This is a genomic window from Streptomyces sp. NPDC019224 (assembly GCF_040632605.1).
Taxonomy (GTDB): domain Bacteria; phylum Actinomycetota; class Actinomycetes; order Streptomycetales; family Streptomycetaceae; genus Streptomyces.
In genome coordinates this window covers 1-110,639 of record NZ_JBEYCF010000013.1, presented here as the reverse complement: position 1 = coordinate 110,639, position 110,639 = coordinate 1, and the positions used below count along the sequence as shown (strand labels likewise).

Below are 110,639 nucleotides of genomic sequence, written 5' to 3'. Positions count from 1 at the left end.
TGCGGACGCGCGCCCAGCGACTCGTAGAACGCGATCGACGGGGCGTTCCAGTCGAGCACCGACCACTCCAGGCGCTCGTAACCCCGCTCCACACAGATCCGCGCCAGCTCCGTCAGCAGCGCCTTCCCGTACCCGCCGCCCCGCCGCCCGGGACGCACGTACAGGTCCTCCAGGTAGATCCCGTGCACCCCGCGCCACGTCGAGAAGTTCAGGAACCACAGCGCGAAGCCCACGACCTCGCCGTCCTCGTCGGACTCCGCGATGTGCGCGAACGCGGCCGGCCGCTCCCCGAACAGCGCCTCCCGCAACTGCTCCTCCGTCGCACGCACCTCGTGCAGCGCCTTCTCGTAATCGGCCAGCTCACACACCATGGCGTGCAGGACGGGGACATCGGCGGCGGTAGCAGTACGAATCATGGGGGCAGCGTAAACAGGGCCCCACCGGCCCCTACCCCCGGCCCAGCAGTACCCGGGCGATCTCCCCCTGCTCCGGCGCCAGCCGCCGCGCCCCGCCCTCCACCGACCAGCACGCGTTCTGGAGCACCCGCCCCAGCGTCCACGCCGCCGCCCGCCCCCGGTCGAGCCCCAGCACCCCGGTCATCACGTCGAACCGCGACCCCACCGCGTCCGCGTCGAAACGGTTCACCAGCGCGGGCAGCAGCTCGAACCCCGCATCCCCCACCAACGGCTTCGGATCGATGGCCACCCACCCGGCCCCGCCGTCCCCCGCCAGCACGTTCCCGAAGTGCAGATCCCAGTGCAGCAACCGGTCACCCGACTCCCCCGCCACCTCACGCACCGCCGCCGCACAGTCCCGTACGAGCCGCCGCTCCTCCTCGTCCGCCAGCGCCGCCACGACCCCCGGCGCGGCAGCCAGCATCCGGGAAGCCGCCTCCCCCAGCCCCCGCAACCCGGCCCCCGCCCCCGGCCGCACCGCCGTCAGCCCCGCCAGCAACTCGGCGATCACCCGCACCGCCCGGCCCGCGTCCGCCATCCCCTCCAGCGAACGACGCCCGTCCAGCCGCTCCAGCAACATCGTCCCGGTCACCGGATCGTGCTCCAGCAACCGCACCGCCCGGCCCCCCGCGTCCCCCCACAACCGCAGCGCGACCGGCTCCCCCACCGTCTCCGCGTCCACCGGCTGCAACTTCAGCACCGCCCGACACCCGTCCCCCACCCGCACCACCGGCAGGACCAGCGCGCACACCCCGTGCATCGCCTCACCGTCCCGCCGCAGCCCCCACCGCTCCAGGAATTCCGCCGCCGTCTCCGGCAACGCGGCCACGAACGCACGCCCCGCCGCCCCGTTGTACGCGGACTGAGCAGCGACGAGCGCATCCGGAATGTCGATCACACCCCCGATCGTAGGAGCATGCGTCAATCGGGCCATGCCCTCCGGCCACGCCCCGCTCTCCGCCGGCGTGGTCGGGGTCCTGGTGATCTACACGGTTCCGCTGATCATCCGCCCGACCTTCACCGGACATCGGCCACCTGACAGCAGCCCTGACCGGCCTGGGGTGCTACCCGCTAACGCGGCGCGGGCATAAAAAACCAGGCCAGCGGGGCGCTGACCTGGGGTTTTGAGCCGCCTGTCGGAATCGAACCGACGACCTGAATATTACAAGTATCCCGCTCTTCCAACTGAGCTAAGGCGGCAAGACGCACACCTGAAGAAGCCGCGCGAGCCTTCACTCTACACAGCACCCGACACCCAGTTCCACGAAGTTCGATCACCCCGTGACTATCCGAGCACCCGTGCGTTGAACACACTGACGTGCTGACCTGGATATCGGACAGCCGAGGGGCGGGGAGGGCTCATGGCGCACACCGAGGACCAACCGACACGTGTGACTGGCGACGAAGCCAAGCGCATCAAGCGCGAGGCACTGGGCATCGGCGACCGCAGGAAGCACCAGGGCCGTGCGGCCACGGCCGTGAAGAGCAGGGTCAAGAAGCCGGGCACGCAGCAGCGCGTGTACCGCTACCGCTTCTACCCCACCCCCTCGCAGGCCGAGCAGTTGGAGAAGACCTTCGGGGCCTGCCGCTGGGTCTACAACGAAGGGCTGGCGCTCCGGTCCGGCGCATGGGAGCAGTACCGTGTGTCGGTCGGCTTCGCCGAGTCCTGCCGGGCATTGACGGGCTGGCGGCAGGCGCCGGAGACGTCGTGGCTGCGTGAGGTCTCCTCAACGGTGCTTCAGCAGGCACTGCGGCATCTGGACGGGGCGTTCACCCGGTTCTTCAAGCAGTCGGCGAAGTATCCGCAACGGAAGAAGAAGCACCGGTCGCGGGATTCGGCGACGTACGTACGCACCGGCTTCCGGTGGTCGGAGGATCCTGAGCGGCCCGGCACGGGCCTGGTGACGCTGGCGAAGCAGACAACGCCGCTGGATGTGCGCTGGTCCCGACCGCTGCCGACGGGAGTGGCGCCGGTGAAGCTTTCGGTGACACGGGACCGGGCCGGCCGGTACTTCCTCGCGGTGCTGGTGGAGGAGTACATCGCGCATCTGCCCACAGCGCTCCTGCCGGGCAGCCGCGAACCGAAGGCCGTCGGGATCGACCTCGGCCTGGCCGCCCTCGTGACACTGGACGACGGAACGAAGACGGACCATCCACGGCTGCTGAGGAAGTACGACAAGGAGCTGGCGCGGCTGCAGCGAGGTCTGCACCGCAAGAAGAAGGGGTCGAACAACCGGGGCAAGGCCCGGGAGCGGATCGCGCGACTGTACGCGCTGATCAGTGACGTACGCAGGGCCATGCTGGACCAGTTGACCACCCACCTCGTGCGCGAGAACCAAGTGCTCGTGGTGGAGGACCTGGCCGTCATGAACCTGCTGCGTCCGGCAGTCGGGAAGGGCCGACGCCGCAAGGCCCGGCTGAACCGGTCGATCATCGATGCCGCATGGGGCGAGCTGGTACGGCAGCTGCGCTACAAGTGCGCGTGGTACGGGCGGACGCTGGTGATCGTGGACCGTTTCTTCCCGTCGACGCGGCGATGCTCCGACTGTCACGCGAAGGGGCCGTCGCTCGACGTGTCCGTGAGGGAGTGGACCTGCACGGAGTGCGGTGCGGTCCACGACCGGGATGTGAACGCGGCGCGGAACCTCCGGGACGAGGGGATGCGGCTGTACCGGCTCGTGGCCACCACGCTCCCGCCGGGACGGATGCCGCCGTCAGTGATCAAGGCGTCGGAGCTGGCTGACGTACAGCTGGCTGCGTAAGGAAGTGAAGTGCTGCGGTACGGACCGAGGGGCTGTCGGCCGTCATGCCTGCGGAGCCCACGTAAGACCGCTCGGAAGCGCCCCTCAGGGGAGCATCCGGGGCGGCGGGGGCGCTGAAGCAGGAAGTGCCACGCAAGGTGCAGAGCCAAAAAGCCGGCGCTTCGCCTTGCTGTTACGAGTCAAAAGTGCGGTGCTCTGCCACCTCGCCCGCACGCGGTGAAAAGGCAATCGCTCACCTGCGAGATTTTCCTCCCCCAAGAACTACTGACAGATCCGAAACCGCCAGGTAGCGTCCGTACAGGTTCACTCCGATGGACCAGACCACTCCCTTACCACGGATCGTCCGGCACGTACCTGCCGGTGGAGGAGAAGCATCAGCATGGCCAGTGTCACGTTCGACAAGGCGTCCCGCGTCTACCCCGGCTCCACGAAGCCCGCGGTCGACCAGCTCGAGATCGACATCGCGGACGGCGAGTTCCTCGTCCTCGTCGGTCCCTCCGGTTGCGGCAAGTCCACCTCGCTCCGCATGCTCGCAGGTCTCGAGGACGTCAACGGCGGTGCGATCCGCATCGGTGACCGCGACGTCACGCACCTGCCGCCGAAGGACCGGGACATCGCCATGGTGTTCCAGAACTACGCGCTGTACCCGCACATGACCGTCGCGGACAACATGGGCTTCGCGCTCAAGATCGCCGGTGTGAACAAGACCGACATCCGGGCGAAGGTCGAAGAGGCCGCCAAGATGCTGGACCTCACCGACTACCTGGACCGCAAGCCGAAGGCGCTCTCCGGTGGTCAGCGTCAGCGTGTGGCGATGGGCCGCGCGATCGTGCGTGAGCCGCAGGTGTTCCTCATGGACGAGCCGCTGTCGAACCTCGACGCCAAGCTCCGTGTCTCCACCCGTACGCAGATCGCCTCGCTCCAGCGCCGCCTGGGCATCACGACCGTGTACGTCACGCACGACCAGGTCGAGGCCCTCACCATGGGTGACCGGGTCGCGGTCCTCAAGGACGGTCTGCTCCAGCAGGTCGACTCGCCGCGCAACATGTACGACAAGCCGGCGAACCTCTTCGTGGCCGGCTTCATCGGCTCCCCGGCGATGAACCTCGTCGAGGTCCCGATCACCGACGGTGGCGTGAAGTTCGGCAACAGCGTCGTCCCGGTCTCCCGCGAGGCGCTGACCGCCGCCGCGAACCGCGGCGACACGACCGTCACGGTCGGCATCCGCCCCGAGCACTTCGACATCGTCGAGCACGGCGGCGCCGCCGCGAAGACCCTCACCAAGGACTCCGCGGACGCCCCGGCCGGCCTGGCCGTCTCGGTCAACGTGGTCGAGGAGCTCGGCGCCGACGGCTTCGTCTACGGTGCCGCCGAGGTCGGTGGCGAGCACAAGGACCTGGTCGTCCGTGTCGGCGGCCGCGCCGTCCCGGAGAAGGGCACCAAGCTGCACGTCGTGCCCCGCCCGGACGAGCTGCACGTCTTCGCCACGTCGACGGGTGAGCGCCTCACCGCCTGATCCCGCACACGCTGTACGGTGGCCCCGCACGAAGATCGTGCGGGGCCACCGCGCGTTGTCGGGTTTGAACGGGCGAGGACCGATTCCCCGGCACAACGGTCATTTCACTCCGCTTCGTCAACACGCGATTCGAAAAGCCCGCTCGAACCGTCCCCCGCGAGGGTGACGTAATGTCGCCATGTCATCACCGGCCGCTACGCTCGCTGCGTGACCCACTCCGTGCGCCGTATCGGCCGAACCCTCGCTCTCGTACTGCCTGTCGTCATGGTCCTGTCCGGGACCCTCGCGGTCACCGCCGTGCCGTGGGCAGCCAGCAACTCCGACTCGCAGATGCTCACCGCGTCGGCCCGCACCGTCTCCGACGCCAAGGGGGCCAAGGCCGCCGCCAAGGCGCGTACCCCGCAGGACGTCCTGCGCGACCGGCTCCTCCTGGAGCTCCGGGAGAAGGACCCCGGCGTCGCGCTGACAGACCTCCAGCGGGCCGTCGAGGGGCGGCCGTCACTCGCCCGGCACTGCATGTCGATCGCGAAGGCCCTGGGGAAGGCCGCCGTCGAGCAGTACGGTCCGACGCGTGCGCACCGGTTCTCCCGTCCGGTCTGCGACACGTCGTTCGCCTCGGGTGTCGCCCAGTTCAGCTGACCGACAGAGGCCGGGCACGGCTTATCGTGCCTGGCATGCATACGTTTCCGACGCAGGCCGTGATCCTGGCGGGTGGCCAGGGGTCACGGCTGCGCCCGTATACCGATGACCGCCCCAAGCCGATGGTCGAGATCCCGGGCACCGGGACTCCGATCATCGGCCATCAGCTTTCCTGGCTGGCCGCCGAGGGCGTGACGGATGCCGTGGTGTCCTGCGGGCATCTGGCCGAGGTGCTGCAGGAGTGGCTCGCCGACGCGGTGCTGCCGTTGCGGGTGACCACGGTGGTGGAGTCCGAGCCGTTGGGGCGCGGGGGCGGACTGAAGTACGCGGCGGCGCGGCTGCCGGAGCCGCACGAGCCGTGGTACGCGACCAACGGGGACATCTGGACGCGGTTCTCGCTGCGGGAGATGGCGGCGTTCCACGCGGAGCGCGACGCGACCGCGACTCTGGCGCTGGCGCGTCCGCGGATTCCGTGGGGCGCGGTGGAGACGGACGCGTTCGGGCACATCACGGACTTCATCGAGGCACCGCCGTCGCCGTATCTGATCAATGCGGGGGTGTACGTGTTCTCCCCCGCGTTCACGGGGCTGCTGCCGGACCTGGGCGACCATGAACGGACGACGTTCCCCCGGCTGGCGCGCGAACGCCGGCTGGCGGGGTATCCGTTGCCGCACGGGGCGTACTGGCGGGCCATCGACACGGCGAAGGATCTGAGAGAGGCCGCCAAGGAGCTGGACGGGCGGTAGGCGTACGGGAAGGGGGCGGGCCCGGAGGAAAACCTCCGGGCCCGCCCCCTTCCCGTGTGGGCGCCCGCGGTCAGCCGAAGAGGCCGCCGATGGGGTTGCGGCCGGTTCCGCTGTCGCCGGTGCCGCCGGAGGTGGATCCGGGGTCGGGGGCGGGGTCGGTGCCGCCGGTGGTGGAGCCGCCGCCGGTGCCGGTGGTGCCGGAGGAGCTGGGGCCCGAGCTGGTGGCGGGGGGCTGCTGGGGGGTGGTCTGCTGCGGGGTCTGCCGGTCGGTGCCCTGGGTTCGGGTGGGCTGTCCGGCGCTGGTGCCCGTCGCTTGGCCGGTCTCGCGGACGCTGTCCGACGAGGGGGTGGAGGCGTTGGCGGACGGGGTGCGGGGGGCGGGGGTGCGGGAGGGGGTGGGGCGGTCGCCGGCGGGGGTCTTGGATGCCTTGCCGCTGCGGGACTTGTCGGGGAGCGGGGAGCCGGGGAGCTGGTTGGTGGGGACGCCGTGGGGGCCGGGGACGGTGACGACCTCGGTGGAGCGGACGGCGCCGCCGAGGATGGAGCCGATGAGGAGGGTGAGGCCGACGACGACGCTGGCGACGACGGTGCCGCGGCGCAGGACGCGGCGGCGCAGCTCCCGGATCTCGGAGCGGGGGCCGAGCTTGCGCCAGGCTTCTCCGGCGAGGCGTCCGTCGACGGAGTAGACGGGGGCGCCCGCGATGATCAGGGGGCTCCAGGCGGCGAGGTAGATGATGTCGGGTGCGTCGTAGGCGGCGACGCTGCGCCAGCTGACGGTGACGAGGAGGGCGGCGGACAGGAGGGCGCCGACGGTGGCGGCGACGCGCTGCCAGAGCCCCAGGACGGTGAGGACACCGACGACGACCTGGAGGAAGGCGATCGAGAGACCGGCGCCGACGGGGTGGGAGAGGGCGAAGTCGCGCAGCGGTTCGGCGAGGGCCCAGGGGTGGAGCGAGTTGAGCCACTTCACCATGGAGCCGCGTTCGCCGCCGTCGAAGTAGACGGGGTCGCAGAGCTTGCCCATTCCGGCGTAGATGGAGATGAAGCCGAGGAAGACCCGCATGGGGAGGAGGACGACGCCGAGGTTCATGCGGCGGCCGGGGTAGTACGCGTGGCGTACGTCGTCGTTGCCGTCCCGGCGGTGCCCGCGGGCGGCGGTGTCCTCGTCGGTGAGGTCGTCGTACGGTTCCCCGTCGTCGTAGCGGTCGGGGTCGTACGGGCCGGGGTCGACGGGGTCGTAGGCGCCGACGGCCCGGCGCATCGGGGGCAGCAGGGGGCCGCCGGAGCGGGGTGCGCCGATGACGGGGTTGGGCTGGGTCTCTTCGAGGGAGAGCTCGTCGAGGCGCGGGACGACCTGGGTGCCAAAACCGCCGCGGCCGCCGTCGAACTCGTAGGACGCGTACGGCTCGTAGGGGTCGTACGCGGTTTCGGGGCGGCCGGCGGTGGAGTTGCGTACGGCCTGGAGGAGTCCGGTGGCGCCGGGGTCGCCGGGGGCGGACCTGCCGCTCCAGACGACGGGGGCACGCCTGCCGCGTCCGGCTCCGGCGGCGCTCATGGCGGGGATCCTGGGCACGCCGGCGGGGGGCGCACCGCGCAGCCGTGCGCGCTGGCCGGGGGCGAGCTGTACCCGGAAGCTGGCGTGGTTGACGATGACCTGCGCAGGGTCGCAGTCCACCTTGGTCATGCTCAGGGCGGGTAGTTCGTCGAACCGAGGCGTTCTGGTGTCCACACTCATCTAACCGAGTGATGTGTGATTAGGACACTGCCTTGACGGTGCCGAAGTGTCCGAGACCCGTCAACAGGTGGTGGCGGGGTGCGCGGGGGCGCGTGCACGTGCGTGCGCGCCCCCGCGGGGCCCGGCCGGGCGGGTGGATCAGGCGCGGCGGCGGGCGACTTCGTACATGACGATGCCGGCCGCGACACCGGCGTTGAGGGATTCGGCGCCGCCCGGCATGTTGATGCGGACGCGGTAGTCGCAGGTCTCGCCCACGAGGCGGCCGAGGCCCTTGCCCTCGCTGCCGATGACGATGACGACGGGGCCGCCGAGGGCTTCGAGGTCCTCGACGGTGTGTTCGCCGTCGGCGGCGAGGCCGACGACCGCGATGCCCTCCTTCTTGAAGGCTTCGAGGGCGCGGGTCAGGTTGGTGACCTTGGAGACGGGGGTGCGGGCGGCGGTGCCGGCGGAGGACTTCCAGGCTCCGGCGGTCATGCCGGCGGCGCGGCGCTCGGGGACGACGACGCCGTGGCCGCCGAAGGCGGAGACGGAGCGGACGATGGCGCCGAGGTTGCGCGGGTCGGTGACACCGTCGAGGGCGACGACGAGCGGGTCCTCACCGTTGTCGTAGGCGGCTTCGAGGAGGTCCTGCGGGTCGGCGTACTCGTAGGGCGGGACCTGGAGGACGAGGCCCTGGTGGTTGAGTCCGCCGGTCATGCGGTCGAGCTCGGGGCGCGGGGCTTCCATCAGGTTGATGTTGCCGCGTTCGCCGGCGAGCTGGAGGGCCTCGCGGACGCGCTCGTCGTTGTCGATGTACTGCTGGACGTAGAGCGTGGTGGCGGGGACGCCGTCGCGCAGGGCCTCGTACACCGGGTTGCGGCCGACGACCATCTCCGAGGTGCCCTTGACGCCGCCGCGCCGGGGGGCGGGGCGGCGGTTGGCGGCCTGCTTGGCCTTGGCGGTCGCGATGCGGTTCTTCTTGTGCTTCTTGCGCTGCTCGGCGGGCGGGGTGGGGCCCTTGCCTTCGAGGCCCCGGCGTCGCTGGCCACCGCTGCCGACCGTGGCGCCCTTCTTGTTGGACGTGCGGCGGTTCCTGCGCTGGCTGTTCCCGGCCATGACCTACCTGTTTCGTTGCTTCGGTCGTGCGTACGTATAAGTGAAGTGTGCCGCCCGGCGGACCGGGCGGCATGTGGTGGGCTACTGGCGGGGGCCGAGTGTCCACCGGGGCCCGGACGGGCTGTCCTCGATGACGAGTCCGGACTGGTTGAGCTGGTCGCGGATGGCGTCGGCGGCGGCCCAGTCCTTGCGGGCGCGGGCGGACTGGCGCTGGTCGAGGACGAGGCGGACGAGGGTGTCGACGACGCCGTGGAGGTCGTCGCCGCGGTCGCTCTCACCGGCCCAGTGGTCGTCGAGCGGGTCGAGGCCGAGGACGCCGAGCATGGCGCGGACCTCGGCGAGGCGTGCGACGGCGGCTTCCTTGTCGTCCGCGGCGAGGGCGGAGTTGCCCTGGCGGACGGTGGTGTGGACGATCGCGAGGGCCTGGGGGACGCCCATGTCGTCGTCCATCGCCTCGGCGAACGCGGGCGGCACCTCGACGGCCGGTTCGACGGTCTCGCCGGCCTTCTCGGTGACGCGCTGGATGAAGCCCTCGATGCGGGCGAACGCGGACTCGGCCTCGCGCAGGGCCTCCTCGCTGTACTCGATCATGGACCGGTAGTGCGGGGTGCCGAGGTAGTAGCGCAGGACGATGGGGCGCCAGGCCTTGACCATCTCGCTGACGAGGACGGAGTTGCCGAGGGACTTCGACATCTTCTCGCCGGACATGGTGACCCAGCCGTTGTGCACCCAGTACTTCGCGAAGTCGTCGCCGAAGGCCTTGGCCTGGGCGATCTCGTTCTCGTGGTGCGGGAAGACCAGGTCGATGCCGCCGCCGTGGATGTCGAAGGCGGTGCCGAGGTACTTGTGGGCCATGGCGGAGCATTCGAGGTGCCAGCCGGGGCGGCCGCGGCCCCAGGGGGTCTCCCAGCTGGGCTCGCCGGGCCTGGACGCCTTCCACATGGCGAAGTCGCGCTGGTCGCGCTTGCCGGTCTCGCCGTCGCCGGAGGGCTGGCGCAGGTCGTCGAGCTCCTGGTTGGAGAGCTCCAGGTAGCCGGGGAACGAGCGGACGTCGAAGTAGACGTTGCCGTCGGCGGCGTAGGCGTGGCCGCGCTCGATGAGGCCGCGCATCATCTCGACCATCTCGGGGACGTGCCCGGTGGCGCGGGGTTCGTAGGTGGGCGGGAGGCAGCCGAGCGCGTCGTAGCCGGCGTTGAACGCGCGCTCGTTCTCGTAGCCGATGGCCCACCAGGGGCGGCCCTGTTCGGCGGACTTCGCGATGATCTTGTCGTCGATGTCGGTGACATTCCGGACGAACGTCACGTCGTAGCCGCGGTAGGTGAACCAGCGGCGCATGATGTCGAAGTTCAGCCCGGACCTGATGTGCCCGATGTGCGGGGCGGCCTGGACGGTCGCGCCACAGAGGTAGATCGAGACACAGCCCGCTGCGAGCGGGACGAAGTCACGGATCTGCCGGGCGCTGGTGTCGTACAGGCGAATAGTCACCCCTCAAGGGTAGTGGGCCCGCACCAGTGCCCCGCGCCCCTGTGGACATTGCGGGCCCAGTTGTTACGGGGGCCGGTGCGGGCCGGTCGGCCGTGTGTGCGGGACGGGTCAGCCGGTGCGGTAGACGAGGGCGGTCGCGAGGCCGGCGACGCCTTCGCCGCGGCCGGTGAAACCGAGGCCGTCGGAGGTGGCGGCGGACAGCGAGACGGGGGCGCCGACGGCATCGGAGAGGACCCGCTGCGCCTCCTCGCGCCGCTTGCCGATCTTCGGGCGTACGCCGACGACCTGGACGGCCACGTTGCCGATCTCGAAGCCCGCCGCGCGGACGATGCGGGCGGCCTCGGTGAGGAGGGTGACGCCGGCGGCGCCGGACCATTCGGGGCGGCCGGTGCCGAAGTGCTGTCCGAGGTCGCCGAGGCCGGCGGCGGAGAAGAGGGCGTTGCACGCGGCGTGGGCGACGACGTCGGCGTCGGAGTGGCCGGCGAGGCCGGGGCCCTCGCCGTCCCAGCGCAGGCCGGCGCACCACAGTTCGCGGCCCTCTTCGAAGGCGTGGATGTCGGTGCCGATGCCGACGAGCGGGATCACGGGGGCGGGGGCCCGGTCGGGCCCGGGGGTCTCAGAAGCCATCGTTGGCCCTCCTGCGTGCGAGTACCGCCTCGGCCAGGACGAGGTCCAGCGGCCGGGTCACTTTGAACGCCTCTTCGTGTCCGGGGACGACGACGACGGGCGCGCCGAGCTGTTCGACCATGCCGGCGTCGTCGGTCGCGCCCTCGCCGCTGACGACGACCTGCTCGTGGGCGCGGACGAGGGTGGCGCGGTCGAAGCCCTGCGGGGTCTGTACGGCCCTGAGCCGGGCGCGGGCCGGGGTGGAGAGCACCGGTTCGGGCGCTCCGGGGGCCCCGGGCTCCACCTCCTTGACCGTGTCGGCGAGGGGCAGGGCGGGAACGACGGCGGGGGCGCCGTCGCGTACGGCCTCGACCACCGCGTCCACGGTGTCGACGGGGACGAGGGGGCGGGCCGCGTCGTGGACGAGGACGGCGGAGATGGTGTCGGGGAGGGCGTCGAGGCCCCGTTTCACGGATTCCTGGCGGGTGTCGGCGCCGGGTACGACGAGGAAGTCGGTGCGTTCGGGCAGGGCGTGCTCGTCGAGGAGGTTGCGTACCTCCGCGGCGCCGTCCGGCGGTGCGACGACGACGACCAGGGACACGTGCCGGGAGGCGGCCATGGCCCGTACGGCGTGGATGAGCATGGGCGTCCCGCCGAGCGCGCGGAGCGCTTTGGGGGCGCCGGGGCCGAGCCGTACGCCGCGGCCGGCCGCGGGGATCACGACGGCCGTGCGGTAGGGACGCGGTTGTTCAGACATCGGTTGCACTCCGAGGCTTCGGCATGTTTGTGTCCACGGCCGACGTGGGTATGGCCACAAGCGAGCCGGGCACCGTGCCATGACTCGACCGGGACCCTTTCCGTGACCCCGGGCGGTCAGGTGCACGCCGCGGCCGCTCGGGATCGGCCTCACACGCCGGATTCAGCAAGATCGCGAGCAACGTACCAAGGGACGTGTACCGGGGATCCCCGGCAGACGCCGGATATCCGGCCGGATCTCGCCGTTGAGGGCCGCAGCGGTGGTGCGGGCATCCAGTGGTCCAGCCGAGGCGGCATATGGCTGGAATCCGCCGGTGGACAGCGGTCCGGACATGCCGCAGCGCCCGACGACACAGCGTGGATACGACTGGTCAGCGGGCACCGCGGCACATTTTCTACGGCCGGTGCGATCCGGTCGTCATGACGACCGATACCGTCCGGTTCAGGATGCGAGGACCTCGTCGAGGAGCGCCTCGGCCTTGTCCTCGTTGGTGTTCTCGGCGAGGGCGAGCTCGCTCACCAGGATCTGGCGGGCCTTGGCGAGCATGCGCTTCTCACCTGCGGAGAGTCCGCGCTCGCGCTCGCGGCGCCACAGGTCACGCACCACTTCGGCGACCTTGATGACATCGCCGGAGGCGAGCTTCTCGAGATTTGCCTTGTAGCGCCGGGACCAGTTCGTCGGCTCCTCGGCATACGGTGCGCGCAGCACCTCGAAGACCCGGTCCAGCCCTTCCTGCCCAACTACGTCGCGCACACCCACGAACTCCGCATTGTCCGCCGGCACACGCACCGTCAAGTCGCCCTGAGCGACCTTGAGCACCAAGTAGGTCTTGTCCACGCCTTTGATCTGGCGAGTTTCGATAGCCTCGATCAGCGCGGCCCCGTGATGGGGATAGACCACGGTGTCGCCAACCTTGAACGTCATGTGACAGGTACCCCTTCCGTGGCTATCAAGCGTAACACGAGAATCGCTACTCCTGAATGGCGTTTTCGCAGGTCAGGGCATATCTCGGGGCTTGACAACTGCAACAGGGACGTGCTGCGGACGGCCCGCCGGAGACGGTATTCGCAGGTCGGAGCGGCTGTACGGGGACGGAGAAACGCGGACGTTACACCCACCACGCTCCACTCCGAAGGGGCCGAAAGTCCCGTTTTGCCGGGTTCCGGTTGCTGAACTTTCCTTCGTCCGTTCGGTGATGGATCACTCGTTCGGACGTAAGTGCCGGTGGTCAATGAAATTGATCAACCTACGGCCTCGGCGTGGATTATGCGCAATGAATGCGCCACCGTCCGTGAACGGCCGCGAAGCCCGAGGTGAACGCCTGGCCGGAATTTGATCAAGCGCGTTATGTGAAGGGACGGCGAATGCGCGTACGCGACCGGGCCCGGGATCACCGGCCGCTCAGGGGCGGGTCGGGTGCGGGACGGCGAGGAGGGCTCGGTAACCTGACGGCTGACAGACCCTTGGGGCGGCTTCACAGCCCGCGCTCGACCCGTCCGTACCTTCCGCACGTTCAAGGAGTTGCCGCCGCCGTGAGCCGCAGCCTTCGACACGGCGCCCTCGCCGCCACTGCCATCGCGTTCTCGATCACCGCGCTCACCGCATGTGGGGCGGGCAATGACGCGCAGACGCTCGGAGTAAGGCCTGACAACGCCGCCGCCTCGGCGGGCACGATCAAGGTTCAGAACGTCAACGTCATCACCCAGCCCGAGCGCGACGCCAAGGGCCCGGCGGTCGTTTCCGCCACGGTGTTCAACAACGGCTCCAAGCCGGAGACCCTGGACTCCATCACCCTGACGGGCAGCAGCGGCTCCGTGCAGCTGAACCCCGCCAAGGGCTCGGGCCCGCTCGTCGTCCCGGCCGGCGGCAAGGTCGTCATCGGCGGCAAGGGCAACGCCTCCGCCGTGATCGAGAACGGCGCCGAGGCCGCGAAGAACGGCAACGTGCAGCCCCTCGTCTTCAAGTTCAGCCGGACCGGCGACGTCTCGCTGGGCGCCTCCGTCGTCCCGGCGAAGCACTACTTCGAGGGCTTCGGTCCCAGCTCGCTGCCCGAGCCGCCGAAGACGCCGGAGGCCTCGCCGTCCGGTTCCGCCTCCGGGGCCGCGTCGCCGGACGCGTCCGAGAGCCCGTCCGGCGAGGCGTCGGCGAGCGAGACCGGCCAGGCCGGCTGAGCCGTCCCCGTACAGCACATGGCCGAGGCGCCTTCCCCGCGGGGGAGGCGCCTCGGCCATGTCATGCGTACCGGGCCGGCTTACGGCTCGAACTTGTACCCCAGCCCGCGCACCGTCACCAGGAAGCGGGGCGCGCCCGGGTCCGGCTCGATCTTGGCGCGCAGGCGCTTCACGTGGACGTCGAGGGTCTTGGTGTCGCCCACGTAGTCCGCGCCCCAGACCCGGTCGATGAGCTGCATCCGGGTCAGCACCCGGCCCGCGTTGCGCAGCAGCATCTCCAGCAGGTCGAACTCCTTGAGCGGCAGGTCGACCTTGCCGCCGGAGACCGTGACGACGTGCCGGTCCACGTCCATGCGGACCGGGCCGGCCTCCAGGGCGGCGGGGGCGACCTCCTCGGGCTCGCCGCGGCGGCGCAGTACGGCACGGATGCGGGCGACGAGCTCGCGGGAGGAGAAGGGCTTGGTGACGTAGTCGTCGGCCCCTATCTCCAGGCCGACGACCTTGTCGATCTCGCTGTCCTTGGCGGTGACCATGATCACCGGCACGTTGGACCGGCTGCGCAACTGGCGGCAGACCTCGGTGCCGGGGAGTCCGGGCAGCATCAGGTCGAGCAGCACGAGGTCGGCGCCGTTGCGCTCGAACTCGTCCAGGCCGTCGGGGCCGGTGGCCGCGATGGCGACCTCGAAGCCTTCCTTGCGGAGCATGTAGGACAGGACGTCGCTGAAGGATTCCTCATCCTCGACGACAAGCACTCGGGTCACGGAAGGGCCTCCGGGGCAGGGAATGGTTCGAAGGAGTCGGGGGAGCCGTCCGGGTGGGACGCCTCGTCGCCGTTGACGATGACCGGTCCGCCCGATGCGCGGTCCCGGCCGTGCGCGGAGCCCGCTTCGGGCAGCCGCAGGGTGAAGGTGGAGCCCTGTCCCTCCGAGCTCCACACGGTGACCTCCCCGCCGTGCGAGGCGGCCACGTGTTTGACGATGGCGAGGCCGAGACCCGTGCCACCGGTGGCACGCGAGCGGGCCGGGTCGACGCGGTAGAAGCGTTCGAAGACCCGTTCCCGGTCCTTCTCGGAGATACCGATGCCCTGGTCGGTCACGGCGATCTCGATCTCGTCCCCGCCGGGCACGACCACGCGGCGGGCGGCGATGCCGACGCGGGTGCGGGCGGGGCTGTAGTTGACGGCGTTCTCGACGAGGTTGCCGAGGGCGGCGGCGAGCTGGCCGCGGTTTCCCCATATCCGCAGGTCGGCGGTGCCGCCGGCGGCCATGGTGATCTGCTTGGAGCCGGCCTGCTGGCGGCAGCGGTCGATGGCCTCGGCGACCAGTTCGTCGACGCGGACGGGCTCGGCGTCCTCCAGCGGGTCGTCGTTCTGCACCCGGGAGAGGTCGATCAGCTCCTGGACGAGGTTGGTGAGCCGGGTCGCCTCGATCTGCATGCGGCGGGCGAAGTGCTCCACCGCCTCCTGGTCGTCGGAGGCGTCGAGCACGGCCTCCGAGAGCAGCGACAGGGCGCCGGTCGGGGTCTTGAGCTCGTGGCTGACGTTGGCGACGAAGTCGCGCCGGACCGCTTCGATGCGGCGGGCCTCGGTGAGGTCCTCGACGAGCAGCAGCACCAGGCGGGAACCGAGCGGGGCGACCCGGGCGGAGACGGCCAGGGCCTCGCCCCGGCCCGTGCCGCGGCGCGGGAGGTCCAGTTCGACCTGGCGTATCTCGCCGTCCCGGCGGGTGTCCCGCGCCATGTGGAGCATCGGCTCGACGGCGAGGCGGCCGCCGCGGACGAGCCCCAGCGCGTACGCGGCGGAGCTGGCCTTGACGACGCTGTCGCTCTCGTCGAGCACGACCGCCGATGAGCTGAGCACGGACAGGACCGTGTCGACGCCGGGGGGCAGCGGGGCGTTGCTGTCGGGCCGCAGGGACGTGCGCGTCGGCTTCTTCTGGTCGCGCTCGCTCCAGCGGAACGCCAGCATGGCGATCACACCGGTACCGACACCGGCGATCGCGGCAGCTGCGGCGACCGCCGCGTTCACGTCCATGCCCCCAGGTTATGCGGCCGGGCGGACACTCTCCCAGCCGTCCGACGGCCTCCTCGGCGACTCGTCGCCCAGAGTTCACCGAGGGGCAAGGGCTGGTTCACTTGGCCGGTCGGAATCCGACGCGTACGCCCGTCACGGTGGCGTCGTGGGGTTCGGAGCCGGTCATCGGCGGGCCCCGGCCTCGGTCAAGGACTGGAGAGGGACATCCCATGCGTGACGCGTACCACGAGGAACTCGACTCGATCGGCGAGGGCCTGGTCGAGATGGCCCGGCTCGTCGGATCGGCGATAGGCCGGGCGACGACGTCGATGCTCGACGCCGATCTCAAGCTCGCGGAGTCGGTGATCGCCGCCGACCAGAAGGTGGACGACCTCCAGCACGAGTTGGAGGCGCGTGCCATCGCCCTGCTGGCGCGGCAGCAGCCGGTGGCGACCGATCTGCGGATCGTGGTGACGTCGCTGCGGATGAGCGCGGACCTGGAGCGCTCGGGCGACCTGGCGCAGCACGTCGCCAAGCTGACCCGGCTGCGGTTCCCGCAGTCCGCCGTCCCGCACGACCTGCACGCGACGATCCTGGAGATGGGCCAGCTCGCGCAGCGCCTGATGGCGAAGGCGGCCGAGGTGATCGTCACCAAGGACGTCGACCTGGCGCTCCAGTTGGAGCAGGACGACGACGAGATGGACCTGCTGCACCGCGCGCTGTTCCAGCACCTGATGGACGACCGCTGGAAGCACGGCATCGAGACGGCTGTCGACGTGACGCTGCTCGGCCGTTATTACGAGCGGTTCGCCGACCACGCGGTGTCGGTGGCCAAGCGGGTGGTCTACCTGGTGACGGGCGAGCACGCGGACGAGATCCAGCAGCCGACGGAAGCTTCCTAGCGGTAGAGGTGCGGGCGGCCGGGGGCGCAAGGGGCGAGGCGCACGCCCGCGCGCACGGCTCGTACATGCGTTCCTGCGCGTGTGCGCCGTTGATGCGCCCGTCCGGGTGGGCATGCAATGGGGTGGGGCGGCACGACGTGTCCGTACGCCCCGGTCGCGGGCCCCGTGCGGGCGTGCGGTCCTGACGTACGCCTTGAGGAGGAACCATGGCCGATTCCCCCATGACCGACCCCGAGCAGGAGGCCCCCGTCGAGGTGGTCCGCCTGACCGTTCTGGGCGCCTGCGGCTGCGGCTCGGGCTGCGGGTGCGGCTGCCAGTCCGGGGCGCCGTGCCAGTGCGGCGGCTGCTCGGGCTGACGCCGGGCCGGCCGCCGGGCCGTACGGGTTACGAGGGCGGCGCCTCCGCCTTCGTGACCCGTGCCCCGGTGTCCCGCGCCGCAGGGGCGGTCCCGGTCGCTTCCAGGGTCTTGGTCGCTTCGAGGGTGCCGGCCGCGAGGGTGGTCCCGGTCGCGGCGGTGGCCTCCGTCGCCGGGCCCGTCGCGCCCTGCAGGCCGCGCATGAGCAGCCAGTACCCGCCGGCGGCCACGGTGCCCAGGAGGGCGCAGGTCGCCCAGAGCCAGCCGGCACCGAAGTGGTCGATGACCACGCCGGACATCAGGGGGGCGATGAGCGCGGCGGCCGACCAGGACAGGGTGTACATGCCCTGGTAGCGGCCCCGGCCGTGCGCGGGGGACAGCTGGACGACCAGGCCGTTCTGGACGGGCGCGTTGATGATCTCGGCGACGGTCCACACGCAGATGGTCAGCGCGTACACGCCGACGGAGCCCGCGAAGGCGGTCAGCCCGAATCCGTACCCCGCGAGCAGTGAGGAGACGACGAGCAGCCGGCGCGGTTCGCGGCTCTGGATGAACCGGGTGACGGGGATCTGGAGCGCGACGATGAGGACGCCGTTGACCGCGATCGCCGTACCGAAGTCGGAGCTGCTGAGCCCGTCGGCGCCCATGGCCACCGGCAGGCCCACATACCCCTGCTGGAAGATCAGCGCGATCACGAACGACAGGCCGACGACGCCCATGAACCGCCCGTCGCGCAGCACGGTGGAGAGCCGTACGCCGTCGTCGGACGGCACCCCGCCGCTCACGGACGCGCCGAGCTCCTCGGGCCGGGACTCCGGCACCTTCAGGAAGACGACGATCGCGCAGACGAGGGTCATCGCGGCCTCGCCGACGAAGCCCGCGAGGTAGCTGTACTCGGCGACGAACCCGGCACCGGCCGAGGAGACCGCGAAGCCGAGGTTGATGGCCCAGTAGTTGAGCGAGAAGGCCCGCACCCGGTCCTCGGCGGGGACGATGTCGGCGATCATCGCCTGGACCGCCGGGCGCGAGGCGTTGCTCGCCATGCCGACGAGGAAGGCGACCCCGGCGATGGCCGCCGGATGCGTCATGAACCCGAGGACGGCGACGGACACGGCGGTGGAGAGCTGGGCGGCGAGCATGGTGGGCCGCCGTCCGAAGCGGTCCGTCATCACCCCGGCCCCGAGCGAGGACACGACCCCGCCGAGCCCGTGCAGGGCGGCGACCAGACCGGCGTACGAGGCGGAGTAGCCGCGTTCCAGGGTCAGGTAGAGGGCCATGAAGGTGGCGACGAACGCCCCGAGACGGTTGACCAGGGTGCTGGTCCACAGCCACCAGAACTCCCTGGGGAGACCGGAGACCGTTTCCCGGGTGGCCCGGGCGGCCCGTGTGAGACCGGTGGCAGACATACGGGTTCCCCCCAGGGACGTACGACGGATGACGTCGGGGAGGTAAGTGGCCCACCGACGCTCCGAACATTACGAATCCGCTAGGCGCCCCTGCCACTCAATTGACACGCCCCGTCAAACGACGGAGGGCACCCCGCTCCCCCGTCCGCTCTGTGACCGGGCGCGCGCGGCTCGGACGGGTTCGATTACGCTCGGACTCATGGCCGACGCACCGTACAAGCTGATCCTCCTCCGCCACGGCGAGAGCGAATGGAACGCGAAGAACCTGTTCACCGGTTGGGTGGACGTCAACCTCACCGAGAAGGGCGAGAAGGAGGCGGTCCGCGGCGGTGAGCTGCTGAAGGACGCCGGCCTGCTCCCCGACGTGCTGCACACCTCCCTCCAGAAGCGCGCCATCCGCACCGCCCAGCTCGCGCTGGAGGCCGCGGACCGCCACTGGATCCCCGTCCACCGCTCCTGGCGCCTGAACGAGCGCCACTACGGCGCCCTCCAGGGCAAGGACAAGGCCCAGACGCTCGCCGAGTTCGGCGAGGAGCAGTTCATGCTCTGGCGCCGCTCGTACGACACCCCGCCGCCCGCCCTCGAGGACGGCACCGAGTTCTCCCAGAGCGACGACGCGCGCTACGCGACGATCCCGCCGGAGCTGCGTCCGCGCACGGAGTGCCTGAAGGACGTCGTCGTCCGCATGCTGCCGTACTGGTACGACGGCATCGTCCCGGACCTCCTGACCGGCCGCACGGTCCTGGTCGCCGCCCACGGCAACAGCCTCCGCGCCCTGGTCAAGCACCTCGACGGCATCTCCGACGCCGACATCGCGGGCCTGAACATCCCGACGGGCATCCCGCTCACCTACGAACTCGACGCGGACTTCCGCCCCCTGAACCCGGGCGGCACGTACCTCGACGCGGACGCCGCGCAGGCGGCCATCGAGGCCGTGAAGAACCAGGGCAAGAAGTAGCCCCTGCCCCCGAGAAGGCCCCCGCCCCGCACCACCGGGCGGGGGCCTCTTCGTGCCCCGGGCCCGGCGGGCGGAAGTGACGCGCGTCACCCCGGCCCGTACCCTGTGCCCCATGCGGGGAAGAGCGGGAGGGCGGTCATGGGTGAGCCTTTGAAGACCTTTGTCGGGGGTGCCGAGGTCGAGGTGCCCAACAGCATTCCGGCGATCCGTGACGCGTTGCCGGAAGGGCGGCGGGCGGAGTTCGACCGGGCGATCAATGAGGCCGGGGTGCATGAGATCCAGGCCGTGATGCGGCACTGGATGCTGGAGGCCGTGCCCGATCCGGAGGCCGAGCGGATCCTGGACCGGCTGGCGCGGGACGAGGCCGAGAGGCGGAGCATCGCTTGAGCTTCCGGATCTCCTACGCACCGCCCGCCGACGACACCCTGGCCAAGATGCGGGACGGTGACACCTTCCGGGACGAGATGGCGGGGACCCTGGGGGTCGAGCCGTACGGGCACGGTTCGACCGCCGTCAAGGGGGAACACGATCGCCGTGAGGCGACGGTCGCCGGGGCGATCGTGCTCTACTACGTCTCCGGGTCGGTCCTGACCGTCACCGTCGTACGGCTCGTCCCGCTCCCCTGACCAGCGGTCAGGCGAGCTTCTTCGCCTGGGCGTCGACCACCGCGGTCGGCAGGCCGAAGTCGCCGCCGTCGTCCATGGCCGCGAGGTTCATCGCGCTGAGCGAGGCGACCGTGGTGCCCTGGCGCAGCGCGATGAGCTTGAGGGTCATCTTCTCGCCGTCCGCCTCCACCGCCACCTTCCAGGCCGCGGCCTCCTCGCCGCCCTCGACCTGCTCCTCCGTGATCGTGGCGACCTTCTGCTTCGAGCCGGCGGCGGTGAGCGTGAAGCCGCCCGCGCAGTCGGTCGCGGCGGTGCGCAGCGAGGCCAGCGTCTCCTCGGCGCCCTTGCCGTCGTACGAGGCGAGCGTGGTCAGCGTGGTCGTGATGTCGAAGGCGGCCTTGAACGCCTTCTCGGGGTCGGCGGTGTCCTTGTCCGCGCCCTTCTTCGGCTCGCTGACCACCTTGCGCTGCGTGGACGCGGCGGGCGAACCGGCCTTGGCACCCATCAGCAGGTCGGCGAAGACGTCGCAGGCGGCCTTGTCCACGGTCACGTCCTTGGCGTCGATCGCGTCGGCCGGACCGGCCTTGCTGATCTTGTGGCCGGCCACGTCGCCCTGCGCCAGCGAGACCTTCTCCAGCTCGGCGGCGGACAGGGCCTTGGCGGAGGACTGGTCCGCGCCCTTGTCGGCGCCCTTCTCCGAAGGCTGGGCCGACGAGCCGGCCGCCTTGCCGCTGTCCTTGTCCTCGCTGTCCGAACCGCAGGCGGCGGTGAACAGGGCGAGGGACATCACGGTGGCGGCAACGGCGGTACGGCGTATGGCAGTGGGTCGCATGGCCCGTCCTTGTCTCAAAGTGTTTCGCCCGCACGCGTGCGGCCCCGCCGGGTTCGGCGCGGCCGGAAATGGGGGTGCGTGGGGGTGAACCAACTCTATGAGCCCGCTGTGGTTTGGCAATCCTTTACCGTGGGCATCGCAGGTGATCGTGACGCCGTCGTGATCACTTCGCGCCCACCGTTCAGGGGGAGTTCGCCGTGCCGATCGATTCCGTTCTCTCCGATGTCCTCGGTTCGCCGGGCATCGCGTCTTCCCTGATCGCCTCGTGCGAACCCCTCACCGGGGGCACGTACAACGCCGTCAGCCGCGTCCGGCTGACGGACGGGCGGGACTGGGTGGTGAAGGTACCGCCGCCGGCCACCCGCGACCGCCTCGCGTACGAACACGGCCTACTGGTCAACGAGGTGACGTTCTACCACGCCGCCGCCCCGTTCGCCGCCGAGACCGCCGTGCCCCTCGTGGTGCGCGCCGAGCTCGATCCGGCCGCTCCCCCGGGCCCGTACGTGGTCATGTCCGCGCGCCCCGGGCAGCCCTGGCACGAGCTGACCGGCGCCATGGCCGACGGGGAGGAGGCGCGGCTGCGCAACGCTCTCGGACGGATCACCGGCCGGCTGCACGGCGTGCCCGCCCCGGGCGGCTTCGGCTATCCGTCGGGGGCGCTCGGCCCCCTCGCTCCCACCTGGCGGGAGGCGTTCACGACGATGACGGACGCGGTACTGGCCGACGCGAGGAGGTACGCGGCGCGGTTGCCCCGTACACCGGCGGACATCGGCGCTCTGCTCGGCGCCGCCTCGTACGTCCTGGACGACGTCACGCGGCCCGCGCTGGTCCACTTCGACCTGTGGCAGGGGAACATCCTGGTCACAGGCGAGCCGGGGGCCCGCCGGGTGGGCGGGATCATCGACGGGGAGCGGATGTTCTGGGGCGACCCGGCCGCCGACTTCGTGTCGCTCGCCCTGTTCGGGGACATCGCGGACGACAAGGACTTCCTGGCCGGTTACGGGGGCGCGGCGCCGGGCGGGCCGGTGGAGTTCGACGGTTCGCTGCGGCTGCGGCTCGCGCTCTACCGGGCGTATCTGTATCTGATCATGCTGGTGGAGACCGTGCCGCGCGGCGTGTGCGGGGAGCGGCTGGAGTGGACCTGGAACGAGGTCGCGCCCCGGCTGGAGGCCGCTCTGGAAGAGGTCGAGTCCGCGCCGCGGGTGCGGGAGTGACGCGGGATCAGCTCTCCGGGCGCTGAGTGAGGTGCGCGAAGGCGTCCAGGTTGCGGGTGGACTCGCCGCGCGAGACCCGCCAGGCGTACTCCTTGCGGATCGCGGTCGCGAAACCGATCTCCAGCAGGGAGTTGAAGGCGCCGTCGGCCGCCTCCAGCACGGAGCCGAGCAGCCGGTCCACCTCGTCGGGCGTCACGACGGAGAGCGGCAGCTTGCCGGTGAGGTAGACGTCCCCGAGCGGGTCGATCGCGTAACTCACGCCGAACAGGCGCAGATTGCGCTCCAGCAGCCAGCGGTGCACGGCGGCGTCGTTCTCGTCGGGGTGCCGGATGACGAAGGCGTTGAGGGAGAGGCTGTGGGCGCCCACGATCAGTGAACAGGTGGTGGCGAGCTTGCGGGTGCCGGGGAGCTGAACGACGTAACTGCCCGGCGCGGGGCTCTCCCAGTCGAGCCCGGCGTCCGCGAAGGACGCTTCGAGGACCTGGGCGGCCCGGGTGGCCTCCGGGGCCGGAGTGACCTGCGTGGCGGGTGCGGCCTGCGCGGCCTGCGCGGCCTGCGTGACCTCGTTCTTCGCCGGTTCCTCGGGTGCGTCAGCCATGTTTCGAGCGTACGTCAGGTGGTAAGGGCGCGCGGGCGGGGGCGGGTGCCGTACCGCGCAGGGTTCCTCACGCGTGGCGGGCGCGGGTCCGCCTGCGGTGTTCCTGGATCGCCGCCGTGTAGACCTCGGCGGTGGCCGCGGCCGCCGTGTCCCAGCCGAACCGCCGGGCGTGCTCCGCCGCCGCCCCGCCCATCCGGGCGACGAGTTCCGGCGCCTCCGCGAACCGCTCCAGCGCCTGCGCGTACGCGGCCGGATCGTGCCCGGGTATCAGGAAGCCGCTGACCCCGTCGCGTACGGCCACCGGGAGGCCGCCCACGGCCGCCGCGACGACAGGCGTGCCGGTCGCCTGGGCCTCGACCGCGACCAGGCCGAAGGACTCGCTGTACGAGGGCATGACCAGCACGGACGCGGCCCGGAACCAGTCGGCGAGCTGGTCCTGCCCGACCGGCGGGTGGAACCGTACGACGTCCGCGATGCCCAGCCGGGCCGCCAGCTTCTGCAGCCCCTCCGGCTTGGCGAGGCCGCTGCCGCTGGGACCGCCGACGACGGGCACCACGATCCGGGAGCGCAGCGCGGGGTCGCGGTCGAGCAGGACGGCGACCGCCCGCAGCAGCACGTCCGGCGCCTTCAGCGGCTGTATGCGGCCCGCGAAGAGGGGGATCAGGGCGTCCTGCGGCAGGCCCAGGCGGGCGCGGGCGGCGGCGCGGCCGTCGGCGGGGCGGAAGCGGTCGAGGTTGACGCCGGGGTGGACGACGGCGACGGCCTCCGGCTCGGCGTCGTAGAAGCGGACGAGCTCGTCGGCCTCCTCGGCGGTGTTCGCGATCAGCCGGTCGGCCGCGTCGACGATCTGGGTCTCGCCGATGACGCGGGCGGCGGGCTCGGGGGTGTCGCCCTCGGCGAGCGCGGCGTTCTTGACCTTGGCCATGGTGTGCATGGCGTGGACGAGGGGAACGCCCCAGCGCTGCGCGGCGAGCCAGCCGACGTGCCCGGAGAGCCAGTAGTGGGAATGGACGAGGTCGTAGTAGCCGGGGCGCTGGCCGGCCCACGCCTGCATCACGCCGTGCGTGAAGGCGCAGAGCTGGGCGGGCAGCTCCTCCTTGGCCAGGCCCTCGTACGGGCCCGCGTCGACGTGCCGGACGAGGACGCCGGGGGCCAGCTCCACGGTGGCGGGCAGGCCGCCGGCGGTGGACCGGGTGAAGATCTCGACCTCGATGTTGATCGCGGCGAGCCGCTTGGCCAGCTCCACGATGTACACGTTCATGCCGCCGGCGTCGCCCGTCCCCGGCTGGTGCAGCGGAGAGGTGTGCACGGAGAGCATCGCGATGCGCCGCGGCCTGCGGTGGCCGGCGGTGAAGGAGCCGGTGAGTCCGGCGGGGAACCTGCGACGCGGTGCGCCACGGCTGCTGCCGAGCCGAGAGGCGTACTGGGTCACGTCGTCCGTCCTCCTCGCTGGGCCCCGGTGCCGGCACGATTCACGGCGTGGCACCGAAGGGGCGCACGGTCCCTTCGAAGGTGGGGAACAGCGGAATCCCTCCTTTCATTTCCGCTTTGCCAAATCATTACGATATAAACGTGGCGTGTCGCCGCGATGACCACCCGCCCGCCCGGTGCCCGCCTCCGCCCGGATCGTTACGCTCTGCGTCATGCGCCCGATCGGCACCGCGACCCGCGGGACCACCAATCCGAACCGGCTGCGCCGCATGGACCGCTGGATCGCCGCCACGCACGGCCCCGCCCTGCGCCGCGCCGACTCCCCCGTCGCCGTCGACCTCGGTTACGGGGCCGCGCCCTGGACCGCCGTCGAACTGCTGGAGCGCCTGCGCACCGCCGAGCCGCGCACGGCGGTGGTCGGCATCGAGATCTCCCCGGAGCGGGTGGCCGCCGCGCAGCCGTACGCGCGCGAGGGCCTCACCTTCCGGCACGGCGGTTTCGAGATCCCGTCGCCGGAGCGGCCCGTGCTGATCCGGGCGGCGAATGTGCTGCGCCAGTACGACGAGGGCGAGGTGGCCGCCGTCTGGCAGCGGCTGTGCGACCGGCTGGCGCCGGGCGGGCTGCTGGTGGAGGGCACCTGCGACGAGATCGGGCGCCGGCACGTGTGGGTGGCGCTGGGTCCCGAGGGGCCGCGCACGGTGACCTTCGCGACCCGGCTCGGCTCGCTGGACCGGCCCTCCGACCTCGCCGAGCGGCTCCCGAAGGCGCTGATCCACCGCAATGTGCCGGGTGAGCGGGTGCACGCGTTCCTGCGCGACTTCGACCGGGCGTGGGCGGCCGCGGCACCGTACGCGTCGCTGGGGGCCCGGCAGCGCTGGATCACGGCGGTGCGGGCGCTCTCGGGCGACTGGCCGCTGACGGACGGGGTGCGCCGGTGGCGGCAGGGGGAAGTCACGGTGGAGTGGGCGGCGCTGGAGCCCGGGGGGTCGTGAGGGGGCGCTTTCTCGTCCACCTCGGCGCGCCCTCCGCGCGCCGGAATCCACCCCTGCGGCGGGAACGGCGGAGGGGTGCCGTTCGTCGGAGTCAGTGGGCATCGGAGTGGCGGGGACGGCGGGGAGTGACGGAATAGCGAAGTGGTGCCCGAAGGTCGGGATGTGTCTGCCTCTGTTGCTTTTCGGTACGGCATGGCACGATCTCGTCGACACCACATGTTACTGACGGTTAATCAGCTATTTGGGAACTGCTCGAACAGTTGGGAACTGCTCGGAGGGGGAGCTCGTGTACCGACGCCACTGTGCCGCCGCCGCACTCACTCTGGTCTGCGCGCTGGCAGTCCTCGCCTCGCCGGTCCAGGCGTTCGCCGCACCGACACCACTCGGACCGGCCGAGCCGTCCGCCCCCTCCGCGGCACCGGCGGAGCCCGGGAGGAAGAGCCTCGAAGAGGTGCGCGCGGAGATCGACGAGCTGTACCTCAAGGCGGGCGCCGCGACGGACACGTACAACCTCGCCGAGGAGAAGTCCAAGAAGCAGTCGGGCGAGCTCGTCGAGCTGGCGCAGGCCATAGCCGAGGGACAGGCGAAGATCGCCGACCTCAAGAGCCGGGCGGGCGCCCAGGCGCGCGAGCAGTACCGCAACGCCGGACTCCCGCCGGGCGCGCGGCTCATGCTCAGCGGCGACCCGCAGCTCTTCCTCGACGGGATCAGCCGCGCCCGCCAGGGCCAGCAGGCCACCAAGGGACTTCTGGGACAACTGACCAGGACCCAGCAGGACTTGGAGACGTACACCAAGGACGCCAGCACCAACTGGACCAAGCTCGAAGCGAGCCGGGTCAAGCAGGCCAAGGCCAAGAAGAAGATCAACGCGCAGATAGCGGCGGCGAAGAAGCTGGAGTCGCAGCTGGAGAAGGAGGAGCGCGCCCGGCTCCTCCAGATGGAGCGGGAGGCGGCGCGGCAGGCACAGACCGCCTGGCTCGGTTCCGGAGCGCTGAAGGAGATCAACCGCGAGGCGAGCCCGCTCGGCAGGAAGGCGGTGGCCTTCGCGACCACGCAGATCGGCAAGCCGTACGTGTGGGGCGCGGAGGGCCCCAAGTCGTACGACTGCTCCGGGCTGACGTCCCAGGCGTGGGCGGCGGCGGGCCTGCCGATCCCGCGCACCTCGCAGGAGCAGTGGCGCCTGCTCCCGCACATCGCGATCAAGGACATGCGCCCCGGCGACCTGATCATCTACCACGCGGACGCCACGCACGTCGGCATGTACGTGGGCGACGGCCAGATCGTGCACGCCCCGCGCCCCGGCCGCGACGTCACCCTGGCGGGCGCGGGCTCGATGCAGATACTCGGCGTGGTCCGCCCCGACGCGTAGTCCTGGGGCGGACGGCGGAGCGCGGTGCGACGGGAGCGCGGCGGGCCGGGGCGCGGTACGCCGACGGCGGGCCGGGCCCGGGCAGGGCGGGGTGCGGTACACCGACGGCGCGGCGGGCGGGCCGGGTTTCGCCCCGGCCCCGGGTCTCCCTCGGACGCGCCGCACCTCGGGTCTCCCCGGGGCACGCCGCACCTCGGGTCTCCCCGGGGCACGCCGCACCCCGGGTCTCCCTCGGGCCGGCGTGAGCCGGGCCACTACGTCCTCCGCGTCGGCGTGACCTTTGTCATGCCGTCGTACGGGGCCGCGGGACGGCCCATCGTGCCTGATCCGTGGTGGGACGCGGCTTATGACGGTGCATATGCCGGACACCGCGCGTGAGTCGGCATTCCGTTCCCGCCGCCCGTACCGCTATGGTCCCCGTCTGGCGGGTCGTCGATCGTCGCTCCGCCGTGCCCTCGGGGGGAGGGAAGGAAACCCGAACCGATGCCCGTACCCGTACCGCAGCCGTCTTCCGCCCCCGCCGCGGAGAACAGCTCCGGCGCCGGCCTCACGCTCCTGGTGATCGAGGACGACCCTGCGGGCACCTTCACCGCTCCGGAACTCTCCGCCGCGGCCGGTGCCCGGGTCCGTATCCGTGCCGCCCGCAACCTCACCGAGGCGGGCCGGCTCCTCACCGACGACGTGGACTGCATCCTGCTGGACCTGGCCCTGGCGGCCGGCGCGGAGACGCGTGGCGACCGGGAGGGCGAGGAGGACGGGCTCGCCACCCTCAAGCACGTGCTGCGCATCGCGCCCCGGCACGCCGTGCTCGCCCTCACCGCGGAGGACGACGCCGAACTGGCCGCCGAGGCGGTCCGGGTGGGTGCGCAGGACTACCTGTTCCGGGGCGAACTGGACAGCAGGCTGCTCAGCCGGGCCATCCGCTACGCCGTGGAACGCAAACGCGCCGACGTCGCACAGCACCAGCTCACCGAGTCCCGGCTGCGCGCCCAGGAGAACGCCCGGCTGGAACGCGGACTGCTCCCCACCCCGCTGCTCGACGGCTCCGACCTGCGCTTCGCGGCGCGTTACCGCCCGGGCCGCAGCCGCGCGCTGCTCGGCGGGGACTTCTACGACACGGTCCGCACCCCGGACGGCACGGTCCACGCGATGATCGGCGACGTCTGCGGCCACGGCCCGGACGAGGCGGCGCTCGGCGTGGAACTGCGCATAGCCTGGCGGGCGTTGACGCTGGCGGGGCTGTGCGGCGACGAACTGCTGTCCACGCTCCAGCAGGTCCTGGAGCACGAGCGGGAGAGCGAGGAGATCTTCGCGACGCTCTGCACCGTGGACATCGCCCCGGACGGCCGCCGCGCGGGCCTGTGCCTGGCGGGCCACCCCGCCCCGCTGATCACCCGCCGGGGACGGAGCGCGCGGCTGCTCCCGTACGAGGACGGCGGACCGGCCCTGGGCCTGCTGCCGCGTGCGCGGTGGCCGCGCCGGCAGGTGGAGCTGGGCGGCTCCTGGAGCCTGATGATGTACACGGACGGCCTGATCGAGGGCCGCGTCGGCGACGGCACGCAGCGGCTGGGCCAGGACGGCATGGTGGCGATGGTCAACCGACAGCTGGCCGAGGGGCTGACCGGCGAGGACCTGCTGGAGGCCGCGGTCACCCAGGTGCGGGAGCTGAACGGCGGCGAGCTGACCGACGACGTCGCGGTCCTGCTGCTCGACCGCGACGAGGAAACCGCACGGCACAGGCCTCAGGGCGGCGGGCGGAGCGTGAACATCCCACGCCCTCGCCCGGCCTCACCGGCGAGGGCTCAGCGCCCGCCGTTGTAGGGGCCGTACGGGCCGTCGCTGCTGGAGCCACCGCTTCGGCGGCCCCCGCCGGAGACCGCCTTGAGGGCGGGCCGTACATCGACGAAGAAGACGATGCTGGCGATCAGCCCGGCGAGCTGGAGGAAGAGGAAGGGCACCCAGAGGTTCACGGCCACCGCGACACCGAGAATGACCAGCCAGAACGACTTCTTCTGCTTGTCCGCGGCGCGGTAGGCGTCCTCACGGGCCATCAGGGCCATGACCAGCGCGACCACGGCGAGGACGAGCATGGCCGTGTAGAGCAGCCCGAGGAACGAGTTGAAGCCTTCGAGCAACATGATGTGCACCGCCTAGTCAGTGGATAGCGCCTCGCGGCCAAGGTACCGGGACAACGAACGGGCCACCCGGAATGTGCCCGCCTGCCGTCCCGGCACACCTGCCGGACGGCACGGCTACTTCGCGGAGGGCGGCGTGGCCTTCTTCGCGGCGGGCTTGCGGGCGGGCGCCTTCTTGGCGGCGACGGCGGGCTTGGCGGCGGCTCCCGGCTTCGCCGTGGCGGCGGGCTTCGCGGCAGCCGGCTTCGAGGCCGGGGCGGGCTTGGCGGTGGCCGGCTTGGCCCCAGGGGCGGTCTTCGTGGTGGTGGCCTGCCCGGCGGCCGGCTTCGACTCCTTGCGCGGCTCGACGACGACGGCGATCTCCACGATCTCGTCGGCGGTCTCGCCCCGCCACGTCCGCACGGTGCGCTCGCCGCGCTCGGCGACCTTCTCGTACGCCTCACGGGCCCGGACCGCGTACTCGGCGGCCACGCCCACCCCGCGCAGCGCCAGGTCCTGGGCGTTCTCGCCGAGCTTCTTCAGGTCGGTGTCGAAGGCGCCGATCACCTCGGTGACCTTGGCCTGCAGGGTGGCCTGCGCCTCCCGGGCCTGCTCGGCGACCTTCTCCTGCACGGCCTTGGGATCGGTGTTGCGCACGGCCTCGATGCGCTCGGGCGCCTCGGCCCGCAGCTGTTCGAGCAGCGCCGGGACCTTGCGGGCCTGACGGACGGCGAGGTCGGCGGTGCCGGCGGCGAAGTAGAGGGGGGTCGGGTCGGTGAGGGTCTTGCGCAGGTCATCGGTGATGGCCATGACTGTGGTCCTCCCGGATCATCAGGCTCGGTGTGAGGGTGATGGAGCTCTCAAGCTGTATCGGCAGCACTGCCGTCGGCATTGAAGGGAGCGCCCGCACCGGACGCGTCCCCCTCGGCCGCCCCGGACTCGTCGTCCAACCCGTTCTCCTTGCGGAAGGAGGCGTAGATCTGGAGCAGCACGCTCTTCTGGCGCTCGTTGATCGACGGGTCGGCGAGGATCACCGCCCGCGTCTCCAGCTCGTCCTGCTGCCGCTCGTCCAGGATCCCGGCCCGTACGTACAGGGTCTCGGCGGAGATGCGCAGCGCTTTCGCGACCTGCTGGAGCACCTCGGCGCTGGGCTTGCGCAGCCCGCGCTCGATCTGGCTGAGGTAGGGGTTGGACACGCCGGCGGCATCGGCGAGCTGCCGCAGCGAGAGCTGCGCACTGCGGCGCTGCTCACGCAGATAGTCGCCGAGATTGCCGACGTTGAGTGAGGCCATGCCTCGATGCTGCACCCGCTTGCTAACTTTTGCAAGCACACGCTTGCAAAAGTGTTCCCCCGCCACTCGGACGGCTGTGACTTCCAGCGATAGATGTCACCTTCCAGGGGTTTCTGTCACTGATAGGCGCTCTCCTGATCCCAGTCGGCTGGCTCTCACGGCCTCTCATGGGGCGTGGCGGATTCTCAATGGATCACGGCCGGGCTGAGTTTTACGGCAAGGGCTGTCTCTCTGGGAGGGATCTGGTCGCACGCTCGTGCCGTCACTTGTTCCGCTCCCAGACACAACCGCCGACGAACGCACCGAAGAGCACCGCAAGGGCAGCCTGGCCGTCTCCGAAGTACCAGACCAGTCCCGCGAAGAAGAAGAGGGCGGCCAGGCTGCCGACGAAGTTCGCCTGCCGCTGGGCCTTCGTTAGCTGGTGTGGTCGGCGCCCCCTCTCCATCTGGGACAACTGGACGGCCGCGCACGGCCCGCACAGCGGAACCGGATGAGAGCCGACCAGCGTGACCGCGTCGGCCACGATTGTCTTCTTGCACGACTTCCGCAGGTGATAGAGGTGCGCTTGATCGCACGGACACCCGCACGCCCCTCTGCTGCTCTCACTCCGGACCTCGACACGGTCCGGCTCCCAGCGCGGCTTCTCGTAAGAGCCGTTGCCATCACGCGGTCGCTTCATGTGTACGTCAACGCTCTGGTCCATCCCCGCCCCCTCGCCGATGCTGTGCGGGCTGAAGTCTTCCACGGAGGTTCATCGTTGAGGCGGTCTCCTCGACCTCCTCAACGACAAAGAACGGCGGGCCCGAGATTCTCAAACGGCATGGAACCGGCGCAGGTCAGCATCACGCCGCCAGTTACGCTGCGGCAAGACAAGTGGTCACGACTTCGGCAGCAGCTCACGGAGCACGCTGTCAGGCGTCTCCGCGCCGAGTGCTCCAGCGCCCGCCCGGGCCGCGTAGTACCCCGTCTCCACTGCCAGCCTGAGACTCACGCCTTCCTCCCCCTTGAGGTTGGTCGTGTAGTAAATAATCAACCCGGCGTGAACGATTGGGTGGGTGTATCCCGCCCGCAGCCAACGTTCGACCCCCTCGATGCTGGCTATCGTGTAGCCAACGGAGGCGCAGAGGAGAAGGTGGTCCGGCGAGGCTACGGGGATCCCGTCAGGTGCCGCCTTCAAGCGCTCTTCAAGCAGCTTCACATATGCCCCCGTCGCCTGGGTTGCGTGGTAGAGCATGCTTTGGTCGCGCTCGAATAGGTCGTGAGTGCGGGGGCCGAGGCGCATGGCTTGCGAAACAGCCTTCTTCCCTGCTTGTGCCATCCAGGCACTGTCGAGCAGACGGTCCTCGTGCAGGCGAGGGCGGGCAAGCGGTACGTACGACGCCTCTCCCGCGGCGGTGGCTCGGTTACGCCTGAACAGGCTCATAGGTATTCCCTTGTGGTCACAATCACGAGATGGCAATAGATGGGGCGCGAGCCAACTGATCACGGCTCTCCACCACGCGCTAGTTGTTGGCACCTACACACAAGACGCTCGTCCCCGTCTCACCAACGTCGATTCCGTCGTCACCGCCAACGCGGATGCTCTCCTTGAGGACGTACGCGTCAGTGACCCCCGCCACGGCCAAGCACCCATCAACCGTTTCACCGGGAAGTATCCGAAGGATCTTGACGTCGGCCTCTGCTGAGTCGCACTCGGCCACGATCGGCTCTTTGCCACTGGTGGCCAGGCAGCCCCCCACCACCGGGTCCGCGTTCTTGGGGTCACCCTCATCCACAAAGATCCCGATCACCATCAGGCCCGTCAGGACCAAGGCCGATAGCACAAGGCGCCTGACATTGAATCTACGCGCCGGTCGCGAGGCAGAGGGCTGCCATTGTGGCGTATGTCTGTTCATGAGCGTGGATCCTGTCAGAAGGTATGCAAAACGCCTAGAGCCCACATCAAGCCGCCCTGCGGTGCCGCGAGATAGTCCGCCAGAATGACCCTTTTCAGGTGTTATCAATAATCGTGATGCGAATCATTCGTGTTTCCTCTATTTGTTCGCATCGGCGGGGTAGAGGTCGGGGTTCTTCCGGCGCAGAATGGCGTCGGTCCAGTCGAAGACGCGGTTCGACAGGTCGAGCAGCGCGATGGACAACTCGTTGAGCTCCTCGACAGCCACGGGCCGCGTTTCGACTCGGTACTTGTCTGCCGCAATGTCTTTCTTTGCGTTCGCCTCGACGTTCTTCTTCTTGTTGAACGCGACGAGTTGGCCCCCCATGCGTACCCACCCGCCGTGGATGTAGACGTTCCGGCTGTCCAGACGGGGCCGGATCTCGGCGAATATCGCGGTGAGCTCGGCGTACTCCTCGGGGGAGACGTCCTTGCTGTCGCCCGCGATCTTCTCTGTGAGGCTGAGCACCCTGCCCGCAGTGGTACCCGCGAGCTCGTCGCGGTCCTCCCGCGTGGAGGCGAGGGCCTCCCCAGCGAAGCGGACCACGGTCTCCAATGTTCCAGCGCGGTGGACCATGCGGCCGAGGGCAGCCTCAATGGCAGTCAGGTCGGCGGGCACGTCATGCTGATTGGCCGTCATGGGCGCAACATTCCCACGCTCAGCGCTTCGGTTGCCGATTCCCACCAGATGCGGCAGCTCAGTCACATGGGAGTGAGTTCGGGGTGCTCGCGGACGAGACGTTCTCTGCCTCTCTTCCAGACGTCGTGTTTGTGGTGGCTGAGCGTGACTCGTAGCGGCTGTGATGCGTGGAGCGCTCGTTGCAGGTGGCCCATGGTGGGTTCGATGCTTCGGGCTCGGGTGATGAGCGGGCTGAAGATCCCGAATGTGGCGTCGTAGTCGGTGGCGAGGAGTTGTTCGGCGATCCCGAAGACGGCTGCGGCGGCCAGCGGGTCGATGGGCGGATCGGTGTAAGCGATGGAAGGGTGTCGCTTGCCTGGCCTGTCCCTTTGCCCCTGCGCGGCGATGCGCGCGTTCTCGGCTGTGCGGGCGACTGCGTCAGCCAGGGTTGGGGTGAGCGCGTAGCGCTGGGTATCGGGCCAGGACAGGAGGATCAGCCAGGTCACGGCTCGGAGGTCCAGGAAGTATTGGGCGGGGCTCTGCTGCCAGCCGACGCTGCTGATGACGGCCGGACCGTGGGGATTGTGCAGGTCCAGGAGCCGATTCTGTAGCGCGAGAACGACGCTCATGGTGGCGTCGTCGACTGTCGTGCTGGCAGTTTTCGCCAGGTCATTTTTGCAGGTCGGAGGCTGTGGGGCTCGAAGGTAGCGGGTGTGCGTCGGCGCACGGCAAAGGGTGGGGTGAAGGGGCTCTGTCGCTGCTCGGGGCAGGAAGTTCGTGGCGTCCGTGAGTGCCGCGTTCCCACACTGAGGACAAGCGTTGTGCAGCAGGGCTCGGTGGCGGGGGCAGGCGAAGACGGTGGGAAGGCGCCAGTGCCGTTTCCAGGGTCCGCCGAGTTGGTTCTGGATCGGGCTGCCGTCGCCGGTGAGGCAGTCGGGGCAGTATCGGGTCCATCGTCCGAAGAACCACCGAGCGTTGCGGACGAGGGGTCTGGAGTTGGAGTGGGACATGAGTTCGGGGTTGAGCGGGCCGTAGCGGTCCCCGAGCGGGAACGTGAACAGGTTGGTGGCCTCGACAGCGCTGAGGCGAGTGGTGCGGATGAAGTTCGCGAGGAGGTTGTCGTCAGCCCTGTGCAGGAGGCGGACGGGCAGAAAGACGTTCGCGTTGGTGCTGGCTCGCCGGGCAAGGCCGGTGCGGGCCGCTGTGTGGGCGACGGGGACGTGGAGTCGGCAGGAAAGCCTCAGCAGGTACCCGGGCAGGCTTTCGTCGCTGAGCGGGGTCAGGCTGCGGGGCAGTTCACGCAGGTCGGGCGTGGTCATGGTGCTTCCGCGGCTCGGCCGGTGTCGTCGAAGACGGTGTTGCGGCCCCGGCGGCGGGGAGTGCGCGGGACGGGTTCAGCAGTCTGGGGGATCGGCGGGATTTCGGAGGGGTCCCGGTCGGTGATGTTGCCCAGCCGGATGGGGATGGCGGCCAGTTGTTCGGGGGTGAGTTTCTCAGTGCCGGACTCGATCGCATCGGTGCTGCCGTCCTCGATGAGCCGTTTGAGTAGACCGACGATGCCGTGGGTGCGGCGATAGAGGTACTCGGGCATCTCGCCCTCGGTGAGCATGCCTGGCCAGGCGTGGAAGAGCCGGAGGCGGTCCTCGATCCCGGCGAGGTGGTCAAGGAAGGCCGTGATGCCGTCGGTGGTGTCGTAGTCGAAGGGATCGAGGTCGACCAGATCGAAGCGGCGTTCGGTTTGCGTGGCAGCGGCCGGGTTGAAGCTCTTGCCGGTGCTGACAGGCGGGACGATCCACTGGCCGGTACGGGGATCTGGATAACCACCCCTGACCAGGCCCGAGTTGGGAATATCAACGCCGATGAGGACGAGGGTGACGTTCAGGTCCATCAGCTCGCGGATGAGGTCAAGGGTGTCCTGGTCGTCTTCGCGGTGGAGGCGGAGCCTGGTGATGTCGTCCAGCAGCAAGGCGGTGGTGCGATGGTCGCGCAGGGAGTCCCTGACGGCACGGATCATGCTGTTGAGCGTCTTGGGGAGCGGGGCGCCGAAGAAGTCGAGGATGACAGCGCAAAGTCCCTTCGGTGTGGCCCGAACCGGTGTGCGGCAGTAGGCGACGGGAACGAAGAGGTCCCGGGTTCCTTCGGTCGGTGGGGGCAGGAGCTGGCGGTGCAGATCGCGCCAGACGTCCTCGAAGGCGGCCGCGGCGGCGCAGGCCGTCTCGGTCTTGCCGAGGTAGCCGCCGCCGCTGATCATCAGTCCGTCGCGGGTGCCCGGTTCGAAGGTCAGCGCGTTGTTCCGCAGGCGGCCACGCATGAGTTTGGTGATCCTCGCGCTCATCGGAGTTTCCAGCAGCCCGATGTTCATATGGGTGGCGGTGCGGTGCAGGTCGTGCAGGGCTCGGCGCCGCGGACTCATGGCCGTGTACTGCTCCAGCGAGAGCTTCGGGGCGGGGGTGAACAGGTCGCGTTGCTCGCGCCACTGACGCCAGCCTTCGCGGCGGGTGCGGTCCGGCGGCGGTCCGGCCCGCAGAAACGGGACGATTCCGCTGTCATCCGGTGCTCGGTCCGCCATCGGGCAGGCCCTCCTCATCGTCCTCGGGCAGCAAGAACAGATCACGTGTGCGCGAAGACGCGCCGAGCGGCGGCGGGGGCTTGGGCCGGGCGGGGAGGGCCTGTTCGCGGCGATGACGTCGTGCGCTGTCGATGCTGGCGTCAGCCTGTCGGGCCCTCTCCGGCCAGTGCAGCGGAGTCACCACCGCCCCCGCCGCCTGCTGGTGGGCCGGAGTGTCCGGTGTCGTGCTCGTCGGGCGGTCTGTCCGGGCGGCGTGGGCCTGGCCGACCTCGCGGGCGTGCTCGATCCGCGCGGACTTCGGCAGCCGAGTCTTCCACTGGCTCACCGGGAAGCGGGAGCCAAGCAACTCCAGGAGGACCGGCAACAGTTCGTCGTCAGTGAGGGGCCTCAGACCGCAGGCTTCGGCCTTCTTGAGTAGTTCGCGTACGCGTGCATCGCCGAAGGCGGGGGCCTGGCCGTCGGGAGGCAGCCCGGTCCAGGCCAAGGGGTGCCAGTCGTGGGCGAGCGGGTCCTGGAAGAACACGCTGCGGCGGTCTCTGGGGTCTCGGCGGATGACCCACTGGCCCTTGTGCCGGCCGCCGCGGGTCGAGCGCTGGCCCCGGTAGACATCCAGAGCAGGGCCGTCATACCAAAGCCCCCGGATCTTCACCCCGCGCCGGGCGTCGATCTTGTGGACGTAGTGAACGGGCAGCAGTTCGTAGAACAGCTCCGGCGAGGGAACATCCATCGCGAAGCCGGCCTGTGCGAACGAGGCGGCGAACAGCGAGTTGGGGCTGTGATCACCTCCGGGATCCCAGCTGGGCGCGTACTCGCCCAGCCGCCGCCGTTGCCAGACGGCAACGATCCAGGTGGCGATCGTGTGCTCCATCTCGTCGATGGTCAGCACCGCATCGCCTTCGGGGTCAGCGCCGCGGTCGGCGGGGTCGATGCCGGTGTAGCCGGGCAACTGCTCGAACAGCAGCGACCTGACCGCGCCGAACGCCCGCTCGCAGGCAGACTTGTCCGTGGGACGCAGGACACGGCTGGGAAGGATGTTGCATCCGAGCACCCGCTGGACGTCGACCAAGTGGTGATTGCGGTAGACAGACCCGTGGTCGGTGGTCACTGTCTCCGGAGCGAAGAATGGCAGACCAGCGACCTTGTGCCCGGCAAACTCGGCGACCACCGCGGCGGGCAGGCCCGGGTAGGGCCACTCCAGTTCCTCGCCCCAGTCGGACCGCATGGGCAGCGGCAGCATCACGTCCCTCAGCAGCATCGCCACGTCCACTGACTGGTCGGAGACCAGGGTGAGCCGGAAGGCGCAGAGGGAATGTGTGTGCACGTCCATGGCGAGCGTGAGGTGACACTTCACAGGGTCGCCGAACACGCCCTCGCGGACCATCACGGGCAGCACCGTGGTGTCCAGTGCGATCACCTGGCCGGGCCGGTGGACGAGCACGTGCCCGTTCTTCGCGGGCAGTTCGGCCGAGCGCGCGTAGCGCTGGCGGGCCCCTCCCGGTCCGAACCACTCGCGCCAGACCACCCACAGAGTCTGATAGCTGGGGACGCTGACGTCCCGGTCGGGGAAAGTCTCGCGTACGTACTGGTGGATCATGCGTGCCCGGGTCCGCATGGTCACCTTCGATCGGTGCAAGGTCTCCGCGCGGACCGCGAAGATCGCCTCGCGGATCTCCTCGGTGATGCTGGGGTGGCCGCCGCTCTCGCGCAGCCAGCGCTCGTCCGCGCAGCCGACCAGCCCGGCCTCGTGGCGCCGGCGGTCCCAGCGGATCAGGGTGCGGTAGCCGACCCGGTCCAGGCCCAGGAGTTTGGCCTGCTGCCGGTGCATGGCAGCCAGTTCTGCGACCTTCGCGAGGCGGCGAGCGGTCAGCGTCGTGGTGGCCGGGTCGTACTCCGGTTTCGGCTCACCCGGCCCCGGCCGCAGCGGGTCGCCGCTGCGGAAGCCGGTCTCCACCTCCAGCAGATGGGCCAGCCGGCATGCGGCGATCTCCCGCCGTCCCGGTTCCAGGTCCGCCTGCGTCTTGGGCTGACGGCCCCGGCCAGCGCCACGAGCCGCAGTCGTGGACGAGGGGCGGCAGTTGGGGTGATTGGCAAGGAAGCGGAAGCTCATAGGCTGCCGGGTGCCGTCGTCGTGGACCATGTGGACCCGGCCCAATTCCGGTTCTCGGCGTTCGACCGTCCACTGCGTGCCGTCCAGCACCAGAGCGGCACCGGGAGACAGGTCCAGGACATTGGCCGTCCTCATCATGCCTCCCCAGCCGGATTGGTCACCACGGACCGGTCGCCGAACGGCCTGCTCAGGTCGCAGCCGAGGCGCCGATGCCAGAGCAGATGCAGGAGCTGAGCGCGGGCAAGCGGCGGAAATGGTGTGGTGTCCACGACCTCGCCGAACGTTCTGCCGCCGCAGGCCGCAGCCACAAGCGCTGGTCGCAGCCCCAGCGGGTCGGACAGGGGGCGGCGCTGGGAGGAGAAGGCGTCGACCGCGGCGGTGACGTGCTCTTTCCAGCCTGCGGCGACGATGTAATGCCAGCCGCACGCCAGCGCGACCTCGGCGGACGCGGCGAACGCCTCCAGGTCCTCCGGGGCGATGAGCGTGCGTGGCCGTACATCGATCAGCCAGGTACCGGTCCGTGTCACCGCCAGGAAGTCCGGGATATGTCCCCTGCGTCCGGTCGCGGTGTCGAACCGCAGCCGCATGGGCTGCGACAGCACGTCGACAAGTCCGGCCGCGAAGTCGAGGACCAGGAGCAGACGTGCCTCCTCCAGACTTTCGGCCCCGTGATGACAGCCGGTGCTGACGAGGAATTGCAGGCTGGGGCGATGCCGCTGGGACCGGCGCCAGGAGAACCGACGCATCGGCGTTCCGTCCGCGATACCCGTGAGAGCCAGGTCCCGCACGGTGCACGACACCTCGCCGCCCGCTGTCCGCCAGGTCGCCGTCCAGCGGCGGGTCCACTCCGGCCCAAGGTCCAGGCCGTCCCTGCCCGATGCCACCGACACCGGAACGAGCAGGTCCTCCCACCGGCAGCTGTGCGACCACAGGCCACTGGCCGAGACCGCAGCAAGGAACAGCGGCTGTACGGGGGAATGCGTTCCATCCACACCACCACATGACCACCGTCGAGAGCCGCAAGCAGGTCAGTCTCCGAACCCGGTGACAAATCGGCCTGGAAACGCCCGGAAGTGACAACTACCGTGTGAATCTGGTGACAGAAAGAGCTGGAACCCCGCGAGAGCGTCCCAGGCGAGAGGTCACCTCTGGTGACAACTAACGCTGGAAGTCACAACGGCCCACTGCGCCTGAGCATGGCAGCTGTCCGTTCCCAGCGGATATGGCGGAGCCCCGCAGTTCTGGCGGTGGACCTGGCGGAGTCCCGCCGTTCTGGCGTCTACCGCACGGCTGACCAGTTGGCGCTGACCTGGTCGGCGACGGAGTACGTAGGTCAGCGCGTGGGCGACCTCGTACCGGCCGTCGGAGAGTGCGATGTTGCGGAGGCGTCGGCCGATGCCGTCGAGATCGGCCGGGTTCACCGGTAGCAGGGGCCTCGTCTCGGCATCGTCGTCCGAGGGCGCGAGTCCTCGCTGGTGGAGAAGAATCCTCGCTCGCCGAGAACGATGAACAGGCCGGTCTCGCAGCCGGGGCAGTCGACCTCGTACTCCACAAATCCCAGCACAGCTCAACCGACCTGCCCGAATCCCACTGATCCACACGATCAGGCGATCACAGAACGGAAATTACGCCTCATTAACGCCCTCTAACAAGGCACATCGCCACCGCAGCGCCACAGGGTCCCCCGGTCCGCGTAGACGTTGGCGCGGGGAGAGAACATGTGGCCAATCCACTCCTGTCCGTTGCCTGCGGCAATGTACGCCTCCGCCTGATAGGCCAGCGGAGCATCCTGACGTGCTGTCTCGCAGTGGGCCGGATCGGTGGTGAATGTGGTGCCCGGTTTGACAGTGATGTGCGTAATCGCAGTCCCCGGTTCACAGACGTGAGCCACTCCTGCCCAGGAGCCATTCACCTTGACCGTGACTTCCACAGCGGAAGCTGTGGGGTTGTCGACCTTGGCAGCGAAAGAAACCTTGTCACGCTGGACCCTCGCGCAGGCGCGCAGTTGAACACCGGACGGACCGGCTTTGGGCGGAGAACAGCGGCTGTCTCCCCCCAATGCATCAGTGGGCGAGGCGGGTGACTCTGCGGACGGCGCAGCCGATCCCGAACTGGAGGAAGACCCGCTCTGGTCATCTTGCCCGGTTGATCCGGGCCATCCCTTCACAGCGATCACCGGGACAAGCAGCAGGCTGCCGATCACAGTGATGGCGATAGGCCACTTCCGCGATCTGGAGGTGGCAGAGACAGGAGAGGCTACGGGCGTCGGCGGAGCCGACCGGTCGGTGGCGGGGTGCACGCTCTCTTCGCTCACGGTGACCGGCACGATGGACTCAGCTACTGGGGTTGGTGCCGACATGCCGCCAGCGGAAACGAGCGGTGGTCTGGGAGGCTCGGGAGAAATCGCTGGGGCGGCCGGGTCTGGCACGCTGGGCTGCTCCGGTGCCCGGAGCGCGTCGACTACTGCGCTGCGCCATTGATGGCCCTTGATCTTCTGTAGCTGGTTCTTGTGGTATTCGATCCGTTTGGCGATCCCGATCAACCGTTGACGTTGAGGCATCGCGTCGGCCGGGAAGAACTCCACGATCTGGGTGGTGTCCTGGATGGTCGGTACACGGCCGGACCTCTTGCTCTCACCGAGCAGTTGATTGCGGCCGAGCAGCCAATACCCGAGAAGGGGATTGTCGATCCTCGGGTCCGCGTCCCGCAGCCGGGCGACCAGTCCCGCGCGGGAGGGCCCTGACCCCCGCAGCATCTCGTGCAGGCAGTCGCTCCACTCGTCCAGGGCCTGGACGAGTGAGTACGCCAGCTCCTCGAAGGACTCCCCTTGTTCTCCCACCACTGCTTCCCTTCCTGCCTAGAGCTTGCACTGCACTGGTGAAACGGCAGATCAGAGCCTGTGCACCTGTTGCACTGCAAGCGCCTGCCAGTCGAAAGGTCTGGAGCGGGCCTCCGACATTCAGGAGAGTGGATCGCAGAGAGCGAGCCGAGCCGGCTCGCCTTCAATCCACATACCCAGAAGCGGAGTTACGCCGTGTTCCGATCGACGACCCGAAAGCATCGCACAGTACTGACCCTCCTCGCGGCCGTGCTGTCGGCGACCGCCGTACCGATGGTCGCCGCAGGCGCGGCCGAGGCCGCCACGGGCGGCCGGGTGTGCCTCTTCCTGGACAAGGAGGGCGCCCCGTTCGCCGGCCGGACCTACGGACACGTCGCCTGGGCGATCCGCGACCCGAAGAACACCAACCACTGGATCTGGGGTGCGACCGAGAACGCCGAGGGAGACTCCTACACCGCGCCAGGCAAGAACAACGGCAGCTGGATCAAGGGCGGCACCTGGGATGACTTCCGCAACAGCATCAAGCGGGACGGCCACCACAGGAAGGGCTTCTACGACGCCTACCGGTGCATCAACACGGCTGGCGGCGACCTCAAGGCCGCGCAGCGCACCTTCCACAACATGAAGAACAACGGCTACCAGATCTCCCACAACAACTGCCTCACGAAGTCGATCGCGATCTTCCGCAAGTACAGCCCCGCCCTCAGCATCAAGCACCTGCCCGACGGCCAGGGCGTCCCGCCCAGGAACTACTTCGCGACCACGCTGGACAACGCGCGCGGCTGGGAGAAAGCCCGTACGTACTGAGGGCCGATCAGCCTGTGTTAGCGGTACAAGGGCGAAGGCAAGCACACGACCTGCGGTGACACCGGCTGCCGGATCGGATGGCGCTGTGCCCTTGCGCGAGCCGCAAGGCCTGCGAAGCCCCCGGCTAACCAGACGCCACCTGTCGGCCAGCGACATCCGCCACCGACAAGGCACTAACGAAAAGAGGACTCACCATGTGGAACAAGTGCCAGCGCTGCAAGGGCAATGGAAAGTGCACCACCTGCGACGGATCCGGCTACCGAGGTGTGTGGAAGTGCGACAGCTGCCGCGGCAGCGGCGACTGCAAGGCATGCGACGGCCGCGGCTGACCGCATGAACGCCGCAGGGTGACCTGACCCGGCTCTTCGGTGAGGGCTTCTGCCACTCGGCACGAGCCCTCACCACCTCAGACATCGCGGGCGTGACTGGCCCACATGAGCGCGCCCGCCACCGATTGCCCCGCCAGATATGCAGGGGCCTAATACAAAGGATGCGATATGCGTAAGACGATCAGGAATCTGATGATGCCAACGGTGGCAGCCGCTGTTGTCAGTGCCGTCGTATTCGGTGTGGTCCATGAGGGAGAAACGCGCAGTACCGACGTAACGCTCAGTACCTTCGACGCCTCCGGTGACGGCCAGGCACGGGGTGACGGGCTCTCAGCCGCCGGGAACGGCAATACCAGCGGACACCCACAGCCTGGACTGTACGGGACATCTTTGAACAAGCCGTCGTCTAGCGACACGGGATGGCCCGTCCTCAAGACTGGACAGCGCAACGAGAACGTCCTGAGTGCCCAGTTGCTGCTCACCTCCAGCGGCTATCGCCTCGCCGCCGACGGAATCTACGGCCCGGCCACTGCCGCCGCAGCATCGGCGTTTCAGCGCGGGCATGGCCTCACTGTGAACGGCTCCATTGACGGACCCACCTGGAACAAAATGGTACGCACGGTCGGCCGCGGGACATCCGGCCCCGCAGTGAAGGCCGTGCAGGTCCAGCTGAACATGTACCGCAACCAGCTCGCCATCGACGGAGCGTTCGGCCCTGCCACCGCAGCCGCTGTGACGAAGTTCCAGCAAAGCCGCAGCATGACGGCCGACGGCATCGTGGGGCCGCTCACCTGGAAGAAGCTCATCAGCGGGACCGCGCTGGCCAAGCCCGGAACCCCCGCCAAGCCGGCCCCGGCTGCGCCGTCCCAGCTTTCCGAGAAGCTCACCCACGCCCAGGCCATGGCCCTGCTGCGGCCCGTCGGCATCACCACATCGTCGAGCGGCGGCTGCGACAACCGCAACAACAGGGACTGCACGAGCCTGGACGACATCCGCAGCGACTCCATCCGCGGGGTCATCGCCCTACGCAAGGCCAGCGGCTGTCCCGTCGTCATCACCGGCGGCACTGAGTACGGCATCCACGACGAGGAGATCCCGAAAGCCCACACGAAGGGTTACAAGCTCGACCTCCGCATCGACACCTGCATCACAAACTGGATCAAGAACACCCAGCGCAGGGACGGCTACCGCGAGGCCGACCCGCGTTGGAGGGGCAAGTTCAGCAACATTGCGATCGAGTACGTCTACGAGGCTCCCACGAAGGGTGCCGTCCACTGGGACATCACCTTCAACTAGGCCCGTGCTTCGCAGATCACGGGCATGTGACGGTCGTGGCTGACTCCTCCGAGGCGCTGATGCCGCCCTCAGCCGAGGGGCTTCCGCCAGGTGAACCCGGCGGAAGCCCCTCCCCCTGCCCCCAAGCCCGGTAGCGGTTCGACCGCCAACCCATGCCGACCAGATCGACATCCGCCCTCGCTACTTCAAGGCCGAAGGAGAACGATCCTCATGAACGAGTCACCTCGCTCGGGGCCCGAGCAGAGCAACCTCCCTGGCCAGCAGCCGGAATTCGGCTTCTCGCACATGCCGCCCCCGCCGAGTTACCCCCCGCAGCCTCAGATGTCGCACGGATTCGGGTATGTGCGGCAGCCGGGGTACGCCAGCGGCTCCCCGGACATGCCGCAGCGGGTCAAAGCGGCTCGCATCGTCTTGTTCCTGCTGACGGGCTTCCTGATCATTCTGGGCCTGGCTGCGCTCGCTCAGGCTGCGGCGGCACAGAGCGCACTCGATCCTTACAGCGGGTCTTCGGGGTTCATGGCACCCGCTGTTGAGGAAGCGGAGCAGAAGGCGGCAGGGCAGATGGTGGTCGCGCAGGTTTGAATGCTCTGGGGCGCCATCTACGCTGTTCTCGCGCTCGTTCTCGCCGCACGATTCGGCAAGGGAGGCAACGCCCTCCGCATCTGCACAATCGTCTACGGCGCCTGGCTCTGCGTGGTCGGCACCTTCACTCTCGGCCTCACGGCCAGCGTCGCCCCCGCAACCGGCGTCATGGCAGCCCTTGTGGAGCTGACCGCCGGTGTTCTGCTGATCGTCGTCATGGTTCAGAAGGACGGCATGGCCTGGTTCAGCCGCCCACGCCACTGAGCACAGCAGCGACGAGACCGAACCGCGTCAAGTCTTTGTCCTTCCATACCCCCTCCGGCGCGCGCCGGAGGGGTCGTCTCGGTCGGAGCAGCGCCATCAGGTCGTCCGCCATGACCGCGCCGACACCCTTCCACCGACCTGTAGGCGTGGGTGAGTTGCGACCAATCCGTCATGCGGGGTCCAATCAGGTTGATGCGCCGGCTCTGGCCGCAGTTTCATTCCCATGAGGGGTTTCGACCCAGATGATCTGGTGAATTCGCGGTGTTTCTGGATAGTTGCGTACATGGGGCCGAGGGCGGAGGGATTCGAAGTCGGCTGGCGTGATGCCGGAGGTGAGCACCGGCAGTCGCTGGCGGAGGTGGCATCGGTGGAGTTCGAGGCGGGACTGCCGGTACGCGGGTTCCCGTCGTACCGCGGGCAGCGGAATTTCCCGGGCCTGTACTGGTCGGCCACGACCGGCGGCCATGTGGGGTTCGAGTCGTGGCTAGAGCGGGATCACGCGATGCTGCTGGACTTCACACCCGAGGTGACTGGGCTGCTGTCGCAGCCGCTATGGCTGTTCTGGCAGAACGACAAGGGCAGAGCGGTCTCACACGCGCCGGACTACTTCGCGCGGTTCGAGGACGGCCGGGGGCTGCTGGTGGACTGCCGGCCTCTGGACCGGGTCGACGAGCGATCAGCGGCCAAGTTCGCGGTGACGCGCCTGGCGTGTGAAGCGGTGGGCTGGGGCTATCGGGTGGTCGGGATGGTGGACACCGTCCGGATAGCCAATGTCCGCTGGCTGGTGGGGTACCGGCACCCTCGGCACGTAACCGCCGCGGGGTTGGCCGAGCGGCTGATGGCGGTGTTCTCGGTGCCCTCGCCGCTGGTAGGACAGGCGTCTCTGCTGGGTGATCCAATTGCGGTGCTACCAGCGGTATTCCATCTGCTCTGGGCGGGGCGCCTCCGTGCGGACCTGTCGAAGCCGCTGACGGACACGACGCTGGTGTCGCGGGTGGAGGCGGAGTGAGCGGACGGGCAGCACTACGCGTCGGCGACCAGATCCGGCTCGATGAGCGGCTGCATACCGTGGTCGGTTTGTCAGGGACGCTGGTGCGGCTGGCCGACGAGGCCGGTCGGGCAAGTCTGGTGCTGCTGGCCCACCTCCTGGCTACCGAAGGCTTCGAGTTCCTTGGTCAGCGAGATGGGTCACCGGTAGTGGCGCCCTTCGCATTGCTGGACACCGTTCCGCCGCAGGAGGCGGAGAAGGCCGCCGCCTGGGAACGGCATCTGCTGGAGCTGGAATCCGGGCGACAGAGTGGTGTCGGAGCCGGGGCAGGGCCGCGGCCTGAGTACGACCCGGCCGTGCACACCCTGGATGAGCGGATCGCCGCGAAGGCTGCCGAGCTGAGCACCCTGGGCTGGAGGGTGAGCGCACGGACCGTGGAGCGGATGCGGGCCCGCTACCGCGATCAAGGGGTCTGGGGTCTGGTCGATCACCGCAAGACCCGCCTGTCCTCACCGACGGGCCGGGCCGATGAGCGGGTGGTGGCAGCCGTCGCGGACGTGCTGGCCGGGCAACTGGAGGAGTCGACCGGGACACGAGGCCGGGTGCGACGCCGGGTTGAGGCTCTGCTGGCCGAGCGGCATGGGGCCGGGGTGGTGCCGATGCCGTCGAAGACGACGTTCTACCGGCTTGTCGAGGCAGTGAGCACGGGCACGCACGCCTTCGGTTCGGCTGCCTCCCGCCGCTCCCACGCTCGGCGTCCCGAGGGGATGTTCACGCCGTCCGCAGCTTGCCGACCGGGCGAGCTGGTGCAGATCGACACGACTCCGCTGGACGTGTTGGTGATCCTGGAGGACGGGGTGAACGGTCGTCCGGAGCTGACCATCGCCGTCGATGTGGCGACCCGGACGATCTGCGCGGCGGTGCTGCGGCCGGCGGGCACCAAAGCTGTCGACGCATCGCTGCTGCTGGCGAAGATGCTGGTCCCAGAGCCGCTGCGGCCGGGCTGGCCGGAGTCCCTGGCCATGTCGGCGACGCTGATCCCGCACGCCCGGCTGCTGGACATCGACGCCCGGCTGGAACAGGCCGCCGCGAAACCGGTGATCGTCCCGGAAACCATCGGCATCGACCACGGCAAGGTGTTCGTCTCCGACACGTTCATCGCCGCCTGCCGGTCGCTGGGTGTCTCCGTCCAGCCCTCGCGGCCCGCCACTCCGACAGACAAGGCGATCGTGGAGCGGACGTTCTCTTCCATCAGCACCCTTCTCTGCCAGCATGTTTCCGGCTACACCGGTTCCAACACGGACCGCCGTGGCGCGGGTGTCGAGGCGGTCTGGACGCTCGCGGAACTCGATGACCTTCTTCAGGAATGGATCGTGGCCTGCTGGCAGCAGCGGCCGCACGACGGGCTTCGTAGTCCGTTCCTACCCGGCCGCTCGATGTCACCCAACGACGCGTACGCGCTGCTGGTGGCTCGCACCGGCTACGTCCCGCTGCCGCTGAGCGGTCTCGACTACCTCGAATTGCTTCCGGCGGTCTGGCGGTCGGTGAACGATTACGGAATCCGTATCGACCATCGCACCTACAACTGCCCGGAGTTGGCTCCGCTGCGGCGCCGCCCTTCGGGAGTGGCCGCGAAAGGCGGTCTCTGGGAGGTCCACTACGACCCCTACGACCTGTCCCAGGTCTGGGTACGCGATGCCCGCACCGGAGAGTGGATCACCGTTCCCTGGACGCACCGGCATCTGATCTCCGCACCGTTTGCGGACTTCACCTGGCGCCGGGCCCGCGACCAGCTCGCGCTGCGAGGCCAGGACGACACCAACCAAGTCACCGTCGCGGCCGTAGTCGAGCAACTCCTGGTCCGGGCGGAGTCCGGGCCGGATCGCCGTGTTGCGGCCCGCACCCGGGCGGCCCTGGAGCCCGCCAGACCCATCACGGCCCTACCTGCTCCGGCACCGGAGATCGACGACGCAGACGAGTGGGACGAGGACGAGGAAGCCGCGGCGGATACACCGTCGGTCATCCCCTTCGGCGTCTTCGACGCCTTCACCGACGGGAGCCGCCTGTGAACGAGGAACTGCCACCGGCCATCGGTAACCCGTACGCAACGCTGACCACGAAGGAAGGCTGGCGGGCCTTCGTCGAGGAACGCCCGGAGCCTCCGCCGCCGCTGGCGCCGGGCACCAAGCTGGACGCGGAGGAACTGGACTCCTACCAGGAAGCCCGGAAGGACTACCACTCCAGTTCCGTCATCGTCGCCACGCCCACGATCCGCAAGGTCGTCACCACCGGACGCAAACGGATCGTGCTCAACCGGCACCAGGTCTCCGCTCGGCGTGGGCTGATCGTGTCCGGCTCGTCCGGCACCGGCAAGACCACCGCGATCACCCAGCTCGGCAAAAACGTCGAACAGCTCATCCGGCGCCGCAACCCCGCCGTCACGGGCCAGCTGCCGGTCATCTTCGTCACCGTTCCACCGGCAGCGACCCCAAAGATGCTCGCCGGGGAGTTCGCCCGGTTCCTCGGTGTCCCTCTGCTCCACCGCATGAGCCAGGTCCAGATCACCAACGCCGTCTGCGACCTGCTCGCCCAGCTCGGCACCACCCTGGTTCTGGTCGACGAGATCCACAATCTTGACCTGACCACCCGCTACGGCGCCGAGGCATCCGACCAGCTCAAGTACCTGTCCGAGCGGATCGCGGCGACGTTCGTACTGGCCGGGCTCGAAGTCGAGAACAGCACCCTGTTCCAGGGCACGAGAGGAGCACAGATCGCAGGCCGGTACTCCGTCATCCCCTCCCAGCCCTTCAGGCGGAGCAACTGCCAGAGCCTCGAAGAATGGCAGTCGGTGATCGGCACACTGGAGGAGTCACTGCGGCTGCACCGCCACCGCCCCGGCACGCTCCTGGCGCTCGACGCCTACCTGCACGAACGCACCAGCGGCCTGATCGGCAGTCTCTCCCAGCTCGTCCGGGAGGCGGCTATCGAAGCGATCGACAGCGGGGCCGAAAGGATCACCAAGCGCCTCCTCGACTCGGTCGAGCTCGACCACACCGTCGAACAGGCCAGGACCAAGAAGGCCGTCATAAAACGGGCACGCAGAACGAAGGCGGCCTGAAGTCCGTGAAGCCCTGGGAAGAACCCGTCCGGCTCCTGCCCGTCCCGCTTCCTCCGATCCGCGGCGAGGTCCTGGGCTGCTACCTGCACCGTCTTGCCGAAGCGAACCACACCACTCCGCCCCTGCTCGGGCAGTACCTCAGCCCTCACTCCCACATCTACTTCACCCGCCGCCCCGACCCCCTGCGGCACTGGACACCCACCGCGCTGCCCAGGCTCGCGGCCATGACCGGCGTCCCGGCCGAGACACTGGACCGGTCCTTGCCCGCCTTCGCCCGCCTCGTGGCACGGGCGGACGGCACCGGCCCGACCGGTCACGCTCATTACGACCTCCATGTCGCCTGCCGGCACTGCATGAAGGGACGAAGAATCACCGAACCCGTGCTGACCCACCGTGACCCGAGCACCCGGCTCTGCCTCAAGCACGCCATCTGGCTCGACGGCGTATGCCACTACTACGTCGGCCATCTCGTGGGGCTCGTCGAGGCTCAACGACAGCACGTCAGGCTGGCACGTCGGTTCCCCGACACCATCGACGCGGCCACCAAGGAAGCGGCGAAACTCACCCGCTCCTGGCTGGTGGCGGGATACCAGCCAGGGCTCAGACGCCGCTGGCGCGAACGGCTGGAAGACCTTCCCCACGAAGCGTCCCGTTACAGCAGCGTGCTGCGCTACCGCTATGACGAACGGGAAAGCATCGTGACCTACCCCGAGTTCGTCAGCATCCTCGGGATCATCGCCGACCCCAGATGGCGAGCCCTCCGCATCCATCGCAAGTCCGGCATCGCCTTCGAGAGACACCAAGAGACCATTGCTGCGATCTACATCGAAGCCGAACGGCGGCTCTCCATCCACACACTCCGCGAGATGCCCGACGCACGCCACGCCCTCCGCAACGATCCATTGTTCCGCTGGACCGACGCCCGGGGCAGGGGACGGTTCGAGTCCGAAGAGGAGCCACACACGGCTCCCTGATGTCCCAGTCAACCTGGAGGAAGCAAGGTCAGGGCCGCACTCCGCCGCCACCCCTATGCGGACTATCCGAGCTTGTTTCGCTCACCGAATTCCACCGCCACATCGGCCGGGACACTGGGGCTGCACGGAGCCCCAACGGATCTGGCAAACCGCAGATCAGGGCTGCCGACCTCCGCCAGATCTACCTGGAACGGACAGCAGCACACGTAGGTGCACGACGGCTGTCGTCGTCCGGGCCCGGCCTGCGTGCCCGGATGCTCTTTGGTCCGGTTCCGCGAGTCACCGGGAAGCGGCGTTGTCGGTGGGCTCTGCCAGGGTGTGCGGCGTGGACGAACTGGTGGAGCGTGTCGACGGTCAGGATCGTGTGCTGGGGGTGGTCGGCCGTCGCGAGGCCGTCCGGGAGGGTTGGCTGCATCGGGTCGCCGTGACGGTGTGCCGTGATGAGCGCGGCCGGATCCTCGTCCACCGGCGGTCGGAACAGGTATCGCGCTTCCCCGGTCTCTATGAGGTCGAGGTCGGTGGCGCCGCAAATGTCGGCGAGTCCTATGAACAGGCCGCCGCGCGGGAGCTGGCCGAAGAGCTGGGCATGCGCGCGCTGCCGCGCCTGCTGTTCACGTTCATCAACCGCAGCGGCTTGAGCCCTCACTGGCTCGGCGTGCACGAAGCCGTGGTGCCGGACGCCGTGGTCCCCGACCCCGGTGAAGTCGCCTGGCACGGCTGGCTGACCGAGCCGGAGCTGCGGTCGGCCCTGCTGGAGTGGCGCTTCACCCCCGACAGCCACGAAGCCTTCAGCCGGTATCTCGCGTTCCGGACCGCGCAGCCCTGATCCTGCCCGCCACCCGGGCCGCGCCACCCGTACGCCCCACGAGCTACTGGACGAGGCCGGCCTCGCGCACGGCACGCCGTTCCACCTCGCCCGCAGCCTCGGCGGCGAAGGCCGGCGGCCCGGCTCCCGGCCGACGAGGAGGGGCGGGCGGTGCCGGCCCCGTACGACGAGGCGTTCCGGGTGACGGCCCACAAGTCGTCCTACGAGTTCCGGGCGCGGGCGGACCGGCAGGCCCCGGTGGCCGCGCCCGACGCCCCGTGGCGCTCCCCGTACGGCCTGCCCCGCGCGCCGCGCGTCCGCGGCCCAGGCGGTCCCGGCAGGACGTTGGCGGTCCCGGCAGGACGTTCCTACGCGGGCGGCGCCGAGGCCGCCCCGCGCGCGGCCGCCCCCTCCAGCCCCGACCGCAGTTGCGCGAAGCCGCGTTCGGCCGCCTCGACCGCCTCGCCGTACAGCCCGTCCGCCGTCGCGCCCTCGCTGATGCGGCGCCAGTTCTCCGAGGCCAGGATGCGCTGGACCGCGATGATCTGGCCCGCCGCCAGGCGGTCGGGAACGCTTCCGCCGAGGGCCCGGGCGAGGGCGTCCTCCGAACGGCTCAGGTAGGCGTGGAGGCGGGCCACCAGGGACGGGGTGCCGTAGAGGAGCGCGTGGTACGCCAGCACCTCCGGCGCGTCGCACAGGCCGGTGATCGGGTCGCGGCGCTCCAGGCCGTCCAGGAAGTGGGCCCTCAGCGCGGCCAGGGGGGACGTACCGGACGGCCGCGCGGCGACCACGCGCGCGGCCTCGTCCTCGTGGTCGGCGAACCGGTGCAGGGCCAGGTCCTCCTTGGCCGGGAAGTACCGGAAGAGCGTCGGCTTGGAGATGTCCGCGGCCGCCGCGATCTCCGCCACCGACACCTTGTCGAAGCCACGCCGGAGGAACAGGGCGATCGCCGCGTCGGAGACCGCCTGGTACGTCAGCTGCTTCTTCCGCTCCCGCAGGCTCATCGGCGCGAGCCCGTCCGCCGACCCGTCCCACCTGGCCTTCTCTGCGCTCATGACCCTGAAGCGTACGCCCTTGCCCTCAAGCGGACTTGAGCCCTCCGCTCCGCCGGCCCCCTTCGCTCAGAACACGTCCGGGCACCAGGCCCGCCGCGCCGCCCGGAACACCGCGTCCGCCTTCGCCGCCGCGCCCGGGGCCGGCTCCTCCACCCTGCCCAGTGCCGCCAGCCGCAGGACCGATTCATCACCCAGCCAGAGCGTCCCCAGCTCCCGCACGTCCATCGCCAGGTCGGCCGAGCGCGTGGTGGGCGTGCAGGTGGCCCCGTCCGGTGAGGCGTCCAGGTGGAAGCGGCCCGCCGCGAGGCCCGCTTCGTCACGGATCTCCAGCACCAGGGAGCCCGGCACCGCGTAGGTGCGGGCCTCCAGGGCGCGTACGACGTCCAGGACGCGCACCCACAGGAAGTCCGCCTGGGTCACCACACGCGCCGCGCGCGGGTCCGGCAGCAGCAGCGGGAGCAGGTCGTCGGCGGGGCGGTGGCCGGTACGGATCGTGGAGATCCAGTCCACCGAGCACAGGAAGTGCCACAGCGCCCGCTCCGCCGCCGGGGTCACCGCGATCATGTCGCGCACCTTCGCACCGTTCAGCGGCTGCTTGGCGTCGCCCCACTTGTCGTCGGCGCGGTAGATCAGGAGACCGTCGACCGTGCCGTCGGCGCCCCGGTACACGGCGTAGAAGGGTTCGGTCCAGTGGTCGGCGGGGAAGGGCCGCTGCCCCGTGGTCACGTCCCACCAGCGGGCGCCACGGCTCACCGCACCGTGCTGCCGGGCCCGCAGCCGGTCGTGCAGGGCGGGCCCCAGCTTCAGCACCTCCGCGCCGTCCACCAGGTCGATCCGGCCGCCGTCGCCGTCCGCCGGCACCCGGCGGTGCGGGTCGAGGCCCGTGCGGTGGACGTCGATCTCCCACTGGGTGGTCCAGGCCGCCGGGCCGAATCCGTACCGCCCGTAGATCGGGTACTCGGCGGCGATCAGCGTCGCCGCCACGTCACCGCGCTCCTTCGCCGCCGCCAGGTCCGCGGCCATCAGCCGCGAGAGCAGGCCCCGGCGGCGGTGGGTCGGCGAGACGGTGACGTTGGTGACCGCGTCGGTGGGCACCGTGGCACCGCCGACCGTCGTCAGCTCCTGCGCGAACGAGCGGAACGTCGCCACACACCGCCCCGCGTCGAACGCCCCCCACGTGCGCGAGAGGTCCATGTACGCCATGCGCCCGGTCACCTCCTCCTCCGGCGGCGTGGGCGGCCGGAGGAATCCGGTGTTCAGGGCGCGCAGCCAGTCGGGGAACTCGGACGGGGTGACAGGGCGGAGATCCAGGGCGTTCATCCGCCCCACGCTAGGCAGCACGCCGCCGGATGTCGCCTGGTTTTGACGGCCGTACGCGCGGGAAGAGCCGGGGATCAGAACGCCGCCCGGATCTCCCCCACCTCCGCCGCCCCGCCCAGCAGCGGCGCCCGGCCGATCCGGGACACCACCGGGGCGTCGATCCCGAGCAGCCCCAGCGCGCGGGCCAGGACCGGGCCCAGCGCCCGGGTCGAACCGTCGTCGATCTTGAAGGCCAGCGCCCTGCCGTCCGCCAGGGCAACCGCCTGGACGGCCTCGGCGCCCATCTTGGACAGCGTGCCGGGCACCTCCCGCATCAGCCAGGTGTCGGGGCGCCGCGTGCCCGCCACGTACTCCGGGTGCGTGCGCATCGCGTCCGCCACCCGGCGCTCCGCCGTACCCGGCTCCGCCGTGACGAAACCGCGGAACGCCCGCGCGAGCCCCACCAGCGAGAGGGCCATCAGCGGCGCCCCGCAGCCGTCCGTGCCGACGGCGGCGACCTCTTCGCCCGCGGCCTCCTCGACGACCTGGTGGACGAGCTGCTGGAGGGGGTGCGCCGGGTCCAGGTAGCCGGCCATGTCCCAGCCGTTGTGCGCACAGGCGGCGAGCATCGCCGCGTGCTTGCCGGAGCAGTTCATCGTGATCCGCTCGCGCACGTGGCCGGCGGCGAGGTACGTCTCCGCCTCGACCGGGTCGAGCGGCAGGTCCGGCGGGGTCTGCAGGTCCTCGGGCGACAGCCCGTGCTCGGTGAGCATCTTGCGTACGAGATCGAGGTGGAAGCCCTCACCGGAATGACTCGCGGCGGCCAGCGCCAGCCGCTCCCCGGAGAGATCGAGCCCGGCCCGCAGCAACGCCGCGGCCTGCATCGGCTTGTTGGAGGAGCGCGGGAAGACCGGCGCCGCCGGGTCTCCCAGGGCCAGCTCCACGCTGCCGTCGGCGGCCAGCACGACCAGCGAGCCCCGGTGGTGCCCCTCGGTGAAGCCGGACCGCACGACCTCGGCCAGTACGGGCAGGCCGGGGGCCCGGTCGGATATGGCGGGGGTGCGGGCTGCGCTGGAGGTCATGGTGGCCTTCCGGGGACGGACGGGACCCACCCCCGGAAGGGTCGCCTCAGGTGAGCAGGTCGTCTACTTGTGCTTCCCCGTCACGGTACCTGCGGGCGATCTCCGCGCCGCAACCGTCCGCCGTGCGCTGGAGCCGGTGCCGGCGCCGGGAGACCTGCTGTTCGTAGCGGACCAGGCGCCCCATCGCGGTGTGCAGCTCCTCGTCCGTCCGGGCGTCGAGGTCGGACAGCTCGACCTCGGCGAGCGTCTCGGCCGCGAGCCTGCGGTACTCGTCACTGCGCGGCGTGGACAGCGTGACGTGCCGGGCGGAGGAGCGCTGCAGGGACGGGGCGTCGGCGAGGATCTCCGACAGCCGGTCCACCACCGGCGACTCGGGGTCCCGGCGCCGGGCCAGCTCGGCCCGCAGGATGTCGATCCGCCCCTGGACGAGCCGTCGTACATAGCTGAGGTCGGCCTCGTCGCGCTGCGCGTCGCGGCGCAGGGTGCGCAGTTCCGGCAGGCTCAGGGCGCGCAGCTCGGGCCGGACTCCGTCGCCGGGGTCGTCGCCCTGCCCGGTCCGCTGTACGGGCGGGCGCATGGTGCTGATACTCGTACCGGTACCGGTGTTGCCGCTGACGCCGGGGCGCGCGACCGGCACTGCGCCCGGGGACTGCCCGGTTCCATGGGTGCTCATGCTTGTGTCCATCCCCTCGACCGGTGCGTCGGCGCACCGCCTCCCGAGCATGGTGCCACCCCGAGGGCCCAAGTGAGGTTGCTCTGTACCCGTTCGGCCCAAGATAGGTTGGTCTGTATGCGTGCAGTGGTACAGAGGGTGGATGGTGCGAGCGTCACGGTTGCGGACGCCGCGGACGGCGACGGGGCTTCCCGGATCGTCGGTGAAATAGTCGGCGAGGGCCTGTGCGTGCTGGTGGGGGTGACCCACGAGGACACCCCGGAGAAGGCGGCGCAGCTCGCCCGGAAGCTCTGGTCGGTCCGCATTCTGGAGGGCGAGAAGTCCTGTTCGGATGTGAATGCGCCGCTTCTGGTGATTTCGCAGTTCACTCTCTACGGGGACGCCCGGAAGGGCCGCCGGCCCACCTGGAACGCCGCCGCGCCCGGCGAGGTCGCCGAGCCGCTGGTCGACGAGGTGGTGGCGCGGCTGCGGGCGCTCGGGGCGACGGTGGAGACGGGCCGGTTCGGGGCGGACATGCGCGTCTCGCTCACGAACCACGGCCCGTTCACCGTCGTCATCGAGGTCTGAGCCCCGTTCCCCGGATTCTTACGGCTCGACGACCGTCTCCTGGGCCGCCGCCGTGTCCCCCGCGAGCAGCTCCGCGTCGACCGCCACGTTCCGCTTCACCAGGGCCAGCGCGATCGGCCCGAGCTCGTGGTGGCGGACGGAGGTGGTGATGAACCCCAGCTGGCGGCCCTCGGGCCCGTCGGACGCGAGCCGGACCGGGGTGCCGGGGCCGGGCAGCACGACCTCGCTGCCGTCCAGGTGCAGGAAGACCAGGCGGCGGGGCGGCTTGCCCAGGTTGTGCACCCGGGCGACGGTCTCCTGACCCCGGTAGCAGCCCTTCTGGAGGTGGACGGCGACGCCGATCAGGCCCAGCTCGTGCGGGATGGTGCGGTGGTCGGTCTCGAAGCCGAGCCGCGGCCGGTGGGCCTCCACCCGCAGCGCCTCGTGGGCCAGCACCCCGGCGAGCGGGCCGTGCCCGGCCGCGTACGCCTCCAGGTCGGCGCGGGGCAGGAACAGGTCGCGGCCGTGCGGTGTCTCACGCACGACGGCCCCGTCCGGCACCTCGGCGATCGAACCGGCCGGGAGGTACACCACCGCGTAGTCCTCGGTGCGGTCGGCGACCTCGACCCGGTAGAAGAACTTCATCGACTCCAGGTAGGCGATGAGGTCGCCCTGCGTACCCGGTTCGACGTGCATCCACACGCTCTCGCCGTCGTCCACGAGGTACAGGGCGTGCTCGATGTGCCCGTTCGCGCTGAGGATCAGGGCCTCGGTGGCCTGGCCCGGGGCGAGTGCGGTGACGTGCTGGGTGATCAGGAGGTGCAGCCAGGCCAGCCGGTCGCTCCCGGTGACGGTGACGACGCCGCGGTGCGAGAGGTCGACCAGGCCCGAACCGTCGGCGAGGGCGCGCTGCTCGCGGAACAGGTCGCCGTAGTGCGCGGCGACGCCTTCGTCGCGGCCCTCGGCGGGGACGGCACCGGGCAGGGACAGCAGGGGGCTCTTCATGCGACCAGCCTACGACTGGTTTTCAGGCCCCGGCCGCCGGTGCGGGGCCGCCCGCCGGACCGTCGGTGTCCGCGTCCTTCTTCTCCGCCTTCGCCGTGCAGCCGGCGCAGCGGCCGAAGATCGCGAAGTGCTTCATGTCCGTCTCGAAGCCGAACGCCCCGCGCAGCTTCTCGGTGAACTCCGCGACGACGCTCACATCGGCCTCGATCACGTCCGCGCAGTCCCGGCACACCAGGTGGATGTGGTGGTGGCGGTCGGCCAGGTGGTACGTCGGGGCGCCGTGGCCCAGATGGGCGTGGCTGACCAGCTCCAGCTCCTCCAGGAGCTCCAGCGTCCGGTAGACCGTCGAGATGTTCACGCCCGACGCGGTCCGGCGGACCTCGGCGAGGATGTCGTCGGGCGTCGCGTGTTCGAGCGTGTCGACGGCTTCCAGGACGAGCTGGCGCTGCGGCGTCAGCCGGTAACCGCGCTGCCGGAGATCGGTCTTCCAGTCGGTGCTCACCACAGCCCCAGTGTAGGTCCGGGCGGGATGGCTACTCGGCGAAAACGACGGCTACTTGAAAAAGGCGATCCCGTCGTCCGGCAGGTCACCGAGGCTCTTGGCCATCGCCTCGACCTCCTCGGGCGTGACGGTCTTCTTCAGGTGCGCCGACATGTACGGCCGCAGCTCGACCTCGGGCGTCGCCTTCTCGCCGACCCACATCAGGTCGCTGTTCACGTAGCCGTAGAGCCGCTTGCCACCGCTGTACGGGCCGGAGGCCGCGGTCCGGGCCACCGCGTCGGTGACCAGGTCGATCTGCGGCTTCTTGTCGGCCAGCTCGCCGTACCAGATCTCGATGACGCCCTGGTCGCGGGCCATGACGACCTCGACCTTGCGCTCCTTGTCGATGCGCCAGTAGCCGGTCTCGGTCTCCAGCGGCTTGGACTTGTTGCCGTCGGCGTCGAGGACCCAGGAGTGCGAGGTGTACTCCAGGAAGTCCCGGCCGTCGTGGCTGAAGGTGACTTCCTGGCCGAAGTTGCACTTCTCGGCGCCCGGGAAGTCGGAGACTCCCGCGCCCACCCAGTTGCCCAGGAGGAAGGCCAGCGGGACGAGGTCCGGGTGGAGGTCGGACGGGATCTCGATCATGAGCGGCTCAGTCGATCTGTGAGGCGGGAGGCGGGGAACGCCGGGAACAAGGAGGGGGTCAGCGCTGACCCTGGTACAGCTTCTTCACGGTCACGCCGGCGAAGGCGAGAACGCCGACGCAGACCAGGACCAGCAGGGCGGAGAAGAATGCCTCAAGCACGGGGGCTCCTCGAACGAGCGGTTTGGCGGCAGTACAGGGCAGTACAGGACCGGGCCCCAGCCTAATGGGTGGGGCCCGGTGTCGCCGTTCCGGGGCGGGTCGGCCCAGGAACCGGTTCTGCGGGACGAGCGTCCGGCGGAACGGCACGCGGGGCGTCCCGGCGGCGTCCTCGCGGGACCGGACGACCAGGGCGACCGGATCCCCCGCGACCACGTACCCCGCCCGCACCTGCGCGGCACGAAGGGCTTCGGCTCGCTGAAGACGTGCGAGGCGGTGTTCTCCGCCTTCCCGCCGCGCGTTGGGTGTTGAGCGCGCGGGAGGCATCGGATGCGTACCCGGTTGCGGGGGCGCCGATTACAGTTCCGTACATGCCGAAGAAGCTCGTGATCAAGGTGACCGCAGGTGCCGACTCCGCCGAGCGCTGCTCGCAGGCGTTCACCGTGGCGGCGGTGGCCGTCGCCAGCGGGGTGGAGGTTTCGCTCTGGCTGACCGGGGAATCGGCGTGGTTCGCGTTGCCGGGCCGCGCCGCCGAGTTCGAACTGCCGCACGCCGCGCCGCTGCCGGACCTGATCGAGTCGATCCAGGCGGGCGGCCGGATCACGCTGTGCACGCAGTGCGCGGCCCGGCGCGACATCACCGAGGCGGACGTCCTGGAGGGCGTCCGGATCGCCGGGGCCCAGGTCTTCGTCAGCGAGGTCATGGCCGACGGCGTGCAGGCGCTCGTCTACTGAGAACCCTCCTCAGCCGCGCCGTTTCCTGCCGTCCAGCTCCTCCCACCAGGCGTCGGACTCCGGATCGCCGGTGGCACCGTCCTTGCCGGACCGCGTGTCATCGGCCGGAGGCCCCTGCCGCGCGCCGGGCTCGTCCCACCAGCGGTCCTCCGGCCCCTTGCGGTTGCCGACCATCGCCGCTACGGGCGGGATCACCATCGCGACCACGCACATCGCGATGGCGGCGGGCATCGACCAGAGCCTCACGAAGGCCCAGGCCGAGACGAAGAGGACGAGGCATACGCCCATCAGCACGAAGTAGGCGCGCCGGCGTCGGCGGTACATGAATCCAGCGTAGGCCCGATCGGCCCACTCGGCCGGTCCGGAGAAGCGGAGTCCGCGTCCGGGCAGCGCGAAGGGCCGTACCCGCGCCAGGTAAGCGTCCAGTCCCCCTGGGGTACGGCCCTCCGGCCGGTCATCGGCTGTCGCCGACGGCGGTCCTAGACGGCGATGGCCACCTCGGCGAGGCCACCGGTCTGCGCGACGACCGTGCGGTCGGCGCTGCCACCGGGGACGAGCGCACGGACGGTCCAGGTGCCCTCGGCCGCGTAGAAGCGGAACTGGCCGGTCGCCGAGGTCGGGACCTCGGCGGTGAACTCGCCGGTCGAGTCCAGCAGGCGGACGTAGCCGGTGACGGGCTCGCCGTCGCGGGTCACGCTGCCCTGGATGGTGGTCTCACCGGGCTTGATCGTCGAAGCGTCGGGGCCGCCGGCCTTTGCTCCACACATGGTGTTCAGTCCTTCTGGTCGGGGTGTCCTGGTCGGAAGCGGGCCGGCCTGCGCCGGCCCGGTGGCGCGGGGCCTACTTGTTGGCGCCGAGCTCGATCGGCACGCCGACGAGGGAGCCGTACTCGGTCCACGAACCGTCGTAGTTCTTGACGTTCTCCTGGCCGAGGAGCTGGTGCAGCACGAACCAGGTGAGCGCGGAGCGCTCGCCGATGCGGCAGTAGGCGATGGTGTCCTTCGACAGGTCGACCTGCTCGGCCTCGTAGAGGGCGCGCAGCTCGTCGTCCGACTTGAAGGTGCCGTCGTCGTTGGCGTTCTTCGACCACGGGATGTTGCGGGCGGTCGGCACGTGGCCGGGGCGCTGCGACTGCTCCTGCGGGAGGTGGGCCGGGGCGAGCAGCTTGCCGCTGAACTCGTCGGGCGACCGCACGTCGACCAGGTTCTGGGTGCCGATGGCCTTCACGACGTCGTCGCGGTAGGCGCGGATCGACTCGTCCTGCGGCTGGGCCTTGTACTGCGTGGCCGGGCGGGACGGGACCTGGTCGCCGTCGACGAGGTCGCGGGAGTCGAGCTCCCACTTCTTGCGGCCGCCGTCGAGCAGGCGGACGTCCTGGTGGCCGTAGAGCTTGAAGTACCAGAACGCGTAGGACGCGAACCAGTTGTTGTTGCCGCCGTAGAGGACGACCGTGGTGTCGTTGGCGATGCCCTTCGTGGACAGCAGCGCCTCGAAGCCGGCCTGGTCGATGAAGTCGCGGCGGACCGGGTCCTGGAGGTCCTTGGTCCAGTCGATCCGGATCGCGTTCTTGATGTGGTTCTTCTCGTACGCGGAGGTGTCCTCGTCGACCTCGACGATGGCGACCTGCGGGTCGTCGATGTGGGCCTCGACCCAGTCGGCGTCTACCAGGACGTCACTGCGGCTCATTGTGTTTCTCCTCCGGGGCAGTCTGCGGCGAGATGGTGCACGGGGCGTGCGTGATGCGGATGTACGGGGCGCGGGCCGGGCCTCGCGGGCACAGGCGACATGCGGGACGGCCCCGACGTGCGGTCGAAGGGCCTGGGAACGCGGGAAACCGGGCGTCCCGCTCAGACAGTGCGACAGAGCATGGCGGCGACGCGGCACAGGTCCACTGCCCGCCGCTTCGTGAGATCCGCCCGTCCCCCCTGAGGGAGACCGCCAATAGAGCACTGCATGGGACCGATCGTAGGGACGTACGGGCGGACATGTCACCGGCGTGTCGCATCCTGAGACAGGATCGTCCGCAATGCGGAATGGAGGCCGGTGCGGAAAGGGTCCGGCGCCGCCGCGCGAGATGCCGGGACCCCCGGTCATCTGCGGACCGGACCAGACCGTCTCACTATGTGGCCGGCCCCTCGATTCCCGTCCGGGTCCTGCCCGCTCGCGGGCCCGGTCACCCCGCCAGGCGCACGTCGGTGCCGGTCACCGAGATCTCCAGTCCGCCGGCGGTCGGCTGGATCCTCTCCAGCTTCAGGCCGTTCGGCAGTCCGCCGACCTCGCGCTCGAAGTCGGTCTTCCCGCGGACCAGCTTCTCCAGACCGGGGATGCCCTCGCCCGGCACCTTGTCCGCGTGGACGCGGACGGTGTGGCCGTCGACCAGGGTGACGGTGGACAGGACGCTGCGCGAGACCGTGCGCCCCAGGACGTCGACCGCCCCGGTCACCTTCACCTTGCCCTTGCCGCCGTACTCGACCGCGACGCCGTCGCTGGCGGCCTCGGTCAGGTCCTCGTACGAGATGACGGCCGTCCCCGTGGCACGGGCGGCGGTGGCGCCGGAGAAGCCGTCGGTCAGGCGCACGTCGCGCAGGTCGGCGTCCATGGTGGAGATCCGCAGCGCGCGACCGGCGGCGTGGGTCTCGATGTCGGTGATCTTCACGTGGACCTCGTCGAGCTCCGATCCGGCGACCTGGGTGAGGAACGGAAAGCCCTTGACGGAGACGTCGGTGGAGCCGATCTGCGCGCCGGGCACCTTCACCCGGTCCTCGGCCTGCGACTCGGCGACGTACACCGCCACCCGGTCCACGGCGACGAACACCACCACCAGGATCGCCAAGACGACGGCCGATATTCGCAGTGCACGCATGCCTGTCCTTCCCCACCCTGCCGTCCGTACGGACCCCCGGGGCCCGCGGGCCTCCTGCCGGCCGCACGGCACGTCCCCCGCGTGATCGACGAGCGAAAGCCCCCCAACGGTTCCCCGTGGAGGGCTTCGCCATGCCGATGAACCGGTACGGATCCGAGCGGTGCGGGACTACGCCAGTACGCGGCCCAGCAGGTAGACGGCCGGCGCGGCCGCGGTGAGCGGCAGGGCGACACCCGCCGTCATGTGCACGAAGCGTGACGGGTAGTCATAGCTCGCCACCCGCAGCCCGATCAGCGCGCAGACCCCGGCGGCGAGGCCGAGCAGCGCGCCCTTCGCGCCCAGGTCGGTGGCGGCGCCCGCCAGCGCTCCCGCCCCCGCCGCGACGACCGCCGCCGCCACGGCCGAGACCGGCCCCGGCAGGGGCAGCGCCCGTACGAGCACGGCGCCGGCGACGGCGACCGCGCCCACCGTCACGGCGTCCGGGACGGCCGCGAGGTGCCCGGCCGCCAGCACCGCGAGCGCGGCGGAGGCGACGGTGGCCATCAGGCCCTGCATCCGCTCGTCGGCGCCGGCCCGGCTGCGCAGCTGGAGGACCACGGTCAGCAGCACCCAGACGCCGAGCGTGCCGATGATCGCGGCCGGACCGTTCTCCCGGCCCGCCGCCAGCAGCGCCGCGTCGGCGACCACGCCGCCGGCGAACGCCAGCGCGATGCCCTGCCGGGCCGGCCACATGCCGTTGAGCCGGAACCAGCCCGCCGCCGTCACCGCCTGGAGCAGCACCAGCGGCACGGCCAGCGCGTACGGACCGATCGCCGCGCCGAGCGCCAGCAGCAGCCCGAGCGCCGCGGTGAGCGCGGCCGGCTGGATTCCCGGCGCGATGATCGGGGAACGCCCCTCGGCCCGGGCGCGCTGCGCGTCGGTGACGCGGGCGTTGCCCAGGGTCGTGGGCGCGCCGTACCCCTCGGCGTCGGCCGGTCCGGCGGGCGCGGGGGCGGGCTCGGGTTCCGTGTGGACCTCGGGCGGCAGCGGGTAGGAGCCGGTGCCGGGGGCGGCGGTGTGCTCCGGAAGCCGGGGCGCGCTGCCGGCGGCGTCGCCGGGGGCCGAGGGCGTGGCCGGGCCGGACGGGACGGACGGCTGGTACTGGGTGTCCCAGGTCTGGCCCTGCCAGGTCTGGGTGGCGCCCTGGTCCGGCTGCCCGGCCGAGGGGTCCGGGTACCCCTGCCCGCCGTACGCGGGGCCGCCGTGGGACGGGTCGCCGTACGCCTGCCGCGGGTACGCGTTCTGCTGCGGGTGGCCGTACTGCTCCTGCGGGTGGCCGTACTGCTGCGGGTGGCCGTACTGCTGCGGGTGGCCGTACTGCTGCGGATCCTGCGCGTACCCGTACGGGGGCTGCTGGTCCTGCCCGTGCGCGTACTGCTGCGGGTCCTGGCCGTGCGCGTACGGGGACTGCTGGTCCTGCCCGTAGCCGTACTGCGGCCGCTGGTCCGGGCCCGGGTGGTACGGATGCTGCTGATCGTCGCTCATGTGCTGCGGTTCACCCTCCTGCGAACGGCGGGAGCACCTCGACCGTGCCGCCCTCGGCAAGGCGTACGGTCTCATGGCTCCGGGTCCCGACGGGGTCGCCGTCGACGAGGAACGAACACCTTCGCAGTACGCGGCTCAGCTCGCCGGGGTGCCGCTCGCGCACCGCGTCGAGCGCCTCCCTGAGGGTCGCGGCGGCGTACGGCTCCTCCGCGGTCCCGGCCGCGGCCTTGGCGGCTGCCCAGTAACGGATCGTTCCCGCAGGCATGGCGGCGCTCCTTTCGTTCCGTTCGGTCGGTGCCGGTTCGGGGGACACCGGCTGCCCATCATGGTTCACCGCTCCACCGCCCAGTCGGCGATGCGGGTGAGCAAGGTCTCGTCGGCCGCGTTCTCCGCGTGCCCCATGCCGCGCTCCAGCCACAGGTCCGCCGCGTCGCCCGCGGCGGCGGCCAGCATGCGCGGGTGGTCGAGCGGGAAGTACGGGTCCCGGTCGCCGTGCACGATCAACAGGGGGGCCGGGGCGATCAGGGCGGCGGCCTCGACCGGGGAGAGCGGGACCGGGTCCCACTCGTCGTGATGGATGCGGGTGCGGAAGCCGTACCGGCCCACCAGCCGCCCGGCGGGCCGGGTCACCATCCAGTGCAGACGGCGCATCGGAGCCGTCCCCCGGTAGTACCAGCGCGCGGGAGCGCTCACGGACACCACCGCGTCCGCGTGTGCCCCCGTACGCGCCCCTGTGCGCCCCACGTGCTCCGCAACGTTCCCGTCGCTGCCCCGGCCCCCGCCGTCCGCCGCCCGGTCCGCGTACAGCGCACCGTGCCGCAGCACCACCGAGCCGCCCATCGAGAAGCCGACCGTCACCACCCGCCGGTGTCCGAGCGAACGCGCCCAGGCGACCGCCGCCGCCAGGTCCAGCACCTCGCGGTCGCCCACCGTGGACAGCCCGCCCGACCTGCCGTGACCCCGGAAGGAGAAGGTCACCACCGCCGCGCGCCGGGAGAACGTCCGCACGGCCCGTCGCACCGCCGGGCGGTCCACCGAACCGGTGAATCCGTGCGCGACGACGAACGCCGTATCCGTGCCGTCATCTGCCGTACACGGGTCGTACACCGCCTCGATCCAGGTCCCGTCATCCGCCCGCAACACGGCCCGGGACGGACCGCGCGTGACCGAGCGAACAGCGGAATCCGGAATTCTCCCCTCGGACACAGAACTCATGTGGGTTATTCTCCTGTGAAGAGGATCCGGGCAGAGCAGCCCCCGGGTCCTTTTGTGCTTTCCGGGCGTTGTTACGGCAACGTTTCGACAAGCTCAGCGGAACACCAGCGTACGAAGCAGAGCCGCATACTCCCCCGGGGCCGACCTGGGAGTGCCCCTCTCGCAGGGAACGAGGAGGACCGACGTCATGGGCGAGCCAACCGTGCACGATCACCGACCGACGAACAGGGCAGGTGGGCGGCGATGAGTTCCCTGCTGCTCCTGACCAATGCCCTCCAGCCGTCGACGGAGGTGCTCCCCGCCCTCGGCCTCCTGCTGCACAGCGTGCGCGTGGCACCCGCCGAGGGCCCCGCACTCGTCGACACCCCGGGTGCCGACGTCATCCTCGTGGACGGGCGCCGCGACCTGCCCCAGGTCCGCTCGCTCTGTCAGCTGCTGCGGTCCACCGGACCCGGCTGCCCGCTGATCCTCGTCGTCACGGAGGGCGGGCTCGCGGCCGTCACCGCGGACTGGGGCATCGACGACGTGCTGCTGGACACCGCGGGTCCCGCCGAGGTCGAGGCGCGGCTGCGGCTGGCGACCGGCCGGCAGCAGATCACCGCCGACGACTCCCCGATGGAGATCCGCAACGGCGACCTCTCGGTCGACGAGGCGACCTACAGCGCGAAACTCAAGGGCCGGGTCCTGGACCTCACCTTCAAGGAATTCGAACTGCTGAAATACCTCGCCCAGCACCCGGGCCGGGTGTTCACCCGCGCCCAGCTGCTCCAGGAGGTCTGGGGCTACGACTACTTCGGCGGTACGCGGACGGTCGACGTGCACGTACGGCGGCTGCGCGCCAAGCTCGGCCCCGAGCACGAGTCGCTGATCGGCACCGTGCGGAACGTGGGCTACCGCTTCGTCGCCCCGGAGAAGGTCGAGCGCGCGGCCGAGGAGGCCAAGGCGGCCGCGCGGGAGGTCACCCGTTCGGAGCAGCCGACCGTTGCCGAGGTCACGGAAGAAGCCCCGGTCCGGCCTGCCAAGAGGTAGTTCCATCCGCGTAGACTGCCGCGCGTGGCCAAGGTGACGCGGGACGATGTGGCGAGACTGGCGGGGACGTCGACCGCGGTGGTCAGTTACGTCATCAACAACGGACCCCGGCCGGTCGCCCCGGCCACGCGCGAGCGGGTGCTCGCCGCGATCAAGGAGCTGGGCTACCGGCCCGACCGGGTCGCCCAGGCGATGGCCTCGCGGCGGACCGATCTCATAGGGATGATCGTGCCGGACGCCCGGCAGCCGTTCTTCGCGGAGATGGCGCACGCGGTCGAACAGGCCGCGGCCGAGCGCGGGAAAATGGTCCTCGTCGGCAACTCCGACTACCGCGACGAACGCGAGGTCCACTACCTGCGGGCCTTCCTCGGCATGCGGGTCTCCGGTCTGATCCTGGTCAGCCAGGGCCCCAGCGAGCGCGCGGCCGCGGAGATAGAGGCGTGGGACGCCCGGGTCGTACTGCTGCACGAGCGGCCCGAGGCGATCGACGACGTCGCGGTCGTCACGGACGACGTCGGCGGCGCCCAGCTCGCCACCCGCCACCTGCTGGAACACGGCAACGCGTACGTGGCGTGCCTCGGCGGCATGGAGTCGACCCCGGCCGTCGGCGACCCGGTCGCCGACCACGTCGAGGGCTGGCGCCGCGCGATGCACGAGTCGGGCCGCTCCACGGAGGGCCGCCTCTTCCAGGCCCCGTACAACCGTTACGACGCCTACCGGGTGGCCCTGGAGCTGCTCGCAGGACCGGACAGGCCGCCGGCCATCTTCTGCACCACGGACGACCAGGCCATCGGCGTGCTGCGGGCCGCGCGCGAACTGCGCATCGACGTGCCGGGCGAGCTGGCCGTGGCCGGCTTCGACGACGTGAAGGAAGCCGGTCTGACCGATCCGCCGCTCACCACGGTCTTCTCGGACCGCCCGGCGATGGCCCGGGCGGCGGTGGACCTGGTGCTCGACGACTCGCTGCGGGTGGCGGGGTCGCGGCGGGAGCGGCTGAAGCAGTTCCCGTCGGCGCTCGTGGTCCGCCGCTCGTGCGGCTGCGGGGAGCCGGCGGGACGCACGCTGCCGTAGGGGCACCCTTTACATCGGGCATACGCGGTTCTGCCGGGCTTCTCAGGGCGCCCTCACGCTCCTCTCATCTTGGCCGGACAGTCTCATAGACATGACAGAGAGCCAGCGCCCGAGCGGCGAGTACCCGATGTACCCCTCGTACGGCAACGGCGACCCGGCCTACCCGCCACCGCCGTCATACCAGCCGGTCCGGCCGGTGCCGATGGGCGCCGGGACCACCGTGTGGCCCGCCCCCGTCCCGGCCGACGCGCACTACGGCGGGGCCGGCGGCGGTGACGGCCTGTACGGTCACGGCCCCGCGCAGCCCGGCGCCGAGCCGCCCGCCGCCCGGCGCCGGGTCCGCAGGCCGGTCGCGCTCCTCGCGGCGGTGGCCATCGCGGCGGCGATCATCGGCGGCGGCACGGCGACGGTGATCGGCAGGCTCACCGACGACGGCACGGCCACCGCCGCCGGGGGCGGCATCGTCCCGGGCACCACCGTCTCGCAGAGCAGCAAGGGCACGGTGGCCGGTGTGGCCGCGGCCCTCTCTCCGACGATCGTGGAGATCGGCGCGACCTCGACGGCCGGTCAGTCGACCGGGTCCGGCGTGGTCATCACGTCCGACGGCGAGATCGTCACCAACAACCACGTCATCGCGGGCGCCTCGCAGATCAAGGTCACGCTGAGCACCGGCAAGACGTACACCGCCGACGTCGTCGGCACCGACGCCGACAAGGACCTCGCCCTGATCAGGCTCCAGGGCGCGAGCGGCCTGAAGACGGCCACCCTCGGCGACTCCTCCGGGGTCGCCGTCGGCGACGAGGTCGTCGCGATCGGCTCGCCCGAGGGACTGACCGGCACCGTCACGAGCGGCATCGTCTCCGCCCTCGACCGCGACGTCACGGTCGCCAAGGACGGCGACAGCGGTCAGGAGCAGGAGCAGCAGGGCGGCGGCCGGCAGTGGCCGTTCCAGTTCGGCGGACAGCAGTTCAACGGCGACACCGGCGAGTCCACCACCACGTACAAGGCCATCCAGACCGACGCCTCCCTCAACCCGGGCAACTCCGGCGGCGCGCTGATCAACATGGACGGCGAGATCATCGGCATCAACTCGGCCATGTACTCGGCGAGCTCGGCCAGCGGCTCGGACAGCTCGAGCGCGGGCAGTGTCGGCCTCGGCTTCGCGATCCCGGTGAACACCCTGAAGGCCGACCTCGACACCCTGCGGGCCGGGAACGGTTCCTGAGCGGACGGGGCTGAGAAACTGGGGCCCGCCCGCACCGAACGAGAAGAGGACGAGCAGCGATGAGCCCCGCCGATGACGATCCGCAGCGCATCCTGATCGTCGACGACGAGCCCGCCGTGCGCGAGGCGCTGCGGCGCAGCCTCGCGTTCGAGGGATACGGCACCGAGGTGGCCGTCGACGGTCTCGACGCGCTCGCCAAGGCGGAGTCGTACGCCCCCGACCTCATCGTCCTGGACATCCAGATGCCCCGCATGGACGGCCTGACCGCCGCGCGCCGCATCCGCTCCACCGGCACCACCACGCCCATCCTGATGCTCACGGCCCGGGACACCGTCGGCGACCGCGTCACCGGACTCGACGCGGGCGCCGACGACTACCTGGTCAAGCCGTTCGAGCTGGACGAGCTGTTCGCCCGCATCCGGGCCCTGCTGCGCCGCAGCTCGTACGCGGCGGCCGCGGGCGGCCCCGCCGCCGACGACAACGTGCTCTCCTTCGCCGACCTTCGCATGGACCTCGCCACCCGCGAGGTCACCCGCGGCACCCGGCGCGTGGAGCTGACCCGTACCGAGTTCACCCTCCTGGAGATGTTCCTCGCGCACCCGCGCCAGGTGCTGACCCGCGAGCAGATCCTCAAGGCGGTGTGGGGCTTCGACTTCGAGCCGAGCTCCAACTCCCTGGACGTGTACGTGATGTACCTCCGCCGCAAGACGGAGGCCGGCGGCGAACCGCGCCTCGTCCACACCGTCCGGGGCGTGGGGTACGCGCTCCGCTCGGGCGGGGGTGACGGATGACGGGCCCCCTGCACCGCGTCCGCGCGCTGCCGCTCCGCTCCCGGCTGGCGTTGCTGGTCGCGACGGCGGTGGCGGTGGCGGTGGCGGCGGTGGCGGCGGCGTGCTGGTTCGTGACGAAGGCGCAGCTGGAGGAACAGCGGGATGCGACGTTGCGGGGCACGAGGGTCGACAACAACTACCTGAGCGACCTGTACGAGTACTGCGTCCGTACCAGCAAGCTTCCGCCCTCGCCCTACACCGGTCTCACCGTCCAGCTCATCGACGCCCAGGGGACCGCCTGCAGCGCCCCCGGCTCACCCGGACTGCCGGTGACCGAGGCCGATCTCGCGGTGGTCGGAGGCGACCGGCCCGGGCCGCTGCACACCGAGACCGACGCCGACGGTGTGAGGATGCGCGTCTTCACCTACCCGGTGACGGTGACGACGCCACGCGGGTCGGGCCCGGCCCAGCCTCGTACCGACCTCGGCGTGGCCATCGCCCGCCCCCTCAGCGAGATCGGCAGCCCCCTCTCCACACTGGCCTGGGTCCTCCTCCTCGTCTCCGGCATCGGCGTCATCGGCGCCGGCGCCGCCGGCCTCTGGGTCGCCCGCTCCGGTCTGCGCCCCGTCGACGAGCTCACCGAGGCCGTCGAGCACGTGGCCCGGACCGAGGACCTGACCGTCCGCATCCCGGTCGAGGGGGAGGACGAGATCGCGCGGCTGTCCCGGTCGTTCAACTCGATGACCGCCTCGCTGGCCACCTCCCGCGACCGGCAGGCCCAGCTCATCGCGGACGCGGGCCACGAGCTGCGCACCCCGCTCACCTCGCTCCGCACCAACGTGGAGCTGCTGGCCCGCAGCGACGAGACGGGCCGGGCGATCCCGCCGGACGACCGCAGGGCGCTGATGTCCTCGGTCAAGGCGCAGATGACGGAGCTGGCCGCGCTCATCGGCGACCTCCAGGAACTGGCCCGTCCGGACGCCGCCCAGCCGGGCCCGCTCCAGGTGGTGGCCCTGCACGACGTCACCCGCGCCGCACTCCGGCGCGCCCGGCTGCGGGGCCCCGAACTGACGGTCACGGAGGACCTGGCCCCCTGGTACGTACGGGCCGAACCGGCCGCGCTGGAACGGGCGATCGTCAACGTCCTGGACAACGCGGTGAAGTTCAGCCCGTCCGGGGGCACGATCGACGTGGTGCTGCACCGGGGCCGGCTGACGGTCCGGGACCACGGCCCCGGCATCCCCGCCGACGAACTCCCCCACGTCTTCGAACGCTTCTGGCGCTCCCCGTCCGCCCGCCAGCTCCCGGGCTCCGGCCTGGGCCTGTCGATCGTGGCCCGCACGGTCCACCAGTCGGGCGGCCACATCGCCCTGGCCCCGGCCCCGGGCGGGGGCACGGAAGCGTCGATCACCCTCCCGGGGGCGCCGCAGCCCCCGCCGGACGGGGGGCGGGAGTAACACCGCCCGAACCTCGCACCGCCTCCCTCGGAGTCGACGACCACGGGTGCGAATGTTTGGCGCGTTCGTTCTATACAAACGTATTGCGCGATCGATCCATACAGCCGTACAGTCACCGCCATGACACAGCAGACCGCACCCCGGGCCGCCCGTCGCACCCTCACCCTCGACGGCCGCCGCCTGTCCTGCCTCGACCACGGCCCCGCCACCGGCCGGCCGCTCCTCGCGCTGCACGGGCACCTCTCCGAGGGCTCGTCGTTCGACGGTCTGGCGGCCGCGCTCGGGCCAAAGTGGCGGGTCATCGCGCCCGACCAGCGCGGCCACGGCGACTCCGACCGGGCCGACGACTACAGCCGTGAGGGGTACGTGGCCGACCTCGTCGCCCTGCTCGGCGAGCTGGCGACCGGTCCGGTCGTCGCCCTCGGGCACTCGCTGGGCGGCGTCAACGCGCTGCACCTCGCGGCCGAGCGGCCGGACCTGGTGGCCGCGCTCGTCGACGTCGACTCGCCGGTCGACCTGCCCCACCAGGAACCCGGGCCGCTGGCGTTCCTCGCCGGGTTCCCGTACACCGCGCCGACGCGCGAGGAGCTGATCGCCGCCTGCGGTCCGGTGGGGCCGATGGTCGGGCCGCTGCTGCGCCCGCTGCCGGAGGGCGGCTGGCGGCTGCCGTTCCACCCGCGGGACACGCTCGAATCCGAGCGGCAGGTGCACGGCGACCACTGGGCGCAGTGGCTGGCGAGCACCTGCCCGGCCCTGGTGATCAACGGCCGCACGAGCCAGGCCCTGCCCGCCGAGCAGGCCGCCGCCATGGCCGCACGCCGGCCGCGCACCTCGCTGGTCACCCTGGAGACCGATCACTTCGTGCAGCTCCAGGACCCGGACGGGTTCGCGCGGGCGGTACGGGAGTTCCTCGCGGGACTGTGAGGGAGGGTCCTCACCCGGACACGCCCGCGAGGAGAGAAAGAGGGAGGGGCCGCGGGCCGGTCGAACCGGTCCGCGGCCCCTCCCCTCTGCCGCCCTGCTACCGCACGACCGTGATCCGGTCGGTCACCGGCGGGGCCAGCGGGGCCGAGGCCGAGGAGTGCGCGGCCAGGTAGGCGTTGAACAGGTCCAGGTCGGAGGCGCCGACCAGCTTGTCGGTGCCCTGGCCGAGCGCCGCGAAGCCGTCACCGCCGCCCGCCAGGAACTCGTTCATCGCGACGCGGTACGTCTTGCCCGGGTCGATCGCCTCGCCGTTCAGCCTGATCGTGTCGGCGACCACGCGGTCCGCGCCGGACTTCGTCAGGTCCAGCGTGTAGGTGAGACCCCTCGAGACCTGGAGGATCTTCGGGCTGGCCTCGTTCGCGCCGCTGACCTGCTGCTTGAGGGCGCTGACGAGCTGCGCGCCGGTCAGGTCGACGACGTTCATCATGTTGGTGAAGGGCTGCACGGTGAACGCCTCGCCGTACGTGACGACACCGTCGCCCTCACTGCCCGACGCCTTGTGCACCAGGTCCGCGCGGATGCCGCCCGGATTCATGAAGGCGACGACCGCACCGCCCTTGTCCGCCGGAGCCAGGCCCTCCAGCTGCGCGTCGGCGATCAGGTCGCCGAGCGGCTTCTCCAGGGCCGTGGAACCGCGGCCGTCGATGTCCGCGGAGATGTAGCCCTGCGGCCGGTTCGAGACCGGGGCCGCGAGGGTGTTCCAGCGGGCGATCAGGTCCGTCATGTCCTTGGCCGGCGTCTGGTCCCGGCCGACGAGGTGGTTCGCGGAGACCGGGTTCGACGGGGCGGAGCCGTGGTGCTTCGAGCCCGTCCTGTCGCTGCCCTCCACCGCCGTGCGCACGATGTCGCCGGTGCGGCGGTCGTACGTGAGGGTCGTGTCCGTGTACAGCCGGCCGAACGAGGCGGCCGACGTGACCAGGCGCGGGTTGCCCGCCGGGTCCGGGATCGTGCAGACGTACGCCTGGTGGGTGTGGCCCGTGACCAGGGCGTCCACCTTCGGCGTGATGCCCTTGGCGATGTCCGTGATCGGCCCGGAGATGCCGTCGCCGGCGCCCGGGCTGTCGCAGTCGTAGTCGTACGAGCCGGAGGCGGGCGCGCCGCCCTCGTGGATCAGGGCGACGATCGACTTCACACCCTGGCGGTCCAGCTCCTTGGCGTACTTGTTGATCGTCTCGACCTCGTCGTGGAACTTCAGGCCCTTGACGCCGTTGGCCGTCACGATGTTCGGCGTGCCCTCCAGGGTCACCCCGATGAAGCCGATCCTGACGCCGTTCTTCTTCCACACCGTGTACGGCTTGAGGACCGGCTTCCCGGTCTTCTCGGCCGTCACGTTGGCCGCCAGGTACGGGAAGTCGGCGCCCTGGAACTCCTTGCCCTTCTCGTAGCACCCCTCGACCGGGTGGCAGCCGCCGTTCTGGAGACGGCCCAGCTCGGTGGCCCCCTCGTCGAACTCGTGGTTGCCGACGCTCGTCACATCGAGGTCGATCTTGTTGAGCGCCTCGATGGTCGGCTCGTCGTGGAAGAGACCCGACAGCAGCGGGCTCGCGCCGACCATGTCACCGCCGGCCGCGGTGATCGAGTACGGGTGGCCCTCGCGGGCGGCGCGCAGCGAGGAGGCGAGGTACTCCACGCCGCCGGCCGGGATCGCCTTCGTCGTGCCGTCGGCCTGCGTCTGGGTGACCGTGCCGGCCGAGCCGGCCGGCGGCTCCAGGTTGCCGTGCAGGTCGTTGAAGGACAGCAGCTGTACGTCGACGGTCCGGGCCGGGGTGTGGTGCCCGTGGCCGTGGGCGCCTGCAGGCACGGCGGCGACGAGCGCGCCCACGGTGGCGAGACCGGCCGCGGCGGCGAGCACCCGCCGGGACGCGCGGTTCTTCTGCGGTGTCGCTGACATCGGTCCCCTTGTGAGTTCAGCGGGTGGTTCGAGTGCGCGTCCGAGGACGCGAGCCGCAGCCTAGGGTCAACGCGCGTAGCGCGACAGGTGTTTGGGGTTACGAACTGGTTGCCGACCGGTGGCGACGGGGGTGATTCACCCGTCCGGGGCCGCCCCCGCGCCCGCCCGGTGGCGGAGGACGGCACCCCGCGCCCGGGCCGGGCAAGCAACCACGGGCCCCCGGCCGCAGGCCCTTACGCTCGTACCATGACGACAGACGCACCCCTCCCCGCCCCCGGACGCGAGATCCAGACGCTCGACACCCTCTCCCCCGACCAGGCCGCGGCCGTGCTCGACCTGCTCGCCGAGGCCGCGCGGTCCGACGGCCGGCAGGCCGTGTCGGAGCAGGGCCGTCTTCAGCTGCGGGGCGGGGAGCGGGAAGGCGTACGGCACTTCCTGCTCTCCGCCGGGGGCGTGCTCGCCGGGTACGCGCAGCTGGAGGACACCGACCCCGTGGAGGCGCCGGCCGCCGAGCTGGTCGTCCACCCCTCGCACCGGGGCCACGGGCACGGCCGCGCGCTCGGGGCGGCCCTGCTCGCCGCCACCGGGAAGCGGCTGCGGGTGTGGGCGCACGGCGGAAAGGCCTCGGCGCGCCACCTGGCCCAGGTCCTCGGCCTGTCCCTGTTCCGGGAACTGCGCCAGCTGCGCCGCCCGTTGAACCCGCTGAACCTCGCCGAACCGGTCCTCCCCCCGGGCGTCACCGTCCGCACCTTCGTCCCGGGCGAGGACGACGCCGCCTGGCTCGCCGTGAACAGTGCGGCGTTCGCCCACCACCCCGAGCAGGGCTCGCTGACCCAGCGCGACCTGGACGACCGCAAGGCCGAACCCTGGTTCGACCCGAAGGGCTTCTTCCTGGCCGAGCGCGAGGACGGGGCGGGCGGAACCGAGCTGATCGGCTTCCACTGGACGAAGGTGCACGCCGAGGAGCGGCTCGGCGAGGTGTACGTGGTCGGCATCCGGCCCGACGCGCAGGGCGGCGGCCTCGGCAAGGCCCTCACCGCGATCGGGCTGCACCACCTGGCCGCCGAGGGCCTGCCGACCGCGATGCTCTACGTCGACGCGGACAACCCGGCCGCTCTCGCCGTGTACGAGCGCATGGGCTTCGTCACCCACGAGGTCGACCTGATGTACCGCACGGAGTCCTGACCATCCAACTCCCCCGGGGACGGCGCCGCTTGACGCCGTCCCTTCCTTACGCCACCCTTTCACTACTCAATTAGTGAAAGGGTGAAGATGGCAGAGTCCGCGGCAGTCGAGTTCCGCATCGACCGGCGCAGCGGCGTCGCCACCTACCTCCAGATCGTCCAGCAGACCAGACAGGCCCTGCGCCTGGGCCTGCTGGAGCCGGGCGACCGGCTGCCCACCGCCCGGGAGGTCGTCGAGGCCACCGCGATCAACCCCAACACCGTGCTCAAGGCCTACCGCGAGCTGGAACGCGAAGGGCTCGTCGAGGCCCGGCGCGGCCTCGGCACCTTCGTCACCCGGTCGCTCGGCGGCGCGGCGGCCGCCGACGACTCCCCGCTGCGCGCCGAACTCACCGCCTGGGCGGACCGGGCACGGGCCGCCGGACTCGAACGCGACGACGTGAGCGCGCTCTTCACCGCCGTACTGGACAGCACATTCGAGGGGGACCAGGACCGATGACAGGCACCGCGCTGGAGGCCGAAGGCCTCGGCATGAGATACCGGGGCCGCGGAGGCGGCTGGGCGCTGCGCGACTGCGCGTTCCGGCTGCCCGTCGGCGCCGTCTGCGCGCTCGTCGGCCCCAATGGCGCCGGCAAGTCCACCCTGCTCGCCCTGGCGGCGGGTTTCCTGCGGCCTGCCGAGGGAACGCTGCGGGTCCTGGGCTCGGCGCCCGGCGAGACGCGTGGCCTGATGGCGTACGTGGCCCAGGACAAGCCGCTCTACCCGCAGTTGACGGTCTCCGAAACGCTGTGGGCGGGCGCGGAGCTGAACCCGGACAGCTGGGACCGGGACGCGGCCGAACGCGTCGCCGGACCGCTGCCCTCCGGCGCGAAGGTCCGCGAGCTGTCCGGCGGCCAGCGCACCCGCCTCGCCCTCGCCCTCGCGCTCGGCAAGCGGGCCGAACTGCTGCTGCTCGACGAGCCGATGGCCGACCTCGACCCCCTCGCCCGCCACCAGCTGATGGGCGCCCTGATGGCCGAGGCCGCCGAGCACGGAACCACCATAGTGATGTCCTCGCACATCCTCGGCGAGCTGGAGGGCGTCTGCGACCACCTGCTCCTCGTCGACGGCGGCCGCGTCCGCCTCGGCGGCGAGACGGACGACCTGATCGCCGCGCACACGCTGCTCACCGGCCCCGTACGCGACCTCGCCCCGCACACGGTGGTGGAGTCCCGCACCACGGGCCGCGCCCTGACCGCGCTGATCCGCCCGGAGGGGCCGGTGGACACCGCCTGGGAGACGGCACAACCCTCCCTGGAGGAACTGCTGCTGGCCCACCTGCGCTCCCCGGACGCCCCCGCGCTGCTCACACCGAGCGCGACGGCACGTCAGGCGGTGGCCGCGTGAGCGCGACTGCCCTGCGGGGTCCGGCACGGGTCGTCGTACGGATGCAGCGAGGCTCGCTGTGGGCGGGCGGAGCGCTCGTGGTCCTGGGCGTCGCCGCGATCATCGGGCTCCGGATCTGGGTCGCCGCCTCGCCCGAGAACTGCGCCGACGGCGACACCACGCGCTGCGGCGACGGCACCTACCTGCCCACCTACGCCCGCAGCGCGACCCAGAGCTATCTGTCGGGCGGAGGCCTCGTCCTCCTGACGCTCTCCCTGCTCATCGGGGTCTTCGTCGCGGGCCCGCTGGTCGCCCGCGAACTGGAGAGCGGCGCGTTCCGCTTCGCCTGGGCCCAGTCCGTCCCGCCCGCCCGCTGGCTCGCGGCCCGGCTCGCCCTGCCCGCCGTCCTGGCGGCCGCGGGCGTGACGGTGATGGTGCTCGTCTACCGGTGGGGCAGGTCGGGTGTCCTCGTCGACGCGCCCGTCGAGCTCGCGTGGTTCGGCGACGGGACCTACCCCGCCCTCGGCCCGGTCGCTGTCGCCTACGCCCTGTTCGCCGTGGCCGTCGGCGCCCTGTGCGCCGTGCTCGTACGCCGCACCCTTCCGGCCATGGCCCTCACGGCCGTCGTCGTGGGCACGGTCATGTACGGCTTCGGCAAGCGCCGCTACGAGCTCTGGCCCACGGTCCGCGATCTCAGCCCCCTCGACTGGAAGAACGGTTCCTGGCCCATCGAGTCGGGCATGCTCACCTCTTCCGGCAAGGAGCTCTACTGGAAGGACTGCTTCACGCGGGACTCCGTGGGCCCGGACTGCCTGAGGGACCAGGGCGGGGTCACCGGCTTCGTCGACTACCACCCCGTCTCCCATTTCTGGCCCCTCCAGCTCATGGAGAGCTGCATCCTGCTCCTCCTCGCCGCAGCCGCCACCGCGCTCGCCTTCCGGGTGCTGCGCCGCTACCACGCCTGACGCTCTTCGAAACCTCGTCCGGGGTCCCGCCCCGGACGAGGCCCCACACACGGCCACCCACCGCTTCCCGCACGTCATGTCGTCGTAACCAGGCATTCAGACGCCCTTGCGACCCTCTGAGGATGCAGCCAGCTGTGCCGTCCCCCCGCAACGGCCGAAATCCCGGCAGAACGCGCCCCGACCGCGGCGTTCTCGCGATCTCGTCCTCCTCCGACGCGCCCCAGGAGCGCTCCGCGCGGAACAATGGGCTCATGAGCCAGCAGCCCAGCTCCGAGGTCCCGGTCCAGCCCGCCGTCCAGCCGTCCCTCGGCGCCCTCGCCGCACACCGGCCGCACGCCGTCGCCGCCTCCTCGTCGCAGGAGGCCGGTCTGTCCACCGCCGCCGATTTCGACCCCGACATCGACGCCGACGCCGACGCGTACGAACCCGACGTGGACGGCGACGAGCTGCCCCAGGGCCGGTTCCTGGACCGGGAACGCAGTTGGCTCGCGTTCAACGAACGCGTTCTGGAGCTGGCCGAGGACCCGGCCACGCCCCTGCTGGAGCGCGCCAACTTCCTGGCGATCTTCGCGTCCAACCTGGACGAGTTCTTCATGGTCCGGGTGGCCGGCCTCAAGCGCCGCATCGCGACCGGGGTCGCCAACCGGTCCGCGTCCGGTCTCCAGCCCCGCGAGGTGCTGGACCTGATCTGGACCCGCTCGCGCGAGCTCATGGCCCGGCACGCCGCCTGCTTCCAGCAGGACATCGCCCCCGCCCTGTCCGACGAGGGCATCCAGCTGATCCGCTGGCCGGAGCTGACCGAGAAGGAACAGGCCCGCCTGTTCACCTTCTTCCGCCAGCGCGTCTTCCCCGTCCTCACCCCCCTCGCCGTGGACCCGGCGCACCCCTTCCCGTACATCTCCGGCCTCTCGCTCAACCTCGCCGTCGTCGTACGCAACCCGGTCAGCGGCCACCGCCACTTCGCCCGGGTCAAGGTGCCGCCGCTGCTGACCCGCTTCCTGGAGGCGTCGCCGCAGCGCTACGTCCCCATAGAGGACGTCATCGCGGCCCACCTGGAGGAGCTGTTCCCGGGCATGGAGGTGCTGGCGCACCACATGTTCCGGGTCACCAGGAACGAGGACCTGGAGGTCGAGGAGGACGACGCCGAGAACCTCCTGAAGGCCCTGGAGAAGGAGCTCATGCGGCGCCGCTTCGGCCCGCCGGTCCGCCTGGAGGTCGAGGAGTCCATCGACCCGTACGTGCTGGACCTGCTGGTCCGCGAGCTGAAGGTGTCCGACGCCGAGGTCTACCCGCTGCCCGGACCGCTCGACCTCACCGGACTCTTCGGCGTGGCGTCGCTGGACCGGCCCGAGCTGAAGTACCCCAAGTTCATCGCCGGCACCCACCGCGACCTCGCCGAGGTGGAGTCCGCGTCCGCGCCGGACATCTTCGCGGCGGTGCGCGAGCGGGACGTGCTGCTGCACCACCCGTACGACTCCTTCTCCACCTCCGTGCAGGCGTTCCTGGAGCAGGCGGCGGGCGACCCGGACGTCCTCGCGATCAAGCAGACGCTGTACCGGACCTCGGGCGACTCGCCGATAGTGGACGCCCTCATCGACGCCGCCGAGTCCGGCAAGCAGGTCCTCGTCCTCGTCGAGATCAAGGCCCGCTTCGACGAGCAGGCCAACATCAAGTGGGCGCGCAAGCTGGAGGAGGCCGGCTGCCACGTCGTCTACGGCCTCGTCGGCCTGAAGACCCACTGCAAGCTCTCCCTCGTCGTCCGCCAGGAGGGCGACACCCTGCGCCGCTACTCGCACGTCGGCACCGGCAACTACCACCCGAAGACGGCCCGGCTCTACGAGGACCTCGGCCTGCTCACCGCCGACCCGCAGGTGGGCGCCGACCTCTCCGACCTCTTCAACCGGCTCTCCGGCTACTCCCGCCGCGAGACCTACCGCCGCCTGCTCGTCGCCCCCAGGTCGCTCCGCGACGGCCTGGTCGCCCGCATCACCAAGGAAGTGACCCACCACCGGGCCGGCCGCCCCGCCTACGTACGGATCAAGGTCAACTCGATGGTCGACGAGGCGATCATCGACGCCTGCTACCGGGCCGCCCAGGCCGGCGTCCCCGTCGACATCTGGGTGCGCGGCATCTGCGCGATCCGGCCCGGCGTCGCCGGCCTCTCCGAGAACATCCGGGTCCGCTCGATCCTCGGCCGCTTCCTCGAACACTCCCGGGTCTTCGCCTTCGGCAACGGCGGCGAGCCCGAAGTCTGGTTCGGCAGCGCCGACATGATGCACCGAAACCTCGACCGCCGCATCGAGGCCCTGGTCCGGGTCACCGACCCCGCCCACCGCGCCGCGCTCAGCCGCCTCCTGGAGACCGGCATGGCCGACACCACCGCCTCCTGGCACCTGGGCCCCGACGGCAACTGGACCCGGCACTCCGCGGACGCGGACGGCAAGCCCCTGCGGCACGTACAGGAAATGCTCATTGACGCCCGGAGGCGCCGGCGTGCGACGCCCTGACCACCAGACCCAGGCCGCCGCCCCGGCCCACGCGCCCGGCATCACCGGCGTGAGCGCGGGGGCGGTACTCGGCCCCTACCTGCGCAGCCAGGCAGCGGACTTCCTGCGGAGCCTGCGCCTGCACCGCGAGAACACCGCACCCACGGACGCCGGTTCCCCCGCCGCCGAACAGGGCGCCGCCGCGCTGCGCCGCTCCTGCCGCCGGATCGGCGGCGCCCTGCACACCTTCCGCACCGCGCTCGACCCCCTCTGGGCCGAGCAGCTGTGCACCGAGCTGTCCTGGCTGTCCGGCACCCTGGCCCGCGAGCACGCGTACGGGGACCGGCTGGCCCGGCTCCTCGAAGCGCTGCACGGGCTGTCCGGCGACACCCCGCTCCCGGCCGCCCGGACCTCCGGCGACGCCACCGGCAAGGGCCGCCCCGTCCTCGGCGTCGGCGCCGCCCGCGCCGGCGCGCTGCTGGAGCGGCAGCTCACCCTGGCCCGGACCCGCGCCCACTCCGCCGCCCTCCAGGCCCTCGGCTCCGCCCGCTTCCACGCCGTGGCCGACGCGGTCGCGCTCCTCGCCTCCGAGGTCCCGCTCTCCCCCGCCGCGACCGGCCCCGCCCATGAGCTGCTGGGCGAGCCCGCGGACCGGGCGGAGCAGCGGCTGCTCGGAGCGGTGGCCGCGCTGCCGTCGGACGAGTCGGCGGAGCCGTACAACGAGGGGCACGACGCGTTCTGGCACCAGACCCGGCTGCTGCTCCGGCTGCACCGGTACGCCCACGAGGTGGTGCACGGCACCCCCGACCCGGTCCTGGCCGCCCCGGGCCACGCCCTCGATCTGCACCGGGACGCGGCGGAGGCGGCCGGCGCGGCGGCCACGGCCGCCCGCACGCCGAGGATCGCGCCCGCGACCGCGTACGCCCTCGGCGTGCTGCACGCCGACCAGCGCCACGAGGTGGAGGCGGCGCGCGCGGTGTTCCGCGAGAGCTGGCCGTACGCGACGACCGCGGCGGCGATCCGGCCGTGACCGGGGCGGTGGGCACCACGGTGCGGGCGGCGGGCTGCGTCCTGTGGCGCCGCCCGCCCGCGTCCGCCGAGGGCGTGGAGCTGTGCCTCGTACACCGGCCGCGTTACGACGACTGGTCGTTCCCCAAGGGCAAGCTGAAGCGCGGCGAGTCCCTGCGGGAGGCGGCGGTCCGCGAGGTCCTGGAGGAGACGGGCCACCACTGTGTGCCCGGGGTCGCGCTGCCCATGGTCCGGTACGTCGCCCACGGCCGCCCGAAGGAGGTCACGTACTGGTCCGCCGAGGCCACGGCGGGCTCCTTCGTCCCGAACCGCGAGGTGGACGCCGTGCTGTGGCTGCCGCCGGCGGCCGCCCGGGCCCGCCTGACGCAGCCCCGCGACCGCGACGTCCTGGACGCGGCGCTGAAGACGCTGCCGGAGGGCCCCGGGCCGTCCGGCGCCTGAGAACGGGACCGACGCGAACGTCCCGGCCACCCACGCGCGGGGCCGGAACCTGGCCGCCCGACACGGTTCACCCCCCGTTCACCCACCCCCGCAGACCACGTCACCTGTTCTGCCTAATTTCAGACCTACCGGGTGCAGCACCTCAGCCACTGCACCACCCGCGTCGCACGCCGCCCGTAGCAGCAGCCGCGGCGGCTCCTGGAAGGAACACCCGAAAGTGAAGCTTCAGCGCAAGAACCGGCTTCGTGCCACCGCGCTCGGTGCCCTCGCCGTCTCCGGCGCCCTGGTCCTCACGGCGTGCGGTTCGGACGACAACAGCGGCGAGACCTCCGCCACCGGCGGTACGACGAAGGCCGCGTCCAACGTCAAGTGCGACGGCGCCAAGGGCCAGCTGCGCGCCTCCGGCTCCAGCGCGCAGAAGAACGCCATGGACCTCTGGGTCAAGGAGTACATGGCCGCCTGCTCCGGCGTGGAGATCAACTACAACTCCTCCTCGTCCGGCGAGGGCATCGTCGCCTTCAACCAGGGCACCGTCGGCTTCGCCGGCTCCGACTCGGCGCTGAAGCCCGAGGAGGTCGCCGAGTCCAAGAAGATCTGCAAGACCGGCCAGGGCATCAACCTCCCGATGGTCGGCGGCCCGATCGCGATCGGCTTCCACCTCGACGGTGTCGACAGCCTGACGCTGGACGCCCCCACCCTCGCCAAGATCTTCGACACGAAGATCAAGAAGTGGAACGACGAGGCGATCGCCAAGCTCAACCCCGACGCCAAGCTGCCGGACAAGGCGATCCAGCCCTTCCACCGCTCCGAGGACTCCGGCACCACGCAGAACCTGGGCAAGTACCTGGGTGCCGCCGCCCCGCAGGACTGGAAGTACGAGGCCGAGAAGAAGTGGCCGGCCCCCGGTGGCCAGGCCGCGTCCGGCTCCTCCGGCGTCGCCTCCACGGTCAAGCAGGTCGACGGCTCGATCGGCTACTTCGAGCTGTCCTACGCCACCTCGCAGCAGATCTCCACGGTCGACATCGACACCGGCGGCTCCGCCCCGGTCAAGGCGTCCTCCGAGAACGCCTCCAAGGCCATCGCCGCCGCCAAGGTCAAGGGCACCGGCAAGGACCTGGCGCTCGACCTCGACTACACCACCAAGGCCGACGGCGCCTACCCGCTGGTCCTGGTCACGTACGAGGTCGTCTGCGACACCGGCAACAAGGCCGAGACCCTCGGCACCGTCAAGTCCTTCCTGACCTACACCGCCTCGGCGGACGGCCAGAAGCTCCTCACCGAGGCCGGTTACGCCCCGATCCCCGAGGAGATCAACGCCAAGGTCCGCGAGACCGTCGCCGGCCTCTCGTAACCAGCGGTACGTCACACAGCGACCGGCGGCCGGTCCGGAACACCCTCCGGACCGGCCCGCCCCCCAGCCCCTCCGGTGCACCGCCGCCAGGGGAGCCCCGGCTCCCCCACACAGACCGGAAAGACCATGGCTTCCACCACACCACAGATACAGACCCCACCGGCCGGGCCCTCCCGCCCCCGGTCCACGGGCCACGCCGGCGACCGGATCTTCCTCGGCCTCTCGCGCGGCTCCGGCATCCTGCTCCTGGTGCTCATGGCGTCGATCGCCGTGTTCCTCAGCTACCGCGCCGCGGTCGCCATCTCCAAGGACGAGGGCAACTTCCTCACCACCTTCGACTGGAACCCGGCCGGTGACCCGCCCGTCTTCGGCATCGCCGTCCTCCTCTTCGGGACCGTCGTCAGCTCCGTCATCGCGATGGTCATCGCGGTCCCGGTCGCCGTCGGCATCGCCCTGTTCATCTCGCACTACGCCCCCCGCAAGCTGGCCGGCCCGATCGCGTACGTCATCGACCTGCTCGCCGCGGTCCCCAGCATCGTCTACGGCATCTGGGGCGCCCTCGTCCTCGTGCCGTACCTGGAGGGGCTGAACCTCTGGCTCGACCAGTTCTTCGGCTGGACCTACGTCTTCGAGAAGACCGAGATCGGCGTCGCCCGCTCGCTGTTCACCGTCGGCATCCTGCTCGCGGTCATGATCCTGCCGATCGTGACCAGCGTCAGCCGCGAGGTCTTCCTCCAGGTCCCCCGGATGAACGAGGAGGCCGCCCTCGCCCTCGGCGCCACGCGCTGGGAGGTCATCCGGCTCTCGGTGCTGCCGTTCGGCCGCTCCGGCGTGATCTCCGCATCGATGCTGGGCCTGGGCCGCGCGCTCGGCGAGACGATGGCCGTCGCCACGGTCCTGTCGCCGAGCTTCCTGATCTCGATGCACGTGCTCAACCCGGGCGGCGGGACGTTCGCCCAGAACATCGCGGCGAAGTTCGGCGAGGCCGACGCGTTCGGGCGGGACGCCCTGATCGCCTCCGGCCTGGTCCTCTTCGTCCTCACCCTGCTGGTCAACGGCGCGGCGCGGCTCATCATCGCCCGCCGCAAGGAGTACTCGGGGGCCAACGCATGACCCACGCCACCACCACCGGCGTCCAGGACCTCCCGACGCCCGCACCGACCGCCCCGAGGGCCGGCCTCAGCACCCGGTCCCTGCCCCGCCTCGCCCCCCTCGGCTTCGCCGTCGTCGCGATCGCCCTGGGCGTCGGCCTCAGCCTCGTCGCCGGCTGGCAGAGCCGCGTGCAGTGGGGCCTGATCTCCGCGCTGTTCTTCCTGGTGATCTCGTACGTCACCACCAGCGTCGTCGAGAACCAGCGCCAGGCCAGGGACCGCCTCGCCACCAGCCTGGTCTGGGTGTGCTTCCTGCTCGCCGTCGTCCCGCTCGCCTCACTGCTCTGGACCACCATCAGCCGGGGCTCCGAGCGCCTGGACGGCTACTTCCTGACCCACTCGATGGCCGGTGTCCTCGGGCCCGAGGCCAGCGGCGGTGTCTACCACGCGCTGATCGGCACCCTGGAACAGGTCGGCATCGCCACCCTGATCTCCGCCCCGCTCGGCCTGCTCACCGCCGTCTACCTGGTGGAGTACGGCAAGGGCGCGCTGGCCAGGGCCGTCACCTTCTTCGTCGACGTCATGACCGGCATCCCGTCGATCGTGGCCGGGCTCTTCATCCTGTCGATCATGCTGATCGCTGGCCTCGAACCGTCCGGCCTGATGGGCGCGCTCGCCCTGACGATCCTGATGATCCCGGTCGTGGTCCGCTCCACCGAGGAGATGCTCAAGCTCGTCCCGAACGAGCTCCGCGAGGCCTCCCTCGCCCTCGGCATCCCGAAGTGGCGCACGATCCTGAAGGTGGTCCTGCCGACCGCGATCGGCGGCATCGCGACCGGCGTCATGCTCGCCGTCGCCCGTATCGCCGGCGAGACCGCGCCGATCATCCTGCTGGTCTTCGGCAGTCAGCTGATCAACACCAACCCCTTCGAAGGCGCCCAGTCGTCACTGCCGTTCTACATCTACGAGCAGTACAAGATCGGTGAGACCGCGTCCTACGACCGCGCCTGGGCGGCGGCCCTGGTCCTGATCGCCTTCGTCATGATCCTCAATCTGGTGGCCCGCGGCATCGCCCGCTGGAAGGCCCCCAAGGCCGGCCGATAGGGCCAGCGGAAAGCAGCAGTGATTCAGATGGCCAAGCGCATAGACGTCAGCGGACTGTCGGCCTACTACGGCAGCCACAAGGCGATCGACGACATCTCCATGACCGTGGAACCCCGCTCGGTGACCGCCTTCATCGGCCCCTCCGGCTGCGGCAAGTCCACCTTCCTGCGCACCCTGAACCGGATGCACGAGGTCACCCCCGGCGGCCGCGTCGAGGGCAAGGTGCTCCTGGACGACGAGAACCTGTACGGGGCCGGCGTCGACCCGGTCACCGTGCGCCGCACGGTCGGCATGGTCTTCCAGCGCCCGAACCCGTTCCCCACCATGTCGATCTTCGACAACGTGGCGGCGGGCCTGCGCCTCAACGGCTCGTACCGCAAGAACGCCCTGAACGACATCGTCGAGAAGTCGCTGCGCGGCGCGAACCTGTGGAACGAGGTCAAGGACCGGCTGAACAAGCCCGGCTCCGGCCTCTCCGGCGGTCAGCAGCAGCGCCTGTGCATCGCCCGCGCCATCGCGGTCGAGCCGGACGTGCTGCTGATGGACGAGCCGTGCTCCGCCCTCGACCCGATCTCCACCCTCGCCATCGAGGACCTGGTCGGCGAGCTGAAGCAGCGGTTCACGATCGTCATCGTGACGCACAACATGCAGCAGGCGGCCCGCGTCTCGGACCGCACGGCGTTCTTCAACCTGGAGGCGGTCGGCAGGCCCGGCAAGCTGATCGAGATCGACGAGACGGAACGCATCTTCTCCAACCCGTCGGTCCAGGCCACCGAGGACTACATCTCCGGCCGCTTCGGCTGATCCGCCCGGTCCCCCGTACGGCCTTGGGGTGCTGCATGGCGGTGCCACCACAAGGCGAAGGGTCCGCCCCGCGCTCCGTGAGGAGAGCGGGGCGGACCCACATCGACGCGTGGCGGGCGTCAGCCGAAGATCAGGTACACGACCCCGTAACTCGCGGCGGCGACCAGCGCCGCGGCCGGCATCGTGATGAACCACCCGAGGATGATGTTCTTCGCGACACCCCACCGCACCGCGTTCACCCGCTTCGTGGCCCCCACACCCATGATCGCCGAGGTGATCACATGGGTCGTGGAGATCGGCGCGTGGAAGAGGAACGCCGAACCGAACATGATCGACGCACCCGTCGTCTCGGCGGCGAAGCCCTGCGGCGGGTCCAGCTCGATGATCTTCCGGCCGAGCGTACGCATGATGCGCCAGCCGCCCGCGTACGTGCCCAGCGACAGCATCAGCGCGCAGACGAGCTTCACCCAGACCGGGATCGGGTCGCTCGGGGACTCGACGTCGGCGATGACCAGGGCCATCACCACGATGCCCATCGTCTTCTGCGCGTCCTGCAGACCGTGCCCGAGCGCCATGCCCGCCGCGGAGACCGTCTGCGCGATGCGGAAACCGCGCTTGGCCTTGTGCGGGTTGGCCTTCCGGAACATCCACATGATGGCGACCATCACCAGATAACCGACCACCAGGCCGATCAGCGGGGACAGGAACATCGGGATGACGATCTTGTCGAGCACCCCGTCCCAGTGCACCATCGTCCCGCCGGCCAGCGCCGCGCCGACCATGCCGCCGAACAGGGCGTGCGAGGACGACGAGGGCAGGCCGAAGTACCAGGTGACGAGGTTCCAGATGACCGCGCCGACGAGCGCGGCGAAGAGGATGCCCATCCCCTTGTTGCCCTCGGGCGTCGCGATCAGGCCCTCACTGACGGTCTTGGCGACCCCGCTGCCGAGGAACGCGCCCGCGAGGTTCATCACCGCCGCCATCGCCAGCGCCGCACGCGGGGTCAGCGCACGGGTGGAGACCGACGTGGCGATCGCGTTCGCCGAGTCGTGGAAGCCGTTGGTGTACGTGAAGCCGAGCGCGACGCCGATGGTCACGATCAGTACGAAGGTGTCCACGTGGTTCAGGACTCCTTGACCGCGATGGTCTCCACCGTGTTCGCGACGTGCTCGAACGCGTCGGCAGCCTCTTCCAGCACATCCACGATCTGCTTCAGCTTCAGCACCTCTATGGCGTCGTACTTGCCGTTGAAGAGCTGGGCGAGCAGCTTGCGGTGGATCTGGTCGGCCTGGTTCTCCAGACGGTTGACCTCGATCCAGTACTCGGTGAGGTTGTCCATGGTGCGCAGACCCGGCATGGCCTCGGCGGTCAGTTCGGCCGCCCGCGCCAGGACCTCGATCTGCTGCTCCACACCCTTGGGAAGCTCCTCGACCTGGTACAGCACGACCAGGTCGACGGCCTCCTCCATGAAGTCCATGATGTCGTCGAGCGACGACGCGAGGTTGTAAATGTCCTCACGGTCGAAGGGCGTAATGAAGGAGGAGTTCAGCTGGTGGAAGATCGCGTGGGTGGCATCGTCCCCCGCGTGCTCCGCTGCCCGCATGCGCTCCGCGATCTCGGCCCGGGAGGACGAATCCGCCCCGAGCAGTTCCATCAGGAGTTTCGAGCCCGTGACGATGTTGTCCGCGGACGCGGAGAACATGTCGTAGAAGCTCGTCTCCCTGGGGGTCAGACGAAAGCGCACGTGGGGTCCTCGGGGTGCTTTGGATTCGGTCAGGCTGATGCTAGGCGCATCATCCGGCCACGGCTAACCGGCATTCTTCAGTGTCGCGCATCAGGCACAGTGATCAGCACGGGACCCCGGTCACGTTTCAGTTGAATTCGTTAGGATATACCCACCAGGGGTATGTGAACAGCAGGGTAAAGGGAAAACGGGAGGCAGCAATGACGACCACCGAGGCCACGGGAACGCATCCCGCACCGGACGCGGCGCCCGGCGCGGCCCCCGTCGAGGCGATCGTGACCGACCACGACCGCGGAATACACGGCTACCACCACCAGAAGAGCGAGCACCTCAAGCGCCTGCGCCGCATCGAGGGCCAGATCCGCGGCCTCCAGCGCATGGTCGACGAGGACGTCTACTGCATCGACATACTCACCCAGGTCTCGGCGTCCACCAAGGCGCTCCAGTCCTTCGCGCTCCAGCTCCTGGAGGAGCACCTGCGCCACTGCGTCGCCGACGCGGCCGTCAAGGGCGGCGCCGAGGTCGACGCGAAGGTCGAGGAGGCCACCAAGGCCATCGCCCGCCTGCTGCGCACCTGATCCCTGCCCGTCAGCCCTGGTGGTGGCCCTGCCGGGGGACGGTGGTGCGGTCGGTGCTCACCTTCACATCGAGCACCTCGTCGATACGGTCCGCGCTGAGCCGTTCCCCGATCGCCGCCGACGCCGCGATCATCAACTCCCCGCACAGCTCGATCTCGGCGAGCGCCACATGGTCCGATACGACCGGGGCCCCGAGCGTCACCACGTCACTCACCTCTCACTGCCGTCACCGGCTTTCCAGGGTAGAGAGCCCGATACGCACCGCGCATGGCACGGACGGACCATTTCGCCGCCACCGGGGGGCTAGGGCATGTGGGCGGCCCGGGGGGCCCGGGATTCACCTCACGCCCGCCCCTGCTCGATCTCACCGGTGTAGATGTCCCGCTCGTCCGGCAGCCGTACGGTGACCGGCACGCCGAACCCGTACAGGAGCGTCGTCGAGACCACCTCGGCCGCCGGGCCCTCGTTGGCGAAGCTGAACCGGTGGCGCACCTTGCGCAGCCGGCCCTCCTCGTCCAGATACGCGTCGAACGGCACGGCCCGTGCGCGCAACCCTTCCGCCGCCGCCGCCAGCGACGCCCGCGAACCGGGGGCCGCGAGCCGCGCCGCCCGGCCGAGGTCGGCCGTCCCCCGGTAGTGCCGCACGGTCACCCCGGCCAGCTCCGTCTCGCCCACATACGTCACGGCCGCCGCGCCACGCAGCAGTTCGGCGGCGGCCAGCGGGTCGGTCACCCCGCCGGTGACCAGATTGCCGTCCTTCAGCGCCGTCGTGTCGATCCGCACCCACTTGTCCGCGGGCACCCCGGCCCCCCGGTTCATCATGTAGAGGGCGCCGGGGACCAGCAGCTCCGTGATCGGCCGGTGCTCCTTCTCGCCCGCCACGTCCGACGGCAGCACGACCTTCAGCCGGCCGGACCCGGCGCGGAAGTCGTACGCCCCCGTGCCCCTGATCGTGACCAGGGTGCCGCCGGCCGCCGTCTCCATCGACGTACTCACCTCGGCGCTCGAGACGCCCTCCCCGGCGAGCACCACCGCCGCCCGCCGCACCACCTCGACGGCCCCGTCCCGGGCGTCCGCCGCGGCGGCGGCCCGGTCCGCGCCTCCGTCACCGGCGCACCCGGCGGCCGCCGCCATCACGCCCGCCACGGCGAGGGCACGCACGGCGCGCACCCCGCCTCCCGCCCTGTGCTGCTGCACCACCATCGCCTGCCCATCCCCAACGCCGTACCGCTTGCCCGAGGCCCTGCCCGCCTCGCTTAACGACAGCCCCTGGCGGCTGTAACGTCCTTGGGCCCGATTGGCACCGCATGGGCCCTGCGGCCCGTTCCCCGGTTCACCGCGGCCCTCCCGGCCGGGCCGCCGCGACCAGTGGTCCTGCCCACCCGGCCGTCCCAGAGCCACGGCCCCGACAGCCGCCTGGACATTCGTCCTGCCCGTGCCCGCCCGGCCGTCCCCGGTACACGGGCGCCGGCCCGCGGAGCTCTTCCGGCCGACCGCCCCGGTCCCGTCCCCTCCCCGCCCGGAACCGCGCCCCTTCGCACCTTCGTACGCCCCTCCCCGACAGGCCGCCCCGGCCAGTACCGTGGTCGCGTGTACGACCAACACCCCGCCGAGGCCCCGCCGGTCCCGCCCGCCCATGAACCCACCACCGTCGAACGCGGCTCGTTCTGCACCGCCCGCTGCGCCTGCGGCTGGTCGGGACCCGCCCGCCGGTCCCGCGACCGGGCCCGCTCGGACGCCGAGGAACACCGCACCACGGCCTGACCACCGGCCCTCCCTTCCTCCTCTCACCACCCCGGAGGTCCGATGAGCCCGCCGAACCGGCGCGCCCTCCTCGCAGCGGGCGCCGCCGTCCTCGCCGGTGCCACCGCAACCGCGTGCGACGCCACCGACCCGGCGGCCCCGGCCCCCGGCCCCGCCCCGGCCTCCCCGACCGCCTCCTCCCCTTCCTCCCCCTCCCCCACCAGGTCCGCCTCCGCCGGACCGGCGGACTGGCCCGCACTGGCCAAGAGCCTCGACGGAACACTGATCAGGCCCGGTGACGCGGCCTATCCGACCGCCCGTCAGCTCTACAACACCCGCTTCGACGGCCAGAGACCGGCCGCGGTCGCCTACGTCCGGCACGAGGACGACGTCCGCGAGTGCCTGGCCTTCGCCCGCCGCGCCTCCTTACCGGTCGCGATCCGCAGCGGCGGCCACTCGTACGCCGGCTGGTCGAGCGGCGACGGCCGGCTGGTCATTGACGTTTCGTCACTCTCGCGCGTGGAAGGGGACGGCACGATCGGCGCGGGCGCCAAGCTCCTCGACGTCTACGAGGGCCTCGCCGCGGACGGCGTCATGATCCCGGGCGGCTCCTGCCCGACGGTCGGCATCTCCGGCCTCACCCTCGGCGGCGGCCATGGCGTCGCCGCCCGCGCCTACGGTTTGACCTGCGACAACCTCACCGCCGCCACCATCGTCACCGCCGACGGCAGCACGGTGACCGCCGACAGCAAACGCAACCCCGACCTCTTCTGGGCGCTGCGCGGCGCGGGCAACGGCAACTTCGGCGTCGTCACGGAGCTCCGCTTCCGTACCCGCCCCGCCCCACAGACCGTCACCGCCTACATGTCCTGGCCGTGGTCGCTCGCCCGGAACGTCGTCACCGCCTGGCAGGAGTGGGGCCCGGACCAGCCGGACGAGATCTGGTCCGCCGCACACCTCGCGGCCGGCCCCGGCGGCAGCGACCCGACGGTCTCGGTCTCGGCGTTCGGCCTCGGTACCTACGAGGACCTGCAGAACGCCGTCGACCGCCTCGCCGACCGCATCGGCGCCTCCGCCACCTCGGTCTCGCTGCGCCGCCGCGACTACCGGGAGGCGATGCTCGTGTACGCCGGCTGCTCGGGCATCACGGACGCGCAGTGCCACCTCCCGGGCACCACACCCGGCCGCACCTCACAGGGCGCCCTCCAGCGCGAGACGTACGCCGCCGCCTCCGACTTCTACGACCGCTCGCTGTCCCCGGCGGGCGTATCGGCCCTGCTCACCGCGGTCCAGGCGTTCACCCGGCTCGATCCGGGCCAGGGGGGCGGCGGTTCGGTCGCGCTGACCGCGCTGGGCGGGGCGGTGAACCGGGTCGACCCGCAGGCCACGGCGTTCGTCCACCGCCGCTCCCGGATGCTCGCCCAGTACATCGGCGCCTGGCGCCCCGGCACACCGGGCACCGCCCAGCAGAACTGGCTGAAAGACGCCCACGCGGCGATGCGCCCGTACGCCTCCGGGGCGGCGTACCAGAACTACCCGGACCCGTCCCTGACCAACTGGCGCGAGGCGTACTACGGCTCGGCGGCAACGCGCCTGGAGCAGGTGAAGAAGCGGTACGACCCGGAGGGGCTGTTCTCGTACCCGCAGGGTCTGTAAGAGGGCTCGCGGACTCGCGGGGGGGTGCGCCGGGGACGGGACCGGGACAGGGCCGGGGTGAGAGCGGGGGACGGGACCGGGGCGAGCGCGGGCCGGGGTGGGCGGAGGGCCGACGCGGACGGGGGCCGACGCGGGCCCGGGAAACACCGGTGCCCCGGAGGCCGATGGCTTCCGGGGCACGCGGGGTTGCCGGTCTCCGGCCGCGTCAGGCCGCGAGACCCTTCTCCCCGTCGGAGCCGCCGCCGCGCGAACCGGGCCGGGGCTCGGGGATGCCGAGCGCCTCGGCCTGGCCGCCGGAGGCCGCGGCCCGGGGCCGGCGCGAACGGACGAGCGGGCCGAGACGGGAGGACCGGGAGACGGCCGCCACCAGGGGCGTCAGCAACATCATGGCGAGAGGGGCGAGGAGCAGCGCCACGGCCGTGCCGAGGGCGAAGCCGCCGATGACGTCGGTCGGGTAGTGGACGCCCATGTAGACCCGGCAGAAGCCCTCCAGCAGGGCGAGCCCGATGGCCGCGATGCCGAACTTCCGGTGGGCCACGAAGAGCCCGACACCGAGCGCCATCGCCATCGTGGCGTGGTCGCTGACGAACGAGAAGTCGTTCTTCCCGTCGACCAGGACATCGAGACCCGAGTGGTCCTTGAACGGCCGCGGCCGTTCCACGAATCCGCGGATCGGAATGTTGATGAGCAACGCGACACCGGCCGCGAGGGGGGCCCAGACGAGCCCGGCCACCGCCGACACCGACTCCTCGGCCGTGCCGCGCCGGCGGACACTCCACCAGCACCACAGGACCACGAGGACCATGCCGAACATGATCCCGAACTCTCCGACGAACTCCATGACCCGGTCGAACCAGGTGGGAGCGGACTTGGCGAGCCCGTTGATGTCGTAGAGCAGGCTGACGTCGGGGTTCGACCCATCCAGTGCGAGTCCAGCCATCTGCTGCGGCCCCTTGTCTTGTCTGCTGCGTCGGCACACGTCCCTGTGCGCCGCCTTCACGAACCCCCGTGTATTCGGTTCGTACACGTCGATCATTCACGCGCCCACCAGAGAACGACGTGCCCCGCGCGTACGTTCCACTCTCCACCGAATGATCACCATGACGTTATCGAAGAGTGACACAACGTCGCAGTTCAGGGCCCTGGCTTCACGGAGAGTTCCAGCCACCGGCACACGGAGGTCAGACCGCGGGTCGCGTGGTGGGCAGGGCCGCGGCCCCGTCCTTGGTCACGCGCGTGGCGCCGAAGTAATCCGGCGTGTCGATCCTGTCGAACCGAATGACCGCCCCAGTGTACGGAGCATTGATCATGTACCCGCCTCCGACGTAGAGACCGACGTGATGAATGGCACGGGAATTGGTCAGATCGTCGGAGAAGAACACCAGGTCCCCGGGGAGTAGTTCGTCACGGGAAGGATGCGGCCCCGCGTTGTACTGGTCGTTCGCCACCCGGGGCAGCTCGATGTCCACGGAGCGGTACGCGGCCTGGGTCAGCCCGGAACAGTCGAACCGCCCACCCTGCTCGGGAGTGCCGTTCCCGCCCCACAGGTACTTGGTGCCGAGCTTCTTCTGCGCGAAGTAGATGGCCCCGGCCGCCTGCTGGGAGGGCTGCACACGCCCGACGGGCCGGGCGAAGCTCTTCTCCAGGGAACGGATGATCTTGACGTAGTTCTCGGTCTCGGCGATGTCCGGTACACCGCCCGACTTGATCACGCGGTACGCCCCGGCGTTGTAGGCGGCGAGCATGTTGTCCGTGGGGTCGCCGGGCACCTTCTTCACGTACCCGGCGAGCTCGCAGTCGTACGACGCGGCGGACGGGATGGCGTCGGCCGGGTCCCACACGTCCCGGTCCCCGTCCCCGTCCCCGTCGATGCCGTGCCCGGCCCAGGTCCCGGGGATGAACTGAGCGATGCCCTGCGCGGCGGCGGGGCTCTCGGCGCGCGGGTTCCAGCCGCTCTCCTGGTAGAGCTGGGCGGCGAGGAGGGCGGGGTTGATGGCGGAGCAGAGGTTCCCCCACTTCTGCACGAGCCCCTGGTACTTGGCCGGCACGGCCCCCTTGGCCAACGCGACGGCCCCTCCGCCCCCACCCCCGACGAGCCCGGCGGCAGCGGAGTACGTACCGACGACGAGCAACGCCACGAAACACGCGACGGCCCCGACCCCGACCCCTGCGGCCAACCAGAATCTACGCACCCGTCAACCATCCCCTATCGGGGCACGGTTCGGGGGTGTTTTCGACGGTGTGTACGAGTCAGGAGGGCGCACGATCAGCGCGCGCGGCGCTCAGGGGGCGCCGGAGGACCAGAAGTCGTCGCGGACGTTGGGACGGGGCAACGGGTAGACCCCTTCGTAGGAGGGCCCGTTGGGCGGAGTCGAGGACTCCGCCACCTCGGACCTCTCCACGCAGGGACTGTCCACCTCGAAGAAGGCTTGTCCACCCCCAAAAATGAGGCTCACCCCAAACCCCTCGCTTGTTTGCGCATAAATTGCCGGCGAGTCTCGATCGTTATTGATTCCCTTGATCCTGTAGCCGCGCTCTTTCCAGTCCCGATCGACTACACCCAAGAAGTTCCCTCGCCGCTTTTCAGAGACGATAGTCATCACTGAGCGTCGACGCGTAACGTCACAACTACCCGTTGTCGTGGGCCCATGAGCCCACTGAACAGCAGGTTTGATGCCCGCAAGCGTCGCGTCCATGATTTCGTCCGCGTGATCCGCCGCCGCCTGCATATTCATAACTTCCCTCTTCCCGTTTCCGGCGCATCCAGCGAGCAACACACCCAGAGTCAGCGCCACCGCACATGCTGAAATTCGGGCCTTCATCGATGCTCCTCGGCCTTGAGGTCACGAGCTTTCCCAGCAGCAACTAGCGCGATACTGTTGGCAGACATAGAATCCCGGTCCGGATCGAAGTACTGCGTATGGGCATCGACATTCATTTTCCCGCCACTGAAAAGCCCGGGGCCATCGTCCACCGGAAACCTTCTCGCGCCAAATGAACTGCTTGCCGGATCTTTCCCAAACCACAGGTCGTCGCCCCCTGGGTCAGCCGCTTCACCAAAGAGACGTGCACCTGCTGGACCTTGATCGGTCAGGCCGACCAACCCTAGAACCGCCTGCGACTTCGACGGAAGCTTGGTCACAACGTCATTCTCTGCAGCGCCCACGAACACGTGGTCGCTCCCCACGCCGAGGTCCTCTGCCCGGTCCACACCAACCCCGGGACTACCGACCAGCACAATGTCGTCAACCCCAGGGATGCCGTTACCCTGCTGCGTCGCAGCCCCAACCGTGCGAGACCCGTACGAATGACCGATAGCCGTCATGTGTGGATCCTCGTTCTCGTTCGTCGCCGACAAACCTCCCATGAACTGATTGAACGCCATGCCACCTTTATCTGCCCGCTCATCCCCAGCTACATCGAGACTGTCAAGACCGTCTGGAAATTGAGGCGCATCGTAACCGAGCCATGTAATCGCAGCACTCGAATGATCATGCGAAATCATTCCGATCGCTGTATCCCTGGCACGCTTAACGTCCCCCGTAGCAAATTCCTCATCCAACGACGTGTTCAACCCCGGCACATAAGCCGAAACATTCCGCGCCGTATCCGGGTTCCCGAACGACACAATCGCCCGCCCGTTCCCCTCGTCCCCGATGCCGAGGAGGTACATCGGCGGCTGGCCGCCCTCGTTCAGCTGCCGGCTGATCTCCCGCAACCCCGCCAACCGCACGCGCGACGTCTCGTCGTCCCGCCCCTCCAGCTTGCCGATCAGGAGTTGGAGGTTGTCGCGGTTCGCCGTGTCGCGGACCAAGGCCGGAATGCCGTCCAGGTTGCCGATCTGGTCCGGGTACACCGCGAGGTACTCCTCGCGCTGTTCGTCCGTCAGGTGTTCCCACCACTCACGCCGCGCCGCAGGCGTCGCGTCGCGCGGGATACGGGACTTCAGGTAGCCGTACGCGGCATCCCGTACCGCCGCCGCGTCCCCCGCCGCGTCGGTCCACGTGCGGTCCGGGACCTTCAGGCCCTCCTCCGCCTTGAGCCTGCGCAGCACGCGGGCGAAGCGCCAGTCGATCTCGGCGGCCGTCCGGACCGCCTTCGCGACCCGGTCCGCGATGTCCTGTGCCTTCGTGGCGTGCGGGTTCGGGGCGACCAGGCCGGAAGGAGGGAACAGACCGGGCGCCGTCGACACCCTCGCCGTGCCGCCCGGCAACGGGGCCCCGTCGATCAGGCCCGCGCCCCCGGCCGGATACGTCACCGAGCCGTCCGCGTGCACGGTGAACTTCAGCGATTCCGCTTCCTCCAGCGCACGCCGCAGCGCCGTCTGCTGCACCCTCATCTCATGCGCGAGGCTGTTCAACGCGGTGCGGATCAGACCGCACTCGGTGTACACGTACTGCAGGTTCCGGCCCAGCTGCCGCAGCCGCCCGACCGCCGCGTCGGCCGCCGCGCCGTGCTGGTTCTCGCGCAGGGCGGCCAGCAGTTGCTTCTCGATCCGGTCCCGCCCGGCATCCGCGCGGCTGCTCGCCTTGCCCCAGCCTTCGGCCGCCCCCTCCAGCTCGGCGCACTTGAGGTCGCGTAACTGAGCCCACGTCAGCGTGGAGCCCGACGCCGTCATCGCTCGACCCCGTGGGTCCGGCGCGCGACGGGTGAGAAGGACGACCGTACGGACTCGTTGGTCTCGCCCTGCGCCCGCGCCACCGCGCGAAGGTTCCCCGCCAGCGCCCCGCACTCACGGCGGGCGGACTCGAAGCGCCGGGCCCAGGACTCCTGTACGACGCCCAGCTCGGCGAGGGCGTTCAGACCGACGGTCCCGGCGGTCAGCCCCTCGTGCGCCGTCGCCAGTTCCGCGCGTACGGGACCGAGATGGGCGCCCATGCCCTCCGCACCCCCGGCGGCCCGCAACCACGCGCCGCCGCTGTGCCGCAGCTCGTCCCCGGCGGCGGAGCCGCCCCCCGTCCCGCCGCCTGCCAGATCGCTCAGTCTCAGCCGCGCACCGCTCACCGTTCGCCCCGTTCTTGATCGTGAAGCTCGTGGAGCGGCACTGTGCCAAACGCGGCAACCCCGACACGCCGGTCGCCCGGCCGCAGGGGAGCGGGGATCGCCCCGCTCCCCTGGCCTGCCAACGCCTCGCCCCCCATCCACGGATCACCCGAACGGTGGACCGCCGCTAACGCCCGTACGTCCTCGGGTCCTCCGTGGCCAGCCGGGTCAGCGCGGCCGCCGCACGGTCCTGCGGCGGGGTGCCGTCCTCGGGGATGCGCCAGAGGAGCTGGCCCGGAGAGCCGTCCACGGAGTCGTGCAGGAGGCTGATCAACGTCTCGTCCGGGTCGTGGAAGTCCGTGCCGGTCCAGCCGAGCCGGACGTTCCAGCGGGTGAGGAGGTCCGGCCGGCCGCGCAGTCCGGCGACGATCAGCCGGGCGGCCCGGCGGGCCGGCCACGCCCAGCTGTCGTCGCTCTGCGCACGGGTGACCTCGGCGTCGTACGCGGCGGCGTCGAAACGGAGCTCGGGCATCTCGCGTTTGCCGCGTGGCGGAGCCGGGCAGCGCCACCCGGACCAGACGACCTGGTCCCCCTCCCGCCGCACGGTGACATACAGCGCCCCGCAGCAGCCCTCGGAGCAGTACGCCTCGGCGAGCTGCACCTCCCGGGGTTCGTCCGTGGCCCGCAGGAGGCCGGTGTCCAGCAGCTGCTCGGGCGAGTTGGCGGGCCCCCGGCCGAAGTAGTCCGGCACGAGCGGACGCCCGTCGACGAGGACGCGCGCCTCGACCGTGGCGGGGTCGGCGGGGTCGCGGTCGTGGATCTCGATGCACAGCGGCGCGGAAGGGGCGCACGAAGAGCGCAGTACCCGCGCCCGCGTGCGCTGGATCCACGCGAGCCGCCTCCGCTCGCCGGGACCGTCGCTCCCGTGCGACGGAACCGTCCGCCACTCGGGCCGGCTCAGGACGGCCGTCAGCTCCGACAGCGCCGCCTCCCGGCGCCCGGGGCCCCAGTCGTGCAGCATGACGGGCCCCGTGCGCAGCTCCTGGACGGCGGACAGCAGGAGCGCGTGATGGTCGACGGTGGGCGGGAGGAGACCGGCGCCCCGCGCGAGTTCCTCGTACGCACGAGGGGCGTCCGGGTAGAAGAGGATCTCGGGCTGGTAGTCGCGCAGGGTCGTCATGCGGAACAGCAACCGCCCTGCCTGGGCGACCAGTTCGCCGCCCTCCGAGGGTGGCAGGTCATGGACAGCCGCCAGCAGCTCCGCCAGCCGGGACGCCTCGGCGACTCTCCGTGCCGACTCGGGCGCCATGTCTCCCGGCAGCGAGACCAGCCGTTCCCGTACGGCGGCACGGTCACCGGAGTCGAGCGCGGCGAGCAGCGGCTGGAGGTCGGGTGCCCCGTTGTGGTTGCGCAGGGCGAGCACGGCTGCGGCCGGTCTGTCGATGGCGTCGAGCGCGTGGACGACGGGGCGCACGAGGGTCCGCAGTACGCCGAGGGTGCGGAGGTACGGCACGTCCTCCGGTTCGCCCAGCTCGATCAGCAGGGCGAGGCCGGTGCAGACGGCCGGGTAGCTGACGCCGGTACGCACCAGGACGCGCGCCAGGGCCCGCGCCCGTTCCTGGTTCTCCACCGGCAGGGCGGTGATGAGAATGCGCAGGGTGCGGTGCCGGACGGGTGGGTCCAGGGCCGCCAGCCGCCGGTGCACCTCCGCCGCCGCCTCGACGGCGTCCGGGGCGACCAGCAACGGCCCGAGCAGGCGGGCCAACTCGTCCCTGGTTCGGGTGAAGTCCCGGCTGGGCCGGTTGGCCGGGCCGGAACGGGGTACGGGTGGTGCCGCGTCCGCCCGGGACCACGGTCCCTCGGGCTCGGCGCGCTGGACACGCAGCGCGCACGCGTACACGGACGAGGGCCGGGAGGTGAGCGCTCCGCGCTCTTCCGGGGCGCTCAACGGGCGGGGTGGTTCTCGATTCCAGAGATCATGGGCCGGAGTGTGGCAGAGCCGCACCACCGCGTGCCATCGTTTTTCGCACCCACCGGAGCCCGCCCGTACTCCCCGGAGCCCGCCCGTACTCCCCGGAGCCCGCCCGTACTCCCCGAAGTCCGCCCGTGCTCCCCGGAGCCCCGCACGCACCATCGCCCTCAGCGACCGGCCCGGGTCACCTGTCCGGGCAGGACGATCCCCTGCGCGTGGGCGGTCTTCCCCGGTCGCAGGGTCCACGGCACCGGGGGCGTGGAGGTCAGCCAGCCCTCGTCGATGAGCGTGCGCACGATGATCCCGCGCAGCTCCCGCGACAGCTTCTTCCACCCCAGGCCCTTGCACAGCTGTCCGTACGACGGCCCGTGGCCGTGCCCCGTACGGAACGCCACGGTGAACAGGGCGGCCTCGCGACCGCAGTTCGGATGGGCGTCCCGCCAGGTGGCGTAGGCGTCGAGGGCCGACCGGGGCATGGGCAGGGGGGAGGGCGGGGTCATGAACCCGTTCGCGACGCGGCTGAAGGCGAGATGGCAGAGCCGGCAGTTCTCGACCGCCTCCACGTGCCGCAGCAGCGCGGGGCTGACCTCCGACTTCCATGCCGCCCAGCTCTCCGGAGTGGCCTCCGCGACGGCCGCCGCTTCCCGGGCCGCCCGCCGTTCCTCCTCCTCCCGCGCGAGTGCGGCGAGCTCCTCCGGGGTACGGAAGAGGCCCGCGAGGTGCCCCACCGCCGGGCCGAGCCGGTACGTCTGTCCGCTCACCTCGGTGAGGAAACCCTTCTCCAGGAGCGTGGGCACCGCCCCGTAACAGGCGACGGGCAGCTCGGCCGGCGCGTGGCCGACCAGCTCGGCGGAGCAGTGGGCCGCCAGGAACAGCGCGGCCAGCCGGACCGCCGAGGAGCCCTTCCGTACGGGCTTGGCCGCCCTCGTACGCATGGACCAGCCCGATACCTTCGACCGCGCCTCCTTGCCCAGGGGCAGCACATGGCCGGGTCCGGGGGCCATGTCCGGCACGACGATGCCGGCCGGTTTGTCCGGGTCCCCGTCGATCAGCTCACCGGGCACCCCCCACCCGGCCGCGGACAGTTCGGCCAGGGCGCCCTCGGGGTCCTCCAGCCGCAGCGAGCGCAGATCGGTCCTCGTGAGGTTGCCGGCACCCGTCCGGGCGGCCCGGATCCCCACGACCACCGCGAGGAGCTGCGCGTCGACGGTGTTCAGCGGCAGGCCGGCCACGTACGACAGGAGCGCGCGGGCGGCCTCCCCCTGGCGCGGGGTGAGCAGGAAGGACGGCGGGGCGGCGGCACCGTCCCCGGCGGAAGCGGTCGTCACGGGCGGCACGGCGGACACGACAGGCTTGGGCACATCACATCTAACGGTGATCGGACCGCCGAAGTCACGCGCACGGCCCGAAGTCTTCCCGACCGGGCGCCGGGTCATACGCACCCCGGGACCCCGAAGCACGCCCGAAGCATGCCCGAGCACGCACGGAGGGACGTCAGCGGGACGTCAGGGAGGCGTTAGCAGAACATGAGCGGCGGGCGAGAAGCTTCCCAGGTCAGACAGTCCGGAGGGGGAGCGGTTCGCCGCAGGTCCCGGGCCCTGGCCGCACCGAGCCGACCATCCGACCGCCACACACTTCGGGGAACTCCATGCGCACGAACCGCAACCGCAACCGCACCGCCGCTCTCGGCGCCGCCGTCACCGCCGTGCTCGCCCTCGCCCTCACCGCCTGTGGCGGCGACGGCAGCGGCACGAAGGCGGCCGGCCCGGCGGACAACTCCGTGTCCGCCGAGGCCACCACGGCCACCGACACCGCCAAGGACACCGCCAAGGACACCGCCAAGGACACCGCGAAGACCGGCGGTTCCACGGCGTCCGACGGTGCGAAGACGTCCGACGGCTCCACGGACACGGTCACCTCCAGCACCGGCAAGTCCAAGGACGGCGCCGCGAAGACGGGCGGTTCGACGAGTGGAGCCACCGGCGGCAACACCAGCGACAGCTACGCCTACAAGCACCCGTGCGAGAGCGCCGACCTGTCGGTGCGCGTGTACGCCCGCGAGGGCTCGGCCACCCAGCACGTGATCGAGGTCAACAACACCGGCACCGACTCCTGCGGCCTGAGCTACTTCCCGCGCGTCAGCCTGGGCGCCTCGAACGCCGAGGACCACAGCGGCGACATCGTCCCGCTGGTCCCGGGCGGCCTGGGCGGCGCCCCCGCGTACCCGGTCAAGCCGAAGACCGCCGCGATCGCGGTGATCGACCTCAACCCGGGCGGCGGGAACGGCGTGACCTGGGTCAACGAGCTGAACGTGCTCGCCGACGGCGACCACATGCCCAACGCCGAGCAGCTCAACTTCCCGCTCGGCCCGGATGTGAAGGTCGGCACCCCGAAGCTCGGCCTGTACGAGAGCACGGTCGCGGACGCGGTGGCCTCCATGAAGCAGGCGAACACGAAGTCCTGACACCTCCGCCACCCCCGCCGAAGCCCCTGACCGGACGCTCGTCCCGGCAGGGGCTTCGGCGCCCCCCGGCACATCGCGCCCCCACGGCCACAACCCAGCGCCGCACTGCGCACAGGGACGGCAGGCGACCTCACTGGCAGTCCGGCTTGGCCGCGCATTCCACCCAGAGCAGCTTCCCGCGCTGCCCCGGCAGCCCGCCGCGCACGGGGTACGCGCCCCAGCTGTCGGCGTAGACAGTGACGAGGTAGAGCCCGCGCCCCCGTTCGGCGAGCTCTTCCGCGGCCCGGTCGCTCCACTGGAAGGGGGCGGGGATGGTGGGTTCGGTGTCCCACACCCCGAGGCGAACCCGGCTGCGGCCGGCGTCGCGCACGCGCAGGGAGTACGGACCCGAGGAGTGCCGATAGGCGTTGGTGACGAGTTCGCTGGCCAACAGTTCCGCGGTCTCGGTGAGTTCGGACATGCCATGGACACGAAGGACGGTACGGAGGGTGGCCCGGGCGACCCCGGGGGCCCGGGGATCCTGCGGGAGTTGGAGGGTGTAGGTCCAGGGCGGCGCTACCGTGGCAGTGGGCATGGAGTTCTCCGATCACGAGGGACGGACGGCGTGAATGAGGTTTCCTGCGCTGCCCGGTGACGAGGCCGCTCCGTCGAGCGGGGTACTTCCGGGCGGGTGGCCGAGATCCAAGCTAGCGAGTCAGAGTTAATGAGTTAACCGATTCGCGAGATATCCGTTAACTCACACTCGTGTGGGTGACCAGCCGCTCAAGGAGGCGAACCAACCCGTGAGGACAAGCCCGACGGGTCGCCAGCTCCGCTTCGGCAGCGAACTGCGCAAGCTGCGTGAACGTGCGGGCCTCACCGCGACCCAGGCCGGCCGGCTGCTGGGCGTACAGCAGAACCAGATCAGCAACATGGAAGCCGGACGTGTGGGAGTGAGCCCGGCGCGGCTACGCGCACTGGCCGTCCACTACGGCTGCACGGACCAGGGTCTGGTCGCCGCCCTCTGCGACATGACAGCCGACCGAACCCGCGGCTGGTGGGAGGAGTACCGGGAGATCCTTCCCACGCCGCTCCTCGACCTGGCAGAGGTCGAGCACCATGCGCAGCACCTCCGTACGGCGGTCACGGTCCACGTCCCCGGGCTCTTCCAGACCGCAGAGCACGCCCGCGAGGTGTTCCGGCAGGACGTGCCGGCGCTGTCTCCGCCCGAAGTGGAGCACCGGGTCTCGTTCCGCATCAAACGGCAGGCCGTTCTGCACCGAGACCGTCCGGCCCCGCAAAGGGCCGTCATCCACGAAGCCGCGCTACGCATGCAGTTCGGCGGCCCCAAGGTCACCCGTCAACAACTGGAACACCTGCTGGCGCTCAGCGAACTCCCCCACGTCTCCATCCACGTGATCCCCTTCGCGGCCGGAAGCTTCGCAGGATCGGGCCAGTCGATCTACTACTCGCACGGACCCGTACCTCAGCTCGACACCATCAACCTGGACCAATCGCATGGACCCGTATTCCTCGACACCGAGCCGCAGCTGGCGAAGTACCGGGTCCTGTTGAGTCGGATGGAGACCATCGCACTCGACCGGGAGGACTCACGGAACTTCATCCACACCATTGCCCTCAGCCTGTGAAGGAGCGCGACATGACCGTGTACGCCTGGCAGAAGTCGTCCTACTGCGCGCAGGGCAACTCCTGTGTTCACGTGGCCACTCACAACGGCACGATGAGACTTACCGAATCGGGCGACCCCACCGGTGCGATACTCCGCACCACCCCCGCCGCCCTCGCCGCGCTCCTCCGCTCGCTCAAGGAGGACGCACCCCGTGACTGACGACTCCGCCCCCCTCACCTGGACCCGGGCCGCCCCCGAGGGCGCGACCGGGCCCGGTCCGTGGATCGAGATCGCCTTCGGGGACGACGACCTCGTCTTCCTGCGCGAGACCCGCGATCCCGAAACCGTCGTCACGACGACCCGCGCCAAGTGGGAGGCCTTCGCGAAGGGCGTACGGGCCGGCGAGTTCGACCACTTCGTCGACGGGCAGGGGTGAGCCGGGGCGGTGCGCCCGCCCCCATCGGCCCCCGCCCAATCGACCCCCGCCTCGGCGGCGCCCGGCGTACCGTCCTGGCATGCCCCTGACCTACCTCACCCTCTCGCCGCGCCGCGGCATCGCGCTCATGGAGCTGCGGCTCCACTCGACGTACGGCGGCCTGATCGAGGGCGCCTCGACCGCGGCCGTCAACGACCGGATCATCGCCGGCCTGCTGCGTACCGCCCGGGAGGCCTACCCGGAGCTGCCGGTCCACCTCATCCCGCCCGAGCGGACGGCCCGCGGCCGGGACACGCGCCGGGGCGAACCGATCGAGGACCTGCCACCCGTGGCGTGCATCGGGGAGTTCGACTCGAAGGAGCTGGACCCGGCCCACGACGACGGCTGGCACTTCTCCGCCCTGGTCGTCGTCTGGTTCCAGCACACACCGGACCCGCCGACGAACGACAACGCTCCGGCGGCTCTGCGCGACCTCGCGTGGGAGGAGCTGGCGGAGGAGTTCGAGAGCTGAGCGTCCCTGCCCACAGAAGGGACCCCGTTCATGCCCCACGGCTTCCACACCATCCACCGGCTGTCATACCGCCCCGCTACGCTCGCCGCATGACCGCCTTCCGCGACTTCAACTTCAAGCTGCTCGTCATCGAACAGCTCATGTACACCGACGGGACCCTCACCCCGGTGTTCCGCATCGCCGACTGCCTGAAGGCCAAGGGCATCGACGACCCGCAGGACTACGCGTACGAGAACGACCTCGCCCACACGGTGCTGGCCGAGGCCCGGGAGTACTTCGAGGCGCTGGAGATCAGCCCGGAGCTGCTCGCGACGGTCGAGGAACTCGAGCTCGACGGCGGGCTGGAGGTGTACCAGGAGTGCTCCCCGGTCTGGGACGGCGAGGACGACCTCTACGACGTGCGCTCCCTCGACGACCTCGACCTGCTGCCCAACCTGCGGCTGATCTCGGGCGTGGACGACTGCGGCATGGGCGCCGCGTTCGACCCCGAGGTCCTCGCGAGCCGGGGAATCGCCACCGACTGACGGGCCGTGAGCGGGTCTCGTCCGGCCTTGCTCCCGTACGTGTCCGCCGCGCTCGCGGCGGGCATGATCAATTACATGAAAGAGGACAAGAGGGACACCGCAAGCAGTGCGCCGGGCCAGATCCTGCACTGGAACTTCTTCATAGGCGGCCACCTCAGCGCCTCCGTACCCGTGCGCCTCGTCGAACGCACGGACGCGGGCCAGCTGGTGTGGATGAAATCGGGCACCCCGATGTGGCACGCCGCACTCCCGCGGGGCGTCACTCACTTGCGGGACATCGACCCGCACGAGCGTCCGGCCGAGGGCTTCCCCGTCGTCGCGGGCCGCTGGCCGATGGGCGACGCCCTCTTCTACCAGCCGACGGGAGCCGCGCACTCGGTGCTGTGGCTCTTCGGCCGCAGACACAAGTTCCGCGGCTGGTACGTCAATCTCGAACGGCGTGTCCACCACGGCGCCGACATCGACATCACCGACCACGAACTGGACATCAACGTCGCGCCGGACCGGACATGGAGCTGGAAGGACGAGCAGTCCTTCGCGGAGAAGACCGGCCACCCCGCGTACTGGACGGCCGAGGAAGCACTCGCGATCCGGTCCGAAGGAGCGACGGTCGCACAGCTCGCCGAGGCCGGAACCTTTCCCTTCGACGGCTCCTGGTGCGATTTCCGGCCACCGTCCTGGTGGAAGACCCCGTCCCGCCCGCCGACTCCGCGCCACCCGCTCCTGCGCCCGACCGACGCCCAGGCCTCCCGCCCCACGCCCTGAACAGCGCCGCTCGGCCACTTCGGGACATCTCGGCCAGCCTGGCGCAATGCCGATCATTGCCCGGCGTCACTCTCCGTGATACACAGAGTAACCATGCGCATTTCGCCCATACACCGATTCGATCCGCAGGTCAGGGCGGTCAGACCGGTCAAATGTGCGAGATCCGGGTAAAGAGAGCAGTGAAGTCGTCGTACGAAAGCAGTTTCATCAGCGAAGATAGAGAGTGACCCGTGCCATGCGGTACGGGCGCCGAACTACCCAACAGGGGCGGTGACTTACATGATCCTGGCAGCTGAAAAGGGCGATATCACCACCATCATCGGCGGAATCGCCCCGAACTGGGGGCCGTTCGGGACCCTGGGCAACGAGGCGCGCGTGATGATCGAGGTGGTGATGGCGATCGCCATCCTGCTGTGCCTCGGCATCGCGATCTGGGGCGCGGCCAAGCAGCGGATCGGCGCGACGGCTCTGCGCGACACGTTCAGCGCGGAACAGGGCAAGGGGCTGATCGTGGCGGGCCTGACCGGTGTGTTCATCATCGGATCGCTCGGCACCCTGTTCACCATTGTCTACGGGATGGCCGTCTGAGCAGGCGTCACCCCTGACCGGGGGCCGCCGTCCACTTGTCCGCCCCACCCCTCCCATCCGTCCGTCGTGCCCACCGGCAGAGGTTGCGTACCCCTGATGTCGAGTCATCACACCGCGTCCGCGCGGAGAGCAGCACGGCTACCGTCGTACTACGAAACGGTTCGAGCAACGGTTGAGGGGGCGTACGCGGCATGAGTCTCGGCGACGAGGACGGCTACGGCAACGACGCGGGACGCACGAGCGACGCCTACAGCACCATCGGCGGCACACGCCAGACCCGTACCCGCCTGCCCGAGGGCCCGGCCGGCGACGCCTACGGCCCCCGCCGCCCGGCCCGCGCCTCGCGCTCCCTCATCACGTTCGTCGGCGTGGTGGTCCTCCTGCTGGGCGCCATCGCCTTCGCGAACATGGGCGGCGACGACGGCTCGGGCGGGAAGTCGAGGGGCGGCGGCGACAAGGCCGGTGCCGCACCGACCGCGGCGACGGGGACGAAGCCGGTGACGGGGAAGAACGGCACGATCCCTTCGGGCTTCGCCCACGACCGGCAGGGAGCGGAGAGCGCGGCGGCGAACTACGCGGTGGCGCTCGGGTCCGCCGACATGTTCGACAGAGACCAGCGACGCGCCATTACAGGTGCGGTGTACGCACCAGCAGTCGCCGCTGCACGCCAGGATGCCCTGGACAAGGTCTACTCCGATGCCGACTTCCTCGCGAACATCGGTCTCACTCCCGAGGGCACCGCACCAGCCGGGCAGACGTTTATCTCACGCTCCAACCCTGTCGGCACCAAGGTCGTGAAGTTCAGCGGCGACACTGCAAGCGTCGCTGTTTGGTACTCAGCTCTGTTCGGTCTGGCCGGCGACGGATCGAAGAACCCTGTGTCCGAAAGCTGGTTCACCAACACCTTCGAGCTCAAGTGGACCGGCAGAGACTGGAAGGTCACCAACTTCACGCAGAAGGACGGCCCGGCCCCCGTCGGCCGGGACCAAGCCGCCTCCTCTGCTGAAGAAATGGCTGATGCGGTCGAACAGTTCGGAGGGTTCACGTATGCCCGGTAGTCGCCGCTCCCGTGGCCTTTCGCTGGCAGCAATGGCGAGCTCTGTCCAGGTTTTCGCCGTCCTGGCAGCCAGCCGTGCATTCGCTGCGCCGTCACCGATCCCGACCCCCAGCGAGGACAGCAGCGCCTGCGATCTCATTCGCGGCCCCGCCAAGGACTACTGCGAAGGCGGCAACGCCAGCTCCCCCAAATCCACCCCGCCCGCCAGCACCGACCCCGCTCTCGACCCGCTCACTTCCCTCGGGCGGGGCTGCGCCGACGCCGCCGCGTGGATCGTGGGCAAGCTCAGCGACGCAGTCAAAAGCACCGCCAACGTCGACTTCACGAACACCCGCTTCCTCCAGCAGTACGCGATCGTCTTCGCCGCCTCCACCGTCCTGACGCTCGTCCTGTGGCTCCTCGCCGTCGCCAAGCGGGCGATCCGCGGCGTGCCGCTCACCACCGCGATCTCCGAGGCCATCGGCTTCCTCTGGCTCACCGTCCTCGCGTCCGCGTTCACCCCGCTCATCCTCTACACGATCGTCTCCGCGACCGACGGCGTCACCGAGGTCATCGCCTCGTCCTCCGGCGGCCAGACCGACGTCTTCTTCGGGTCCTTCGCCGAGGCGCTCAAGAAGGACTCCGACATCGGCGGCGGCCCGATCATGCTGATCGTCGTCTCGCTCGTGTCGATCCTCGCCGCCGGCATCCTCTGGCTGGAACTCGTCATCCGCGCGGCCCTGCTCTACGTCGGCGCCCTCCTGGGCACAGCCGTGTACGCGGGACTCGTCGACAAGAACATGTGGGGACACGTACGCCGCTGGGCGGGCATCATGATCGCTGTGATCATGGTCAAGCCCGTCATCGTCATCGTCCTCGGCCTCGCCGGCGCGCTGTCCTCCGACGACGGCCCCGACGCGTTCTCCGCCGTGGTCTCCGGCCTGGCCATCATCCTGCTGGCCATCTTCGCCTCCGGCATGATCTACCGCTTCGTCCCCGGCTTCGGCGACGAGATCCAGGGCGCCCGCACCAACCGCAAACAGGCCACCGACGGCTCCCAGGCCGCCGCCATGATCAGCTCGCCCGCCGCGCTCGTCTCCCAGGGCATCAAGACCCACAGCAGCCGCGGCGGCCAGAGCGGCGGCGACACCGGCAGCGGCGGCGGCCGCCCCGCCAACCCGGTCAGCGGCGGAGTCGCCGCCCACAGCTCCCGTAACGCCGGGAGCGGAGTCGGCGGCGGATCTGTCCCCTCCGCCGCACCTCCGCCCCGCAGCGGCTCGGGCCCCACCTCCGGCACCCCGCACAGCAGCCGCGGCTCACGCGGCGGACCGGGCAGTTCAGGCAGCACAGGTAACAACCGCACAGGAGGTGGCGGGCGTTGAGCACACAGTCCCATCCGATCGCGCCCCGCCGTACGTATCTCATCGGCCGGGCCCGGCCGAACGCGATCGTCGGCAAGAACCGTGAGACGGGCGAGATCGCCCTGATCATCGCCGGCGCGTTCCTCGGCATGATGAGCGGCCTGCTCGTCCCCGTCCTCTCCCTGCGCATCGTGCTGCTCACCGGTTTCCCGCTGCTGGCCGTGGCCATGGTGTACGTCCCGTACCGGCACCGGACCTTCTACAAGTGGTTCGAGATCAACCGCAGCTACAAGCGGTCCCTGCGCCGCGGCACCGCCTACCGCTCCTCGGCCATGGAGGCGGGCACCCGCGCCGACGGCCGCGAGGTCGAGATCGGCCCGCCCCCCGGCATCGGCCGGATCAACTGGCTGTCCGCCCCCTTCGGCCCCGACGAGATCGCGGTCCTCCTCCACGCCGACCGGCGCACCGTCACCGCGGCCATCGAGATCGAGGGCCCCGGCGTCGGGCTGCGCGACAGCGAGGACCAGGAAGCCCTCGTCGACCGGTTCGGCACCCTGCTCAAGCACGTCGCCAACGGGGACGGCTTCGTCACGCGCATCCAGATGCTGGCCCGTACGCTCCCCGCCGACCCCGACGCCCACGCCAAGGACGTCGCCCAGCGCGGCGACAAGTCCTCCCCCCGCTGGCTGCAGGACTCCTACGACCAGCTCCAGTCCATGGTCTCCACCTCCAGCGAGCAGCACCGCGCCTACCTCGTCGCCTGCATGCACTTCAACCGCGAGCTCGCCGCCGAGGCCAACGCCATGGCCCGCGCCGCCCGCCCGCACACAGGCCGCAAGCTCGACCGCGACGCCGGCCTCGCCGTCGTCATGGCCCGCGAGCTCACCGACATCTGCGCCCGCCTCGCCGAGGCCGACATCCGGGTCCGCCAGCCCCTCGGCCAGAGCCGGCTGGCCTCCCTCGTCCACTCCATGTACGACCCCGACCACCCCATCGACCACATCCAGGCCATGACGAAGCGCAACGCCTGGCCCGCCGAGCTCGACGCGGTCGAACCGACGTTCCTCCAGGCCAAGACCCGCGAATCGTCCACCCGCGCCCCCTGGTGCCACTCCACGGCCTGGGTGAAGGAATGGCCGATGACCCCCGTCGGCGTCAACTTCCTGGCCCCGCTCCTCGTCCACACCCCCGATGTGATCCGCACGGTCGCCGTCTGCATGGACCTGGAACCCACCGAGATCGCCATCGAGCGGATGCTCACCGAGAAGACCAACGACGACGCCGAGGCCAGCCGCCAGGCCAAGATGAACCGGACCGTCGACCCTCGCGACATCGCCGCCCACGGCCGGCTCGACCAGCGGGGCGAGGATCTCGCCAGCGGCGCCGCCGGGGTCAACCTCGTGGGGTACATCACCGTGTCCTCGCGCTCCCCCGAGGCCCTCGCCCGCGACAAGCGGACCATCCGCGCCTCCGCCGGAAAGTCGTACCTGAAGCTGGAGTGGTGCGACCGCGAACACCACCGCGCCTTCGTCAACACCCTGCCGTTCGCCACCGGCATCCGCCGCTGACGGCCGGCCCACGACACCGAGAGGGAGGTCAGTCACGCCATGCGAGATCCGCTGTCCGCGTTGTCGGACGCCTTTACCGCCTTCCTCTTCGGGAAGGTGGAGACCACCCGGCTGCCCGTCCGCACCTCGACCGGACAGGCCCAGGCCGTCTACCTGCCCACCGCCGCCCCCGGCCTCGGCGACTCCGGTGTGATCATCGGCCGCGAGGTGTACTCCGGCAAGGGCTACATCTACGACCCCTTCCAGCTCTACGGACAACAGCTCCCCGCCCCGCACTGGCTGGTCCTCGGCGAGTCCGGGAACGGCAAGTCCGCGCTGGAGAAGACGTACGTGCTCCGCCAGCTCCGCTTCCGCGACCGCCAGGTCGTCGTCCTGGACGCCCAGGGCGAGGACGGCGTCGGCGAGTGGAACCTCATCGCACAGGAGCTGGGCCTCACCCCCATCCGCCTCGACCCCACCTCCGCCCTCAACGGCGGCATCCGGCTCAACCCGCTCGACCCCGCGATCACCACCACCGGCCAGCTCGCCCTGCTGCGCACCATCATCGAAGTCGCCATGGGCCACGGCCTCGACGAACGCTCCGGCTTCGCGCTCAAGGTCGCCCACGCCTACGTCAACGCGACCACGACCGACCGCCAGCCCGTCCTCATGGACATCGTCGAGCAGCTGCGCCACCCCGAACCGGAATCCGCCCAGGCGATGAACGTCGACATAGACGACGTACGCGCCTGGGGCCTGGACGTCGCCCTCGTCCTCGACCGGCTCGTCGACGGCGACCTGCGCGGCATGTTCGACGGGCCGACGTCCTTCGGCATCGACCTCGACGCCCCGCTGATCGTCTTCGACCTCTCGCACATCGACCGCAACTCCATCGCCATGCCGATCCTGATGGCGATCGTCGGCGTCTGGCTCGAACACACCTGGATCAGGCCCGACCGCAAGAAGCGCATCTTCCTGGTCGAAGAGGCCTGGCACATCATCAACTCGCCCTTCGTCGCCCAGCTCTTCCAGCGCCTGCTGAAGTTCGGCCGCCGGCTCGGCCTCTCGTTCGTCGCCGTCGTCCACCACCTCAGCGACGTGGTCGACGGCGCCGCCGCACGGGAAGCCGCGGCCATCCTGAAGATGGCGTCGACGCGCACGATCTACGCCCAGAAGGCCGACGAGGCGAGAGCCACCGGCCGGGTCCTCGGCCTGCCCCGGTGGGCGGTCGAGATCATCCCCACCCTCACCCCGGGCATCGCGGTCTGGGACGTCAACGGCAACGTACAGGTCGTCAAACACCTGATCACCGAGGCCGAACGCCCCCTCGTCTTCACCGACCGCGCCATGACCGAGTCGTCCGTGAACGACCCCCTCCCGGACGACGTACGGGCCGCCGACCTCGAAGCGGAGGAACGCGCGGCCAGGATCGAGAACCAGCAGCGGCTGAACGAGTCGTCCGAGTCAACGGTGGCATGACATGGCAGGGAGTGGCGAGGCTCGGCCCGGCGACGGCAAGGGGGGCGGCATCCCCGACGGCCTGCTCGTAGGGCTGCTGGCCTTCCTCCTCGGGGTGACCCTGCTGGCCTGGGCTGCCACCGGCCTGGCCGGCCTCCTCGCCCACGGGGCCTGGCCCGAGGGCGTCACGTTGGCCGAGACACCGCTGGCGCTGCGCCGGCTGCTCGCGGCCCCGCACGACCTGCCCGCCGCCTGGCCCGGCACACCACCGGACGAGCTCTCCGGATACGGGCTGTTCTGGGGCCTGCTCATCGGTGAACTGATGGTGTTCGTGGTGCTGTCGGTGTTCGTGATGGGCGTCATCACCCGCTGGCGGGCCGTACGGGCCCGCCGCCGCGCGGAACGCACCGAGCGACTGGCACGATACGAACAGGTACGCCGGGAGGAGCGGGCGCGGCGCCGGACCCCGCAGGGCAGGGACCGCACGCGCGGCCGACGGGGCAAGCGCGAGGAGTACGCGTACGAGACCTCGCTCCCCGGGCCCGGACCGACCCCGGAGCCCGACGTCCTCCGTATGACCGCCCCGGCATCGGCCGTCCACGTTCCCACGGAACACCTCACCGGAACCGCGCCCGAGGCGGCGGCCGAACCGAGGACACAACCGCTACCGGCCACCGCCGCAGAGACGAGACCCGCCGGGAAGACCGTGCCCGCCGGAGAGACCGTGCCCGCCGGGGAGACCGCACCCGTCCTCCCCCTGACCCCAGGCGTCCCCTCCCCGCGCACCCCCCTCGTCCTCTACGGCCCCGCCGCCACCCGCCGGGCCACCGCGGTCCAGGCCATCCGCGAGGCCGACGGACCCGTGCTCGTGGTGACCTCCGACCCCAGCCTCTGGGCCGAGACCAAGGACGCCCGCGCCAAGCTCGGCCCCGTCCTCGTCTACGACCCCGGCCACCTCTGCGACACCCCGGACCGGCTGCACTGGGCGCCCACCACCGGATGCGAGCAGGCCGACCGGGCCGCCGCCCGCGCCACCGCGCTGCTCGCCCCGGTACGACCGCAGGCCCGCGTGGACGCGGCGACGGCCGACACCGCCGAGACCCTCCTGCGCTGCTGGCTGCACGCCGCCGCCATCGACGGCCGCCCCTTCCGCCAGGTGCACCGCTGGGCCATGGGCGGCAACGCCCACGACCCGGTCCGCCTGCTGCGCACCCACCCGAAGGCGGCACCCGGTCTCGCCGGCCTGCTGGAGTCCGCGCTCACCGCCCATCCCGAACGCCGCGAGATGGCGCAGGAGCTGACGGTTCGTGCGTTCGGCACCCTCTCCTCGGTCCACGTCCGGGAAGCCTGCACCCCAAATCGAACGGATGCGCTCGCGCTGGATTCCTTCGTGGACGAAGGGGGCAGCCTCTATGTGGTGGGTGAATCCATCGAGTCCCCGCGATCCGATCCGGGGACGATGCCCCTGCTCACCGCACTCGCCTCAGACGTGGTCGAGCACGGCCGCCGCATGGCCGCACGGTCATCCGACGGCCGGCTCGACCCACCAATGACGCTCGTCCTCGACGACGTCGCGGCCGTCGCACCCCTGCCCCGGCTGCCGGAGCTGCTGAGGTCCGGCCAGACCCAGGGCCTGTCCACCATCGCCCTGCTCCGTTCCCCGGAACAGGCCCGCTCCCACTGGGCACAACAGCTCCGGACACCCAGCATCCTCTGAGGAGCGGCCTCAGGGCCGCGTCACCTCGTACTCCAGCTCGCGCGCCGTCGGATCTCCCGGCATCGGCACCGTCTCCCCGGTCGGTACGAAGCCGAACCGCCGGTAGAACGCGGCGGCACGCGGATTGTTCTCGTGCACATACAGCCGTACGCGCTCCAGCCGCGGCTTCTCCATCGACCACGCCCACTCCACAGCCGCCCGGAACAGCGCATCGGCCACCCCCGAGCCCCGCGCCTCCGGCCGCACGAACACGCCGACCAGGTGCCCCTGGTTCACCGAGGCCGCCTCACCGAACCGCGCCTCGACGTCCGGCCCCTCGACGAGCACCGTCACCGACCCCGCCCAGGCACCGTCCGGGCCCTCGGCGACGAACTGCCGCACCTCGCCCGCACCGTCCTCGGAAGAGTCCGCCGTCCGCTCCCGCCACGCCTCGTCGGACCGCTTCAGGCCCTGCTCGTACGTCTCCAGGAATGCCACCGGGGCGGCCGGGTCCCGCAGGGCGGCCAGCCGGAGTTCCTTCACCGACTGCCACTCGTCGGCACGCACCGGCCGTATCACGTAGTCCATGCGCCGATCCTGACCCGCGCTCCCGCGACCACGCAAACGGATTCGGCCCTGCCCGCCCGGTGCCGCACCTCCGCACCTCCGCACCTCACGGTCATCGGTCGGGGCCGGATCAATGCCGCGATCTCCGAGCGCCTGCACCTCGCCGAGTCGACGCTGAAGACCCACGTCTCCCGCATCCTTGCCAAGAGGGGGCGTCAGGGACCGCGGCCAGGCGGTGATCCTGGCGTACGACACCCATCTGGATTCTTTCGGGCTGAAACGCAGAAAAGCCCCGTGCCATCGGCACGGGGCTTTCCCACAATGATTGTTCGGCGGCGTCCTACTCTCCCACAGGGTCCCCCCTGCAGTACCATCGGCGCTGAAAGGCTTAGCTTCCGGGTTCGGAATGTAACCGGGCGTTTCCCTAACGCAATGACCACCGAAACACTATGAAATTTATGAACACACCGGGCAACAACACGGCCGTTCGTTATTTCAGAACTTACACAGTGGACGCGAGCAACTGAGGACAAGCCCTCGGCCTATTAGTACCAGTCAGCTCCACCCGTTGCCGGGCTTCCACATCTGGCCTATCAACC

115 protein-coding genes, 1 tRNA gene, 2 rRNA genes and 1 pseudogene (1 of these 119 running past the window's edge) are annotated in these 110,639 nt (G+C 70.7%); 61 read left to right on the top strand and 58 right to left on the bottom strand.

All coding sequences use genetic code 11. The annotated features are described in order from the left end of the window. From ABZ564_RS11500 to ABZ564_RS11490, 3 genes are all read right to left on the bottom strand, one after another. Positions 1-416: the 5' portion of a GNAT family N-acetyltransferase gene (locus ABZ564_RS11500; protein ID WP_360853373.1), read on the bottom strand. The gene continues 70 nt to the left of window position 1, outside the view; the window shows 416 of its 486 coding nt (coding positions 1-416); its start codon is at positions 414-416; its stop codon lies off the left edge, out of view. Between the two features lie 31 nt (positions 417-447). Next, a complete protein-coding gene (locus ABZ564_RS11495; RefSeq protein ID WP_360853370.1) occupies positions 448-1,353 on the bottom strand; it encodes an aminoglycoside phosphotransferase family protein in 906 nt (301 codons plus the stop codon). 229 nt (positions 1,354-1,582) lie between these two features. After that, positions 1,583-1,655: transfer RNA gene (locus ABZ564_RS11490), tRNA-Thr, on the bottom strand. A gap of 161 nt (positions 1,656-1,816) precedes the next feature. On the opposite strand from ABZ564_RS11490, the gene ABZ564_RS11485 reads away from it, so the two are divergent. The 4 genes from ABZ564_RS11485 to ABZ564_RS11470 all read left to right on the top strand — a co-directional run bounded on the left by ABZ564_RS11485 (position 1,817) and on the right by ABZ564_RS11470 (position 6,118). Next, positions 1,817-3,217, top strand: a complete 1,401-nt coding sequence (locus ABZ564_RS11485; protein ID WP_360853367.1) for an RNA-guided endonuclease TnpB family protein — start codon at positions 1,817-1,819, stop codon at positions 3,215-3,217. 379 nt (positions 3,218-3,596) lie between these two features. After that, entirely contained in the window at positions 3,597-4,733 is a 1,137-nt protein-coding gene (gene ugpC / locus ABZ564_RS11480; protein ID WP_360853364.1) for a sn-glycerol-3-phosphate ABC transporter ATP-binding protein UgpC, read from the top strand. 207 nt (positions 4,734-4,940) lie between these two features. Next, positions 4,941-5,372: a hypothetical protein gene (locus ABZ564_RS11475; protein WP_360853361.1), complete on the top strand. Its 432-nt coding sequence runs from the start codon at positions 4,941-4,943 to the stop codon at positions 5,370-5,372. Between the two features lie 35 nt (positions 5,373-5,407). Further along, a complete protein-coding gene (locus tag ABZ564_RS11470) occupies positions 5,408-6,118 on the top strand; it encodes a nucleotidyltransferase family protein (RefSeq protein WP_360853358.1) in 711 nt (236 codons plus the stop codon). Between the two features lie 70 nt (positions 6,119-6,188). Here ABZ564_RS11470 and ABZ564_RS11465 read toward each other — a convergent pair whose 3' ends face one another. From ABZ564_RS11465 to ABZ564_RS11440, 6 genes are all read right to left on the bottom strand, one after another. After that, on the bottom strand, positions 6,189-7,853 hold the full coding sequence (locus ABZ564_RS11465; RefSeq protein WP_360853355.1) for a DoxX family membrane protein: 1,665 nt from the start codon (positions 7,851-7,853) through the stop codon (positions 6,189-6,191). Positions 7,854-7,991: 138 nt separating this feature from the next. Beyond that, positions 7,992-8,948: a 23S rRNA (guanosine(2251)-2'-O)-methyltransferase RlmB gene (gene rlmB, locus ABZ564_RS11460; protein WP_360853352.1), complete on the bottom strand. Its 957-nt coding sequence runs from the start codon at positions 8,946-8,948 to the stop codon at positions 7,992-7,994. An 81-nt stretch (positions 8,949-9,029) separates the two neighbouring features. Further along, on the bottom strand, positions 9,030-10,433 hold the full coding sequence (gene cysS, locus ABZ564_RS11455) for a cysteine--tRNA ligase (protein ID WP_360853348.1): 1,404 nt from the start codon (positions 10,431-10,433) through the stop codon (positions 9,030-9,032). Positions 10,434-10,541: 108 nt separating this feature from the next. Further along, the gene (gene ispF / locus ABZ564_RS11450; protein WP_360853345.1) at positions 10,542-11,060 is read right to left on the bottom strand and encodes a 2-C-methyl-D-erythritol 2,4-cyclodiphosphate synthase; all 519 of its coding nucleotides are present in this window, start codon (positions 11,058-11,060) and stop codon (positions 10,542-10,544) included. Beyond that, positions 11,050-11,796, bottom strand: a complete 747-nt coding sequence (gene ispD / locus ABZ564_RS11445; protein WP_360853341.1) for a 2-C-methyl-D-erythritol 4-phosphate cytidylyltransferase — start codon at positions 11,794-11,796, stop codon at positions 11,050-11,052. The genes ispF and ispD overlap by 11 nt, the downstream gene beginning before the upstream one ends. 441 nt (positions 11,797-12,237) lie before the next feature. Beyond that, positions 12,238-12,720: a CarD family transcriptional regulator gene (locus ABZ564_RS11440; protein WP_006380568.1), complete on the bottom strand. Its 483-nt coding sequence runs from the start codon at positions 12,718-12,720 to the stop codon at positions 12,238-12,240. A gap of 608 nt (positions 12,721-13,328) precedes the next feature. Here ABZ564_RS11440 and ABZ564_RS11435 point away from each other — a divergent pair. Further along, positions 13,329-13,967, top strand: coding sequence for a DUF461 domain-containing protein (locus tag ABZ564_RS11435; RefSeq protein ID WP_360853338.1), 639 nt, complete (start codon positions 13,329-13,331; stop codon positions 13,965-13,967). An 80-nt stretch (positions 13,968-14,047) separates the two neighbouring features. Here ABZ564_RS11435 and ABZ564_RS11430 read toward each other — a convergent pair whose 3' ends face one another. Both ABZ564_RS11430 and ABZ564_RS11425 read right to left on the bottom strand, forming a co-directional pair. After that, positions 14,048-14,728 (bottom strand): response regulator transcription factor, encoded by a 681-nt coding sequence (locus tag ABZ564_RS11430; protein ID WP_018519642.1) that lies wholly within the window; start codon positions 14,726-14,728, stop codon positions 14,048-14,050. Beyond that, positions 14,725-15,999 carry an ATP-binding protein gene (locus ABZ564_RS11425; protein ID WP_360853335.1) on the bottom strand — a complete coding sequence of 425 codons (1,275 nt, stop codon included), beginning with the start codon at positions 15,997-15,999 and terminating at the stop codon, positions 14,725-14,727. The genes ABZ564_RS11430 and ABZ564_RS11425 overlap by 4 nt, the downstream gene beginning before the upstream one ends. A 209-nt stretch (positions 16,000-16,208) precedes the next feature. On the opposite strand from ABZ564_RS11425, the gene phoU reads away from it, so the two are divergent. Next, the gene (gene phoU / locus ABZ564_RS11420) at positions 16,209-16,880 is read left to right on the top strand and encodes a phosphate signaling complex protein PhoU (protein WP_360853331.1); all 672 of its coding nucleotides are present in this window, start codon (positions 16,209-16,211) and stop codon (positions 16,878-16,880) included. 206 nt (positions 16,881-17,086) lie between these two features. Continuing rightward, the gene (locus ABZ564_RS11415; protein WP_360853328.1) at positions 17,087-17,236 is read left to right on the top strand and encodes a hypothetical protein; all 150 of its coding nucleotides are present in this window, start codon (positions 17,087-17,089) and stop codon (positions 17,234-17,236) included. 28 nt (positions 17,237-17,264) lie between these two features. On the opposite strand, the gene ABZ564_RS11410 is transcribed toward ABZ564_RS11415, so the two are convergent. Beyond that, positions 17,265-18,641: an MFS transporter gene (locus ABZ564_RS11410; protein WP_360853324.1), complete on the bottom strand. Its 1,377-nt coding sequence runs from the start codon at positions 18,639-18,641 to the stop codon at positions 17,265-17,267. A 199-nt stretch (positions 18,642-18,840) separates the two neighbouring features. On the opposite strand from ABZ564_RS11410, the gene ABZ564_RS11405 reads away from it, so the two are divergent. The 3 genes from ABZ564_RS11405 to ABZ564_RS11395 all read left to right on the top strand — a co-directional run bounded on the left by ABZ564_RS11405 (position 18,841) and on the right by ABZ564_RS11395 (position 20,225). Then, the gene (locus tag ABZ564_RS11405) at positions 18,841-19,599 is read left to right on the top strand and encodes a phosphoglyceromutase (RefSeq protein ID WP_360853321.1); all 759 of its coding nucleotides are present in this window, start codon (positions 18,841-18,843) and stop codon (positions 19,597-19,599) included. 138 nt (positions 19,600-19,737) lie between these two features. After that, the gene (locus tag ABZ564_RS11400) at positions 19,738-19,986 is read left to right on the top strand and encodes a hypothetical protein (protein ID WP_360853318.1); all 249 of its coding nucleotides are present in this window, start codon (positions 19,738-19,740) and stop codon (positions 19,984-19,986) included. After that, complete coding sequence (locus ABZ564_RS11395; protein WP_147974998.1) at positions 19,983-20,225, top strand: hypothetical protein; 243 nt, start codon at positions 19,983-19,985, stop codon at positions 20,223-20,225. Before ABZ564_RS11400 ends, ABZ564_RS11395 begins: the two co-directional genes overlap by 4 nt. Positions 20,226-20,232: 7 nt before the next feature. Here the strand turns inward: ABZ564_RS11395 and ABZ564_RS11390 are convergent, their stop codons facing one another. After that, positions 20,233-21,036: a hypothetical protein gene (locus tag ABZ564_RS11390; RefSeq protein ID WP_360853314.1), complete on the bottom strand. Its 804-nt coding sequence runs from the start codon at positions 21,034-21,036 to the stop codon at positions 20,233-20,235. A 197-nt stretch (positions 21,037-21,233) separates the two neighbouring features. Between ABZ564_RS11390 and ABZ564_RS11385 the strand changes: the two genes are divergently transcribed. After that, positions 21,234-22,250 (top strand): aminoglycoside phosphotransferase family protein, encoded by a 1,017-nt coding sequence (locus ABZ564_RS11385; RefSeq protein ID WP_360853311.1) that lies wholly within the window; start codon positions 21,234-21,236, stop codon positions 22,248-22,250. A 7-nt stretch (positions 22,251-22,257) separates the two neighbouring features. Here ABZ564_RS11385 and ABZ564_RS11380 read toward each other — a convergent pair whose 3' ends face one another. After that, the gene (locus ABZ564_RS11380) at positions 22,258-22,848 is read right to left on the bottom strand and encodes a YbjN domain-containing protein (RefSeq protein WP_360853308.1); all 591 of its coding nucleotides are present in this window, start codon (positions 22,846-22,848) and stop codon (positions 22,258-22,260) included. A 67-nt stretch (positions 22,849-22,915) separates the two neighbouring features. After that, complete coding sequence (gene mshA / locus ABZ564_RS11375; protein ID WP_360853305.1) at positions 22,916-24,280, bottom strand: D-inositol-3-phosphate glycosyltransferase; 1,365 nt, start codon at positions 24,278-24,280, stop codon at positions 22,916-22,918. A 211-nt stretch (positions 24,281-24,491) separates the two neighbouring features. Here mshA and ABZ564_RS11370 point away from each other — a divergent pair, with 211 nt between their 5' ends. From ABZ564_RS11370 to ABZ564_RS11360, 3 genes are all read left to right on the top strand, one after another. Beyond that, entirely contained in the window at positions 24,492-25,271 is a 780-nt protein-coding gene (locus tag ABZ564_RS11370) for a class I SAM-dependent methyltransferase (RefSeq protein WP_360853302.1), read from the top strand. A gap of 286 nt (positions 25,272-25,557) precedes the next feature. Then, the gene (locus tag ABZ564_RS11365) at positions 25,558-26,640 is read left to right on the top strand and encodes an NlpC/P60 family protein (protein ID WP_360853299.1); all 1,083 of its coding nucleotides are present in this window, start codon (positions 25,558-25,560) and stop codon (positions 26,638-26,640) included. A 483-nt stretch (positions 26,641-27,123) separates the two neighbouring features. Continuing rightward, positions 27,124-28,461, top strand: coding sequence for a SpoIIE family protein phosphatase (locus tag ABZ564_RS11360; protein WP_360853296.1), 1,338 nt, complete (start codon positions 27,124-27,126; stop codon positions 28,459-28,461). On the opposite strand, the gene ABZ564_RS11355 is transcribed toward ABZ564_RS11360, so the two are convergent. The 11 genes from ABZ564_RS11355 to ABZ564_RS11305 form a co-directional block, all read right to left on the bottom strand. Then, a complete protein-coding gene (locus ABZ564_RS11355; RefSeq protein ID WP_360853293.1) occupies positions 28,443-28,778 on the bottom strand; it encodes a DUF2516 family protein in 336 nt (111 codons plus the stop codon). The two genes, ABZ564_RS11360 and ABZ564_RS11355, sit on opposite strands and share 19 nt — an antisense overlap. 114 nt (positions 28,779-28,892) lie before the next feature. Continuing rightward, entirely contained in the window at positions 28,893-29,564 is a 672-nt protein-coding gene (locus tag ABZ564_RS11350; protein ID WP_360853290.1) for a hypothetical protein, read from the bottom strand. 50 nt (positions 29,565-29,614) lie between these two features. Beyond that, a complete protein-coding gene (locus ABZ564_RS11345; RefSeq protein WP_360853287.1) occupies positions 29,615-30,046 on the bottom strand; it encodes a helix-turn-helix transcriptional regulator in 432 nt (143 codons plus the stop codon). Positions 30,047-30,308: 262 nt separating this feature from the next. Beyond that, positions 30,309-30,569 (bottom strand): hypothetical protein, encoded by a 261-nt coding sequence (locus tag ABZ564_RS11340; protein WP_360853284.1) that lies wholly within the window; start codon positions 30,567-30,569, stop codon positions 30,309-30,311. Positions 30,570-30,923: 354 nt separating this feature from the next. Continuing rightward, positions 30,924-31,469 carry a hypothetical protein gene (locus ABZ564_RS11335; protein ID WP_360853281.1) on the bottom strand — a complete coding sequence of 182 codons (546 nt, stop codon included), beginning with the start codon at positions 31,467-31,469 and terminating at the stop codon, positions 30,924-30,926. Between the two features lie 79 nt (positions 31,470-31,548). Then, the gene (locus ABZ564_RS11330; protein ID WP_360853278.1) at positions 31,549-31,839 is read right to left on the bottom strand and encodes a hypothetical protein; all 291 of its coding nucleotides are present in this window, start codon (positions 31,837-31,839) and stop codon (positions 31,549-31,551) included. A 240-nt stretch (positions 31,840-32,079) separates the two neighbouring features. Beyond that, positions 32,080-32,619: a hypothetical protein gene (locus ABZ564_RS11325; protein WP_360853275.1), complete on the bottom strand. Its 540-nt coding sequence runs from the start codon at positions 32,617-32,619 to the stop codon at positions 32,080-32,082. A gap of 62 nt (positions 32,620-32,681) precedes the next feature. Then, positions 32,682-33,917 (bottom strand): TniQ family protein, encoded by a 1,236-nt coding sequence (locus ABZ564_RS11320; RefSeq protein ID WP_360853272.1) that lies wholly within the window; start codon positions 33,915-33,917, stop codon positions 32,682-32,684. Beyond that, positions 33,914-35,167 (bottom strand): AAA family ATPase, encoded by a 1,254-nt coding sequence (locus tag ABZ564_RS11315; protein WP_360853269.1) that lies wholly within the window; start codon positions 35,165-35,167, stop codon positions 33,914-33,916. Before ABZ564_RS11315 ends, ABZ564_RS11320 begins: the two co-directional genes overlap by 4 nt. Beyond that, positions 35,145-37,409 (bottom strand): transposase, encoded by a 2,265-nt coding sequence (locus ABZ564_RS11310; RefSeq protein WP_360853265.1) that lies wholly within the window; start codon positions 37,407-37,409, stop codon positions 35,145-35,147. The genes ABZ564_RS11315 and ABZ564_RS11310 overlap by 23 nt, the downstream gene beginning before the upstream one ends. Beyond that, positions 37,409-38,266 (bottom strand): TnsA-like heteromeric transposase endonuclease subunit, encoded by an 858-nt coding sequence (locus tag ABZ564_RS11305; RefSeq protein WP_360853262.1) that lies wholly within the window; start codon positions 38,264-38,266, stop codon positions 37,409-37,411. The genes ABZ564_RS11310 and ABZ564_RS11305 overlap by 1 nt, the downstream gene beginning before the upstream one ends. A gap of 204 nt (positions 38,267-38,470) precedes the next feature. On the opposite strand from ABZ564_RS11305, the gene ABZ564_RS11300 reads away from it, so the two are divergent. Beyond that, positions 38,471-38,701 carry a hypothetical protein gene (locus ABZ564_RS11300; protein WP_360853259.1) on the top strand — a complete coding sequence of 77 codons (231 nt, stop codon included), beginning with the start codon at positions 38,471-38,473 and terminating at the stop codon, positions 38,699-38,701. On the opposite strand, the gene ABZ564_RS11295 is transcribed toward ABZ564_RS11300, so the two are convergent. Beyond that, positions 38,692-38,838, bottom strand: coding sequence for a hypothetical protein (locus tag ABZ564_RS11295; protein WP_360853256.1), 147 nt, complete (start codon positions 38,836-38,838; stop codon positions 38,692-38,694). The genes ABZ564_RS11300 and ABZ564_RS11295 overlap by 10 nt on opposite strands. A gap of 81 nt (positions 38,839-38,919) precedes the next feature. Then, complete coding sequence (locus tag ABZ564_RS11290) at positions 38,920-40,116, bottom strand: hypothetical protein (RefSeq protein WP_360853253.1); 1,197 nt, start codon at positions 40,114-40,116, stop codon at positions 38,920-38,922. 192 nt (positions 40,117-40,308) lie between these two features. Between ABZ564_RS11290 and ABZ564_RS11285 the strand changes: the two genes are divergently transcribed. From ABZ564_RS11285 to ABZ564_RS11245, 9 genes are all read left to right on the top strand, one after another. Next, positions 40,309-40,920, top strand: a complete 612-nt coding sequence (locus ABZ564_RS11285) for a Tat pathway signal protein (RefSeq protein WP_360853250.1) — start codon at positions 40,309-40,311, stop codon at positions 40,918-40,920. 497 nt (positions 40,921-41,417) lie between these two features. After that, positions 41,418-42,545: a peptidoglycan-binding protein gene (locus tag ABZ564_RS11280; RefSeq protein ID WP_360853247.1), complete on the top strand. Its 1,128-nt coding sequence runs from the start codon at positions 41,418-41,420 to the stop codon at positions 42,543-42,545. Positions 42,546-42,755: 210 nt separating this feature from the next. Beyond that, entirely contained in the window at positions 42,756-43,127 is a 372-nt protein-coding gene (locus ABZ564_RS11275; RefSeq protein ID WP_360853244.1) for a hypothetical protein, read from the top strand. Continuing rightward, positions 43,128-43,391: a hypothetical protein gene (locus tag ABZ564_RS11270; protein WP_360853240.1), complete on the top strand. Its 264-nt coding sequence runs from the start codon at positions 43,128-43,130 to the stop codon at positions 43,389-43,391. Between the two features lie 283 nt (positions 43,392-43,674). Continuing rightward, positions 43,675-44,400, top strand: coding sequence for a TnsA-like heteromeric transposase endonuclease subunit (locus ABZ564_RS11265; protein WP_360853237.1), 726 nt, complete (start codon positions 43,675-43,677; stop codon positions 44,398-44,400). Beyond that, positions 44,397-46,448: a Mu transposase C-terminal domain-containing protein gene (locus ABZ564_RS11260; RefSeq protein ID WP_360853234.1), complete on the top strand. Its 2,052-nt coding sequence runs from the start codon at positions 44,397-44,399 to the stop codon at positions 46,446-46,448. Before ABZ564_RS11265 ends, ABZ564_RS11260 begins: the two co-directional genes overlap by 4 nt. After that, entirely contained in the window at positions 46,445-47,497 is a 1,053-nt protein-coding gene (locus ABZ564_RS11255) for an ATP-binding protein (RefSeq protein ID WP_360853230.1), read from the top strand. Before ABZ564_RS11260 ends, ABZ564_RS11255 begins: the two co-directional genes overlap by 4 nt. Positions 47,498-47,502: 5 nt before the next feature. Further along, complete coding sequence (locus ABZ564_RS11250) at positions 47,503-48,471, top strand: TniQ family protein (RefSeq protein WP_360853227.1); 969 nt, start codon at positions 47,503-47,505, stop codon at positions 48,469-48,471. A gap of 316 nt (positions 48,472-48,787) precedes the next feature. Then, complete coding sequence (locus ABZ564_RS11245) at positions 48,788-49,297, top strand: NUDIX domain-containing protein (RefSeq protein ID WP_360853486.1); 510 nt, start codon at positions 48,788-48,790, stop codon at positions 49,295-49,297. A gap of 347 nt (positions 49,298-49,644) precedes the next feature. Here the strand turns inward: ABZ564_RS11245 and ABZ564_RS11240 are convergent, their stop codons facing one another. From ABZ564_RS11240 to ABZ564_RS11225, 4 genes are all read right to left on the bottom strand, one after another. After that, positions 49,645-50,331, bottom strand: a complete 687-nt coding sequence (locus ABZ564_RS11240) for a TetR family transcriptional regulator (protein ID WP_360853224.1) — start codon at positions 50,329-50,331, stop codon at positions 49,645-49,647. A gap of 66 nt (positions 50,332-50,397) precedes the next feature. Further along, a complete protein-coding gene (locus ABZ564_RS11235; protein ID WP_360853221.1) occupies positions 50,398-51,651 on the bottom strand; it encodes a GNAT family N-acetyltransferase in 1,254 nt (417 codons plus the stop codon). Between the two features lie 74 nt (positions 51,652-51,725). Beyond that, positions 51,726-52,712 carry an asparaginase gene (locus tag ABZ564_RS11230; RefSeq protein ID WP_360853219.1) on the bottom strand — a complete coding sequence of 329 codons (987 nt, stop codon included), beginning with the start codon at positions 52,710-52,712 and terminating at the stop codon, positions 51,726-51,728. A gap of 46 nt (positions 52,713-52,758) precedes the next feature. Further along, on the bottom strand, positions 52,759-53,385 hold the full coding sequence (locus tag ABZ564_RS11225) for an ABC transporter substrate-binding protein (RefSeq protein ID WP_360853216.1): 627 nt from the start codon (positions 53,383-53,385) through the stop codon (positions 52,759-52,761). A gap of 117 nt (positions 53,386-53,502) precedes the next feature. Here ABZ564_RS11225 and dtd point away from each other — a divergent pair, with 117 nt between their 5' ends. Further along, positions 53,503-53,952 carry a D-aminoacyl-tRNA deacylase gene (gene dtd, locus ABZ564_RS11220; protein ID WP_360853213.1) on the top strand — a complete coding sequence of 150 codons (450 nt, stop codon included), beginning with the start codon at positions 53,503-53,505 and terminating at the stop codon, positions 53,950-53,952. 18 nt (positions 53,953-53,970) lie between these two features. On the opposite strand, the gene ABZ564_RS11215 is transcribed toward dtd, so the two are convergent. The 3 genes from ABZ564_RS11215 to ABZ564_RS11205 are packed head-to-tail and all read right to left on the bottom strand — an operon-like array spanning position 53,971 to position 56,062. Then, a complete protein-coding gene (locus ABZ564_RS11215; RefSeq protein WP_360853210.1) occupies positions 53,971-54,936 on the bottom strand; it encodes a folate-binding protein in 966 nt (321 codons plus the stop codon). Positions 54,937-54,958: 22 nt separating this feature from the next. Further along, positions 54,959-55,441, bottom strand: coding sequence for a transcriptional repressor (locus tag ABZ564_RS11210; RefSeq protein WP_360853207.1), 483 nt, complete (start codon positions 55,439-55,441; stop codon positions 54,959-54,961). Positions 55,442-55,489: 48 nt separating this feature from the next. Then, complete coding sequence (locus ABZ564_RS11205) at positions 55,490-56,062, bottom strand: FABP family protein (protein WP_360853204.1); 573 nt, start codon at positions 56,060-56,062, stop codon at positions 55,490-55,492. Between the two features lie 238 nt (positions 56,063-56,300). On the opposite strand from ABZ564_RS11205, the gene ABZ564_RS11200 reads away from it, so the two are divergent. Together ABZ564_RS11200 and ABZ564_RS11195 are read left to right on the top strand one after the other, a co-directional pair. After that, positions 56,301-56,531, top strand: a complete 231-nt coding sequence (locus ABZ564_RS11200) for a hypothetical protein (protein ID WP_360853201.1) — start codon at positions 56,301-56,303, stop codon at positions 56,529-56,531. A gap of 59 nt (positions 56,532-56,590) precedes the next feature. Continuing rightward, the gene (locus ABZ564_RS11195; protein WP_360853198.1) at positions 56,591-56,953 is read left to right on the top strand and encodes a DsrE family protein; all 363 of its coding nucleotides are present in this window, start codon (positions 56,591-56,593) and stop codon (positions 56,951-56,953) included. A gap of 9 nt (positions 56,954-56,962) precedes the next feature. On the opposite strand, the gene ABZ564_RS11190 is transcribed toward ABZ564_RS11195, so the two are convergent. The 8 genes from ABZ564_RS11190 to ABZ564_RS11155 form a co-directional block, all read right to left on the bottom strand. Then, the gene (locus tag ABZ564_RS11190; RefSeq protein ID WP_360853195.1) at positions 56,963-57,277 is read right to left on the bottom strand and encodes a DUF3099 domain-containing protein; all 315 of its coding nucleotides are present in this window, start codon (positions 57,275-57,277) and stop codon (positions 56,963-56,965) included. Between the two features lie 155 nt (positions 57,278-57,432). Next, positions 57,433-57,720 carry a DUF1416 domain-containing protein gene (locus tag ABZ564_RS11185; protein WP_018519671.1) on the bottom strand — a complete coding sequence of 96 codons (288 nt, stop codon included), beginning with the start codon at positions 57,718-57,720 and terminating at the stop codon, positions 57,433-57,435. A 73-nt stretch (positions 57,721-57,793) separates the two neighbouring features. Next, a complete protein-coding gene (locus ABZ564_RS11180) occupies positions 57,794-58,639 on the bottom strand; it encodes a sulfurtransferase (RefSeq protein WP_360853190.1) in 846 nt (281 codons plus the stop codon). Between the two features lie 161 nt (positions 58,640-58,800). Then, entirely contained in the window at positions 58,801-58,908 is a 108-nt protein-coding gene (locus ABZ564_RS11175; protein WP_360853187.1) for a putative leader peptide, read from the bottom strand. A 218-nt stretch (positions 58,909-59,126) separates the two neighbouring features. Beyond that, positions 59,127-59,816, bottom strand: a complete 690-nt coding sequence (locus ABZ564_RS11170; protein ID WP_360853184.1) for a DUF2993 domain-containing protein — start codon at positions 59,814-59,816, stop codon at positions 59,127-59,129. A 168-nt stretch (positions 59,817-59,984) separates the two neighbouring features. Next, complete coding sequence (locus tag ABZ564_RS11165) at positions 59,985-61,340, bottom strand: hypothetical protein (protein WP_360853181.1); 1,356 nt, start codon at positions 61,338-61,340, stop codon at positions 59,985-59,987. Between the two features lie 10 nt (positions 61,341-61,350). After that, positions 61,351-61,605 carry a MoaD/ThiS family protein gene (locus ABZ564_RS11160; RefSeq protein WP_360853178.1) on the bottom strand — a complete coding sequence of 85 codons (255 nt, stop codon included), beginning with the start codon at positions 61,603-61,605 and terminating at the stop codon, positions 61,351-61,353. A 65-nt stretch (positions 61,606-61,670) separates the two neighbouring features. Beyond that, positions 61,671-62,555 (bottom strand): alpha/beta fold hydrolase, encoded by an 885-nt coding sequence (locus tag ABZ564_RS11155; protein WP_360853175.1) that lies wholly within the window; start codon positions 62,553-62,555, stop codon positions 61,671-61,673. 243 nt (positions 62,556-62,798) lie between these two features. Between ABZ564_RS11155 and ABZ564_RS11150 the strand changes: the two genes are divergently transcribed. The 6 genes from ABZ564_RS11150 to ABZ564_RS11125 all read left to right on the top strand — a co-directional run bounded on the left by ABZ564_RS11150 (position 62,799) and on the right by ABZ564_RS11125 (position 69,031). Next, positions 62,799-63,584 carry a response regulator transcription factor gene (locus ABZ564_RS11150; protein ID WP_360853172.1) on the top strand — a complete coding sequence of 262 codons (786 nt, stop codon included), beginning with the start codon at positions 62,799-62,801 and terminating at the stop codon, positions 63,582-63,584. A gap of 24 nt (positions 63,585-63,608) precedes the next feature. Further along, complete coding sequence (locus ABZ564_RS11145; RefSeq protein ID WP_360853169.1) at positions 63,609-64,655, top strand: LacI family DNA-binding transcriptional regulator; 1,047 nt, start codon at positions 63,609-63,611, stop codon at positions 64,653-64,655. A 91-nt stretch (positions 64,656-64,746) separates the two neighbouring features. After that, positions 64,747-65,880 (top strand): trypsin-like peptidase domain-containing protein, encoded by a 1,134-nt coding sequence (locus ABZ564_RS11140; RefSeq protein WP_360853166.1) that lies wholly within the window; start codon positions 64,747-64,749, stop codon positions 65,878-65,880. Between the two features lie 59 nt (positions 65,881-65,939). Next, positions 65,940-66,671, top strand: a complete 732-nt coding sequence (locus ABZ564_RS11135) for a response regulator transcription factor (protein ID WP_360853161.1) — start codon at positions 65,940-65,942, stop codon at positions 66,669-66,671. Next, positions 66,668-68,107 (top strand): HAMP domain-containing sensor histidine kinase, encoded by a 1,440-nt coding sequence (locus ABZ564_RS11130; RefSeq protein WP_360853158.1) that lies wholly within the window; start codon positions 66,668-66,670, stop codon positions 68,105-68,107. Before ABZ564_RS11135 ends, ABZ564_RS11130 begins: the two co-directional genes overlap by 4 nt. Before the next feature lie 120 nt (positions 68,108-68,227). Next, positions 68,228-69,031, top strand: coding sequence for an alpha/beta hydrolase (locus tag ABZ564_RS11125; RefSeq protein WP_360853155.1), 804 nt, complete (start codon positions 68,228-68,230; stop codon positions 69,029-69,031). Between the two features lie 97 nt (positions 69,032-69,128). On the opposite strand, the gene ABZ564_RS11120 is transcribed toward ABZ564_RS11125, so the two are convergent. Continuing rightward, positions 69,129-70,982: a 5'-nucleotidase C-terminal domain-containing protein gene (locus ABZ564_RS11120; RefSeq protein ID WP_360853152.1), complete on the bottom strand. Its 1,854-nt coding sequence runs from the start codon at positions 70,980-70,982 to the stop codon at positions 69,129-69,131. Positions 70,983-71,228: 246 nt separating this feature from the next. On the opposite strand from ABZ564_RS11120, the gene mshD reads away from it, so the two are divergent. From mshD to pstB, 11 genes are all read left to right on the top strand, one after another. Next, the gene (mshD, locus tag ABZ564_RS11115) at positions 71,229-72,167 is read left to right on the top strand and encodes a mycothiol synthase (protein ID WP_360853149.1); all 939 of its coding nucleotides are present in this window, start codon (positions 71,229-71,231) and stop codon (positions 72,165-72,167) included. 87 nt (positions 72,168-72,254) lie between these two features. Further along, positions 72,255-72,665: a GntR family transcriptional regulator gene (locus ABZ564_RS11110; RefSeq protein ID WP_360853146.1), complete on the top strand. Its 411-nt coding sequence runs from the start codon at positions 72,255-72,257 to the stop codon at positions 72,663-72,665. Then, positions 72,662-73,552, top strand: coding sequence for an ABC transporter ATP-binding protein (locus tag ABZ564_RS11105; protein ID WP_360853143.1), 891 nt, complete (start codon positions 72,662-72,664; stop codon positions 73,550-73,552). Before ABZ564_RS11110 ends, ABZ564_RS11105 begins: the two co-directional genes overlap by 4 nt. After that, positions 73,549-74,496 (top strand): ABC transporter permease, encoded by a 948-nt coding sequence (locus ABZ564_RS11100; RefSeq protein WP_360853140.1) that lies wholly within the window; start codon positions 73,549-73,551, stop codon positions 74,494-74,496. The genes ABZ564_RS11105 and ABZ564_RS11100 overlap by 4 nt, the downstream gene beginning before the upstream one ends. Positions 74,497-74,747: 251 nt before the next feature. Continuing rightward, positions 74,748-77,003 (top strand): RNA degradosome polyphosphate kinase, encoded by a 2,256-nt coding sequence (locus ABZ564_RS11095; RefSeq protein ID WP_360853136.1) that lies wholly within the window; start codon positions 74,748-74,750, stop codon positions 77,001-77,003. Continuing rightward, positions 76,990-78,012: a CHAD domain-containing protein gene (locus ABZ564_RS11090; protein ID WP_360853133.1), complete on the top strand. Its 1,023-nt coding sequence runs from the start codon at positions 76,990-76,992 to the stop codon at positions 78,010-78,012. Before ABZ564_RS11095 ends, ABZ564_RS11090 begins: the two co-directional genes overlap by 14 nt. Before the next feature lie 8 nt (positions 78,013-78,020). Continuing rightward, a complete protein-coding gene (locus tag ABZ564_RS11085) occupies positions 78,021-78,452 on the top strand; it encodes an NUDIX hydrolase (protein WP_360853483.1) in 432 nt (143 codons plus the stop codon). A gap of 217 nt (positions 78,453-78,669) precedes the next feature. After that, a complete protein-coding gene (gene pstS, locus ABZ564_RS11080) occupies positions 78,670-79,803 on the top strand; it encodes a phosphate ABC transporter substrate-binding protein PstS (protein ID WP_360853130.1) in 1,134 nt (377 codons plus the stop codon). 126 nt (positions 79,804-79,929) lie between these two features. Further along, positions 79,930-80,916 carry a phosphate ABC transporter permease subunit PstC gene (gene pstC / locus ABZ564_RS11075; protein ID WP_360853127.1) on the top strand — a complete coding sequence of 329 codons (987 nt, stop codon included), beginning with the start codon at positions 79,930-79,932 and terminating at the stop codon, positions 80,914-80,916. Then, a complete protein-coding gene (gene pstA, locus ABZ564_RS11070) occupies positions 80,913-81,998 on the top strand; it encodes a phosphate ABC transporter permease PstA (RefSeq protein ID WP_360853124.1) in 1,086 nt (361 codons plus the stop codon). The genes pstC and pstA overlap by 4 nt, the downstream gene beginning before the upstream one ends. A 27-nt stretch (positions 81,999-82,025) precedes the next feature. Next, positions 82,026-82,802: a phosphate ABC transporter ATP-binding protein PstB gene (gene pstB, locus ABZ564_RS11065; RefSeq protein WP_360853121.1), complete on the top strand. Its 777-nt coding sequence runs from the start codon at positions 82,026-82,028 to the stop codon at positions 82,800-82,802. A gap of 119 nt (positions 82,803-82,921) precedes the next feature. On the opposite strand, the gene ABZ564_RS11060 is transcribed toward pstB, so the two are convergent. Together ABZ564_RS11060 and ABZ564_RS11055 are read right to left on the bottom strand one after the other, a co-directional pair. After that, entirely contained in the window at positions 82,922-83,920 is a 999-nt protein-coding gene (locus ABZ564_RS11060) for an inorganic phosphate transporter (protein WP_360853118.1), read from the bottom strand. A gap of 5 nt (positions 83,921-83,925) precedes the next feature. Beyond that, positions 83,926-84,546 (bottom strand): DUF47 family protein, encoded by a 621-nt coding sequence (locus ABZ564_RS11055; protein ID WP_360853115.1) that lies wholly within the window; start codon positions 84,544-84,546, stop codon positions 83,926-83,928. 200 nt (positions 84,547-84,746) lie between these two features. Here ABZ564_RS11055 and ABZ564_RS11050 point away from each other — a divergent pair, with 200 nt between their 5' ends. Further along, positions 84,747-85,124 (top strand): metal-sensitive transcriptional regulator, encoded by a 378-nt coding sequence (locus ABZ564_RS11050; RefSeq protein ID WP_360853112.1) that lies wholly within the window; start codon positions 84,747-84,749, stop codon positions 85,122-85,124. A gap of 10 nt (positions 85,125-85,134) precedes the next feature. Here the strand turns inward: ABZ564_RS11050 and ABZ564_RS11045 are convergent, their stop codons facing one another. Further along, positions 85,135-85,329, bottom strand: a complete 195-nt coding sequence (locus ABZ564_RS11045) for a hypothetical protein (protein ID WP_360853109.1) — start codon at positions 85,327-85,329, stop codon at positions 85,135-85,137. 137 nt (positions 85,330-85,466) lie between these two features. Beyond that, the gene (locus ABZ564_RS11040; protein WP_360853106.1) at positions 85,467-86,327 is read right to left on the bottom strand and encodes a hypothetical protein; all 861 of its coding nucleotides are present in this window, start codon (positions 86,325-86,327) and stop codon (positions 85,467-85,469) included. Positions 86,328-86,714: 387 nt separating this feature from the next. On the opposite strand from ABZ564_RS11040, the gene ABZ564_RS11035 reads away from it, so the two are divergent. Beyond that, complete coding sequence (locus ABZ564_RS11035) at positions 86,715-86,888, top strand: hypothetical protein (RefSeq protein WP_360853103.1); 174 nt, start codon at positions 86,715-86,717, stop codon at positions 86,886-86,888. Positions 86,889-86,930: 42 nt separating this feature from the next. After that, the gene (locus ABZ564_RS11030; RefSeq protein WP_360853100.1) at positions 86,931-88,523 is read left to right on the top strand and encodes an FAD-binding oxidoreductase; all 1,593 of its coding nucleotides are present in this window, start codon (positions 86,931-86,933) and stop codon (positions 88,521-88,523) included. 205 nt (positions 88,524-88,728) lie between these two features. Here ABZ564_RS11030 and ABZ564_RS11025 read toward each other — a convergent pair whose 3' ends face one another. The 6 genes from ABZ564_RS11025 to ABZ564_RS11000 all read right to left on the bottom strand — a co-directional run bounded on the left by ABZ564_RS11025 (position 88,729) and on the right by ABZ564_RS11000 (position 96,806). Next, positions 88,729-89,463: a phosphatase PAP2 family protein gene (locus ABZ564_RS11025; protein WP_360853097.1), complete on the bottom strand. Its 735-nt coding sequence runs from the start codon at positions 89,461-89,463 to the stop codon at positions 88,729-88,731. A gap of 241 nt (positions 89,464-89,704) precedes the next feature. After that, positions 89,705-90,700: a bifunctional lytic transglycosylase/C40 family peptidase gene (locus ABZ564_RS11020; RefSeq protein ID WP_360853480.1), complete on the bottom strand. Its 996-nt coding sequence runs from the start codon at positions 90,698-90,700 to the stop codon at positions 89,705-89,707. A gap of 641 nt (positions 90,701-91,341) precedes the next feature. Then, positions 91,342-93,141 (bottom strand): alpha/beta hydrolase, encoded by a 1,800-nt coding sequence (locus tag ABZ564_RS11015; protein WP_360853094.1) that lies wholly within the window; start codon positions 93,139-93,141, stop codon positions 91,342-91,344. Beyond that, positions 93,138-93,527: a hypothetical protein gene (locus ABZ564_RS11010; protein WP_360853091.1), complete on the bottom strand. Its 390-nt coding sequence runs from the start codon at positions 93,525-93,527 to the stop codon at positions 93,138-93,140. Before ABZ564_RS11010 ends, ABZ564_RS11015 begins: the two co-directional genes overlap by 4 nt. A gap of 166 nt (positions 93,528-93,693) precedes the next feature. After that, the gene (locus ABZ564_RS11005; protein WP_360853088.1) at positions 93,694-95,454 is read right to left on the bottom strand and encodes a hypothetical protein; all 1,761 of its coding nucleotides are present in this window, start codon (positions 95,452-95,454) and stop codon (positions 93,694-93,696) included. Positions 95,455-95,645: 191 nt separating this feature from the next. After that, on the bottom strand, positions 95,646-96,806 hold the full coding sequence (locus ABZ564_RS11000; RefSeq protein WP_360853085.1) for a hypothetical protein: 1,161 nt from the start codon (positions 96,804-96,806) through the stop codon (positions 95,646-95,648). 320 nt (positions 96,807-97,126) lie between these two features. Here ABZ564_RS11000 and ABZ564_RS10995 point away from each other — a divergent pair, with 320 nt between their 5' ends. After that, the gene (locus tag ABZ564_RS10995; protein ID WP_360853082.1) at positions 97,127-97,942 is read left to right on the top strand and encodes a DUF4232 domain-containing protein; all 816 of its coding nucleotides are present in this window, start codon (positions 97,127-97,129) and stop codon (positions 97,940-97,942) included. A gap of 130 nt (positions 97,943-98,072) precedes the next feature. On the opposite strand, the gene ABZ564_RS10990 is transcribed toward ABZ564_RS10995, so the two are convergent. Then, the gene (locus tag ABZ564_RS10990; protein WP_360853079.1) at positions 98,073-98,516 is read right to left on the bottom strand and encodes an ATP-binding protein; all 444 of its coding nucleotides are present in this window, start codon (positions 98,514-98,516) and stop codon (positions 98,073-98,075) included. A 208-nt stretch (positions 98,517-98,724) separates the two neighbouring features. Between ABZ564_RS10990 and ABZ564_RS10985 the strand changes: the two genes are divergently transcribed. The 12 genes from ABZ564_RS10985 (at position 98,725) to ABZ564_RS10930 (ending at position 109,494) form a co-directional block, all read left to right on the top strand. After that, a complete protein-coding gene (locus tag ABZ564_RS10985) occupies positions 98,725-99,570 on the top strand; it encodes a helix-turn-helix transcriptional regulator (protein ID WP_360853076.1) in 846 nt (281 codons plus the stop codon). A gap of 11 nt (positions 99,571-99,581) precedes the next feature. Then, entirely contained in the window at positions 99,582-99,770 is a 189-nt protein-coding gene (locus ABZ564_RS10980; RefSeq protein ID WP_360853073.1) for a DUF397 domain-containing protein, read from the top strand. Next, the gene (locus ABZ564_RS10975) at positions 99,763-99,987 is read left to right on the top strand and encodes a DUF397 domain-containing protein (protein ID WP_360853070.1); all 225 of its coding nucleotides are present in this window, start codon (positions 99,763-99,765) and stop codon (positions 99,985-99,987) included. Before ABZ564_RS10980 ends, ABZ564_RS10975 begins: the two co-directional genes overlap by 8 nt. Before the next feature lie 79 nt (positions 99,988-100,066). Next, on the top strand, positions 100,067-100,498 hold the full coding sequence (locus ABZ564_RS10970) for a hypothetical protein (RefSeq protein ID WP_360853067.1): 432 nt from the start codon (positions 100,067-100,069) through the stop codon (positions 100,496-100,498). Positions 100,499-100,587: 89 nt separating this feature from the next. After that, positions 100,588-101,022 (top strand): hypothetical protein, encoded by a 435-nt coding sequence (locus ABZ564_RS10965; RefSeq protein ID WP_360853064.1) that lies wholly within the window; start codon positions 100,588-100,590, stop codon positions 101,020-101,022. Positions 101,023-101,097: 75 nt separating this feature from the next. Next, complete coding sequence (locus ABZ564_RS10960) at positions 101,098-101,787, top strand: DUF402 domain-containing protein (protein ID WP_360853061.1); 690 nt, start codon at positions 101,098-101,100, stop codon at positions 101,785-101,787. Between the two features lie 279 nt (positions 101,788-102,066). Next, entirely contained in the window at positions 102,067-102,375 is a 309-nt protein-coding gene (locus ABZ564_RS10955) for a hypothetical protein (protein WP_024493027.1), read from the top strand. Positions 102,376-102,566: 191 nt separating this feature from the next. Then, on the top strand, positions 102,567-103,433 hold the full coding sequence (locus tag ABZ564_RS10950) for a hypothetical protein (RefSeq protein ID WP_360853056.1): 867 nt from the start codon (positions 102,567-102,569) through the stop codon (positions 103,431-103,433). A 31-nt stretch (positions 103,434-103,464) separates the two neighbouring features. Further along, a complete protein-coding gene (locus tag ABZ564_RS10945; protein ID WP_360853053.1) occupies positions 103,465-104,793 on the top strand; it encodes a hypothetical protein in 1,329 nt (442 codons plus the stop codon). Next, positions 104,790-106,340: an SCO6880 family protein gene (locus tag ABZ564_RS10940; RefSeq protein WP_360853050.1), complete on the top strand. Its 1,551-nt coding sequence runs from the start codon at positions 104,790-104,792 to the stop codon at positions 106,338-106,340. Before ABZ564_RS10945 ends, ABZ564_RS10940 begins: the two co-directional genes overlap by 4 nt. Before the next feature lie 39 nt (positions 106,341-106,379). Continuing rightward, positions 106,380-107,798 (top strand): ATP-binding protein, encoded by a 1,419-nt coding sequence (locus tag ABZ564_RS10935; RefSeq protein WP_360853047.1) that lies wholly within the window; start codon positions 106,380-106,382, stop codon positions 107,796-107,798. A 1-nt stretch (position 107,799) separates the two neighbouring features. Continuing rightward, entirely contained in the window at positions 107,800-109,494 is a 1,695-nt protein-coding gene (locus ABZ564_RS10930; RefSeq protein WP_360853044.1) for a type VI secretion protein, read from the top strand. 9 nt (positions 109,495-109,503) lie between these two features. Here the strand turns inward: ABZ564_RS10930 and ABZ564_RS10925 are convergent, their stop codons facing one another. After that, a complete protein-coding gene (locus tag ABZ564_RS10925) occupies positions 109,504-110,061 on the bottom strand; it encodes a GNAT family N-acetyltransferase (protein ID WP_360853040.1) in 558 nt (185 codons plus the stop codon). An 84-nt stretch (positions 110,062-110,145) separates the two neighbouring features. On the opposite strand from ABZ564_RS10925, the pseudogene ABZ564_RS10920 reads away from it, so the two are divergent. Next, positions 110,146-110,365 (top strand): annotated as a pseudogene (locus ABZ564_RS10920) (helix-turn-helix transcriptional regulator); the annotation flags it as partial. A 2-nt stretch (positions 110,366-110,367) separates the two neighbouring features. On the opposite strand, the gene rrf reads toward ABZ564_RS10920, so the two are convergent. Both rrf and ABZ564_RS10910 read right to left on the bottom strand, forming a co-directional pair. After that, positions 110,368-110,484 (bottom strand): 5S ribosomal RNA (rrf, locus tag ABZ564_RS10915). 81 nt (positions 110,485-110,565) lie between these two features. After that, positions 110,566-110,639, bottom strand: a 23S ribosomal RNA gene (locus ABZ564_RS10910); the annotation flags it as partial.

Bases quoted from the DNA above. Each gene is read 5' to 3' on its own strand.
- ABZ564_RS11370 (WP_360853302.1), top strand. From the start codon at position 24,492: ATGCGCCCGATCGGCACCGCGACCCGCGGGACCACCAATCCGAACCGG.
- ABZ564_RS11410 (WP_360853324.1), bottom strand. From the start codon at position 18,641: ATGTCTGCCACCGGTCTCACACGGGCCGCCCGGGCCACCCGGGAAACG.
- ABZ564_RS11325 (WP_360853275.1), bottom strand. From the start codon at position 32,619: ATGACGGCCAATCAGCATGACGTGCCCGCCGACCTGACTGCCATTGAG.
- ABZ564_RS10970 (WP_360853067.1), top strand. From the start codon at position 100,067: ATGCCCCTGACCTACCTCACCCTCTCGCCGCGCCGCGGCATCGCGCTC.
- ABZ564_RS11415 (WP_360853328.1), top strand. From the start codon at position 17,087: ATGGCCGATTCCCCCATGACCGACCCCGAGCAGGAGGCCCCCGTCGAG.
- ABZ564_RS11470 (WP_360853358.1), top strand. From the start codon at position 5,408: ATGCATACGTTTCCGACGCAGGCCGTGATCCTGGCGGGTGGCCAGGGG.
- ABZ564_RS11330 (WP_360853278.1), bottom strand. From the start codon at position 31,839: ATGGTGATCGGGATCTTTGTGGATGAGGGTGACCCCAAGAACGCGGAC.
- ABZ564_RS11170 (WP_360853184.1), bottom strand. From the start codon at position 59,816: ATGCGTGCACTGCGAATATCGGCCGTCGTCTTGGCGATCCTGGTGGTG.
- ABZ564_RS11315 (WP_360853269.1), bottom strand. From the start codon at position 35,167: ATGGCGGACCGAGCACCGGATGACAGCGGAATCGTCCCGTTTCTGCGG.
- ABZ564_RS11025 (WP_360853097.1), bottom strand. From the start codon at position 89,463: ATGGCTGGACTCGCACTGGATGGGTCGAACCCCGACGTCAGCCTGCTC.
- ABZ564_RS11380 (WP_360853308.1), bottom strand. From the start codon at position 22,848: ATGGCTGACGCACCCGAGGAACCGGCGAAGAACGAGGTCACGCAGGCC.
- ABZ564_RS11135 (WP_360853161.1), top strand. From the start codon at position 65,940: ATGAGCCCCGCCGATGACGATCCGCAGCGCATCCTGATCGTCGACGAC.
- ABZ564_RS11130 (WP_360853158.1), top strand. From the start codon at position 66,668: ATGACGGGCCCCCTGCACCGCGTCCGCGCGCTGCCGCTCCGCTCCCGG.
- ABZ564_RS11400 (WP_360853318.1), top strand. From the start codon at position 19,738: ATGGGTGAGCCTTTGAAGACCTTTGTCGGGGGTGCCGAGGTCGAGGTG.
- ABZ564_RS11095 (WP_360853136.1), top strand. From the start codon at position 74,748: ATGAGCCAGCAGCCCAGCTCCGAGGTCCCGGTCCAGCCCGCCGTCCAG.
- pstC (WP_360853127.1), top strand. From the start codon at position 79,930: ATGGCTTCCACCACACCACAGATACAGACCCCACCGGCCGGGCCCTCC.
- ABZ564_RS11050 (WP_360853112.1), top strand. From the start codon at position 84,747: ATGACGACCACCGAGGCCACGGGAACGCATCCCGCACCGGACGCGGCG.
- ABZ564_RS11215 (WP_360853210.1), bottom strand. From the start codon at position 54,936: ATGAAGAGCCCCCTGCTGTCCCTGCCCGGTGCCGTCCCCGCCGAGGGC.
- ABZ564_RS11225 (WP_360853216.1), bottom strand. From the start codon at position 53,385: ATGAGCACCCATGGAACCGGGCAGTCCCCGGGCGCAGTGCCGGTCGCG.
- ABZ564_RS11230 (WP_360853219.1), bottom strand. From the start codon at position 52,712: ATGACCTCCAGCGCAGCCCGCACCCCCGCCATATCCGACCGGGCCCCC.
- ABZ564_RS11425 (WP_360853335.1), bottom strand. From the start codon at position 15,999: ATGGACGTGAACGCGGCGGTCGCCGCAGCTGCCGCGATCGCCGGTGTC.
- ugpC (WP_360853364.1), top strand. From the start codon at position 3,597: ATGGCCAGTGTCACGTTCGACAAGGCGTCCCGCGTCTACCCCGGCTCC.
- ABZ564_RS11320 (WP_360853272.1), bottom strand. From the start codon at position 33,917: ATGACCACGCCCGACCTGCGTGAACTGCCCCGCAGCCTGACCCCGCTC.
- ABZ564_RS10965 (WP_360853064.1), top strand. From the start codon at position 100,588: ATGACCGCCTTCCGCGACTTCAACTTCAAGCTGCTCGTCATCGAACAG.
- ABZ564_RS11160 (WP_360853178.1), bottom strand. From the start codon at position 61,605: ATGCCTGCGGGAACGATCCGTTACTGGGCAGCCGCCAAGGCCGCGGCC.
- ABZ564_RS11240 (WP_360853224.1), bottom strand. From the start codon at position 50,331: ATGAGCGCAGAGAAGGCCAGGTGGGACGGGTCGGCGGACGGGCTCGCG.
- ABZ564_RS11120 (WP_360853152.1), bottom strand. From the start codon at position 70,982: ATGTCAGCGACACCGCAGAAGAACCGCGCGTCCCGGCGGGTGCTCGCC.
- ABZ564_RS11150 (WP_360853172.1), top strand. From the start codon at position 62,799: ATGAGTTCCCTGCTGCTCCTGACCAATGCCCTCCAGCCGTCGACGGAG.
- ABZ564_RS11270 (WP_360853240.1), top strand. From the start codon at position 43,128: ATGCTCTGGGGCGCCATCTACGCTGTTCTCGCGCTCGTTCTCGCCGCA.
- ABZ564_RS11345 (WP_360853287.1), bottom strand. From the start codon at position 30,046: ATGGCCTCACTCAACGTCGGCAATCTCGGCGACTATCTGCGTGAGCAG.
- ABZ564_RS11485 (WP_360853367.1), top strand. From the start codon at position 1,817: ATGGCGCACACCGAGGACCAACCGACACGTGTGACTGGCGACGAAGCC.
- ABZ564_RS10990 (WP_360853079.1), bottom strand. From the start codon at position 98,516: ATGCCCACTGCCACGGTAGCGCCGCCCTGGACCTACACCCTCCAACTC.
- mshD (WP_360853149.1), top strand. From the start codon at position 71,229: ATGACGACAGACGCACCCCTCCCCGCCCCCGGACGCGAGATCCAGACG.
- ABZ564_RS11155 (WP_360853175.1), bottom strand. From the start codon at position 62,555: ATGAGTTCTGTGTCCGAGGGGAGAATTCCGGATTCCGCTGTTCGCTCG.
- ABZ564_RS11280 (WP_360853247.1), top strand. From the start codon at position 41,418: ATGCGTAAGACGATCAGGAATCTGATGATGCCAACGGTGGCAGCCGCT.
- ABZ564_RS11180 (WP_360853190.1), bottom strand. From the start codon at position 58,639: ATGAGCCGCAGTGACGTCCTGGTAGACGCCGACTGGGTCGAGGCCCAC.
- ABZ564_RS11175 (WP_360853187.1), bottom strand. From the start codon at position 58,908: ATGCAGTGCTCTATTGGCGGTCTCCCTCAGGGGGGACGGGCGGATCTC.
- ABZ564_RS10980 (WP_360853073.1), top strand. From the start codon at position 99,582: ATGACCGTGTACGCCTGGCAGAAGTCGTCCTACTGCGCGCAGGGCAAC.
- ABZ564_RS11030 (WP_360853100.1), top strand. From the start codon at position 86,931: ATGAGCCCGCCGAACCGGCGCGCCCTCCTCGCAGCGGGCGCCGCCGTC.
- ABZ564_RS10950 (WP_360853056.1), top strand. From the start codon at position 102,567: ATGAGTCTCGGCGACGAGGACGGCTACGGCAACGACGCGGGACGCACG.
- ABZ564_RS10995 (WP_360853082.1), top strand. From the start codon at position 97,127: ATGCGCACGAACCGCAACCGCAACCGCACCGCCGCTCTCGGCGCCGCC.
- dtd (WP_360853213.1), top strand. From the start codon at position 53,503: ATGCGTGCAGTGGTACAGAGGGTGGATGGTGCGAGCGTCACGGTTGCG.
- rlmB (WP_360853352.1), bottom strand. From the start codon at position 8,948: ATGGCCGGGAACAGCCAGCGCAGGAACCGCCGCACGTCCAACAAGAAG.
- ABZ564_RS11165 (WP_360853181.1), bottom strand. From the start codon at position 61,340: ATGAGCGACGATCAGCAGCATCCGTACCACCCGGGCCCGGACCAGCGG.
- ABZ564_RS11390 (WP_360853314.1), bottom strand. From the start codon at position 21,036: ATGCGACCCACTGCCATACGCCGTACCGCCGTTGCCGCCACCGTGATG.
- ABZ564_RS10945 (WP_360853053.1), top strand. From the start codon at position 103,465: ATGGCGAGCTCTGTCCAGGTTTTCGCCGTCCTGGCAGCCAGCCGTGCA.
- ABZ564_RS11125 (WP_360853155.1), top strand. From the start codon at position 68,228: ATGACACAGCAGACCGCACCCCGGGCCGCCCGTCGCACCCTCACCCTC.
- ABZ564_RS10960 (WP_360853061.1), top strand. From the start codon at position 101,098: ATGAAAGAGGACAAGAGGGACACCGCAAGCAGTGCGCCGGGCCAGATC.
- ABZ564_RS11300 (WP_360853259.1), top strand. From the start codon at position 38,471: ATGGCAGCTGTCCGTTCCCAGCGGATATGGCGGAGCCCCGCAGTTCTG.
- ABZ564_RS11265 (WP_360853237.1), top strand. From the start codon at position 43,675: ATGGGGCCGAGGGCGGAGGGATTCGAAGTCGGCTGGCGTGATGCCGGA.
- pstB (WP_360853121.1), top strand. From the start codon at position 82,026: ATGGCCAAGCGCATAGACGTCAGCGGACTGTCGGCCTACTACGGCAGC.
- ABZ564_RS10935 (WP_360853047.1), top strand. From the start codon at position 106,380: ATGCGAGATCCGCTGTCCGCGTTGTCGGACGCCTTTACCGCCTTCCTC.
- ABZ564_RS10955 (WP_024493027.1), top strand. From the start codon at position 102,067: ATGATCCTGGCAGCTGAAAAGGGCGATATCACCACCATCATCGGCGGA.
- ABZ564_RS10930 (WP_360853044.1), top strand. From the start codon at position 107,800: ATGGCAGGGAGTGGCGAGGCTCGGCCCGGCGACGGCAAGGGGGGCGGC.
- ABZ564_RS11205 (WP_360853204.1), bottom strand. From the start codon at position 56,062: ATGATCGAGATCCCGTCCGACCTCCACCCGGACCTCGTCCCGCTGGCC.
- ispD (WP_360853341.1), bottom strand. From the start codon at position 11,796: ATGTCTGAACAACCGCGTCCCTACCGCACGGCCGTCGTGATCCCCGCG.
- ABZ564_RS11190 (WP_360853195.1), bottom strand. From the start codon at position 57,277: ATGTACCGCCGACGCCGGCGCGCCTACTTCGTGCTGATGGGCGTATGC.
- ABZ564_RS11360 (WP_360853296.1), top strand. From the start codon at position 27,124: ATGCCCGTACCCGTACCGCAGCCGTCTTCCGCCCCCGCCGCGGAGAAC.
- ABZ564_RS11335 (WP_360853281.1), bottom strand. From the start codon at position 31,469: ATGAGCCTGTTCAGGCGTAACCGAGCCACCGCCGCGGGAGAGGCGTCG.
- ABZ564_RS10925 (WP_360853040.1), bottom strand. From the start codon at position 110,061: ATGGACTACGTGATACGGCCGGTGCGTGCCGACGAGTGGCAGTCGGTG.
- ABZ564_RS11105 (WP_360853143.1), top strand. From the start codon at position 72,662: ATGACAGGCACCGCGCTGGAGGCCGAAGGCCTCGGCATGAGATACCGG.
- ABZ564_RS11110 (WP_360853146.1), top strand. From the start codon at position 72,255: ATGGCAGAGTCCGCGGCAGTCGAGTTCCGCATCGACCGGCGCAGCGGC.
- ispF (WP_360853345.1), bottom strand. From the start codon at position 11,060: ATGGCTTCTGAGACCCCCGGGCCCGACCGGGCCCCCGCCCCCGTGATC.
- ABZ564_RS11015 (WP_360853094.1), bottom strand. From the start codon at position 93,141: ATGACGGCGTCGGGCTCCACGCTGACGTGGGCTCAGTTACGCGACCTC.
- pstA (WP_360853124.1), top strand. From the start codon at position 80,913: ATGACCCACGCCACCACCACCGGCGTCCAGGACCTCCCGACGCCCGCA.
- ABZ564_RS11140 (WP_360853166.1), top strand. From the start codon at position 64,747: ATGACAGAGAGCCAGCGCCCGAGCGGCGAGTACCCGATGTACCCCTCG.
- ABZ564_RS11440 (WP_006380568.1), bottom strand. From the start codon at position 12,720: ATGACGTTCAAGGTTGGCGACACCGTGGTCTATCCCCATCACGGGGCC.
- ABZ564_RS11040 (WP_360853106.1), bottom strand. From the start codon at position 86,327: ATGGTGGTGCAGCAGCACAGGGCGGGAGGCGGGGTGCGCGCCGTGCGT.
- ABZ564_RS11355 (WP_360853293.1), bottom strand. From the start codon at position 28,778: ATGTTGCTCGAAGGCTTCAACTCGTTCCTCGGGCTGCTCTACACGGCC.
- ABZ564_RS11350 (WP_360853290.1), bottom strand. From the start codon at position 29,564: ATGGCCATCACCGATGACCTGCGCAAGACCCTCACCGACCCGACCCCC.
- ABZ564_RS11195 (WP_360853198.1), top strand. From the start codon at position 56,591: ATGCCGAAGAAGCTCGTGATCAAGGTGACCGCAGGTGCCGACTCCGCC.
- ABZ564_RS11275 (WP_360853244.1), top strand. From the start codon at position 42,756: ATGAACGAGTCACCTCGCTCGGGGCCCGAGCAGAGCAACCTCCCTGGC.
- ABZ564_RS11310 (WP_360853265.1), bottom strand. From the start codon at position 37,409: ATGAGGACGGCCAATGTCCTGGACCTGTCTCCCGGTGCCGCTCTGGTG.
- phoU (WP_360853331.1), top strand. From the start codon at position 16,209: ATGCGTGACGCGTACCACGAGGAACTCGACTCGATCGGCGAGGGCCTG.
- ABZ564_RS11405 (WP_360853321.1), top strand. From the start codon at position 18,841: ATGGCCGACGCACCGTACAAGCTGATCCTCCTCCGCCACGGCGAGAGC.
- ABZ564_RS11235 (WP_360853221.1), bottom strand. From the start codon at position 51,651: ATGAACGCCCTGGATCTCCGCCCTGTCACCCCGTCCGAGTTCCCCGAC.
- ABZ564_RS11185 (WP_018519671.1), bottom strand. From the start codon at position 57,720: ATGTGTGGAGCAAAGGCCGGCGGCCCCGACGCTTCGACGATCAAGCCC.
- ABZ564_RS11465 (WP_360853355.1), bottom strand. From the start codon at position 7,853: ATGAGTGTGGACACCAGAACGCCTCGGTTCGACGAACTACCCGCCCTG.